Origin of the sequence: Streptomyces sp. CAU 1734 (assembly GCF_039888735.1) — a bacterium.
Lineage (GTDB): Bacteria > Actinomycetota > Actinomycetes > Streptomycetales > Streptomycetaceae > Streptomyces.
The window spans coordinates 115,344-230,686 of record NZ_JBDQQP010000008.1 but is presented as its reverse complement, the minus strand read 5'-3'; the positions used below and the strand labels follow the sequence as shown (position 1 = coordinate 230,686).

The window sequence follows — 115,343 nt, the reverse complement described above, 5'->3', positions numbered from 1 at the left end:
TCTGCGGCATCATCGGGCTGGCCCTGGCCTCCGATGTGAAGATGGCCGAGAACCCCGGGCACGATCTGCTCCGGGACGGTGTGCCGGTCGGCGACGACTACATCCAGGACCCGGTGATCTCCCAGGTGGCGGCTGCGGTCTTCGGGGACGGCACCTTCTTCTTCGTCCTGCTCGCGGCGGCCACCGCCCTGGTGCTGTTCCTGGCCGCGAACACCGCGTACAACGGCTTTCCGCTGCTCGGCTCGATACTGGCCCAGGACCGCTATCTCCCCCGCCAGCTGCACACCCGGGGCGACCGGCTCGCCTTCTCCAACGGAATCGTGCTGCTCTCCGGCGCCGCCGCGCTGCTGGTCGTCGCCTACGGCGCGGATTCCACCAAGCTGATCCAGCTCTACATCGTCGGCGTCTTCGTCTCCTTCACGCTCAGCCAGATCGGCATGGTCCGGCACTGGAACCGCCATCTGCTGACCGAGAAGAACCCCGCCAGGCGCCGCCGTATGCACCGCTCCCGGGCGATCAACAGCTTCGGGGCGTTCTTCACCGGGCTGGTGCTGGTGATCGTGCTGGCGACCAAATTCACCCACGGCGCGTGGGTGGCCCTGCTGGGCATGGTGTTCTTCTACGGTGTGATGAGCGCGGTGCGCCGCCACTACGACCGGGTCGCGGAGGAACTGGTGGCACCGGACACGCCGAGCGACGACAGTGTCCGGCCGTCGCGGGTGCACTCCATCGTGCTGGTCTCCAAGATCCACCGCCCGACGCTGCGGGCGCTGGCGTACGCCAAGCTGATGCGGGTCGACAAGCTGGAGGCGCTGTCGATCAATGTCGACCCCGCCGAGACCAAGGCGCTCCGCGAGGAGTGGCAGCGGCGCGGCATCAACGTCCCGCTGAAAATCCTGGACTCCCCCTACCGGGAAATCACCCGGCCGGTGATCGAGTACGTGAAGGGCCTGCGGCGGGAGAGCCCGCGCGATGTGGTCAGTGTGGTGATCCCCGAGTACGTGGTGGGGCACTGGTACGAACATCTGCTGCACAACCAGAGCGCACTGCGGCTGAAGGGCCGGCTGCTTTTCACACCGGGCGTGATGGTGACCTCGGTGCCGTACCAGCTGGTCTCCTCGGAGAAGGCCCGGAAGCGGGCCCGCAAGCGCCAGGACTGGAGCGCTCCCGGTGCGGTCCGGCGGGGCCTGGCGGGCGAGCGCCCCAAGGAGCCGACGGGCCGGGAGTAGGGGCCCCGCCCCCGGATCCGGTGCGGCGATCGTGACCCCGTCGGCCGCGTAGACTGGTGGGCTGCCCCTCCTTGCGGTCCTCCCGGGGCACTCCCGGGCCTCCCGGCGCACTGGACCCGCACCCGCTCCGCCCCGAACTTTTGGAGTCACCCCACCATGCAGAACGCTTCCGATTCATCGCTGGTCGGGGAGGAGTACGAGGTCGAGATCGGCCCCGTGGCGCATGGCGGGCACTGCATCGCCCGTACCGAGGACGGCCGGGTGCTGTTCGTCCGGCACACCCTGCCCGGCGAGAAGGTGATCGCCAGGGTCACCGACGGCGAGGCCGACTCCCGCTTCCTGCGGGCCGACGCGGTGGAGATCATCGAGCCCTCGAAGGACCGGGTCCCCGCCCCCTGCCCGTTCTCCGGCCCCGGCAAGTGCGGCGGCTGCGACTGGCAGCACGCCAAGCCGGGAGCCCAGCGGCGCTTCAAGGGCGAGGTGATCACCGAACAGCTCTCCCGCCTCGCGGGCCTCACCCCCGAGGAGGCGGGCTGGGACGGCACGGTCATGCCGGCCGAGGGCGACAAGCTCCCGCCCGGCGAGGTCCCGGCCTGGCGCACCCGGGTGCAGTACGCGGTCGACGCGGAGGGCCGCGCGGGGCTGCGCAAGCACCGCTCGCACGACATCGAGCCGGTCGACCACTGCATGATCGCCGCCCCCGGCGTCAGCGAGCTCGGCGTCGAGAAGCGCGTCTGGCCCCAGATGGCATCGGTCGAGGCGATCGCCGCCACCGGTTCCAGCGACCGCCAGGTCGTCCTCACCCCCGCCCCCGGCGGCAGGCTCCCTCTGGTCGAGCTGGACAAGCCGGTCTCGGTCCTGCGCGTCGACGAGCGCGACGGCGGGGTGCACCGGGTCCACGGCCGCGCCTTCGTCCGCGAGCGCGCCGACGGCCGCACCTACCGGGTCGGCAACGGCGGCTTCTGGCAGGTCCACCCGCAGGCCGCGGACACGCTGGTGAAGGCCGTGATGCAGGGCCTGATGCCGCGCAAGGGCGAGATGGCCCTCGATCTGTACTGCGGCGTCGGCCTGTTCGCGGGCGCGATCGCCGAACGCCTCGGCGAGACCGGAGCGGTCCTCGGCATCGAGTCCTCCAAGCGCGCGGTGGAGGACGCCCGCCACAACCTCCGCGACCTGGAGCGCGTCCGCGTCGAACAGGGCAAGGTCGAGCAGGTCCTGCCGCGCACCGGCATCACCGAGGCCGACCTGATCGTCCTGGACCCGCCCCGCGCGGGCGCCGGCAAGCAGACGGTCCAGCGCCTGGCGGCCCTGGGCGCCCGCCGCATCGCCTACGTGGCCTGCGACCCCGCGGCCCTGGCCCGTGACCTGAAGTACTTCGCCGAGGCGGGGTACCGGTCGCGCACGCTGCGCGCCTTCGACCTCTTTCCGATGACGCACCACGTGGAGTGCGTGGCGATTCTGGAGCCGGTGAAGAAGGACGCCTGACCTGCGATTTTGTCGATGCGCGTTATGTACGTTGTGGGCGTTACGGGCGATATCCTGACGCTGAAATGACGCTCGTGACGCTCTTTTGACGCTCGTTGATCATGGTCTGACGCCGTGCTGACCAGTGGTTTTCCGTTACTGAGCGTTGATGTCGGCGCTCGGAGAAATCTGTTGCGGGCGCCTCCCCTCTGCGATGGGCGGACAGCACATCGGCCCCTTCTTCCCGTCCTGGACGGGAAGAAGGGGCCAGTGCACGTTCTGTGCTCTGCACAGCGAGGGTGAGCGGGGCCTCAAAGCCGCTCCCGGGCTCCGAGCATGGTCCTGTGGGCGTCGGACTGGAGATGGGCTGGAGGGGGACTTCGCGGCGGCTCTTGGAGCTGTTGGGGTACTTCCTTGATGCCGCTCCTGGTATTGGCCTCGACGGCGAAGAGGCGGGAGCGGCGGCGGTCGATGCGGTGGTGGCGGAGTCCGGTGAGTTCGCCCCAGCGGAGCCCGGTGGGGTGTGCGCTCGGTACGATCGGGTGATCGCCGAGGACGCCGCACATCCTCCGCGTGCATGCACGACATCGTCGGCGAGTGCATGGCATTGCCGGTGTCGTGCTCAGCCTGACCTGAGCGCGCCTTGGAGTCAGCGGAGCGAGATCCTCGTGGTCTCAAGTGCCTCAGTCAGACTGGTGAAACTCACATATTTCGAGCAGGCGCCGCGCAGCTGCTTGTCTATCGGATCCCAGCAGAAAAATCCCCTGGAGGTCGAGGATATGAGTCCGTGAGCCACGACCCCACCAGACACCAAGTAGCTGTAGACAGGGCCGCCACTGTCGCCCTTGCCGGCAACATATTCCCAAGGAGATTCACCGGTGTCGATGGTCCAGTACCGCTTGTTCTGCACGTATTGCCAGCCGTACGACCCGGAAACCGGTACACCGCATCGCTCGCCGGTCAGCGCTCCGCTGAAGCAGACGTACTGGCCGTGGTAGGTATCCCGCCAGGTGCCGACAGTGAGCATCGGCTGTCCCCTCTCGCCGGCGGGCGAGCCCCCGACAATGTAGCCACCCGCCCTCTTGTTGCCTTCCACGCGAATGTAGGCCGTGTCATTGGATGCGTCAGCTGTCTCCAGCGTCCCCAGGGAACTGTCCCTGCCGTTTCTCCATATCTGGCCGGGTTGGGTGGTGCAGTGCTCGGCGGTGATGAGGTAATCGGTCCCCTTCTGCCTGTCGTAGGCGCCGAACCCGGCGGTGCACCTGCCACCATAAGTCGGCATAATCACCTGTCCGCCGTAGTGATAGCCGGTGCTCTCGCCGAGCCGTCGATCAAAAGCCGGGTTACTGGCGGGAGTTGCCTCGGTTGCGGATGTCAGGCTGACCGGTATTCCCCGCGTCAGGGATGCGGGCAGGGCGCCCGCGGTGTTCGGCTTGTCCGCGAACGTGCGCAGGGCCGCGCCGGAGGTGTTGACTCCGACGGTGAGTGAGTTCCCGTCCTTGCCGGGGGACACTCTGACGATCTTCGCTCCGTTGACGCGGCGGATCCCGGAGCCGGCGATCGCGTCCATGGCCCTCCGCAGCTCCTTGGCGCTGTAGCGGGCGGAGGTGACTTCCACGCTCAGCCCCCTCTTCCGGTGTGTCGCGATCGCCCGGGTGACGTCCTTGGGCGGCTGTCCCTTCCAGCGGAGGGCGTAGCCGTTCTTCTCCACCGAGATGTTCAGGCCGCTGTACCCACTGCGGCGGTCCCGCTTCGCCAGACCGCTGATCTCGTCCGCCGCTTCCAGGATCGGGGCCTGGCGTCTCATCAGAGATTTCCCGGCCGCGTTCCGGGATGCGGTCCTGGTGGCCTCCTCGGCTGTCGCGGACAGCGCTGCCCCGGTCGCGGGGGTGGCCCGGCCGTCCGCAGTGGCGGACGCGGGAACCAGCGGGAAGGCGAGTGCCGCTGCCACCCCGACCGCTGCCGCGGTCCTGAAAAGTTTCACCTGTTGTTCCTTTCGAGTCTGACGATGTTCATGCGCGGGGGGCGCACCGCTGACCGACGGAGTACGTCGAGGGCCCATGGCGTCAGGACACCCAATTACTCCATAAGCCACTGGAGTAGCGCTGCTTGTGCCACCAGCGGCCGTCTGTGCCCCTCACCGTGAGCTTGGGGGTCTCGGTGTTGTTGTTCGTCACATAGATGGGGCTGCGGACTGTGCCGCCCATGGACTTCCAACCACCGAACGCGCCGGGAAAGCCATGGTTCTCCCAGACTGCGTAGTCCAAGCCGACGATGAGGGCCTGGTCCTGACCGTTGGGGTAGTTGACCCACGAGACGCCGTATTCGCACTGGAAGGCACCCCCGAGCTGCGGGTGGGTGCAGTAGCTCTGGGCGGCGTGGGCGCGGGTGGCGCCGACGCCGGTCACGGTGGTTCCGGCGAGCGCCAGCGCCGTGACGGCGATCACGGCCCTGCGGGCAATGGTCACGTTCATATGATCTCCATGGATTGAAAGCGGCCCGGAAGGGCCGGGTGTTCACGGTCCGGGGATGGTCAGCCCCGGATCCCGGTGCGTGGCGGGCTGGGGTACGGCCTCTCCGGCCCCGTGCCTTCCTTCGTCCCGCGGCCCGCCGCCGGCCCCGCCGCACAGGGCCTCGCTGCGTGCGGTCCGCCGTGACGCAGTGCCTATTCCAGTGCCGGACGGCTACGGTGACCAGGCAATATCACCGGCAAAAATCAGGCATCGCCTCTCTTGCGGGAAGATTGACGCCGGATCATGCGCGTACAGGAGGAGTGTCCATGGCCAAGACACCTGACGGTTTCGGGCAGCTCCTGCGAGCACTGCGGTTACGCGTGGGTCTGAGCCAGGAACAACTCGCCGACACCGCGGGGGTGAGTGTGCGGGCCCTGACCTACCTGGAGCAGGGCCACACCAGAAGCCCGCAGCGCCGTACCGTGCAGGCCCTGGCCCGCGCGCTGGGGCTGAGCACCGAGGAGACACGCTCCCTTGAAACAGCCGCCTCCGGACAGCGCCGCGCCCGCCCGGACATCAGCCCGACCGTCCAACAGCTTTCCCTGCCGCGGGACATCCATGACTTCACCGCCCGCGACCACGCCCTCGCAACCGTCACCGCCCTCGCCGACCCGGCCGGTACCCGGGAGTCCGGCTGCCCGCCCGTGGCCGTCCTCGCGGGCCCGCCCGGTCTCGGGAAGACCGCGTTCGCCGTCCACGCGGCCCACCGACTCGCCCCGGAGTTCCCCGACGGGCTATTCCACCTGGACCTGCGTGCCATGGACCCCGAACCGGTCCGGCCGGGCGACGCCCTGGCCCGCCTGCTGGCCGCCCTCGGCGTCACCGGCCAGGCCCTGCCCCAGGACCTGGAAGACCGTGCGGCGCTCTTCCGCTCCCTCACCGCGACCCGCCGCCTGCTCCTCGTCCTCGACAACGGCGCCGACGAAACCCAGATACGCCCCCTCCTCCCCGCCACCGGCGCCTCGCTCACCATCGTCACCAGCCGCAACAGCCTCACCGGCCTGGAAGCCGCCCACCGGGTCGAGCTGTCCCTCCTCCGCCGTGAGGAGGCCGTCACCCTCCTCACCCGTATCGTCGGCCCCGAGCGCGTGGCCCGGGAAGCGCAGGCCGCCCGCGACCTCGCCGACCGGTGCGGACATCTGCCGCTGGCCCTGCGGATCGCCGGCCAGCGCCTCGCCACCCGCCCCCGGGAATCCCTCGCGAAACTCGCCACTCTCCTCGGCCACGAGGAACGCCGCCTCGACCTGCTCCAGGCGGGCGACCTCGAGGTCCGCACCGTCTACACGCTCTCCTACCGGCAGCTCGACCCCGTCTCCCGCCTCCTCTGGCGACGCTGCACACTCGCGGCAGGCCCCGACATCAGCCCCGAGACCGCCGCACTCCTCGCCGGCATCCCGCTCCGCGTCGCCCGGCTCCGTCTGGAAGCCCTCTGCGACCGCGGGCTCCTCCAGACCGACCCCGTGACCGAGCGCTACCGCTTTCACGACCTCCTGCGGCTGTTCGCCGCCGAGCAGGTGGCGGCCGAGGACGACGAGGCGGCCCGGGACGCGGCCCTGGACCGCGCCGCCCGCTGGATACTCGCCCGCGCCACCGCCGCCGCCCTCCACTTCGATGCCGAACACCACAGCGCCCGGGCGGGTGATCCCGACCCCGCCACCGCTCCGGCAGGCCGTGAGCGGGCCCGCGCCTGGTTGGAGGCCGAACGGGAGCAGTGGCTCGCCGCCCTCGCCCACGCCGCCACCGCCGGCCGGCACCGTCAGGTCATCGACGCCGCCGCGGCGATGCACTGGTTCTCCGATCTCACGCAGCACTGGTACCAGTGGGTGGAGGTGTTCCGGCACTCCGCCGACGCCGCCCACGCCCTCGGCGACCAACACGAGGAAGCCACCCAGCTCAACCATCTCGCCTGGGCCCACAGCATCTGCGCCCACAGCCCCACGGCCGCCCTCGAAACCGCCGACCAGGCACTCATCCGCGCCCGCGGCAACCCGCTCCAGACGGGCTGGGCCCTCGGATACGGAGCCGGTGCCCTGCGCCGCCTCGGCCGCGTGGACGAGGCCATCGCCCGGCTCCACGCCTCCGCCGCCTGCCACCACGACAACCCCACCACCGCGGGCAGACTCGCCGAGCTGACCACCCTCAACACCCTCGGCGAGACCCTCCGCCGGCACGGCCGCGCCGACGAAGCCCTCGAACACCACCTCAAAAGCCTCGACATCTGCCGACAGAACCACCCCGGGCTCTCTCCCGAACTGCTCGCCGTCTACCGCGCCATCACCCTGCGGCACCTCGGCAACGACTACACCGCCCTCGGCCGCTGGCACGAGGCGGAAACCCCGCTGCGCAAGGCCCTGGCCGCCTTCGAGCAAGCCGACTCACCCGCGCGCAGCGGCCCCGTCCAGCTCGAACTCGGACGTGTCCTGCGCCGCCTCGACCGCCCCGATGAAGCCCGCGCCGTCCTGACCGCCGCCCTCCACACTCTCATCGCTCACCACCACCCTCTCCAGGCCGAGGCCACCGCCGAACTCCGCACTCCGGACCGCGCCCGCGATGGAGAGCCCGCCGGGTGATCTTCGATCGGATGGCGGATGCGTTCTTGTGTGTGCGATTCCCAGGCGCCGGGGTGTCCTTATAGCGGAGCCACCAGGACACTCCGGCGCCAGGGCGTGGCCGCCCGGGCAGAGGTCACCCGACAGGCTCTGAGGCCGCGGGCTGCCCGCCCCCGTACGTCAAAGCCGTGTCCCAGTCCGCGGTCGGCGCCCCCGCCTTCGGTGGCGGCGGTGGGCTGATGGTGCGCGACCGCACCGGGCGGCGGCGCACCACCCATCGAGGAGAAGCAGATGCACTCTGATGTCATCACGGGCCTGGCGGGCACCACCGGGCCGGCTCTGTCGCGGTCCGAGCCGACGCTCACCACGCCAGGTCCCGGCCACGGCCCGCGAGCCACCCCGGGACAGGTCCCGCCTCCTCGGCCCGCCCCCTACAGGGCGTCCTCCCCGGGTTCGTCGTCCCGGTCGGCCGCGAGTGCGGCCGGCAGGGGCAGCCCGTACTTTTCGCACAGGAAGCGGGTCTGGCAGTACCGCTGAGCCTCGGAGGCCACCCTGCCGAGGACCGCGGCATTCATGCCGGCGCTGATGAGGACGCCGATGAACGGCACCACCTTGGCGACGCTCGTAACCGAGACCCTGGAGCCGGCCGGCCCCAGACGCAGAAGCAACTTCTCGATCGCGGCGATGAGTTGGTGGTCGTTGCGGAGCTTGGCCGACCAGTTCACGCGCCCCTTGAGTGCCTGCGCCGCCTGGGCGGTCTTGTGAAGTGGCTCGGCTTTGGTCGCCTGCGCCATGAAAGACCGGCGCACGAGGCCCTGGATGAAGAGCTGCTCGTCGGGGTCCCTGGCGTCGTAGCCGTAGGAGTACGCGATACGCGTGGCTATCGATGCGCTCAGGACTTGAATCACGAGGATGTCCGCCGTCATCGCGGCGGGGATACCGGCGACGGGAACCATGGCCAGCGCGCCCATGGCACCCCCTTCGAACGCGCCGACGGTCCGCCACTTCAAGGTGTTGGCGCTCAACAGCCGGTCGCAGAACTTGAGATCCTGTTCCCGCAGTTCGAGGAAACTGTCGATTTCGAGCCCTCGCTCGCGGGCGAGCTCCTCGACGCCTTTCGGGTCGTTGAGCTCCAGCGCCAAGTCGTTGACCAGTTCGAGCAGCGCTGCCGCGCCCGCGACCGCCGGCCGCAGGGCCGCGCCGGCCATCGCGCCGCCCGCGCGACGTATCGGCTCCTTGACCATTTCCGGCACGGCGTCCTTGACCCGGCGCCCGGCGTTCCCCGCGACCTCCCCGGTGCGACCCAGTGCGGTACTCGCCCAGTTCGGCAGGGCACGGCGGTTACTGCGGCGCTCCCAGTGCGCGTTGAGCGTTCGCCACACCTGCTCCTCGTACGCGCTCATCGAGAGCGGGCCTTCGACGAGTGAGGCCGCGTGGGTGCTCAATGAGGTTCTCCATTTCGACAGTGCTTGCAGGGTGCGCGGGTGGCCGATGTTCGACGTGGAGCGGGTGACGCTCCGGGGTGACCGCGGATGCGGCCACCCGGAGTCGGATCAGTCGTGGCGGGTCCGTGGCCGGGGGCTTCACCCGTGCCGGCGATCCAACCGCTGGTGGCCGTCGGCAGAATACCCCCGGCCGCGTGAGCTTCGGCGGCTGAGAGCCTGTCGGATGACCATCGATCGCCCGGGAGCCGTCGTCCACCGGGTGCCCGGCGGCGGCCCCGGGCGTCTTTCGTGGCGCGGGCGTCCGTCAGCCCTGTTTCTCCGCTGTCAGCCAGGCGCCCAGGAACGGACTGGGCTTCCCGTGCCAGAAGACATCCACACTGTCCCGGGCCCGGGTGGCCGCCACGAACAGCAGGGAACGGGCTCGCTGCATCTCATGCCGGTGGCGCACGGCGTCACCGGTGCGCAGCCTGTTGACCGCCTCGCGCGGAACCAAACCGTCCGTGACACCGGCGATGATCATTCGCTGGTATTCCAGCCCCTTGGAGCGGAACATCGTCCCGATGTGCACTCCGCTGTCGCCATGCGGACCGTCCGCGCGGATCTCCACCGGCCGGATCCCCCGCAGACCGAGGGTGTAGCCGACCTCCTGCGCCATCTGGTTCGTCGGCACACAGATCGCGATCTGCTCATGCGGAATGCTCAGCTCCGGGTCGGCGTCCCACTCCTTGATAAGCGCCGCGACGCCCTCTCGCTCCGCGGCCCAGTCCGGGAACGCGTGCCCGGTCGGCGGCCTCCCGCTGAGAACCGACCGGTAGCCGGCCTTCTGGAGCCGGTGAAGAAGGACGCCTGAGCTGCGGTTCTGCCGATGCGCGTGCTGTGATTCGCAGGCTCCTGACGCCGAGGTGACGCTCGGAGACCTCTTCGGCGGGCGCCCCTGCCGCGCGGAGCACGGCCTTGTGGGCGTCGCGCCGGGTGGTCCGGACGCTCTCGTGGCCGTGGCTGTGCCGGACACGGTCGGCTCATCGCGCCGCGCGGCCCGGCGGGCGCAGCAGCACGGGCAGGGTGAGGACGTCGTTGCCGATGAACGACGGCTGCGGATCCGGAGCGTCCCCCTCGTCCGCGAGCGCGATGTCCGGGAACCGTTCGAAGAGGGCGGGCAGCGCGACGGCGGCCTCCAGCCGGGCGAGCGGGGCGCCGAGGCAGTAGTGGATGCCGTGCCCGAAGGCCATGTGGTCCCTGTCCACACGGTCGATCTCGAAGCCGTGCGCGGCGTCGTGGAATGACGGGTCGCGGCCGTGCGCCCCGAACCCGATGAGGATGGCGTCCCCGGCCGCTATGGTGACGCCCTCGCCGAGATCGATGTCATGGATCGCGAACCGCAGCGGGAGATGGACGACCGGAGGATGGAGCCGCAGGGTCTCCTCGATGACAGCGGCCCAGCGGGCGGGCGCGGCCAGGGTCGCGCTCAGCTGCCGGCGGTGGCCGAGAAGTGCCCGGACGGCGTTGCCGATCAGCGCGATCGTGGTCTGGCTCCCGGCGCCGATCATCAGGACCAGGGTGGAGATCAGCTCCGTCTCGGTGAGCCGGTCCCCCTCATGGGCGGTGAGCAGCAGACTGGTCATGTCGTCGCCGGGCTTCCGCCGCTTCGCCTCCACGAGAAGGCTCATGACGGTGAGCAGTTCGTTCGTGATCCGCGCCGACTCCTCCCGGGGGACATCGGTGGCCAGGATCGCGTCGACGGCGGCGAGCATCGCGGGGCGCTGGTCCTCGGGAACGCCGAAGAGATCGCAGATCACCCGGGTCGGCACACCGTGCGCGAAGTGTGCCCGCAGATCCACTGGGGCGCCGTTCTCCAGAGCCTCCAGACCGTCCAGGAGGTCGGTGACGATGGCCTGGATCGAGGGCCGCAGCGATTCCATGCGCCGCGGTGTGAAGGCGGGGCCGATCAGCCTCCGTAACCGGGTGTGCTCGGCCCCCTCGGAGGTGGCCATGGAGCGGACGTCGAGCCAGGGGGAGAGCCAGGAGACGACGCCCGGCTGGTATCCGGGCCAGGCGTCACGGGCGTCCCTGGTGACATCGGGATGGGTGACCAGCCGCTTGATGACATCGCCGCGCGTGACGGACCAGGCGATGACGTTCTGGGGCAGCCGGACCCGCGTGGCGGGCCCGGCGGCGCGGAGTTCCTCGATCTGTTCGTACAGCCGGTCACCTCCGTCGCTGTCGAGGACCGGGATGGCAGCCTCGTGGCTGGTGGTCATGGGACACCTCCGGTCACGCGGGGCGGCCCGCGGCGGGAGGGGCCACGACGGCGCGGTCTCCCGGTCGCCGGGTCGCGCCGGTGCGTAAATGATGAACTCCGCGGCAACGACGGGGAATCGGTACCGGGGATTGTGCTGCGCTCGCCCGGATTCGCATAGACGGAAATCAGCCTCTTGTCTGGTTTCTGGGCTGATTTCAGGATTGCTCGAACGTTTGCGCGTCCACCGATGGGCGCGGTTCACGGAGGCGGTGTGCGGGGAGCCGTCTCCGGGGTACGCGGTGTGTCCGGCCGGTGGAGCCGCACGGCGACCGCTGACGCGTACCGCACTGGTGCCGAACACCTATCCGGGGAAGTCGGCGGCACCGAAACGCCTGATGTGGACCGCCGGAACCCGCTCTCCCGGCTTCTCCCCCACCGGCCGCTGAACCGTCCCTCCCCCACCCCGGCCGAAGGTCATTCTCCGAGGCGCGGCAGCAGGGGCGGACGTACTGCTTCCCGGCCTCCGACAGGGCTTGCTCCGGAACCGGTGTGAAGGACGCCTGATCGCCCTGATCCGCCCGCCCCGGGAACCGGGCGGACCCGCGAGGCGGCCCGGCACGGCGAACCGGCCCTTCTCCGCGCCGACATGGTCCCGAGCCTGGTGGACGAGTTGGTCACCGCGGCAGCGCCGGCGCTGCCGGCCCGCTGTGGAGCGCTGGGCGGCGGTCAGCCGTGTGCCAGGTCGTCGCCGAGGCGGGTGCGCGCGTAGAGCACGGTGTGTCCGCGCCGGGCGGTCGTCAGCAGTCCGCCCGCACGCAGTGCGGCCAGGTGCTCGGAGACGGTGCTGGGGGCCAGCCCGAGCAGCCGGGCGAGGGCCGTTGTGCTCATCGGCTCGTCCAGCGCGGTCAGCACCCCCGCCCTGGTGCGTCCCATCACCCGGGCCGGCCCGGTGTTGCCGGGCCGGTCCGCACCGGTGCGGGCGATTCCGCGGGCGGGGTAGATGATGGACGGCTGCCACGGTGCGACAGCGATGACGCTGGTCAGCGGCCAGGTGAACACGCTCGGCACCAACAGCAGCCCGCGCCGGTCCAGGGGGACCGTCGCCCGTGCCGGGTTGCGGACGACCACGGCGTCGGCGTCCGCGCGCTCGGTCATCCGTACATCGGGGTGGAGTCCCTCGATCGCCGCGTCCAGCCCTCCCGCCGCCAGCCGGCCCGAGCGGAAGCCGATGTCGGCATGGAGGATGTCGCGCAGGACCGGCCAGCGCGGGCCGATCAGCTCCCGCCAGGCGATCTCCAGCTGACCGGCCAGCAGATCACGGGCGCGTCCCGGATCGGCCCGCAGCCCGCCGGTGTCGACGTTCAGGGTGTCCAGCTCGGCCGCCACCCGCGCCGCGGGTGTCCGGCGCACTTCGGCCAGTTGGGCCTCGACGGTGGTACCGGGGCCGGTCGTCGGCGGGCTGAGGAACTCGCAGAAGTAGTGCGGATCGCCGAGTACGGAGAGCAGTTCGGCGATGGGCGGGCCGGCCATCGCGTCCATGTCGAGCCGGGCCGCCCCGGGCGGATGGCAGCGCAGCCCGAGCCCGATCCTGAGGGCGGCGAGAAGCTCCTCCAGCGGCGAGACCGCGAAGCGCACCCGGTGCGCACCCAGCGGTGTGAGCGTGAACTCGATCATTGCGGCTCCGGAGGATTCGGCTGGACCCGAATCATTGGCGGCGGGAGCGGCTCCGGTGCCAGGTTCACCGGGTGAGGACAACACATCCGGAAAGCGTGCGGCCATCCCTGTCGCGGCACAAGCCGTACTGGCGGTGGTCCGCGGCGACGCAGTTCGGCCGGCTCCCCGGCACCATGGCACCGCTCGCCTTCACGGCGCTGACCACGGCCACGACCGGTTCCTACCGGACGGGCGCCGTGATGATGGTCGCCTTCGTGATCGGCCAGCTGGCCGTGTCGATCCCCGTGGGACGGCTCCTCGACCGCGCGGGGCCGCCGGGCCGGGGCATGCGTGTCCTGCTGTGGAGCTCGGCCCTCGCCGCGCTCGCGGTGGGAGCCGCCGCGCCGGCGGGAGTGCCCGCCTGGGGTCTCCTGGTGGCGGCCGGGATGTGCGGTGCCACCGCGGGCGGGCTGTCCGCCGGGTTTCGCACCCTGCTCTCGCGCACGGTCGACGACCGTATGCTGCTGCGCGCCCTCAGCGTCGACGCGATCCTGCTGGAGGCGACGATCATCGCGGGACCGGCGCTGGCCGTGGCCCTGGGCAGCGGGCACTCGGCGGCTCCCATGGCCGGGATGGCCGCCGCGTTCGTGATCAGTTCTCTTCTGCTGCCGAGGCCGGCGCCGGACACGGCAGCCGCCGCGGAGGAACCGGCGGCAGGTGCGGCCCCGGTCGCCTGGCTCCGCACGGCCGGCCGGCTGGGGTGCCTGTTCACCATCGGGCATCTGCTGTCCACGCTGGAGGTGGGTGCGCTGCCGCTGGCGGAGCGGACCGGCGCGGGACAGGGCACGGCCGCGCTGCTCATCGGGGTGCTGTCGGTGGCCGGCATCGTGGGCGGCGCGCTGTTCGCCTGGCGCGGTGGTTCCGGCACGGGGTGGGCCGTGCTCTTCCTGTCGGGCCTGGCCGTGGGCGGTGGTCTGACCGCACTCGACACCGGCCTGCCCGCGCTGATCGGCGGTCTCGTACTGGTCGGGCTCTGCACCGGTCCCCTGCTCGCCGTGGGTTCCGTCAACCTCCAGCGGGTACTGCCCCGATCGCGCCGGGCCGAGGGTTTCTCCGTCGCCCATGTCGTGCAGACGGCGGGGTTCGCCGCCGGGTCGCTCAGTCTGGGGATGCTCGACCTGGAGACGGCGATCACCCTGGGCGCGGGCAGCGCGGTGGCTTCCGTCGCACTCGTGCTGAGCACCGGAAGGCAGCTCGGGGCGGGACCGGAGTCGCCCGCTTGTACCCGACGATTGCCCGTGCCCCGTCCCCTACCGCGCCCTCGTCCCTGCCCGGAGAGTCGATCCGTCCGCCGCGGGCGGGACCGGAGCCGTGCCCGGCCGCACGGCTCCGCCCCATGCCCCTGGACCTGCGGCCCCGCCCCGGCTGATGATCACCCCATGAGCTTCGAACCGCGTTCCTTCCTCCTGCTGCACGGCTGGCAGAACCGCCGCCCCGAAGGCCACTGGCACCGATGGCTGGCCGGTGAGCTGGCGGCCCTCGGCCATCAGGTGATCTACCCCCAGCTCCCGGATCCCGACCATCCGGACCTGGACACCTGGGTCGGCCGTCTGCTCGGCCATCTGGACGAGCAGCGGTCCGCGGCGGCTGCCGAGCGGGTGGTCGTCGGTCACAGCCTCTCCGTACTCCTGTGGCTGCACGCGGTCGCCCGCGGCGGGGCAGAGGCCGACCGGGTGCTGCTGGTGGCGCCGCCGTCGCTCGACGTGGTCGCCGGCATCGAGGAGGTCAAGGGCTTCGGACAGCCCGCCGTCACCGCCGCGGAACTGGCCGCCGCGGCCCCCGGCGGGACGAGGCTGGTCGCCGGGGACGACGACCCGTACTGCCCGGGCGGCGCCGGCCGGGAGTACGGGGCGCCGCTCGGCATCGACACGGACATCGTTCCCGGGGCGGGACATCTGGACCTGGTGGCGGGGTACGGCGCCTGGCCGTCGGTCCTCGACTGGTGTCTCGACCCCTCGGTACGGCTGGTGGCCAGGCCGGGCGCTCCCTCCTGACTGCCTCCGTCACCAGGCAGGGGAGACCACTGCGGCCCAATCCTCTGCCACCGCGTCAAGGCCGGCCCGGCCGCGCGCTCGCGTAGCGGGAGCCGACCAATGCCGGGGGCATGTACTCGGCCGGCGGCCCCGCGTCCCGTCAGGGATCGGCGGGAAGCGGCGCGGGGCGGAAGGTGCGCCGGTAGGCCTGGGGTGTGACGCCGATGGCGGCGTGGAGATGGTGGCGCAGGGAGACGCCGGTGCCGAATCCGGCGCGGTCGGCGACCAGGTCGACGGGCCAGTCGGTGGCCTCCAGCAGGTGCCGGGCCAGGTCGACGCGCCGGCCGATGAGCCACTGGCCCGGGCTGGTGCCGACCTCGTCGCGGAAGCGGCGGGTGAAGGTGCGCACACTCACGCCCGCGTGGGCGGCCATCCGGGCCAGGGTGACGGGTTCCGGGAGGCGTTCCATGACCCATGCCTGGGTGGGGGCGGTGCCGGAAGCGGTGGGGTCCGGGACGGGGCGGCGGATGTACTGGGCCTGGCCGCCATCGCGCCAGGGCGGGACGACACAGGAGCGGGCGACCTCGTTGGCGACGCCGCTGCCGTGGTCGCGGCGGACGATGTGCAGGCACAGGTCGATACCGGCGGCCACCCCGGCGGAGGTGAGGATGTCGCCGTCGTCGACGAAGAGGACATCGGGATCGACGCGCACGGTGGTGAACATGCGCCGCAGACGGTCGGCTTCCCGCCAGTGGGTGGTGGCGGGACGGCCGTCGAGCAGTCCCGCGGCGGCCAGGACATAGGTGCCGGTGCAGATCGCCACGATCCGGGTTCCGGGGCGGATGGCGGCCAGGGCCTCGCGCAGGGCGCCGGGCAGGCGGCCCTCCTCGCGGATGGGGCCCAGGGCGTGCGAGGGCGGGATGACGACAGTGTCGACGGTGGCCAGCAGGGAGGCGTCGTGGGCGACGGTGAGCCGGTAGTCCGCCTCGGCGCGCACGGGCCGGCCGTCCAGGCTGCACGTGGTCACCGAGTAGAGCCGGTCACCCGCGCCGTCACGGGCGGCGCCGAGGATCCGCGCGGGGATGCCGAGCTCGAAGGGGACCACGCCGTCCAGAGCCAGAACGCCAACCTGATGCATGGCCCGATCCTTTCACTCCATGCCCATCAGGCCACTACTGGGCGGCTGTTGGCCCGGACAGTCTGGAGAGGTGCGGGAGAGCCCGCACCGGACGGAACGGAACCATGATGAGCACCATCAGCACATCGGCCCGCACGCGTGACCTCGTTGACGCGTTCTTCACCCGCTTCGGCGAAGGCGACCTGCCCGCCCTGCTGGACCTGTTCGACGACGGCGTCGACTTCCGTGTCGCGGGAGCCCCGCATGTCCCCTGGACCGGTGACCGCACCGGCAGGGACGAAATCGCCGCGTTCTTCGCCTCCTTCGGCCGGCACCTCACTCCGGCGATCGAGTACGTCGTCGCCACCACTGTCGTCGACGGGGACCACGCCGTGGTCATCGGCCACAACCGCTTCGGAGTGCTCGCCACCGGCAGAATCTTCACCAACCACTTCGCCCTTCACATCACCGCGGCGGACGGCAGGATCACCGGGTACCGCATGTACGAGGACAGCCACGCCATCGCCGAAGCCTTCGCCGGCTGACCACGCGCCACAACGCCCCGGCCGGCTGATCAGGTGGTGTCGAGGGAGATGTCGGCCCAGATGGTCTTGCCGTCGGAGGTGTACCGGGTGCCCCAGCGCTGGGTGAGCTGGGCGACGAGCAGCAGCCCCCGGCCGCCCTCGTCGAAGGTCCGGGCCCGCCGCAGATGGGGAGAGGTGCCGCCGGCGTCCGACACTTCGCAGATCAGCCGGCGGTCGCGGATCAGCCGCAGCCGGATCGGCGGGCTCCCGTAGCGGATCGCGTTGGTGACCAGCTCGCTGACCACCAGCTCGGCCGTGAAGTCGAGCTCCTCCAGCCCCCAGATGGTGAGCCGCTCCGAGACCTCAGCCCGGGCCCGCGCGACCACGGCCGGATCGGCCGCCAGCTCCCAGGTGGCCACCCGGCCCCCGTCGAGGGAGCGTGTACGGGCGGCGAGCAGGACGGTGTCGTCCTCGGGCGCGCTCGGCAGCAGCTCGGAGACGACCCCGTCGCAGAGCTCCTCCAGTGAGGGCGCGGGCCGGGTGAGTGCCCGGCGCAGTGCGTCGAGTCCGACGTCCAGGTCGCGGCCCCGGGCCTCGATCAGCCCGTCGGTGTACAGGGCGAGGAGGCTGCCTTCCGGCAGGGTGATCTCGGCGCTCTCGAAGGGCAGACCGCCCAGGCCGAGCGGCGGGCCGACCGGCATGTCCAGCAGTTCGGCGGTGCCGTCCGGGCTGACCACGACGGGCGGGGGATGACCGGCGCTGGCCAGGGAGCAGCGTTTCGACACCGGGTCGTAGACGGCGTAGAGGCAGGTGGCGCCGACATCCCCGGCACCCTCGCCCTCCGTGCCGGTCTCGGAGGCGAGCCGGAGCACCACATCGTCGAAGTGCGTGAGCAGTTCGTCGGGCGGCAGATCGATGTCGGCCAGGGTGCGCACCGCGCTGCGCAGGCGGCCCATGGTGGCAGCGGCCTGGATGCCGTGCCCGACGACATCGCCGACCACCAGGGCCACCCGCACTCCGGAGAGGGGAATCACATCGAACCAGTCGCCGCCCACTCCGGCCCGGCCCCCGGCGGGCAGATACCGGGCCGCGACCTCCAGCGCCGCCTGGTCGGGCAGCGAGCGCGGCAGCAGACTGCGCTGGAGCGTCACGGCGGTGCCGCGTTCGTGTGCGTAGCGGCGGGCGTTGTCGACGCACACCCCGGCCCGGGCGGTGATCTCCTCGGCCAGCAGCACATCGTCGGGGGCGAAGGGCTCGGTCTGCCCCCGGCGGGCGAAGATCGCGACCCCCAGGGTGACCCCCCGGGCGCGTACCGGCACCACCATCACCGCATGCGCTCCGATGAACCGGATCCGGGCGGCCCACTCCGGGCTCCGGGCATTCCAGCGGGCGTACGCGGCCTCACTCGTCCCGAACACTGCCGTCCGCCCGGTGGCCAGGCACTCGGCGATCGGCGACGGCCCGGCACCGGTGGTGTACTCCGCGGCGGTGTCGTCCCCGGGTACGCCCTCGGCCGCCCGGGCGGCGGCCCTGCGCAGCGTGACCGGGCCGGTCACCGGGCCGGATCGCGGTTCGTCACCGTCCTGAACGAGGGCCAGGAGGTCGACGGCCGCGTAGTCGGCGAACGCCGGCACCGCCACCTCGGCCAGTTCCCGCGCGGTACGGGTGATGTCCAGGGTGCTGCCGATCCGGGTGCCCGCCTCATTGACCAGCAGCAGCCGCCGGCGGGCCCGGTGGTACTCGGTCCTGTCGTGGGCGGCCAGACAGACACCGCGCACCGCCCCGGCCGGATCCCACACCGGTGCCAGCGACACCGACCAGGCATGCTCACGGCTCTCCCCCGGCACCCGTACATAGGTCTCGATGTCCCGTGTCTCGCCCGATGCGAGCACCTCCCGCATGGCCCGCTCGATCCCCGCCGCGTCGGGATCGAGGACCACCTGGTACGGGCGCAGCCCCCGGATCTGGTCCTCGGTGAGGGCCGCCACGTTCTGCAGACCGGCATTGGCGCGCACCGCCAGCAGATCGCTGTCGTAGACCGCTTCCACGCAGGGCGACTGGGTGAACGCCCACTCGGCGACCGTGCGGTCGTCGTGTGACAGCCCGCCGGGCCGGCGTTCCCTCCCCACGGATGTCAGCAGCCAGATGGTGCCCGGCGGGTCGCCCCCTCCCCGCAGGGCACGCACCAGGGTCTTCAGGGCCCTGCCGTCGCGGTGGCGCACCTCCGCCGTCCCGCTCCAGTGAATGTCCGCACCGAGCCCGGTCCCGGCCGCCTCCGCGAGCCGCTCGCCGAACAGATCCGCCACCGGCCGTCCCAGGGCCTCCCCCGGCCGGTGACCGAGCAGCAGCCGGGCGCCCTCGTCCCACCCCGTGACGATGCCCCGCTCATCGGCGGTGACGGTCGCGATGTACGGCGGGCCGAGGCTCTCGGGCGGGTTCCCGGAATCTTCGCGATCTTCGCGGCGGCTCATTTCCGCCCCTCACAACCGCTGGGCGCCGGGGCGGGCACCGCGTGACCGGGGCGCCGGCCCGCGCACCCGGAACGCCTCCGCGCGCCGCCGCAGGCGGGGCACATGCGTGTCCGCCCGGTCAGGATCCGGTGCCGGGGGACCGGCCCGGTTCCGGGTGCTCGATGCCGGGAACACGCACGACGACCGCCGTGTTTCCCACACTCTTCGGCCCGGTGGCGCGGCCGGGGAGCGGGCCGGTCCCCGGATGGCCGGGGCCCTTCTCGTACGAGGCGCCGGCGTCCTCGGGGCTGTCCCGCAGGACGGGTTCCGGCCGGTCGCCCGCGCCGAGCCGCGCGAGGTACGCGTCCCGGAATCCGGACCGGTCGCGGGCGAGGGCACGGGGTACGGCCGGGGAGCCGGCCACCGGGGCGTCCTCCTCCCCGGGCTCGACGGCGACCCTCGTGATCTCCACGACATGACCCATGACGATGCCCTCGTTCCATGACGAACAGCCGTCTTCCACCTACCTGGGCAGGGTATGGCGCCGCTCCGGTGCCCGCGCGCCGACCGCGGACGGTCATCGGGTCCGTGTGCGGGGCGCGGGGACCGGGGTCGTGTTGGCGAACACGGCGGACCATGGACGTCCCGCGCCCCTTCCGCCACCCGTGTGAGCGGACGCCACCCGTGTGAGCGGACGCCGCCGTGTGAGCGGACGCCGCCGTGTGAGCGGGGCCGGACGGCAGGCCCTCCGGGCCGGGGCGGGGCAGGGGCGGGGAGGCGGAACGGGCCGGGCCGGGCCGGCCGCTCTCGGTCAGCCCTCGACCGCGGCCGGGTCCATCCACACGACCTCCCAGGTGTGGCCGTCGAGGTCGTCGAAGGCCCGGCCGTACATGAAGCCGTAGTCCCTGGTGTCCCCGGTGAGCGACCCGCCGGCGGCGACGGCCTTCTCCACCAGCTCGTCGACCTTCTCCCGGCTCTCCGCGCTCAGCGCGAGCAGCACCTCACTGGAGGTGGTCGAGTCCACGATCTGCTTCTGGGTGAACTCGGCGTACTTCGGGTGGGTGTGCAGCATGACCACGATGGTGTCGCTGAGCGGGAACGAGGCAGTCGTTTCGTCACTGAACTGGGCATTGGCCGTGTAGCCCAGTCCGGTGAAGAACTTCTTCGCGGCGTCGAGGTCACGGGTTGCCAGGTTGACGAAGATCATCTGCTGGTACATGGCCGGATGGCTCCCATCACTGTGGTGCTGTTCACGTTTCCAGAGGTTCTCAGGGTGTTCAAGTGGTGGACGGGTCGGCGGAGCGGAACTCATCGGTGGCGCGCGAGGGAAGTGCGGAGTACTTCCCGGCACCCGGCCCGCCCGGAACGGATTCACACCCGCGCGGGTTCCTCGCCGGAGTGCCCGGGCGGAACGGGCGGGACGTCAGAGGCGGGCGGGACGGCCGGGAGGTCAGGGACGGCCGGCAGCGGGCGGGTCTCCGGCAGGGCCGCGAAACAGGCCGTGCTGAGGATCCCGATCGCGGTGAGCCAGGCGGCCACCCCCCACGGCGGGCCGTCTCCGTCCGAGAGCGCCGTCACCACGATGGGGGTGAGCGCCCCGCCGAGCACACCGGCGAGGTTGTATCCGACCGCGGCTCCCGTGCACCGCACCCGGGGCTCGTAGAGCTCGGGCAGATAGGCGGCGATCACCGAGAACATCGCGACGAGCGCGATCAGCGCCACGACGGAGCCCAGGAACATCAGCGGCGGCTCCCCCGTCTCCAGCAGTGCGACGAAGGGAAACATCCACAGGGTCGCGAAGCCACTGCCCGCCAGGCACATCGGACGGCGGCCGACGCGGTCGCCGAGCAGCGCGGCGGGCGCGGTGAGCGCGCCCTGGACCACCACGGCGGCGGTCACCAGGGCCAGCATCATGGTGGCGGTGAGCCCGAGCCGCCCCGTCCCGTAGGCCAGGGCCCATGTCGTCACGGCGTAGAAGACCGCGTATCCGACCGAGAGGCCGCCGGCGGTCAGCAGCAGCAGGCGCCAGTGCCCGCGCACCACCTCGGCGGCCGGGGCGGACGAGGTGGTGCCCGTCTCCGCCAGGCCGCGGAACTGCGGGGTCTCGGCCAGTGAGGTGCGCAGCAGCAGACCGCACACCGTGAGAATCCCGGCGGCCCAGAAGGGCACCCGCCACCCCCAGCCGAGGAACTGGGCGTCGGAGAGCACCGCGGTGAGCGTCAGCATCATGCCGTTCGCCAGCAGAAATCCCAGCGGCGGCCCCATCTGCGGAAAGCTGCCCCACAGGGCGCGCCGTCCGGCCGGCGCGTGTTCGGCGGTGAGCAGTACGGCTCCGCCCCACTCACCGCCGAGGCCGAGTCCCTGGAGGAACCGGAGCAGCAGAAGCAGCACAGGGGCGGCGGTGCCGATGTCGGCGTACACCGGCAGACAGCCCACGGCGGTGGTGGCGACCCCGGTCATCAGCAGCGAGGCGACCAGCACGGGGCGGCGGCCGTACCGGTCGCCGATGTGCCCGAAGAGTACGGAGCCGACCGGGCGGGCGATGAATCCGACGGCGTAGGTGCCGAAGGCGGCCAGCGTCCCGGTCAGCGGGGAGAAGGTGGGAAAGAACAGCGGCCCCAGGACGAGTGCCGCCGCGGTCCCGTAGACGAAGAAGTCGTAAAACTCGATGGCGGTCCCGGCGAGCGACGCCGAAGCGATCCGCAGCATCGACGGCCCCCGGCTTCCGCGGGGTCCGGCCGGTGCGGCGCTGTGTGCAGACATACCGGGTCAACTGTCCCCGTATCCGCGTGGTTACGGGGCTGCGGTACGGGCCCGTCCCGGCCCGGACAGCGCGGAGGGCCCTGTCTCCAGGGCCCTCGGCGCCGTCAGGCGGTCGGAATCAGAGGGTCGACTTGAACAGCAGCCGGTTCGGGGTGCCGCTGACATTGCCGCGGATCACATTCGGGGTGCTGTTGTTGATGATCCAGTTGTTGACCGTGGGGCTGGACGCCTCGCCGAAGGCCGACTTGTAGAGCGCGGCCACGCCGGCCACGTGCGGTGCGGCCATCGACGTACCGCTCATGGTGGTGGTGCCGCCGCCGGAGCGGGTGGAGAGGACATTGACACCCGGGCCGTAGAGGTCGACACACTGCCCGTAGTTGCTGAAGCTCGCCTTGTTGTCCGCCGAGTCGGAGGCGGCGATCGAGAGGGCGCCGGCCGCGCTCGCCGGGGAGAAGTTGCAGGCGTCCTGGTTGTTGTTGCCCGCCGCGACCGTGGTGTGGACACCGGAGTTGGCGAGGTTGGTGGCCGCGTTGTTGAGGGCGGCGGAGTAGCCGCCGCCGAGGGAGGCGTTGGCCACCGCGGGCTTCACCGCGTTCTGCCGGACCCAGTCGAAGCCGGCGATGATGCCGGAGAAGGATCCCGAGCCCTGACAGTTGAGAACCTTCACACCGCGCAGCTGCACGCCCTTGGCCACACCGTACGTCGTGCCGCCGACCGTGCCCGCGACATGGGTGCCGTGGCCGTTGCAGTCCGCGCCGTTGCCGCCGAAGGCGTCGAAGACATTGCGGGCGCGGTTGCCGAAGTCGGGGTGCCCGGCGAAGATGCCCGAGTCGATGATGTAGGCGGTCACACCCGAGCCGTTGCGGTTGTAGGTGTACGCGTTGTCCCGCCCGCTGCGCTGGTCTATTCGGTCCAGGCCGTAGGTGGGGTTGTACTGCGTCGCGGCGGAGACGACCTTCTGGTCCTCCTCGATGGAGGCGACCCTGGAGTCGGCGCGCAGCGCCTGGAGCCGGGCCGGGGTCAGCGCGGCGGCGAAGCCGTTGAGGACCGAGTCGTACACATAGTCGGTCTCGACCGACTTCGACTCGGCGAGAGCGGCCGGGTCGACGCCCTTCTTGAGGGTGACGATGTACTGGCCCTTGATCTCCTCGGCGGCGGGGGCCTGGGCGACCTTGAGCAGCGGGGCGGATTCCGGGGCGGGGGCTGCGGATCCGGTGGAGGGGAGCATCGCGAGGGGGACCGCGAGGCCGATGGCGACGGTGGCGAGGTGAGATCTGCGCATGAGGGGCTGTCACCTTTCATTGTCCGGCCGCTTGGGTGGAGACGGCCGGGTGAGGGGGGAAGCGCGCTCGTGCCGTACCGGTGAAGACGGGGAAGGTGGGGAAGTGGCACGAGGCGCACGGTGCGCGCGGTGACGAGAACTACCGAAGCGGGGTCCGGCCGCTCCTCGCGAGGGGGCGGCCGATACGCCCCGGTACGGGTGGCCGCGAGCGGGGTCTCCGCTCGCCGCGGCCGCTCTGTCAGCCGGGCGTGGCGACAACATAGCCGGGGGCATGACGAGTTGACCACGGCCGAAACGGGCGTGACCGGATGCGGCCACTGTGATCTACGGGTCAGTAGGAACCATGGTCAAGCGGGGGGCGGCCGATCTAGGGTCGGGTCATGTCTGCCGAGGATCCGTACGGGGACTGCGCCGGACCCGAGCGGGTCGAGGCCGCGGCGAGGGCCGCCTACCGGGAGCTGGGCAGCGCCGGCCGGGCCCCGGACGCGCTGCCCGAAGCGGTACGGGAATGGCTCACCGAGCGGCGGCTGGTCGACGGCGACCGGCCGCACACCAACTCACCCGAGCGCGCCCTCCACGAGCTCGTGGCCGACCAGCAGCGCAGCCTCGGCGAGCTGCACCAGGGGCTGGGCGCGCTCCATGACGTACTGCGCCTGCTGCCCGGCCTGCGGCTCGCCGGGCGGGAGGTCGTGGAGGCGGAGTTCTTCGCCGACCGGTCCCGGCTGAGGGAGCGGATGGGCGATCTGGACGCCCTGTGCCGGGACGAGATCCTCGGCATGCGCAGCACCTTTCCCGCCCCGGAAGCGCTGGAGGAGAGCCTGGGCGAGGATCTGGCCATGCTCGCGCGGGGCGTCGGCATCCAGCTGCTCGTCTCCAACCGGGCCGCGCGGCTGCCCGGTGTCGCCCGCTATCTCTCCCGGATGCGCGAACACGGCGCGCGCATCCGGCTGGCCCCGGCGGTCCCTCTCCATCTCAATGTGGTGGACCGCGCGGTGACCGTCCTCGCCCTGGGCCCGGCCGAGGACGGTGGGGAGCCCGCCGAGGACGTGGTCTTCCACAGCGCCCGCCTCGCCTCCTGCTTCGCCCGGGTCTTCGAACACCACTGGGGAACCGGCCTCCCCCACGGCACCGACCCGGCGGAGGAGTGGACCCCGCGAGAACGCGAAATCCTCGCCCTCCTGGCCGCCGGCGCCAAGGACGAGGCGATAGCCCGCCGCCTGGGCTGCTCGGAACGGACCCTCCGCCGGCTCCTGGCCGCCCTGGTGTCCCGGCTGGGGGCGGAGAGCCGCTTCGCGGCGGGGGTGCGGGCGGCGCGGCTGGGTCTGCTGGACGGGCTCTGAGGGCGTACCGGTGACGCTGTCACGTGCCCGTCCGGTGGTGAGCCGGTGTGGCGCACGCCGACATCCTGCCCGGCGGCCCGGGGACGGCAAACCGCCGGGCAATATCACGTGGTGATACCACGCGGTTACGCCGCCTCCACTCGGCCCGAAATGCCCGCTTCGGCGTCACCTTTATGCACATCCGACATGGCATGTACGGGTCTTACAGGCGCACCATTCTGACCCTTCGTCAAAGTGTGTGCTGTCGCGCCCCCTCGATCTCCCGTTACCGTCCAGCCTCGATCTCCGCAGAACCGTCACATTCGGTGATCGAACAGCCACCGGGCAAGACCATGAGACACAGCACTACAGCCAATACGCCAGACCAACACAGAGGAAAAGTAGGTCACATGCGACTCTCAGCTCTCGTAAGTGGAATGGTCACCGCCCTGGTGGCCTCGGCCGCCCTGGCACTGCCCGGCACCGTGGCGTCGGCCTCGCCCGTCCCGGCCGACGGCGCGGTCGCCTCGGGGGCCCTGGGGCAGGGGAATGTGGAGTCGACGACCGTGCCCTTTGACCGAAAGGGATACTGGCCGCTGGAAAGCGCGCCGGGTGGCGCGTCCCCCAACATTCAGTCCTCGGGTACGAGCCCGGGGCAGCCGCTGAGGCTGAGGGGGGCCGCCCATCTCTACCATCCCGCCGATGTGTTCGACGATTCGGCCCTCACCGACTCCGGTCATCTCACCCTCAACGGCACCACCGACTGGGCCGACACCGACAACCCAGTACTCTCCGGGGCCACGAGCTACACCCTCGGAGTGAGAGTCCGGCCGAATCTGCTCGACCCCACACGCTCGCAGACCGTGCTGTCCGTCCCAGGTCAGTACAAGGACAGAGTGGCCATACGGTACGAGGGGACGACACAGAAGTGGCAGCTCTCGGTCACCACAGCGGACAGCCCCACCGCCGAGACGGTCACCATCACCGCGGACGAACAGTTTCCCTCCGCTGACGGGAGCGGTCAGCATCTCGCCGTCGTGTACAACGCGGTCACCCAGGAGCTGCGGTTCCATGTCGACGGGAGCCAATGGACCGCACCGGGGGTGACAGTCAGCGGCAATGCCCCGCTGCCCTCCACCGGCGGCCTTCAGGTGGGTCGTTCGGCGCAGGGCGGCGGCAGTGAGTACTTGGCCGGCGCCATTGACGAGGTCCGGGCCTACGCCCAGGCCGTCGATGCGATCACCCTCTCGCGGATGAGCGCGCTGACCGGCGACCCCAGCCTGTAGGGAGTTCGGCGCCGACGAGGGGGCAGCGCATGCGCTGCCCCACTGGAAGGCCGACAGACCATCGTGGATGCAATAAGTCCAGCCATTGGGTTCAGGGGGCAGGCCGATTCGATGAGTGAGAGCCATGAAGTCCTGGCCGGCCTGAGCGCACCATCCGCCCTGCTTCGCCTGACAGGTCAGGGACCCTTCCACCCGAGGTGCGGCCCGTCTCGAATTGCGGAAGTGTTCAATGAGTCGGATTCCTATCGATTCGAGCTGTACCATCCGGCGAAGATTGTCGAGGAATCCCACAACCTCCGAGACGAGTCCCGCACGGACGGCGATGTGCGCGACTTGTTCACCCTGCCGGGTTTGGGTGTCGACCCAGAACTCGCTTTGCTGATCGGGGATCTGGGTGCGGACATGCCGATCGCTCTGGACTATCGACGGCACGGCCTGGCACCTCGGGTGATCTACCTGGGGAGTCGCGGATGGGTTGAGGTTGCGGACGACTTCGATGCGTTCTCCGAGATGATCAGTGACCAGCTCCCGGGGCCTTTCGGGGAGAGGGGATCCGAGTGAAAAGGACACGTCAGCGCGACCGTGACATGCCGGGACCCGAAGCGCCCTGGAACGAGATCGTGCCGGGATTGTGGATGGGCGGTCACTACTGGACCGATCCCGCCGGCGAACTCCAGCCGGTCGTCGTCGGTCATGAGTTTGGCCTGGTCGTCAGCCTGTTCACCCGCTCCGGTCACGGCCCCCGGCCGGGGGTCGAACACCTTGTCGCCGAGATTCCCGATGACCCGCTCACCGCCGATCAGATCGGCACGGTGCAGGGACTCGCTGACACCACCGCGCACGCCGTGCGGAACGGACGCACCATCCTTGTCCGTTGTCACTCCGGCTACAACCGATCGGGCCTCGTCGTGGCGCAGGCACTCATACAACTGGGCCACGAAGCGACGACGGCGATCCGTCTCGTGCAGGAGAAGCGATCCCCCTGGGCCCTGAACAACGTGACCTTCAGGAACTACCTCACCACAGGTCTCGACGTGGCCCGCCTTCTGACCGGGCTCCACAGCTGAAGGACAGGCGCTGCCACGTCGGTGAACCGCACCGCAACCGCTGTCGGAGAACGGGGGGCGCAGCTCCATGGACACACCTCGGCCGCGTGGGCCTCTGCGGAACCCGGCGTTGGTCATCACACACTGGTGGGGCAGCGCATGCGCTGCCCCACCGGCATCAGTGAGTCGCCCGCTCAGAGGCGCGCGTCGGCCGCCAGGGCGGTGAAGGTGGACCAGGCGGCGGGGGAGACTGTGAGTGGGGGGCGCTGTTTGTTCTTCGAGTCGCGGATCAGGACGGCTTCGGCTCGCACGGAGACCTCGACGCAGTTGCCGCCGCCACCACCGCTGTAACTGCTCTTGAACCAGGCGACCTCAATGCAGTTCCCGCCGCCGTCATCGCTGTAGCTGCTCTTGAACCAGGACAGTTCCGTGGTGCTCATCATGCTCCTCGCATCTGCTCCAGCAGGCTCATGCTGGCCTGGCGGCTCAGAGCCTGTGAGCGCATCTTCCCATAGCGTTGAAGCATGGCGCTGACAGCTTTGGGGTCAGTGATCAGCATGCTGGCGTCGTGAGCTTCAACGTAGCCGACCCAGCGGTTTTCGTCCGTCTCCGCAAGGTACATTGACCCCTTGGAGCCGGAATGGTCCTCTTGATACAGGGGCATCACTTGAATCTCCACATTGCGCAAGCACCCCTTGATCAGCAGGTTCTCCAGAAGGGCATCGGTCACTTCGACGCCACCCAAACCACGTTCCAGCAGAGCCTGCTCAATGATGAAGCTAAAGCTGGTGTTCGGACGCTCCAACAGCAGTCGCTGCCTGTCGAGACGTGCTGCCACCCGGTCCTCCAACTGCTCCTCCGTCAAGGGAGGCAAGCGGCGATCGAAGAGGGCCCGCATGTACGGCTCAGGCTGCAGTAGGCCCGGAATGACGCTGCACTCGTATGCATAGAGCGAGATCGCCTCTTCCTCAATCGCCGCCCACTGCCGGAACCACGACGCCAGCCCCTTCTTCCGCATCAGACTCTTCGCCGCCGCCAGAAGCACCCTCGACGCCGGTCCCCCCAACACCGCCTCCGAGCGGTCCAGCAGACCCTTCGGAGGGAAACGCTTCCCCTGCTCAATCTTGGCGATATACGCCACCGAGTACTTCACCAGCGGCGCGAACTGCTCCTGCGTCAGCCGGGCCTCGTCCCTCAGCGCCTTCAACACCACGCCGAAGGTCTTGAGGCTGTCCGACAACTCCGTCTCGCCGGCACCCGCTCCCCCGGCCCCTTGATCCGCCGCCATAGCAGCCCGCCCGCCTTCCGTGCCCGTAACCCGTGCTCACACCACGCCTGTTGGCGTGGCGGCACACCCGACCGTGCTGCCCAGTACAACGCCAAGGGGCACCATGGTCACGGGCGGTTACTCACCCAGTCCAGGCGGTGAACCAGTACAACCGGATCTGTATCGGCACGGACCGCCCCGACCTGCGGTACCTCGGGCACACTCGTGAGGTGGCGCGCGGGACTCACCCGCAGGCGTGAACGGCCGGATTCGCGTTCCCCCGGTACAGCGCGGGCCCACCACCGGGACAGCCGGTTCTGTACGGGGAGAGTCCCTGGTCGCCACGGTCACCCGGCCGGAACCCTGCCGTCATGAACGCCCCGCAGACCCCCACCCACACCCCCACTCCCGCCCAAGCCGCCGTCCGCAGCTTCACCCAGCGGTTCTCCGCCACCCGGCGAGGGAGCCGGCTCGCGCGGCTGATCGCCGGGCAGTGGCTCATCGCCTGGGATCACCCGCGCGGTACGCCGCTCTTCGACACCGTCGCGCTCGTCGTCGCCGAGCTGACCTCCAACGCCGTACTGCACGGCCGCGTACCCGGGATGGACTTCGTGCTCCGGCTCGTCCGCGACGACGAGCGCGGTGTCATCCGTGTCGAGGTGTCCGACGCGCATCCCGGCCTGCCCGCCCGGGTCGCGCCCCGGCCGGACGAGGATCACGGGCGCGGGATGCTGCTCGTGGACGCGCTCGCGGCCTCATGGGGTGTACGCGATGGCGCGGGGTCGGGGAAGACCGTGTGGGCGGAGTGCGCCCAGCCCGGCATTCCGCGCTCGGTGAAGCCGCTCCCATGACCCGGCCCACGGCCCCGGGACCCCGTCCTCAGCCGGCCCGGCCGGTCCCGCGGCCTTGCGCCTATCATTCACCGGACACACCGCCGAGGAGAACGGGAAGGGCCTGATACGGCTCACCAAAGCCTTCGGAGGACACTCACCTACCATGCTGCCATGAGTGTTACGGCACCAAAGGGTAACGCAAGGAGCTTTCTTGGCCACTGAAAAGATGCCCCGCCGGCTGGGAATCATGGCGGCAGTGGCGCTCACGTTACTGGCCGCGGATTTCTTCACCAAGCAGATAGCCCTGGAGCATTTCTCGGTCACCGATCCCGTACAGGCGCTCGGCGGATTCCTGCGTTTCACGCTGATCTTCAATTCCGGCGGCGCGTTCTCCTTCGGGGAGGACAAGACCTGGTTCTTCACCGCGGTGAAGCTCGCGGTCCTCGCCGCCATGCTGGTGGTGTCGCCCCGGATCCGCACCCCCGTCTGGGCGGTCGCCTTCGGGCTGATCATGGCCGGCGCGGCCGGGAATCTGATCGACCGGATCTTCCGCGACCCCTCCCCGTGGCAGGGGCACGTCGTCGACTGGATCCAGTTGCCGCACTGGCCGGTCTTCAATCTCGCCGACTGCTCCGTGGTGTGCGGAAGCGCTTTGGTGATGTGGGCCTCCTTCAAGGGGATCCGGCTCGACGGCACTCTCGAATCCGCCGCACTGAGCGAATCCGCCGCAGTGAGCGATTCCGTCGTACAGAACGGATCCTCCGTGCAGAACGAGTCGACCGATACGGGCTCGGAGAAGAGCGACACGAAGAAGGCGGAAAAGACCGACGACGGAGCGTGATCTCGCGCTTCGACGGCCGCGTGCGGGCCGGCGCCCACGTCGTGCACTGAATCGACCCCGGACAGGAAGCCGGCGGACGCCCTTGGCGGACGCCGGCTTCTCCGTATCCGCGTGCGGACGGAAACCGATACCGGGTCGAATTCCGACACCGACTCCGTAGACGTCGGCCCAGTTTTGAACACGTTCAACTACTGGTCTACGCTCACCTCGGACGAGGGAGGGGCACACGATGAAGATCGTCATTCCCGGCGGAACCGGACAGGTCGGCACGATCCTCAAGCGCGCGCTCGGCGCCGCCGGCCACGAGGTCGTGATTCTCACCAGACACCCCCGGCGCGAGGGCGATATCCCCTGGGACGGCAGAACCCCGGGGCCGTGGACGACGGCGGTGGACGGCAGCGATGTCGTGATCAACCTGGCCGGGCGCACGGTGAGCTGCCGGTACACGGCCACCCATCTGCGGGAGATGATGGACTCCCGGGTCGAGTCCACCCTTGCCGTGGGTGCCGCGATCGCGAGCGCCGCCAACCCGCCCCGGCTCTGGCTCCAGATGAGCACCGCCACGGTGTACGCGCACCGCTTCGACGCCTCCAATGACGAGGCCACCGGCCTGATCGGCGGTACCGAGCCCGGCGTGCCGGACTACTGGGCGTACAGCGTCGAGATCGCCAGGGCCTGGGAGCGGGCTCAGCAGCAGGCCGAGACACCGGCCACCCGCAAGATCGCCCTGCGCTCGGCCATGGTGATGAGCCCGGACGCCGGCGGGGTGTTCGCCGTGCTGCTGGGGCTGGCCAGTCTGGGGCTCGGCGGGCCGGTCGCCGGCGGAGCGCAGTACGTGTCGTGGATCCACGAACACGACTTCGCGCGCGCCGTGGAGTTCCTGATGGAGCGGGAGGACATCGAGGGACCGGTGAACCTGGCGGCTCCCCACCCCCTGCCGCAGCGCGCGTTCATGCGTGCCCTGCGCTCCGCGTGGGGCGTACCGGTGGGTCTCCCCGCGACCCGGTGGATGGCCGAGGTGGGCGCGTTCGCCCTGCGTTCCGACACCGAACTGCTGCTGAAGAGCCGCCGCGTCGTCCCGGGCCGGCTGACCGGGGCCGGGTTCGGCTTCCGGTACCCCACCTGGCCGCAGGCCGCCGGCGAGCTGGTTCGCCGGGTGCGCGGACGGTCCGGCACCGGCTGATCCGGCCGGACCGGCTGAACGGCGCCCACCAGCAGCACCCGCAGCACCCGCAGCACCACCGTTAATCATGCCCATGGCATATGCGCAATGAACAAGATCACGTTGCGCGAATAACCCTCATAGCATCAATTATCCGACCAGAGGGGACAGTTGGCGGCCGGTACTCCCCAGTACGGTCTCCCAGGCATCACCCACAGGTAATGCACAGGAACCGAGAGAGACCGGGAACCATGACGGTGGAGAGACCCGCGCCACACGAGCGCGGACGGCAGTGGTCGAAGGCGAGTCTTCGACATATATCGTGCGGGCTGGCGCTGACGCTGGCCGTGACCCTGCTGGACGGGGCGGCCGGTGCCGCCGAGGCGAGTGCGGCCCCGCGGGCGGCGAAGAAGCAGGCGGTGACCCAGGCCGCGGACATCGCGTCGGCGCGGGTCGCCGCGCGGTTGTCGGGCAAGCGGGTCGAGGCGCTCTCGGAGCGTACGGAGACCTCGACGACCTGGGTGAACAAGGACGGCTCCCTCACCACGGAGCTGGCCGCCGGGCCGGTCCGGTTCAAGGACGACGCCACCCGGAGCTGGCGTGATGTCGAGCTGGACCTGGTGCGGTCCGGTGACGGCGGGGTCGAGCCGAAGGCGCATCCCGAAGGGCTCCGGCTGGCCGGGAAGTCGGGTGTTCCGGCCGCCTCCATCCAGGCCGCGCGCACCGCACGGGCCACCGACCTGGTCACCCTCGGCGAGGGCGACCGGGCGATCACCCTCCAGTGGCGGGGCGGACTGCCCGCCCCGAAGCTGACCGGCACCCGGGCCGAGTACCCCAACGCCGTGCCCGGCGCGGACGTGGTCGTGGAGGCCACCCGTACCGGGTTCGAGCAGTTCGTGGAGATCAACCGGCGGCCTGCGGACGCGGACTACTCCTACACGCTGCCGCTGCGCGCCAAGGGGCTGACCTTCAAGCAGCTGAAGGACGGCAGTCTCCTCTTCACCGACCGCGCGAAGAACAAGCACGCGGTGATGCCCGCACCGGTGATGTGGGACGCGAGCACCGACAAGGTCTCCGGCGAGCACACCCGCCGGGCCCGGGTCGCCATGAAGGCCGTTCCGACCAGGAACGGCGCCGACCTCGTCATCACCCCGGACGCGAAGTTCCTGGCCGACCCCCGGACGAAGTACCCGGTCACGGTCGACCCGTCCACCTCCGCGCTCGGCAATGTCTTCGACAGCTATGTCCAGCAGGGCGAGACGGTCGACTGGTCCGCCGACACCGAGCTGGACCTGGGCAACCCGGGGACCACCAACCCCAACGGCACCCCGCGCACGGCCCGGTCGTTCATCTCCTGGGACACCGCGCCCGTCCAGGACGCCCTGATCACCGACGCGAAGCTGTCGCTGTGGAACTTCCACTCCGGCAACACCACCTGCGCCGCCCAGCCCTGGGAGGTCTGGTCCACCGGATACGCCAACACCGCGACCCGCTGGACCTCCCAGCCCGGCTGGACGGCGAAGAAGGCGACCTCCACCGAGACGAAGGGCAACCCCGGCTGTGCCGGAGCCCCCGACGGCTGGATCAACGCCGACGTCACCGGTCTCGTCCAGGAGTGGGCCTCCGCCAAGGCCGCCCGCGGGCACATGGGTCTGCGCGCCACCAGTGAGACGGCCACCGCGCAGTGGAAGCGGGTCAACTCCTCCAACGCCGCCGCCAACCCGCCCAAGCTGACGGTGACGTACAACTACCGTCCGCGCACCGGCACCAAGCAGGAGGCGGGACCCCCGTACTTCTCCTACGGCGGCGACTACCTGGTCAACACCCTCACCCCCACCCTCCGCGACACCTTCGTCGACGCCAACGGCGACAAGGTCAACGGCACTTTCCAGATCTTCGACGACGCCGCCAACACCCAGGTCGGCTCGCCGTTCGTCTCCCCGTACGCGCCGTCCGGGCAGCCGGTCTCGGCCACCGTGCCGGCGGGATGGCTGACGAACGGCAAGAAGTATCGTTTCCGCACCAATCCCTACGACGGTGCGCACTACAACACCGGCTGGTCGGCGTGGAAGACCTTCACGGTCGACACCTCCGCACCCTCCGCGCCGACCGCGATCACGTCGGCGGACTACCCGACCGGGCAGTGGGTCAGGGGCGCGGGGCAGGCCGGCACCTTCACCGTCACCCCGCCCGCCGGTGACCACAACTGGCTCGAATGGTCCCTGGACGGGGTGACCTGGACCAAGCACGCCACCGGAGGCACGGCCGGCGCGAAGGACCTCTCCGTCGCCCCGCCGAAGGACGGCACCCACACCCTCCAGGTGCGGGCCGTCGACAAGGCCGACAACAAGTCCGAGGCCGTCAGCCACACCTTCCACGCGGGCCCCGGCGGTTTCATCGAGCCCGGCGAGGGCGAGCGCACCGCACGCCGGCTGCCGCTGGTCGCCGAGGCGGAGGCCGGAAAGTACGACGCGGTCTCCTTCTCCTGGCGCCGTTCCGCCGCCGACCCCTGGGTCAGGATCCCCGCAGGGGATGTGACATCGGGCGGCAGCCCCGTCGGCGCCTGGCCGGTCCCGCTGGTCAACGGGCGCAACGCCGCACTGGTCTGGAACGCCTCGGACACCGTCAACCCCGACGGCACGGTCCAGCTGAAGGCCGACTTCACCGGCCCTGCGGGCGCCGCCGGCGCCACCGAGCCGCTCACGGTCGTCGTGGACCGCAACGCGTCCGGCGCCGCGTCGGAGTCGATCGGACCGGGCTCGGTCAATCTGCTCACCGGCGACCACATCCTGTCCTCCTCCGACGCCGCCGCCTTCGACCTGGGCATCTCCCGCACCGCGTCCTCGCGCGTGCCGGACAAGGGGGCCCGGCAGCAGGGCCAGGCCGCGATCTTCGGCAAGGAGTGGGTCGCCGGCACGGCGGCCGAGGACGAGCAGGAGACCACGTACAGCCATGTGCGCCGGGTCTCCGACACCGCTGTCGATGTGGTGCTCTCCGAGGGCGACTCGCTCCACTTCACCGCCAACGCGGGGCGGAACGGCTGGATCCCGGAGCCGGGGACCGAGGATCTGACCCTGCGGGGCAGCACCTCGGGTTCGTTCACCCTCGCGGACACCGACGGCACGGTCACCGAATTCACCAAGCCCGACCCGGCCGCCGCCACCTGGCAGGTCTCCAGCACCCTGCTGGACGGGCTCAACAACACCGAGACCACCGTGGTCTCGGAGACCGTGACCGTGGACGGCAGGAAACTGGCCCGTCCCAGGCGGGTCATCGCCCCCACCTCGGCGGCGACCGCCGCGGCCTGCGCCGCCGACCCGTCCGTCAAGGGCTGCCGGCTGGTGGAGTACGTCTACGCGACCGCCACCACCGCGACCGCCTCCGGGCTCGGTGACGTCACCGGCCAGGTCAAGGAGGTGAAGCTCTGGGCCACCGAGCCCGGAGCCGCCGCGTCCACCGCGGTCGCGGTCCAGTCGTACGCGTACGACGGCGCGGGCCGGCTGCGCGAGGTGTGGAACCCCCGGATCACCCCGGCGCTGAAGACGGCGTACGAGTACGACGGCGCGGGCCGGGTCACGAGGCTCACCCCGCCCGGCGAGCTGCCGTGGAGCTTCACCTACGGCACCGGCGCCCGCGAGGGCATGCTGCTCAGGACCGAGCGGTCCGGCCTCCAGCAGGGAACCACCGGCACCCAGCAGGGCACGGCGGCCACCAGTGTGGTCTACGACGTACCCCTGACCGGCGGCTCCGCGCCGTACCCGATGGGCGCGAACGACGTACGGGCCTGGGGGCAGCTCGACGCCCCGGTGGACGCCACGGCCCTCTTCCCGGCCGACTCCGTACCGTCCGCGCACTCCGGCAGCGGGCTCACCGCGGCCGACTACCGGCGTGCCGGGGTGCACTACCTCGGGGTCTCCGGCCGTGAGGTCAACTCCGCCTCCCCCGGCGGACACATCACCACCACCGAGTACGACCGGTTCGGCAACACCGTCCGCGAGCTGACGGCCGGCAACCGGGCCATCGCCCTCGGCCTCACCGCCGGGGACCGCGCGGTCCGGGCGTCGCTCGGTGTCGCCGGGCTCAGTGGCGCGGAGCGCGCCGAACTGCTCTCCAGCCGCTCGGTCTTCAACGCGACCGGCACCCGTGAGGTGGAGGAGTTCGGGCCGCTGCACCGGATCGACCTGACGGCCGATCTCACGTCCGGCGGCACGGTGCTCCTGCCCTCCGGCACCTCGGCGATGGCACGCTCCTGGACGGTCAAGGAGTACGACGCCGGCCGTCCCACCGACGGCACGGCCAAGTCCCGGGACCAGGTCACCAGGGTCGTCACCGGGGCGCAGGTGCGCGAGCACCCGTCCGTGCACGGTGAGACCCGGGTCTCGCAGACGGTCTACGACTGGCCGAAGGGCCTGGCGACCAAGTCGATCCAGGACCCGGGCGGGCTCGCCCTGGTCACGGAGACCCAGTACGACGCCCAGGGCCGGCTGGTCCGGCAGCTGCTGCCGGGTGCGAGCGGTACGGACGCGGCGACCCGGGTCACCAGCTACTGGACCGCCGGCGGCACCGGGGCGTGCTCCGGGCGTCCCGAGTGGGCCGATCTCGTCTGCTCCACCGGCCCGGCCGGTGCGATCACCGGCGGCGGCTCCCAGCCGTCGCAGCTGCCCACCAGCACCACCGAGTACGACCGCTGGGGCAACTCGGCCAAGGTCACCGAGACGGCCAATGGGGTCACCCGGACGACCACCAGCTCGTACGACGCCGCGGGCCGGCTCACCACGACCGCGATCACCGGCGGCACCGGGCAGGCGCTTCCGCAGTCGGCGATCGAGTACGACCCGGAGACCGGGCGGGCGCTCCGCACCGTCTCGCCGACCGGTGGCACGATCACCAGCGCCTTCGACCGGCTCGGCCGCCAGATCTCCTACACCGACGCGGACGGCGGGCGCACGAGCACCGAGTACGACCTGCTCAACCGGCCGGTGAAGGTCTCCGACACCTCCCCGGCCACGGTCCAGTACAGCTATGACCACACGGCCGAGCCGCGCGGTCTGGCCACCCGGAACACCCACTCGGTCGCCGGTGCCTTCGAGGCGTCCTACGACGCCGACGGCGGGGTGGCCGAGGAGAAACTGCCCGGCGGCTACACACTCAGGGCGGCGGAGGACACCACCGGTTCGGCCACGGGACGCACCTACACCCGTGACAGCGACGGCACCACCGTCTACTCGGACGCGGTGACGGAGTCGATCCACGGTCAGGTGACCACCCACGCGGGCTGGTCGGACCAGAGTTACGGCTATGACGCCGCCGGCCGGCTGAAGACGGTGGCCGACACCGCCGACACCGTCTGCACCCTGCGCACCTACGCCTTCGACGCCCGCACCAACCGCACCGGTCTCACCAGTGCGACCGGTACACCGGGCGGCAACTGCCCCACCGCGGGAGGCACCTCCACCACGCACACCTACGACAGCGGTGACCGGCTCGTGGACGCCGGATACACCTATGACGCCTTCGGCCGCACCACGGCGCTGCCGGGCCACGGCACCATCGGCTATTACGCCAATGACCTGGTCCACCAGCAGACCGCGAACGGGCAGCGCCAGACCTGGCAGCTGGACGCCAATCTGCGCCACCGTTCCTGGGTCAAGGAGACCGGTTCCGGTTCCACCTGGGCCCGGACCGCGTCCAAGCGGAATCACTACGACAGCGATGGCGACGCCCCTCGCTGGATTGTGGAGGACACCGCTTCGGGCGCGCTGACCCGCAATGTCGAGTCGATCTCGGGCGATCTGGCCGCCACCACCGGCACCACGGCCGGCACGGTGCTCCAGCTGACCACCATCCACGGCGGTGTGGCGCTCCAGCTCCCGCTGGATGTCTCGCAGGCACCGGTCGCGCTCGACCACGACGAGTACGGCAACCCGCGGGCCGGCCGGATCGCCGCGCGTTACGGCTGGCTGGGCGGCAAGCAGCGGTCCGCCGAGACGGCCACCGGGCTCACCCTGATGGGTGTGCGGCTCTACAACCCGGGCACCGGCCGCTTCCTCTCACCCGACCCGGCCTACGGCGGCAACGCCAACGCCTACGAGTATGTGAACGGCGACCCGCTGAACCGGTACGACCTCGACGGCAAGTGGGGCTGGGCCAAGAAGAAGTGGAAGAGTTTCAAGAACAGTTCGGTCGGCCGGCACATCAAGCGGAACCGTAAGATCTATGGATGGGCCGCGGGTATCGGCATCGGCATCATCGGCGGTGCGTGTGTGGCGGCCACGGCCGGAATCTGCGCCGGCGCGGGCGGTCTCCTGATCGGAGCGGCCTTCGGCGCGGGTGGCGGCGCGGCGAGTTACCGCATCGGGTACGCCCGCCGTTCCTGGTCGGGTTACCGGTCGCGCATGATCTACGGTGCGGCCACGGTCGTCGGGCCCGGTGTGTTCACTCGCTGGCGGACGATCGGCAACCCGCAGACCGCCCGTAACTGGAGCCAGGGATTCCGGCGGGAGTCCAGCTATGTGCGGGACCGCCGCCGCAAGGTGCACCAGCACTGGGGATTCGGAACCCGTTGGATCCGATGACCCCGGAGTGACCTGAACCCGCCTCCAGGGGCGGGGACAGGATGGGGATCAAGCGGTTTTCAGCTCCCGCCGGGTCCGGGCACCGCGCCCGGGCCCGGCGGGGGCACATGCGAAAGGCTTGGAAAATGAACGATGTTCCCGCGCGGCGGACCACGGACGCGCCGCTCACCCGGGCCGCCGTCGCCATCGACCGGCGGCTCTCCTCGTCCTGGGGAATCATGGCGATGGTCGCGGTGCTCATAGGCGTGTCCCTGGCGTATCCGCCGCTGAGCGCGATCGGCTCGGCGGTCATTCTCGCGGGCTGGTTCGCCATCGGCCGGACCGCCAAGAGGCATGAACGGCGCACCTCCTCCTGACCCGGCGCGCGACCCGGGCGGCCGGCGCGGACGCGCCGGCCGTGACCGGGGGCGTCCGTCACGACCGGGAGCGTACGCCCGCCGGCGTCCATCGGGACCGGGCCGTACGCCCGCAGCCGTCAGCCGTCAGTCGTCAGTCGTCAGCCGGGACCGGCGGGCGCGGTCCCCTCGCGGACGGTGATGGCCTGCGCCGGGCAGATCTCGGCCGCCTCCAGGACCCGGGGATCCGGCCCGGCCGGCACCTCCCGCACCCGCGCGTGCCAGCCGTCCAAGGCGAACACCTCGGGGGCCAGCCCGGCACACATGCCCGATCCCAGGCAGAGCCCGCCGTCGACACTGATGTCCCACGCCCCGGCGGTCACCCGCCCCGGACCGTCGCGGCCCTCGTGACCGTCACGCCTGTCATGGCTGTCCCGGCCGTCACCGCCGCCGGTCACCACGCGACCGGCATGACGCGCGGACCCCGCACGATCATCGCGCTCTTCCAGGTCACATCACCGGCCGCGCGCAGCCCCGGGAATCGGGCGATGAGCGCGCTCAGCGCCTCCTGGAGTTCCAGCCGGGCGAGCGGCGCGCCCAGGCAGTGGTGGATTCCATGGCCGAAGCCGAGGTGCCGGCCGGCCTCCCGGGTGACATCGAGCACGCCCGGGGCGGTGAACCGCAGCGCGTCGTGATTGGCCGCGCCCGCGGCGACCAGAACCGGCTCACCGGAGCGGACCAGAGTGCCGCCGACCTCGATGTCCTCGGTCGCGTACCGCGCCTGGCCGGCGCCGCTGCCGAGCGGGACGAAGCGCATCAGCTCCTCCACCGCGTTGGGGATGAGCTCGGGCCGCTCCCGGAGCAGGGCAAGCTGATCCGGGTGCTGGAGCAGGGTGAAAACGAAGTTGGGGATCTGGGACGCGGTGGTCTCGTGTCCGGCGACCAGGACGGCCATGCAGAGATCGACCAGCTCCGCCTCCGACAGACGGTCCCCGCCGTCCCTGGCCTCGATCAGTTCGGTCATCAGGTCGTCCTGCGGACGGCGCCGGTGGTCATCGAGCAGTTCGAGCAGATAGGAGCGGATCTCCGCCAGATTGGCATCGAACTCGGCGGCGGTGAGGGTGCTCGTCGAGAGGATCGCCTCGCTCCAGACCCGGAAGCGCGGCTGGTCCGCCACGGGCACCCCCAGCAGCCGGCAGATCACCGCGACCGGCAGCGGGAGCGCGAAGAAGGCCACCAGGTCGGCGGGCGGCCCGGCGGCCTCCATGTCGTCGAGAAGGCGGGCCACGAGCTCACGGATCCCGGGGCGGAGCTGCTCCGCCCGGCGGACGGTGAACGCCCCCGCCACCAGGGAGCGCAGCCGGGTGTGGTCGGGCGGATCCATGCTGAGGATGCCGCTGTTCGAGCGGCCCTCGCTCTGCCGCGGCTCGTCGTGCCGCGCGCCCAGGGCCCGGCTGAAGCGGGCGTCGCCCAGGACGAAGCGGGCGTCGGCGTAACGGGTGACGAGCCAGGCCGGTTCGCCGTACGGCATCCGTACGCGTAACAGGCCCGGCTGGTCGCGGACGCGCTCGTAGGCTTCGGCGAGCTCCAGTCCTTCGGAGGTGTTGAAAGGGTAGGCGAGGGGTGTCGTGCCGGCTGCTGTCACTACGGCCTCCCATGCTGTAAGCAGGTGCTTACAACCGTAGGACCGGCCCTCCGGACGGTCAACGACGCTTTAAGGCCGTTGTGTTGACGGCTGCCGGGAGAGGATCTGACGACGTGGAAGAGCCCATCCGACCACCGGCCCGGGAGCGCCGCCGGGATGCCGCGGCCACCCGGCTGCGGCTCCTCGAAGCGGGCCGGGATCTGTTCGCCGAGCGCGGCTACGAAGCGGCGACGGTCCGCGACATAGCCGAGCGGGCGGGCGCCAATCAGGCCCTTCTCTTCCGGTACTTCGGCTCGAAACGGGGGCTGCTGACCGAGGTGGTCGCCCAGGGCGGCCTCGAACGGCTGCGCGCGACACCGCCCGGTGAGCTCTTCGAGTCATCGCTGCGCTCCCTGCTGACCGGGAGCGCCACCGGCGGCGACGATCGTTCCCTGGAGGTCTATCTGCGGTCCATCGGCCGGGGGGACGAGGCGGCCGGCACGCTGCGGGAGCTGGGCGAGGAGTACCGGAGCGCGCTGGCCACGCTCTCGGGGGCGGAGGACGGCGCGCTGCGGGCGGATCTGGCCATGGCCTGGCTGCTCGGCATCGGCCTCATGCGGACCGTGGTGGCCCGCGAGCCGCTGGCCGGCGCCGATCCGGAGGCGGTCTGCCGTCTCGTCCTCGGCACGCTCGGGCATCTGTGGTCCGCGCCGGCGGACCAGCGGGCGGAGTGAGCCGGCCGCGGGCGGAGTGAGCGGGGCCGCGGGCTCACCACAAACCACTTTCGGCCACGCTGAGTTGGCGTTCGCTCACACTCGGCGAGCTCTCCAGGCATGAACCCGCGAGTGCCGAGGTAGGGATCCCGGCGGATGCGCCCCTGACCGGGGGCGGCCAGTCCGACGAGGGGATGCCGGCAGATGTCGTTGACCGTCCACGGCCGGCACGGCGAGCGGGGGCACCGGTGAGGGAGCCGAACCGGGGGGATTCCGGGGACGAGCGCTTTCTCCGGCTGTCGGCGGTGCTCACCGGCTTCGGCGCGGCGGAGCTCCGGGCGACCGGTATGGCCGGGGCCCACCGGGAGCTGGTGGAGCGGTGGGCCGGGCCCGCGCTCGTGGGGAGGCTGGCCGCCGCCACCGGGGCCGATGTGTATGTCCCGGGCGGTGGTGACGAGGAGGCGGACGAGCTCGCCCGGGCGGTCTGTCACCTCTGGTACGTGGGGGTGTGGCCGGGGGCGGGCGGTCCGGCGCACCCGCCCGGGGAGCCCGCCGCCCGGGCATATGAGAACGGGCTGGTGTGGCGGACCTTCGGCGCCCGGCCGCCGGGGACGGCCGGACCGGGACCCGGCTCCTGGTCCCTGCCGCCCGCCGCCGATGCGCCCGCCGGCCCCCTTCCCGGCCCTCCCCCCGGCCCCCTTCCCGGCCCTCCCCCCGGCCCCCTTCCCGGCCCTCCCCCCGGCCCGCGCTCCGATCCGCGCTCCGATCCGGCGGGGAGCGGGGCGCGTTGAGCGGCGGGGAGCGGGAGGAGCACTTCGAGGTGGTCGTGGTCGGCGCGGGTGTCGCCGGCTCGCTGCTGGCGAAGGAGCTGGGCGCGCGTGGCCGGCGGGTCCTGGTGCTGGAGGCCGGGGTGGGCGACGGCGACGGGGACGGCCGCCCCGCCGTGGACCCGGAGCGGTTCCGGGCGGCGGCGGTCAAGGTGCCCACCGCCGCCATCGCGGAGAATCCGCTGGTCCCGTCGCCGGACGTACTGGATCCGGCCGGTCTCCCCGGCGGCGGCCACCGGGCACACGGCCACGTCCTCCAGAACGGCCGGCTGCCGTACAGCAGCGGCTATGTCCGGGTCAACGGCGGTACGGGTACGGCCTGGACCGGGCTCGCCCCCCGGATGCACCCGGAGGACTTCCGGACCGCCGGCTTCGGGTACGGCCGCGACTGGCCCATCGGCTACGCGGAGCTGGAGCCGTACTATCGCGCGGCCGAGCGCGAGCTCGGTGTCGCCGGTGACGCGGCGGAGCAGCGGGAGCAGGTCGGTCTGCCGCTGCCCGAGGGCTACTCCTTCCCGCACGGCCCGGTTCCGGCGAGTCATCTGGACCGGCTGGTGGCCGAGCGGCTGGACGGGCGCACCGCTGTGGATCCCGCGTATCCGCGCCGTCCGGCACGGCTGCGGGTCGTCGGTACGCCCCAGGCCCGCAACACCGCCGACGGCGGGGCGGACGGCCCGGCGTGCGCCGGCAGCGCGAGCTGTATTCCGGTCTGCCCCACCGGGGCGAAGTGGACACCGCTGCGCACCCAGCGGCGCTGGGGGCCGGCGGTGACCCTGCGCACCCGTTCACCGGTGGTGCGGGTCCTCGCCGGTGCCGGGGGCCGGATCACCGGGGTCGAGTACCGGCGGTACGGCGGGCCCGGGACGGCGGTCACCCGGCACACCGTGCGCGCGGACACCGTCGTCCTGGCGGCGCACGCGATCGAGAACGCGCGGCTGCTGCTCGCCTCAGGTCTCGCCAACTCCAGTGACCAGGTCGGCCGGAATCTGATGGATCATCCGGTACTGCTCACCTGGGGGCTGCTGCCCCGGCCGGCCGGTCCCTACCGGGGGCCGGGCTCCACCTCCGGTCTGGAGGGGTTCCGCTTCGGTCCGGCCCGGGCGGTCAGGGCGCCCTTCCGGATCGAGATCGGCAACTGGGGCTGGCTCTGGGCGGCCGGACCGCCGGGCACCGAGGTCGCCGCGCTGCTGCGGAACGGCGGCCCCGGGCGGGAGCACGGGCTCTTCGGCACGGAGCTGCGCCGGGCCGTCGGTGACCGGGTCGGGCGGCAGTTCGCCCTGCAATTCGAGCTGGAGCAGAGCGCCGACCCCGCCAACCGGGTCACTCTCGACCCGGCCCGCCGCGATCGGCTGGGACAGCCGCGTCCGGTCCTCACCTATGACCTCTCCGACCATGTGAAGGCGGGCGTGGCCGCGGCCGGAGCGGTGTCCGCCCAGATCTTCGCGCTGCTGGGGGCGGAGGACCACAGCCGGTACGAGCCGGGGCCGTCCCAGCCCGGCTGGTACGAGTACGGGGGCGCCGGCTGGGCGTACCGGGGCGCGGGTCACGGCGCCGGCACCCACATCATGGGCGACCGCCCGGCGAATTCGGTGGTCGACTCCTGGCAGCGCTGCTGGGACCACCCCAATCTGTACGCCGTGGGCTGCGGCAGCATGCCCTCCCTCGGCACCTCCAATCCGACCCTCACCATGGCCGCGATCACTCTGCGCAGCGCGGAGCGGATCCACCGCGATCTGACCGGGTCGCGCCGGGTGACCGTGCGGCCGCCGGGCCCCGGGCGCGTCCCGGAACCGGCCGTCCCCGAGGAGACCGAAGCCCCGTGACCGACTCAGCCACCGATTCAGCGGCCGGCCCCGCGACCGCCCGCGCCGGGGACGTTCCCCTCGCCCTGCCGCCCGTGTCCGCCCCGTATCTGCTGCCCTTCCACTACGGAGCCCTGCACAACATCGGTGTCGACCATCTGGTCGATCCGGCGCCGGTGCGCGCGGTGCTGGCCCGGCGGTATCCGGATCTGACCGCCGCCGACTTCGGCGGCCGGGCCTGTGTGACCCTCAACTACCAGCTGTACTTCGCGCAGTACCCGAGCGGTGGCGCGATCATCCAGGAGATCGAGTACAGCGTCATCGCCCTGCCCACCGCGAGCACCGGCCGGGTCGCCCGGCTCTCCTACGAGGAGTTCGCGCAGGGATACGACCAGACCAAGCTGCTCGGCATCGCCCGGCTCCATGTGCTCTGCGACAGCGCACTCGCCATCGCCGCCGGTACGCGGCTCTTCGGCGAGCCGAAGTACCCGGCCTGGTTCGAGGTGACGATGCCCTCCCCCAACGGCCCGGTGGGCGAGCTGTGGGACATCACCTGCAAGGCGGCGGTGCACTCGCCGCGGGAGGGGGCGATCGAACGCCGGGAGGAGACCCTTTTCTCCTTCTCGGCCGATCTGACCGGGCTCCCCCGTGTCCCGGTCAACCACACTCCCGTCACCGGTTACGGCATCGACGCGGCCGGACGCCCGCTGGCCGGACCGATGCATGTGTACCAGCCGTACCAGTACTTCCGTCTGTCCCCGGCCGAGACGGGCCGGGTGCGGCTGCGGGTCCACGACGCCTCCGCACCGGCCGGCGCCGATCTGCTGGCCCTGATCGGCGACGCTCCGGCGGCCGGCGCGTGGAGTCATCAGTCCGCCCCGGTCGCCGCGCACAACCGTCCGTACTATGTGCCGCGCTCGGTGACGGGCGGCCCGGCGGCCGGGTAGGGCGGTCGCCCGCGCGCGGTCCCCGGGGGCGCGGCGACCGGGTTTCGCGGCCGTCGGGCGCGGGGCGCGGGCCCGCGCGCCGGCGCTCACGGCCATCCGGCCCCGGGGGCGCCGGCTCCTCCGCGCCGGCCCCTCCCCGCCGCCCTTGCGCACCGCCCCCGCGAACCGGCCCCGCGCACCGGCCGCGAAAATTCCCCGGCGCGCTCTCACTCCGCTCTCAATTCGCTCCGGTATCACAGGGAGAGAGGAGAGAGAGACCGGCGAGAGATTCCGTTCCTAAATTCACTGTCCAGGCAGCCGTTTTCTAGCCGGATGGACAGGAGACATAGATGCCCGAGGAATCACGTTCGCTGCGAGCGGTCGTCGTCGGGGGCGGACCGGTCGGGTGCGTCGTCGCGATCGAATTACTGAAGCGTTCGTTCGAGGTGGACATCTATGAACGCGGTCCCGATTTCCGCAGCTACCCTCCCACTCGCGGCCACTCGTTCAATCTGACCCTCACCAAAAGGGGTCTGGACTCCCTCGACGAGGATGTGCTGAAGCTGCTCTACGAGCACGGCGTACCGCTGCCGCAGCGCATCGTGCACGCGGCGGACGGCACGGTGAACTACCAGTTGTACGGGACGGAGCCCGAGCACCATCTGCTCTCCATTCCCCGCGGCGAACTCCATCAGCTGTTGCTGGAGAAGGCCGAGAGCGCCGGCGCGCGCCTCCATTTCCACCATGAGTTCGTGGGCGCCGACCTGGCCATTCCGCGGGCCACCTTCGCGGTCAGGGGCGTCTCGGTGACCGAGGCGTACGCCGATCTGCTCATCGGATGCGACGGCGCGAACAGCATGGTGCGGCATGCGCTCTCCCGCTCCGGGGCGCGGATGCAGGTCTCCCAGGACCACTTCGGCGACGGCTTCGTCGAGGTCACGATGCCCGCGGACGCGGACGGCGGCCATCCGCTGCTGCGCGCCTACCGCGACCCCGGACAGCCGCTCAGCGAGCAGCACGGCCTGCACATCTGGTCGCGCGGGCATTTCATGCTGATCTCGCAGCCCAATACGGACGGGACATACACCACCGGGCTGTGGATGCCGCTCACCCATCCCGATCCGGAGCAGCCGAGCTGGGAGACGATGCGGACTCCCGAGGACGTCGTCAAGCTGTTCTCCGAGAATTTCCCGGACGTCGTCGAATTCCTTCCCTCACTGGCGGCCGATGTTCTGGCTGTTTCCCCGGCCCCGCTCAAGACAATTCGCGTCTTTCCTTATCATCACCAGCGCACGGTTCTGCTCGGGGACGCCGCGCACACCCTGGTGCCGTTCTTCGGGCAGGGCATCAACTGCAGTTTCGAGGATGTCCGCGCGCTGATGTCGCTGTACGACGCGAATGTCGCGGAGCTCGGTCCGCTCGCCGCCATCGATGTGACGCTGCCGGAGTTCACCCGTACCAGGAAGCCGAACGGCGACGCCATCGCCGATCTCTCCCTGGCCATGGGCGGGACGCTGAAGGACCGGGCGGCCAGCCCCGAGTTCCAGGCCAGGACGGCGCTGGAGAAGCGGATCCACCAGCGGTACCCCGACCTCTATCTGCCCCTGTACCACGCGGTGGCCTTCACCCATACGCCGTACCACGAGGTGACCGCCCGCTACACCCGGCAGTGCGCCGTCCTGGACGCGCTGTGCGCCCGGCTGGACCCGGAGCGGGACAGCGAGACCATCATCGAGGCCTATGTCGCGGCCATCGCGGACCAGGACGGGCATCTGCCCGCCCCGGTGACGACGCTCAGCCCGGGGAACGGTCTCGGCCTCAGCCCGGCGCAGGAGCGGGAGCTGCTGGAGCGGGTGGCCGAGCGGGTCGCCTCGTACCAGTCGGCGCTGGCCGGGAATGTCTATCCGGCCTCCTTCGGCGACCTCGATCGCATCGGCGCCGGCCCGCTGCCGTCGCAGGGCCGGTCCGCTCCGTACGAGGGAACCGAGCTGACCCAGCTGCTGGACGAGGTCTTCGAGCAGGCCCTGCCCAGCGGGATGATGCACGCCCACCCGGGCTTCCTCTCGCATGTCCCCTCGGGCGGTCTCTTCCAGGGCGCGGTGGGCGAGTTCGTCTCCCGCAGTCTCAACCGGTTCGCCGGGGCGTGGGCGGCGGCGCCGGGGTTCGTCCAGATCGAGTCGGCCGTGGTCCGCTGGTACTGCTCGGCCATGGGTTACGGGGAGGGCTCGTTCGGCTATCTCACCACCGGCGGCTCGATCGCCAACTTCATGGCGCTCCGGTGTGCGCTGGAGCCGATCGCGGAGGACGAGCGCCACCGGTCGGCGGTGTATGTCTCCGCGCAGGGGCACTTCTCGGTGCAGAAGGCGGCCAAGCTCGCCGGGGTGCGGAGCGACCGGGTGCGGTCGGTGCCGCTGGACGGCGATCTCCGGATGGACGTGGGCGCGCTGCGGGCGATGCTCGCCGAGGACCGGGCGCGCGGAATCGTTCCCGCCTATGTGGTGGCGACCGCGGGCACCACCAACACCGGTGCGGTGGACGACATCACGGCGATCGCCGAGGTCTGCCGGGAGGCGGGTGTCTGGCTCCATGTGGACGCCTGTTTCGGCGGCTTCTTCCGGCTCACCGAACGCGGCCGGGCCCTGCTGGCGGGGACGGAGCTGGCCGACTCGATCGCGGTGGACGCGCACAAGTCGCTCTTCCTGCCGCACGGCAACTCCGCGCTGCTGGTGCGCCGCAAGGAGACCCTGAAGGCCGCGTTCGCGATACCGGGAGCGGCCTACATTCCCGAGCTGTCGGACGACGACGACCGTCCGGACTTCATGAATTACGGTCCCGAGGTGACCCGGGAGATCCGCGGGCTCACGGCCTGGCTGCCGCTGCGGATGCACGGTCTGGGGGCTTTCGAGGACGCGCTCGACCACACTCTCGACCTCGCGGACGATCTGGCCTCCCGGCTGGCGTCCCTGGACGGGGTGACGGTGGTGCCGCGGGGCCGTCCGCATCTGCCGACCGTGGTCTTCCGGGTCCACTGCCCGGCGGGCGGGGCCATCGAGGGCTACGGCGATGTGGTGGACCGGCTCAATGAGCGGCTGTGCGAACTGATCAACTCCCGCGGCAATGTCTATCTGGCCACCTCCACACTGCCGGGTCTGGGCACGGTGCTGCGTGCCTGTGTGATGCACCACCGCACGGACGCGGCGGTGCTGGACCGGCTGCTCGCGGATCTCAAGTGGGCCAGGGAGACGCTTGAGGAGACGGACCGCGCCGGCTCCGGCGCCCTCGCCGGCTCCGACCATTCGGACAGGAGTTTCGCGTCATGATGACCCTCACCGAAGTACAGTCCGTGCCGCCGGGGCCGAATGCTCCGGTCGCCGACCAGCTCGCCTGGTTCGAGCGCGATCCCTTCGCCTGTGTGGAGGACGCCTCGCGCCGGTACGGCACCCCCTTCACCCTCCGGCTGGGCTCGCTCGGCAACGCGGAGGTGCCGGGCGTCGAGCACCGGGGCGAGTGGGTGTTCCTCACCCGGCCCGAGCAGTTGAAGGTGATGTACACCTCGGGCGAGGCGGTGACCAGCGGCGCACAGGCCAACCAGGTCTTCTTCGGCACGACCGAGGAGTCGGTGGGCTACATCGACGGGCGCTCGCACCGCCGCCGGCGCTCCCAGCTGCACCCGGCCTTCAGCGGGAACCGCGACTATGTGGCCATCATCCAGGAGGCGGTCGACAGCCATCTCGCCTCCTGGCCCAGGGACCGGCCCTTCGAGCTCTTCCCGGCGCTCCAGCTCCTCACCGGCGAGATCATCACGGAGGTGGTGTGCGGCAACTTCGACGCGGCGGACCGGCTCCGGCTGACCGCGCTGCTGCCGCGGACCGAGAGCGCCCGCCTCACGGGTGCCGAGATGTTCGCCGCCGACCAGGAGATCAGGGCGTTCGTCGCCGAGCGGATGCCGGGCCATCTGGCGAAGTCCGACGCCCTGGGCCGGGACGACGTACTGGCGTCCCTGCTGCGGCATGCGGCGGACGGCGACGCGTCGCTCACCGACGAGGTGATCCGCGACGAGATCTTCAGCCTGCTCTACACCGGCTTCTCCACCACCGCCAACACCCTCTCCTGGGCCTTCGTGGAGATGATGCACAGTGAGCCGGCCCAGCGGGCGCTGCGGGCCGAGGTCGGGGACCGGTTCCGGCACCGGCCTCTGCGGCGGGACGAGTTCGGCTCGCTGGAGCTGGTGGACGCGACACTGCTGGAGGCGCTGCGGCTGCATCCGGTGTCGGCGCTGAACGGGGTGCGCATGGTGACCGCGCCGCTGCGGCTGGACGACTATCTGCTGCCGCCCGGGACGATTCTGGTGCACTGCGCCCATGTGCTCCAGCGCAGCCCGGACCTCTATCCGGACCCGCTGTCGTTCAAGCCGGAGCGCCATCTCACCGGCCGGACCGACCACTATGTGTGGGGTCCCTTCGGCGGCGGCACCCGTACCTGTGTGGGGCGCGGCTACGCACTCGCCGAGATGCGGATGATCATGGCCATGGCGGTCTCCGGCATCCGGCTGACCCCGGTCGGCCCGGTGCCGCGCGCCCGGCAGCAGGGCATCTTCATGGCCCCGGCGGACGAGGCCCGCTGTGTGGTGCACGACGCGCGGTGAGAAGGACAAAGAGGCGGGGGAAACCCGCGGCGGGGCCGTGACCGGGGGAGGGTGGTCACGGCCCCGCCGCGTGCGAGGGGGCGGCCGGGCCCGCCGCGTACCGGGGCGCCGGTCCGGGTCAGCCGGGGCGGCCGGCCTCGGGGACCTCCTCGCCCGGGGGCGGCGGGCCCGGCGGCGTACCGTCACCGAACGGCCGGCCGCCCAGGACTTCCCGGCCGTGCGGGGTCGGCCAGCCCGAGAGATCCGGGCCGCCCGCGATGATGTGATGCGGATTGGCGGTGTCCAGCACGGTGTAGTAATGCCGCTTGATGTCGTCGAAGTCGACGGTGTCGCCGAAGCCCGGCGTCTGGAAGAGGTCGCGTGCGTACCCCCAGAGAGCCGGCATCTGGACAAGCAGATTCCGGTTGCATTTGAAGTGGCCGTGGTAGATCACGTCGAACCGGACCAGTGAGGTGAAGAGCCGGACATCGGCCTCCGTGATGGTCTCCCCCACCAGATAGCGCTGCCGGGTCAGATGCTTCTCCAGCCGGTCCAGGCAGTCGAAGAGGGCCCGGTAGGCGGCCAGGTACTCCTGCTGGGTCGAAGCGGTGCCGGCCTCGTAGACGGCGATATTGACGTTCCGGAAGGTGTCGGCGTTCATGGCGTCGATCTCGCCGCGCAGCGCGGTCGGGTAGAGGTCGGGCGCGCCCGCGCGGGCGTGTGCGCCCCACTCGACGGCCAGGTCGAGGGAGAGGGTGTCGATGTCATTGGCGGCGACCTTGCCGCTGGGGATGTCGATCATCGCCGGCACGCTGACCCCGGCGTCGTATCCGGGGGCGGCGGCGAAGTACGCCTCACTGAGGAAGCGGATGCCGAGCACCGGATCGGGCTCCGGGAACCGCCAGCCGCGCTCGTCCTGGACGGGGTCGGTGAAGGCCACCGACACCGCGTGCTCCAGGCCCATCAGCCTTCTGACGATCAGCGCCCGCCCGGCGAAGGGGCAGGCCCGGCTCGCCGCCAGCCGGTAGCGGCCGGCCTCGGCGGGATGGGCGCCGCCCACCGCGCGGATGCGGCCGTTGAACCGGGTCGCGGACATCACGGAGGTGTCCTCGCTCATGGTCTGCTCAGTCCTCCCGGGTACGGGGATGGGGTACGGGTTTCCTGTCGGGTACGGGTCGCTGTGCCCGGCACGCGGATCGGGGCCGGGACCGGATGCGGGCGTACGGGCATGCGGGCGTACGGATACGGGAACGCGCGAGCCCGGCCGCGGGGCGGGAGGCGCCGGGGCCGGGCAGAGACGCGGGGCGCGGGTCAGGACCGGGTGAGGTCGTCGGCGCGTGCCGGCGACGCCTCCGGCGCGGGTGACACCTCGGGCGCGGACGCCGCCGCCGGCCCCGTGCTCTTCCGCCGGCCGCCGCCGAACCGGAAGACCACCCCGGCACCCGCGCCGACCACCGCCAGCGCGGCGCACACCGCGGCCAGCCCGCCCAGCGCCAGCAGCGGCCCGGCGAGTGCGAAGGTGCCGACGGCCGCCGCCGCGCCCATGGCCAGCTCGCCCAGGCCCTCGGTGCGGTGCCGCAGCGGCTCGGGGGTCACCTCCACCAGCCAGGCGCTGCCGCTCACCAGATGCATGTTCCAGGCCGCGCCGACCAGGAAGACCACCACGGCGTCGGAGGTCCGGCCGAGGCCGAGTACGCCCAGCAGCAGGACCGCGACCATCGCCCCGGCCCCGATGACGGCGGTCGTCCGGGAGCCCAGCCGGCGGCAGAGCGCGGCGGAGACCGGCGAGAAGGCGAACATGCCGCCGATGTGAGCGGCCATCAGAACACCGACCGCGGTAAGGCTCCAGCCGTGGTGCTGGAGATGGCCGGGGGCCGAGCCCATGATCGCCACCATGGAGAGATTGCCGGTCGCGAGCACGGCGAGCGGCAGGATCCGGCCGCCCGGAGCGGGCACCGCCGCGGCCTCCCCCGGCGGTGCGGCGGCGGTCTCCGGCACGGCTTCGGAGCCCTCGCGCGCTGCGCCGGCGCGGCGCGAGATGCCGTGCAGCGGAACGCAGATCAGCGCGGCGAGGGGGAAGACCACCATGGCGATCAGATGGAGTCCGGTCAGCCGGTCGAGCCCGAGCGACGCGGCGAGCGCCCCCGAGGGGCCGAGCAGCACCGGTCCGGCCACCGCGCCGATGGTGAGCGCGCCGACCGCGAGCCCCATGGCGTGTGCCTGCCGTCCCGCGCCGACCAGATCGGCGGCGAGATAGCGGCCCAGCATCGAGCCGGTGGTTCCGGTTCCGAGCAGCACACTTCCGGCGAGGAGCGCGGCGAACGCCAGTGAGCCGAGCGCGCCCCAGGAGATCGAGAGGATGACGATCAGCGCGCCGAGCGCGGCGGTGAGATAGCAGGCCGCGAGGCCGGGCACCCGGCCCTTGCGGCGCATCAGCGCGGCGGCGGCCGGCCCGGCGAGCGCGGAACCCACCACCAGCGCGCCCATCGCCATCGGGCCGCGGGAGGCGGAGCCGGTCACCTCCTCGGCGAGCAGCGGGCCCGCGGCGGCACCGGCGGCCAGGCCGATCGCGCCCACGCCCTGGCTCAGGCAGAGTACGAGAAGAGTCCGGGGCAGTGGGACTGATGACATGCGGAGACCCCCGATGGCCGTGTCTGCGGGACGTTTCCGACGGTAGGCGGCTCCGCTCTCACCTCACTCTTCGCCTCACGCGCGCACGGAGAGCGCCCGCCGGATCCGGCGGGCGCTCTCCGTTCACCCCTCCTGTGCGCCCCTAAGCGGGCTTGACCCCGCTGATCACCCCGTGCGGGGTCCAGGTGTCGCCGGGCAGCCGGCGCACATCGCCGAATCCGGCCTCCACCAGCCACTGCTCGTAGTGCGCCCAGCGGTAGATCATGCTGCGGGGCGCCGTCAGGGTCGCGAAGTAGGCGTTGTCCAGGGCCGAGTACAGCGGCCCGTCGCCCCGGTCGTCCGACATCACATTGAAGATCATCACCTTGCCGCCCGGTTCGAGGGCGGTGTGCGCCTTGCGCAGCAGGCCGAGGTTCTGCTCCGGGGACCAGATGACGAGCTGGTTGGCGAGGAGCACGGCGTCGTGCCCGCCGGGGTAGGGGTCGTCGAAGATGTCGCACGCCTGGACCGAGATCCGGTCCGACAGGCCCTCCTCGGCGATCTTCCGCTCGGCGATGGCCACCGCCCCGGGCAGATCGAGGACGGTGAACTCCACCCCCGGGTTGGCCTTGGCCAGGGAGATCGCGTTGACGCCGTCCCCGCCGCCGACGTCGAGCACCCGGCGGGTCCCGGTCAGATCGGCCTTGGCCACCAGGATCGGGTTGGAGAGCCGGGACCAGGAGCGCATGCAGCGGTAGAAGAGCTCCTCCATCTTCGGATCGGCCGCCAGCCGGTGGTACAGGTCGTCGCCCTCGCCGGTGAAGCGGGCCAGGCCCACGTTGGTGTTGGTCCGCAGGCTCTCCGTCAGATCGGCCTGCGGCGCGTACACCACATGCGCCTCGAAGGCGACGAGGTCCTTGAAGATCTCCCAGAAACCGTCGCCGAACATCTCCTCCAGGACGGGAGAGTTGCGGTACTCGGCGCCGTCCACCGTGGTGAGCCGCAGCGCGGTCACGCCCATCAGCAGGATCTCGGCCGGCCGGGCGTGGAGGCCGAGCGCCGGTCCGATCTCGTCCAGGGTCAGCGCCCGCTTCTCGTGCAGCAGCTCGAACAGGCCGAGCTCACAGCCCGCGTTGAGCATCTGGAACGCTCCGGCCCCGAAGAGCACCCCGGCCAGGTCGGTACGGGAGCGCAGGCCGCCGGGGCCCGGCGGATCACTGACACCGGCGGCTCCGAGGAGGCCGGACACGCTGGGCTCGCTCTGCTGTGTGGTCATCGATTCTCTCCGTACGCGGGTCGGCAGATCAGAGACAGAGTCAAGGGTGATGCGCTGGGCTCGGGGCTGAGGTCAGGACACGTCGAAGAGGGTGCCGGGGACGGGATTGCACCGCATGGTGTGGCCGATACCGCTCAGCAGCTCCATCTCGTCCTCGCCGAGAGTGAAGTCGAAGACATCGGCATTGGCCCGGATCCGGTCGGCCCGGGAGGACTTGGGGATCACCACGACACCGAGCTGAAGATGCCAGCGGAGCACGATCTGGCCGGGGCCGCGCCCGTGGGCGGCGGCGATGGAGGTGACGGTGGGGTGCTGGAGGAGTCCCTGGTTGCGCCCGAGCGGGCTCCACGCCTGGGTGACGACCCCGCGCCGCTCGTGCTCCGCGCGCAACTCCTCCTGAAGGAAGAGGGGATGGAACTCCACCTGGTTGACCGAGGGCACCACCGAGCACTCGTCGGCGAGCCGGGCCAGCTCGGCCGGCGCGAAGTTCGAGACCCCGATGGAGCGGATGCGGCCGTCCGCGCGGAGCTTCTCGAAGGCGCGCCAGCTCTCGACATAGGCACCGAGCGCGGGCCGGGGGAAGTGGATGAGATAGAGGTCCAGATAGTCGAGACCGAGCTTCTCCATGCTCGCGTCGAAGGCCCGCAGGGTCGCGTCGTGGCCGTGGGCGTCGTTCCACAGCTTGGTGGTGACGGTGAACTCCTCGCGCGGCACCCCGCTGCGGGCGATGGCCCGGCCGACGCCCGCCTCGTTCCCGTAGGCGGCGGCGGTGTCGATCAGCCGGTAGCCGGCCTCGATCGCCGTGCCCAGCGGCTCGTCCACCTCCTCGTCGGGGATCATGAAGACGCCGAATCCCAGCTGGGGGATGGAGGTGCCGTCGTTGAGCGTCAGATGCGGGAACTGTGACACTGCGGGCCCTTTCGGTCGGGGTGTTCGGTCGGTCAGGAGTAGCGGCCGGGCTCCGGGATCTCGCCGAGGAGCCGGTGCAGACCGACCTCACGGCGCTGATAGGCGACCGGGTGGTGCAGGGTGTGGGTCCGCACGTTCCGCCAGAAGCGGTCGAAGCCGAAGGAGTTGGCGGTCGAACGGGCTCCGGTGACCTCGAAGATCCGGGAGGTCACCTCCAGGGCCACCTCGTCGGCGCGCACCTTCACCGCGGCGGTCCGCACCTTGTGCTCCCCGCGCACCCGCTCGGTCACCGTGTGGGGGTTGCGGTGCAGCTCGCGGGCCTCCTCGGCGACCTGGTCGACGAATGCCTCGGCCGCCCAGAGCTTCGCGGTGAGATCGCCGATGGTGTCCTGCACCCGGGGCTCGTCCACGGTCCGCTCATAGCCGCCCCAGCCCCGGCCCTTCTGGGTGTACTCCACCGCGGCGCGCAGCGCGCCATTGGCGACGCCGAGCCAGAGGTTGGCGAAGAGGAGCTGGCCGGTGGGGATGTTCATGGTGGCGTACGCGGGGGGCGCGGCGGGCTCGAAGACCCCGTCGCGGAAGCCGAGGGCGTCGGTCCAGGGCATGGTGACGTCCCGGATGGTCACCCCGCCGCTCTCGGTGAGCCGCTGGCCCATGTTGTCCCAGTTGCCGTGGTGCTCGACGCCGGGCTGATCGGTGGGAACCAGGCCGATGACATGGCGGCCGTCCGGCATCACCCCTTCCAGTACGGTGCGGTCGGAGACCCGGACACCGGTGCAGAAGTGCTTGGTGCCGTCGAAGACCACATGGTCGCCCATGTCCCGGGCCACCACATCGGCGTCGCGCGGGTTGAGCGCACAGCCGAAGAACCACTGTCCCCGGGCGGCCTCGCGGGCGATGCGTTCGATCTGCTCCTCGGTGCCGAGCGCGGTGGGCAGCCAGCACCAGGTGTAGTGGTCGCCGAGGAGCTGTCCGACGGAGCTGTCGGCGGCGGCGACGGCCCGGACGATCCGGTACGCCGCCGGCCACTCCAGGCCCGCGCCGCCGTGCTCCACCGGACCGAAGACGGGGACGAGTCCGGCGTCCTTGAGGAGCTGGATCTGGGCGAAGGGGGGCCGTCCCTCCTGGTCCCGGACCGCCGCGCCCTCGGTCATGACCTCGGCCACCTCGTGGGCGCGCCTGATCCATCCCTCGGTGGTGGTCGGCCGGGGAATCCCGGCCCAGGAGGGGCGGGACTCTTCCGGAACGGACTCGTGCACGATCGTGGTCACGGGGTTCTCCTCGCTCGGTGGGTGTGAAGGGGAGGGGAGGGAGGGTGGCGGGCGGCCGGTGTCAGGCGGTGCCGCCGGGGTTGTCGATCACCGAGAGCCAGTGGCCGTCCGGGCCCCGGCGGATCACATCGGTGCTGGTGCCCGCGAGGCGGAGCGGGTTCCCGTCCGGCCCGTCGCCCTCCACCACCCAGTCCGCGATGACGAGGGCGATGTCGTCGCTCACATACACATGCCGGTCCTCGATCCGCATCGGCAGCCCGAGGGCGAGGAACTCCTTGACGGCCTGCCGGGCGTCGTCGCCGGTGAGCTCGGTGCCGGGCTCCTTGACGAAGACGGCGCCCGCCGCCCGGGAGGCGAGTACGGCCTCGGCGTCACCGGAGTTGAAGGCACGGGCGAAGGCCGCGGTGTGACGGTGCGGGTCGGTGACCCCCGGCGTCTGCGGTGTGTGCGGGCTCATGGAGTGTGTCGTCCTCTCCTGTTGCGGACTGGCGGTCGGCGGTCGTTGTGTGCGGGGGGCGGGGATCTACCGGCGGCTGCCCGGTACGGCGGGCTCCCCGGTCGCGGCGGCCCAGTCGGCGTACCGGCGCAGCCCGTAGAGCAGCGGCCGGGGGTTCTCGTCCCAGCTCACCCGGCGGACCTCGCCCAGGACGACCATGTGGTCGCCCACCTCCACGGCACGGCTCAGGGTGCAGTCGGCGACCGCGTGCGCGTCGAGATCCAGATGGGGTCCGGCCGCCTCCCGGTCCAGGGTCCAGTGGACCCGGCTGAACCGGTCGGCCGCGCCGGAGGCGAAGAGCTCGGCCGTGGAACGCGCCTCCCGGCCGAGGAGGTTGACCGCGAAGGCGCCGGATTCCCTAACCGCGGCGAGGGTGTTGCTGCCGGAGCGGAGACAGACCAGCAGGGTCGGCGGGTTGAGGGTGACGCTGCTCAGTGACGAGCAGGTCATGCCCACCGGCCGGCCGCCGCGGCCCGTCGTGGTCACGACCCCGACCCCGGAGGGAAATGCGGACATCAGCGCACGGAACCCGTCCCGATGGGAGCCCGGGTCCGCCTCTGTGGTCTCTGGCATACGGCACCGCCTTTGACTGACCGGAGGGTGGGCGAGTCGTTCCTCGTGGCCGGAAACCCGGCTTGTCCTCGTGGTCAATGACGCTATAAGCGCCACCTCTCCGGGCTCTCTTCTCCGTCTCTCCGAGCGAGGAGCGGCGAAGAGAGGGACCCGCCGGGGAGCTCCCGGACACGGCGGAAGGGGCCGCCGGAGCACTGGGCTCCGGCAGCCCCTTCGGGGTCCTGACCGGCGGGAACGGGTTCGGGAACGGGGTCCGGGTACGGGCATACGGCCCGGGGACCGCGCCCCTCCCGCGGATCAGCCGGGGATCAGCTCGCGGCGCCCCGTACCGTCGCCAGCGCGCCGGCGATCCGGGTCAGCCGCCCCCCGTGGAATTCCGCGGCGGTCGCGACCTCCTTGGACATCGCCTCGTCGCTGTCCCGAATGCTGATGCCGTACGGGTTGCCGCCGGCCGCGTGCATGATGTCGTAGTCGGCGTATCCGGTGGGCACGATCACCGAACCCCAGTGGTGCATCACGTTGTACAGGGCCACGAGCGTGGTCTCCTGTCCGCCGTGCAGTTCATAGCTGCTGGTGAAGCCGGTGGCGGCCTTGTCCACCAGTTCACCGGCCTGCCACAGCCCGCTGGTCGAGTCCAGGAACTGCTTGAGCTGCGCCGCCACATTGCCGAAGCGGGTGGGGGTGCCGAAGGCGTAGCCGTCGGCCCACTGGAGGTCCTCCAGCGTCGCCTCGGGGATGCCGGCCGTGGCGTCCAGGTGCTCCCGCCAGGCCGGGTTGCTGTCGACGGCGTTCGCCGGGGCCAGCTCCGTCACACGGCGCAGCCGGACCTCCGCCCCCGCCGTTTCCGCCCCGCGCGCGATGGCCTCGGCGATGCGGTGCACATTGCCCGTGGAGGAGTAGTAGATGACGGCAATACGGGTAGTCACAGAATCTTCCATCCTGAGTCGGTGTTTTGATCTTCCTCTGCCGCGGCGGGACGGCGGCCGATGGGACAAGGCGCATCGGCCGCCGGTCAGGCCGCGTTTCCGGTGATGTCGTTGCTGAAGTCCCAGCGGTCGGGACCACCGCGCTTCGCCATCATCAGACCCACCTGGCTGCCGCGCCGGGCCGCGGCGAACCGCAGCCCCTCGGCCTCCAGTTGGAGCCAGGCCCGGGGATCGGAGTCGACCATGTCGACCATGGTCCGGCAGGCGCCCGACGGGCACTCCTCCGGTCCCGTGCCGCGCCGGTCGCCGCTGAGCCGCTGCTGGGCCCGGCGGCCGAGGCCGATCCAGCAGTCGGCCGCGCGGTCGAGAAGGGCGTGGCGCTCCCCCTCGGGCAGTTCCTGGTGGCCGCGCTCCTGGGCGTAGAGTCCGGCCAGCCGGTGGATGCGGTAGCGCACCACCCCCATCCGGTCGGCTCCGGCGACATCCACCAGGCCCCGGTCCACCAGATGCTCCAGCACCTCCTCGACCCTGGGGATCGGGGTGTCGGTCGCCGCGGAGGCCACCCAGGCGCCGAAGTCGGGCACCTGGAGCAGTCCCACGGTGAACCAGATCCGCCGGGACTGGGGGTCGAGGGCCCCCACGCTGGGCTCCAGATACGCCCGCACATTGAGCGCGCCATGACATAACTCGTCCAGCAGTCGGCCCGGTTCGGAGAGACGGGCCGTGAGGGTGCGCAGATCGAGATGGCGCCGGGCCGCCAGCCGGGCGGCGCTCGCGCGCACGGCCAGCGGCAGACCGCCACAGGCGGCGGTGATCCGGCGGATCGCCTCCGGCGACTCCTCCACCCGGGCGGAGCCGATCACATTGGAGATCAGCTCGACCGACTGCTCCCCGCTCATGGCGCCCACTTTGACGGCGTGGTTGCCGGGCAGCTCGGAGAGCATGGAGCGGCTGGTCATCAGCACCGCGGACTCCGGGCCGCCGGGCAGCAGCGGCCGTACGGAGGCGGCGGTGCGCACATCGTCCAGCACCACGAGGACCCGCCGGCCGCTCAGCAGGGAGCGGTACTGCGCCGCCCGCTCGGAGAGGTCCGCCGGAATCCGGTGGTCGGGCACGCCGAGCGCCCGCAGAAAGCCGGCGAGCACCTCGGCGGTGCTCGTCGGGGTGTGGTCGGAGTGGCCGAGGTCGGCGAAGAGCTGGCCGCCCGGGAACTGATCGCGCACCTGGTGGGCGATGTGGACGGCGAGCGCGGTCTTGCCGAGGCCGAAGTGCCCGTGCAGCCCGCAGATGCGCACCGAGTCCTGCCGGGAGGTCAGCACCCGGCGGATGACGGCCTCGTAGCCGGGCCGCGCCACATAGTCCGGCAGATCGGCGACGAGCTGCTCGGGCACCGATTCCAGCACGGCGGACCGCTGCTGCTGGGGCGCGCTCTCCTCGGGCGGCTCATCGGCCAGGATGACCTGGTGCATCGCCTGGAGCTCACGGCCCGGCTCCAGCCCCAGCTGCTCGATGAGCAGGGCCCGGCCGGCGCGGTAGATCTCCAGCGCCTCGGCCCGCCGGCCGCTGCTGTGCAGCGCGTACATCAGCTGGGCCCGTAACTGCTCGCGCAGCGGGTTCTCCTCGACGAGGACGGAGAGCTCGTCGATCAGCTCCCGGCGGTGGCCGCATTCGAGTTCCAGCCGGATGCACTCCTCCAGCACCACCAGCCGCCGCTCCTCCCATTTCGCGACCACGGCCTGCACGACGGGGCTGGAGATCTCGGAGAGGATGGGGCCGCGGAAGAGCGAGAGGGCACACCGCATCCGGGACGCCGCGAGCGACAGATCACCCTTGAGCGCCAGACCGCGGGCCTCGCCGACCTGGCGTTCGAAGCGGTGGACATCGATGCTCTCGGGGCTGATGTTGAGCGCGTAGCCGTTCGGGGTGGTCTCGATCAGCTCCCCGGCGGCACCGGCCTGGGCGAGGGACTTGCGCAGCCGCCAGATGCACGTCTGCACCTGCTCGGCGGCGGTGCGCGGCGGGTTGCCGTTCCAGATCGCCTCCATGATCCGGCCCACCGGGAGGCTTCTGCCGACATTCGCCAGCAGCAGGGAGAGAATGACGAGCTGCCGGTTCTTGCCCAGGACCACGGTCCGGTCGTCGATCGACACCTCAAGGCGTCCGAGCACGCGAAACAGCATGGCTCCCCCGCTCTCCTGCTCCAAAGCCGTGTGGTGCAGACGACGAGCGACGCCGCCCGCCGGTTTGAGTTCTGACGCCACTGTCACACCATTCCCCTTTCTCGGCCCACGGCTCATCGGCTCATGCGCTGTGGCTCTGTTTCCCTGGGTGGTCGTTCACTCGACGGTGTGGACGGTCTTCCCACGGCCGGGTCTGGGTTCCGCGCCCCGGTGGGCTCCGGTGTCCCGGACGAGCGGGCGGGTGGAGCGGGTACGGGTGGGGCCACGGCCGCGGCTGCCGATGCGGGCGCGGGTACGGATCCGGGCGGGGTACCGGGCGCCGCGTCCGGCATCAGCCGGGGTGCGCGCTTCCGGGCCACCGGACGCTGTCAGGGCCGCAGCCTGCATGAGTTATCACCGCAATCGTGTGGTTCCCGAGATCGGACGGCACTGGAGACAACGGTGAACGCCTGCCCGATACCGTGATGATCAGTCAACCGAACGGAGGAACACTCGACTTGCGCTCGACTCCGCGATGCGCGGGCCTGCGGTAACGCCGTCCTGACCATCCCGGAACCCGGTGGGCGGGATGCGGCATCTCGGCGATACCCGAGGGCTCCGGCCACCAAACCCGGCCCCCTCCCGGGCCCCGGCCGGCCACCTCCACCGCGCGGACCTGCGACGGAGCGCCGAAGGCGGACCGGAGCCGTCCGCGTCACTCCCCTGACTTCCCGGTCGCCCGGGGCGGGTTGCGGGCCACTTCTTGACAGACCGCCTCTTGACACCCACCCGGCTGGTGGCTCCCGCCCGCCTCCGAGCCCGGCTTGGTGCGGAGTTGGACAAGCTTCGGTGAATGTCCGTCATCCGGGACTCCGGGACGCGAGAACGCCCCGCGCCGGAGTCCGGGCGGGGAGGCAGGGGGCGGGCGCGGGCCGCGTACGAATCGATGAGCTCACGGGTCACCTCGGGCCCGCCGGTCCCGCGCGGCAGTGAATGCTCCTCGATGAGGAAACCGAACGCCGTGTCCGGCCGCTCCCGCAGCGGCTTCCGCCGTTCGGCCCGCGCCGGCCACCGCGCCTCTGCGGCGGGAAGCTCCGCCCCTGCTCGATCGAATCGATCACCGGCGCCGAGTACCGCACCAGCCGGGCCGGTTCCTCCCGCGTGCACCCGGCGAGGGGGAGTCATGGATCAAGCGGAGAGGCCCCCTACAGGCTGTCCCCGACATCGAAGTTCGCGGTGATCAGAGTCCCCCGATGCGTCATGGCGATCAGCAGGTATTTGCCGAGCGCGTCCAGCCCGTTGTAGACGAACTCCGCCAACTGCCAGTCCTCGGGGCCATAGAACTCGGAGCGCACCTCCAGATCCACCGGAACCTTGTCGAGCGGGAATCCCTCCCCGGCGTCCTGCACAAAGAGCGATGCACTGATCTGCGAATCGGAGAACCAGAAGATATACCCGCCTCGGGCGGTTCGCTCATTCCTTTTCGGATCGAATGAGATACCGAGCACGGATTCCACGCCATCGCGGATCTCATGGGCGAATTGGTCGCAATCCCATGCACCGAGGGCCGGCCCGATCTTGAGGTCGAGACGGTCCTCGGAGCCCAGATGCAACTTGAACACACTCACGGGAAGTTCCCCCACTGCCGAACCGGGCCGGGGCGCCCCGGAATGTTCGCCCCCTGTCCATCCTCACTCCGGACAGTACGTGTCCGGCTTCGGGCGAGCCTCACCGGATCCGGCATCCGCCGTATGGGCGTCCCCGGTGAGCCCGTGCGGTGGTTCCGCGCCCCCCGCACGGGCGAGACCCGGCGGGGGGCCGCCCTGCGGGGCGGTGGCGGGGCCAGCATCGGCGGCATGATCCGAAACAGATGTGCCGCACTTGTGCTCGCCTGCGCCTGTGTCACCACCGCCGTCGCGCCCTCCGCGCAGGCCGCGGCCCCGCTCCCCTGGCAGCTCGTCGGTACCGGCATCACCGGTGGTGTCAGCGGACTGGCGGTGGTCCCGGGGACGTCCGCCGGGCCCGGCACAGCCGATGTCGTGGTGGCGCGCGACAACAAGAAGGACCACGAGGAACGGCTGGTGTCGGTGCGTCTGCGGGACGGCCTGGAGCCCGTGGTCAGTCCCCTGCGGTGGGTCGGGGAGCCGCCGCCGAAGGATCTGGAGGCGCTCGACGGGGTGCCGGGTCTCCCGGATCACTACATCGCGCTCGGCAGCCGGGGGATCGCGTACCACGTGGTCGTGGCGGACGGGGCCGCGACCGTGGTGGGAGACCCGGTCACGCTGCCGGACCGGCGGGACGGCGACGACTACGAGAGCTTCGCTCTCGCCCAACCGGTGGCGGGGCGGACCGTCGCGGTCTGGGCGAGCAGGGGGAAGAGCGAGGAGGCGGCCGTCGTCCGGGCCGCCGCGGTGACCGTCGGGGACCGGGGCCTGGCCATCGATCCGCCGTCCGACAGAGCGGAGTTCGCCGTGCCGTTCCCGGACGAGGACGAGGTCCGCCACATCAGCGATCTGAAGATCCTGCGCGACGGCACCCTGCTGGCCTCCTCGGCCTCCGACCCCAACCAGGACGACGGCCCCTTCGCCTCGGCCGTGTACAACGCCGGATCCCTCGCCCTGGACGGCACCGGCCGCCCCGTGCTGCGGCTGAGGGCGGCGTACTGCCTGCTTCCCCTGCGCCTTTTCACCAAGGACGACAACCGCAAGGTGGAGGCCGTCGCCGTACTCCCCGACGGACGGGCGCTCTGGGGCACGGACGACGAGAACCACGGCGGCTCCCTCGCCTTCGACCGTGTCCGCACCGGGCCGACCGGTCCCTGCCCTCAGCCGCGGAACGGCTGATGTCCCCGGCTGCCACGGTCCGGGACCGTGGACAACAGCGTGTACGTGGGCAACGCGGGCGAGGACGCGGCACTGGACCGGGGCTGGCTGCCGGGGCATTTCAAGGACACCGCCGATCCGCGGCACAGCGAGGCCCGTGGAGATCAAGTGGGGTGTCCATCCGCGAGGCGATGAGCGGGCGGGCTGGGTGACCGGCGAGGAGCGCACCGCCCTGCTGGTCCTGATCAGCGGCCGGTTCCGGGTGGAGTTGCCCGGGCGCCGTGTTCTCCTCGCCCGGCGGGGGGACTACGTGGTGTGGGGCCGGGGCGTCGACCACTCCTGGTTCGCGGAGGAGGAGTCCGTCGTGCTGACCGTGCGCCGGCCCTCCGTCCCCGGTTACGAGGGTGGGTGACGGACCCCGGTCGCGAGGATCCCGAGGACCCGCACACCGGCGGGAGCAGGTGGGCCCGTGGCGGACGACGGCCGGGATGGCTCCGGCGGATCCTCAGGGGTCGGAACCCGCACACCGGGTACGGGGACGGCGAGGTGCCCGACACCGGTCCGGGCTCACGGCGGCCCTCGGCGCGGGCCCTCACCGTCCGCGCCGGTCGCGGCGGCCACGGGGCCTACAACGCCCGCGCACGGCGGGTGCGAACACTCCGGAGGTGCCGGGCGCACCGTCCGGAACTCTTATCCGACTGATGGAGGAAGTTCCATGAAGGCAGCTGTCTTCCACGAGTTCGGCGGCCCCGAGGTCCTGGTCACGGAGGAGATCCCGACTCCGGAGCCGGCCCCGGGTGAGATCCGGGTGCGGGTCCGGGCCGCCGGCGCGCAGGCGTACGACGCGGCGGTGCGCGGCGGCTGGACCCCGCCCGGAGTGACGATCACCTTCCCGCAGACCGTCGGCAACGACTTCGCGGGCACGGTCGACGCGCTGGGTGAGGGGGTGGGCGCCTTCGCGGTCGGCGACGAGGTCCTGGGCTGGGCGATCCTCTCCTCCTGCGCCGAGTATGTGGTGGTCCCCGTCGACCAGGCGGTGCCCAAGCCCGCCCATGTGCCGTGGGAGGTCGCGGGCGCGCTCTCGGCCTCCGGGCAGACCGCCCACACCGCCGTGGAGGCCCTGGAGGTCGGCGCGGGCGACACACTGCTCGTGCACGCCGCGGCGGGCGGTGTCGGCACGGTGGCGGTACAGCTGGCCAGGGAGCGGGGGGCCACCGTCATCGGCACGGCGAGCGAGCGCAACCACGAGTATCTGAAGGAGCTCGGGGTGATTCCGGTGCGCTACGGCGAGGGGCTGGCCGACCGGGTGCGCGCGGTGGCTCCGCGGGGGGTCACCGTCGCTCTCGACGCGGTCGGCGGCGACGCGCTCGACGTCTGTGTGGAGCTGGTCGCGGACCGCTCCCGGATCGGCACCCTGGTCGACTTCGGCCGGGTGGAGGAGCTCGGCGTACGGGCGATCTTCAGCCGGCGCGCCAACTCGCGCCTCGTCGAGCTCACCGGGCTCTGCGCCGAGGGCAGGCTCCGTATCGAGGTGTCCCACACCTTCCCGCTGGAGCGCGCCGCCGACGCACACCGGCAGGTGGCCACGGGGCACGCCCGGGGCAAGACCGTCGTCGTCCTCGGCTGAGCCGGTCCGGCCGGCGGCGGGCTCGGTGTCCCGGGCGCTCATGGCGCTCATGCGGCTCATGAAGTCCACGGAGCTCATCGGGACGCGGTTCGCGCCGGCTCGCCGGCGGGGTGACCGCGGCGCGGCTGTGTCGTTCACCGGACATGATCGGAATCCGTGCGCACCGGCCCGGCGAAGGCGGACCGACCGCCGCCGCCGGGCCGGTGCGCACGGCGGCGGGGCGGCCCGGGGCGCTCACCCCCGCGCCGTCACCGCCGCCCGGGGCTCACGGGGTGGTGCGCCGGGCACCCGGCACCCCGTCGGGCCCGGGCCGGGTGGGGCGCGCCGCGGCGGGGCGGCGGCGCGCGTGGCGCGGGGGATGGTTGAGCGTGGTCTGGCGGATGAACTGATGGAAGCAGGCCAGGGCCGCGAGCGGCGGAATGGCCGCGACCGCGACACCGGAGACCGTCCGCGAGGAGTGGGCGACGCAGAGAATCATCGCGATACCGGTGAAGCACAGCACGATCAGCCAGGCGTGCGTGGCCTGGCGCCGGTACATCGAGGCGCGGATGATCGAGAGACAGGCCGCCAGCCACGGGCCGAAGACGAGGAAGGGCCACCCCCGGGCCAGTCCGTCCGGGACTCCGACCAGTGCCAGATACCGCAGCGGATCGTAGGAGATCAGCGCGCTGAGCATGCCGACGGCGGTCATCACGAAGGCGGTCATCATCGCGAGCACGGCGCTCAGCAGCCGGGTGCCGCCCGGCATCTTGCGGGGGGTACGGGTCCGGTGGACCCTGCGCCGGCCCTGCGGGCGCGACGGGACGTGGACATGGGCGACCGGAGCCGCGGCCGTCACCGGCGAGGGCACCGCGCGCAGCAGCAGGGTCAGTTCCTCGTCCCAGTCCGGCGACACCACCCCGAAGTCGTCGCCCGGGCCGGCCGGCGGAAAGCCGTCACGTCGGCGGTTCAGATCGTCAGGGGTGTGCCGGAACGTCTCTCCGTACCAGTCCACCGGCCCCTGGTGCGGAAGGGGATCGGCGCCGAACATCCCCGGCGGGTCATACATTCCGCACCTTTTCCCGCCTGTTCGCCGCCGTGGAATGGGGAGCCTGGTAACGGCTCGAAGGGGATCCGTCGAGCCGTGCGTGAAAGTCCTGCCTAATGCTCTCCAGGGCATCGAGCAATTCCGCGAGAATATCGGCGCACACCGCCGGATTCGGGCGCTTGACGGCACCGTGGACGGCGGCTCCGGGCGCCGGTGCCTCCAGGGCCGATGGTGTGGGGGCCGGCGAAAGAGCGAGCCGGGGGAGAACAGTCAGGCGCGAAATGTCGCAATTCGAATTTGTCACCCCCGGCCAACGAGCCCGGCGGCCCCGCCGCAATGCGTCGACCGGGTGACCGAACACGGAACGGGGGTGAAGCGGACATCACCGGCTTGACGCGGGGTGGCTATGGTGTGTTCGTCGGATCCGCGTTCGGGTGAACTCCGTTCGCCCCGCGCAGGTGTTGACGGGTCCGCGGCGATTCCGCGCGGGCGGCCGGGCCGGGGGCTTCAGACGGGGGGCCGGGTCACGGTCTCGGCCTGCGGTGCCAGCAGCAGGGCCACCAGTTCACGGCGGCTCCGGACACCGGTCTTGGTGAATACCGATTTGAGATGGTCCTGCACCGTGGCCGGGGTGAGAAAGAGTCCGGCGGCTATCTCGCGAGTGCTTTTTCCCCGCACCGCGTGGAGGGCGACTTCCTGCTCCCTCGGGGAGAGCCGCAGTGCCATCAGGGTGAGCGGGATGATCTGTGTGGGTGACGCCGGCTGGGCGACCACGACGACATTCCCGTCGGCGCGGCCGTCGAGGAGCGAGGCATGCACGGCGAGCCATTCGCCGCCGGGTCTGCGCAGCCGCGCCCAGGAAGGGGCCTGCTGCCGGGACGAGACGGCATTGTGCCGGGCCCATTCCGCGACACAGGTCATCACGGTGGGCAGGCCCGCGGGTAATTCGGCCTGCTCGGAGAGTTCGGCGAGCAGGGCCTGCGCTCCGGGGTCCGCGGCGGCGAGCCGGCCGGAGGAGGCGATCACCACCACCGCCGGGGTGATGGGGCCGGGCTCGACGGCGGGTTCGGGCAGGGCGTACCGGCTCAGCGCGCCGGCGATCACCCGGGCGGCGCGCTGGGCGAGCCGCAGTTCCCGCTCCCCGAAGGGGGGCTGGTCATCGGCGCGCATCAGGGCGGCGGCGCCCCAGCGTCCGCCGTGGGCATCCAGATTGATCCGCAGCTCGTCGCCCCAGCCGTGGTGGACGAGGAGTTCGCGGTAGCGGACGCTGCGCTCGGGCTGTCCGCCGGTGGAACGGCTGATGGTGTCGGCGAGGCGCCCGGCCCGCCGGATGCCCTCGAACCGGGTGGGATCGACCGACCAGAGCTCCAGCTCGGCGGCGACCTCGAAGCCGTCGGGCGCCAGCCCCTCGGCGACGGTGGAGGTCAGCAGACCGGTGACCGGGTCGGCACCGTGCCAGCAGCCGGCGTCGAATCCGAGCGCGGGCCTCAGCACCGTGGTGAGCTGCTGGAAGAACTGTTCCAGCGGGAGGCCGGCCGATGCCAGATCGCCGATGGTTCCCACGAGGTTGCGGTCGATGTCACGGGTAGTCGCCACGCCCCTAACATAGGGCGCCGCCCCCGGGACTCCCACAGTTATGGGATGTCTTCGGCCGCCGCCGCGGGACAGGATTTGTCTCGGCTCCTCCGCACGGGGAGGAGCCGGAACACCATCGGCGGATCGGCGGCCGGTCCCGGGAGTCTCCCGGGGTCCGGCGCGATCCGCCGGACGGATCGCGGCTCTGTGCGTGTGCCGGTCGGGGGGGACGAATTCAGGTCGTCCCCGCTCCGGCACCTGCCCTCGGCCCGGCCCGCGCCGGGTACCCCACGCCCTGGCGCCGGCCGGGCATCCGACTTCCCGTCGCGGGCCTGGCCGGGGCCCGCGGCGGGATGCCGCGTGGAGTACGGAGAACGTGCGGTGCGGGCCGGCGCCGGGGGGAGCCGGCCGGTGTGCCGCAGGGGGGCCGGGACGGGGGAGTCGGGGCCCCGGGAGCCCGCCGGGTCCGGTGTCGCGCCCGTGTACGCGGCGGTACGGACCCGGCGGGCGCACCCCGCGACGGCCGCCCCCGTTCAGGACGGCCCGCCGGTCAGGGTGAAGCCGCGGTATCCGTCCCGGGCCACATCGGCGCACTCCTCGCGGTACCGGTCCAGGCCCCCGGTGTAGACCATGAACACCCGCGGTTTGCCGGGCACATTGGCGCCGGTGTACCAGGACGCGGTGGCCGGGTAGAGGGTCGGCGCGGCGGTCTCCGCGACATGGGCGCCCCACGCCTCCTCGGCGCCGGGGGTGGCGTCGATCTCCGTGATCCCGTTGCGCCGCAGATGGTCGACGCACTCCGTGATCCACTCCACGTGCTGCTCTATGGAGACGACCATATTGGTGAGCACGGAGGGGCTCAGGGGCCCGGTGATGGTGAAGAGATTGGGAAATCCGGCCGAGATCAGTCCCAGCAGATTCCGCGGGCCGTCCGCCCACTTCTCCCGAAGGGTCACTCCGCCCCGGCCGGTGATGTCGACCGCGGTCAGGGAGCCGGTCATGGCGTCGAAGCCGGTGGCGAAGACGATCGTGTCGAAGACGCGCTCCTGGTCGGAGCAGCGGATTCCCTTCGGGGTGATCTCCTCGATCGGGGTCCGGCTCAGATCCACCAGGGACACCCCGGGTCTGTTGAAGGTGTCGTAGTAGCCGGTGTCCAGACAGGGGCGCTTGGTGCCGAAGGGGTAGCCGCGCGGCGACAGGCGCTCGGCGGTCTCCGGGTCGGCCACGGTCGCCCGGATCTTGGACCGGATGAACTCGGCGACGGTCTCATTGGCCCGCTCGTCGACGAGAAGGTCGGTGTAGGAGCGGAGCAGCGCGCTCAGCAGCCCGGTGTTCCAGGCCGCCTCATAGGCGGCGGTGCGCTCCGCCTCGCTCACCTCCAGGGCCGACTCGGTCGGCATGTCGCAGACGGAGCCGCCCCTGGAGCGGCGCTGCGCGGCGCGGAATTCGGGGTAGCCCGCCTTGTGGCGGGTGACCTCGGCGCCGGTCAGGGGACGGTTGAGGGCCGGCATCGAGTAGGCCGGGGTGCGCTGGAAGACGGTGAGCTCGGCGGCCTGTTCGGCGATGACCGGGATGAGCTGGACACCGGAGGAGCCGGTGCCGATCACGGCGACTCTGCGGCCCGTGAAGGAGACGGGCTCCCGGGGCCAGCGGGAGGTGTGGTGGACCTCGCCGGTGAAGGCGCCGGCTCCGGGGATGTCGGGCTCCGTGGCGGTGGAGGTGCAGCCGGACGCCATGATCAGGAAGCGGGCGGTGACCCTCTCCCCGGTGTCGGTGGAGATCCGCCAGCTCCGGTCGGCCTCGTCGTACGCCGCCCGGGTCACCCGGGTGCTCAGGGTGATGCCGGCGCGCAGTCCGAAGCGGTCGGCCACATGGTGGAGATAGCGCAGGATCTCCGGCTGGGTCGCGTACTTCTCGCTCCAGGTCCACTCCTGGTCGAGCTCGGGCGAGAAGGAGAAGGAGTACGAGAGGCTCTCGATGTCGCAGCGGGCTCCGGGGTAGCGGTTCCGGTACCAGGTGCCGCCGATGTCGTCACCGGCCTCGAAGACCCGTGTCGTGAAGCCGAGTTCGCGCAGCCGGTACAGCTGGTACAGGCCGGAGAAACCGGCTCCGACGATGACGGCGTCGACTCGCTCGGTGGTGTCCATGGGGCTCTCCTGGTGGGGGGTGCCGGTGGGGGTGGTGTGCATGCAGAGGGCTGGTGGGATGGTGCGCCAGTCCGGTCCGCGCCGCCGGAAATCGGGGTGAGTTGGCTCGGAATGCGGCGGAGTTGGCGAGATCACGCGCGCCGGGGCGCCGGCGCGCGCGTGTGCGCGCCGGTACGGGTACGGGTACGGGTACGGGTACGGGTACGGGCACGCGTACCGGTGCAGGCACGCGTACGGCCCCGGCCTCCCGCGCCGTCGGGCGGGGAACCGGGGCCGGGGGCGGCGGCGGGGCCGCGGGGGGCTACCAGGTCACGGTGAGCCGGCGCGGGCTGCGGGAGGTGGTGGCCAGCCGCCACTCGACACCGCCGGCGGGTTCCGCGAGCCGCAGCCCCGGGAAGCGGGCGGCGAGCCGGTGCAGCCCCAGCCGCAGCTCCAGTCTGGCCAGCCAGGCGCCCAGGCAGTAGTGGGGCCCCGCGCCGAAGGCGAGGGTGGGGCCCTCCAGGGGCGCGAAGAGGTCCTGGAAGGGCTCCCCCGGGTGGACCTCCGGGTCCCTGTTGGCCAGCAGGCAGTCCGCGAGGACCATCGAGCCCGCCGGGATGAGCACGCCCGAGACCTCCACGTCCTCGGCGGCGTGGCGGGCGGTGCCCCGGTCGTCGCCGAGCGGGATCAGATGGATCAGCCGGTCGGCGAGCACCTCGGCCGCCCGGGCGTCGGCGCCGAGGCGGTGCCAGCAGTCGGGCCGCTCACCGAGCAGATAGAGCAGGGAGTTGCCGAGCATCGTCATGGTGCTGTCGTGACCGCCCACCACCAGCCCGCACACGAGCTGGACGAGCTGTGACTCGGGGATGCCGCCCTCCTCGTCCGCGGCCCGGACCAGACCGCTGATGAGGTCGTCCCCGGGTGCCCGGCGCCGCTCGGCGAGCAGTTGGGCGCCGAACGCGGCGAACTCCTCCAGGACGGCCGCCACCTCGTCCTCGTCGTGCGATCCGTCCGAGAAGGCATGCTCGGCCCAGTGGCGCATCCTGGACCGGGCCGACGCGTCGAGGTTCATCAGCCGGCTGATCACCATGACCGGCAGCGGCAGGGTGTAGGCGGCCACCACGTCCACCGGCGGTTCGCGGCGGGCCACCTGGTCCAGGCACTGATCCACGATGGCGGCGATCCAGGGCTGCCAGCGGGCGACGGCGCGGGGCGTGAAGGCGCGGCGCAGGGTGCGGCGCAGCCGCAGATGGTCCGGGCCGTCCTGGTTGAACATCAGATCGGGGTTGTTCACCAGGTCGGGTACGCCGGAGAGGGACGGGGCGTCGGCCGCGTACAGCCGGGAGCGGCCGAAGCGGGGGTCGGAGAGGACCATGCGCACATCGTGGTGGCGGCTCACCAGCCAGGCCCGGGTGCCGTCGGGCAGTTCGGTGAGGGTGGGCGGGCCGGGCTCGCCGGTGATGGCGCGGTGCAGCGGGATCCTCGGCTCATTCCGCACGGGGCATGCGCCGGTGCTGTCGTTGACGGACACGGGGCCTCCTGGCCGTATCGATGGCGATGGGCGGACGGGGGCGGCCCCGTCGCGGCGGGGCGGTCCGCCCCCGTACCGCGCGCCGGGTCCCGGGTCCCGGGTCAGAGCTCGACCAGGACCTTGCCCCGGCGGTGCTCCCGGTCCCGGCCCCGGAAGAGGGAGTCGTAGGCCGCCGGAATGGAATCGAATCCGTGGTGCAGGGTGTGTTCGCAGACGATCTCGCCGCGGCGGATCCGGCCGCCGAGCTCGGCGTGGAGCTCACGCCAGTTGCGCTCGGTGAACCATTCGAGGGAGAAGATGCCGCGGATGGTGGTGCGCGGGAACATGATGTGCGGCAGCAGCCGCGGCCCCTCGCCGTCCCCGCCGACCTGGGTGGCCCACTGCCAGCAGACGGCCACCTGGCTGCCGATGTTGAGCATGGCGAACACGGCGTCGGTGACGGTGCCGCCCAGATTGTCGAAGTACTTGTCGACACCGTCCGGGGCGGCGGCGCGGAGTGCGGCGCCCACCCGGCCGGCGCCGTCCCCGTGCCGGTACTCGATCACCGCGTCGAATCCCAGCTCCTTGAGCCGCTCCGCCTTGCCGGGCGTGGAGGTGGTGCCGACCACCCGGGCGCCGGCGAGCTTGGCGAGCTGGCCGGCGAGGGAGCCGACCGCACCGGACGCGCCGCTGATCACCACGGTGTCCCCGGGGTCGACGGTCATGAATTTGGTGAGGGTGCCCCAGGCGGTCATGCCCGGCCCGCCCAGGGCGCTCAGCGCGGTGGAGAGCGGCAGGACGTCGTCGTACCACCGGGGATCGAGCCGGCGGTAGGCGGGGAAGACCATGGGGAAGGTGCCGGTCCGCCAGAGGGTGGGGGCGCCGGTGCCGATGTGGTGGGTGCGCCAGCCGCCGAATCCCTGCACCAGATCACCGGCCCGGTGCGCCGCGAGCGGGCCCGCCTCCATCACCTCCATGATCGAGTCGGCTCCCATGTGGTCGCCGATGGGGGTGTCCAGGGTGATGCCCTGGAGATAGGGGTCGACGGAGACATAGAGCGTCCGCAGCAGCATCTCGTCGGGCGCGAGGTCCACCTCGATGTCCTCCTCGACCGGCTCGTACACCCGGTCCGCGTCGGGGACTCCCGCCATGTGCTCGCGGACCACCCATTTCCTTGTTCTCATTCCGGCTCGTCCTTCCTGCTCCCGGCCCCCGTCATCCCGTCGCCCCGGCACGGGGCCGTCCCCGGGGCGCCACCGCCCGGGCCTGCTCGCCGCGCGGGCCCACCGGGATCACCAGATGGGTCGGCGGGGGTGCGCTCTCGTCCACCTCGGCGGTGAAGGCGCGGCCGTCGTCCCGGCAGATGAACTGGACGACATGGCGGCCCGCCGCGGCCGCCCTGATCAGTCCGCCCGTCGTCGCCCAGACCCCGGACTGGTAGAAGCCGGCCAGCCCGGGCACGCCCGGGCCGTGCTTCTTGACCAGCTCCTCCAGCGTCTCGCCGCTCTCCACGAAGGGCTGCCAGCCCAGGACGGTGCCGTCGTAGTTGCCCGTGTAGCGGACCTGGGTCAGCGGGCTCGACACATCGCGCACGGCGATGGCGTCCTTGATGCCGGGATACCGCTCCTCCAGGAAGCGGACCAGCGCCTCGCGCGCCCGCCGCTTCGCCCGGTAGTAGCCGCGCCCGTGCCGGACGGGGAGGGTGTGCAGTTCCTCCCCGCCGCGGCTGCGGGTGGACTGTTCGGGCCCCTCGTCCAGGGCCCGCCAGGGCGCGATGTCGCAGAAGTAGGTGGCGTAGACGACGGTGGTGCCCCGGGGTGAGAGCTCCGGATAGTGCCGGTCCCGGAACTGGACATTGATGCTCGGATGGCGGATGCCGGTGAGTTCGGCGGCCGTCGCGTCGTCCAGGAGGTGGGTGGTGCACGGATCGCCCTCCGGGAATTCCCGCCGGAGGCCGAGGAAGAGGGTGAAGTATCCGGGGAAGACCATGCCGGGTTCCCGGATGGTGGTGGTGTAGAGCCGCCGGTAGGCGTCGTTGAGATAGCGCCCGCCGAGGAGTTTCATCATGGTGGTGTGGCCGTCGCAGGCGGAGACCACGATGTCCGAGCGGAGCTCTCGGCCGTCGCTGAGCCTGACCCCGACCGCGCGGTCGTTCTCGACCAGGATCTCCTCGACCTTGGCGTTGTACGTCACTTCACCGCCGAGCCGCCGGTAGCGGCGCTCGATCGACTCGGCGAGGCCGAGCGAACCGCCCTCGGGCACGCCCGCGGAGAGGTTCGCATGCGAGGCGAGCTGGAAGTGGAACGGCAGTACCGGGAAGGCCGGGTGCTTCTCGTAGAGAATGAAATTGAACGCCTCGCGCAGCAGCGGGTCCCGGAATTTGGCGGAGTAATCCGTCATGAGCACGGTGATCGTGGTGCGGATGGCGTTGAAGTACGGGATGAAGGAGGCCAGCATCCGCCAGCGCTCCACCGTCCCCATCAGCCCGACCGGTTTGAGGAAGGGGTAGACGGCCAGGCATTTGCGGAAGGCGCGGAGCTGCCGGCAGAAGCGGCGGATCAGCCGGGCGTCGGCCGGGGAGATCTCCAGCAGATGGGCCTCCAGCCGGTCCGGGTCGGAGTAGAAGTGGACGGACCGGCCGTCGCGTCCCCGGACGATGTTGAACACGTCGAAGTGGCGGATCTCCTTGCCCTGGAGGGCACCGAGCTCCAGCCAGATCTGGTGCATCTCATTGCCGGGCCCGCTGCCGAGCAGCCAGCTGATGCAGCAGTCCAGGGTGAAATCGCCGCGCTCCCAGGCGGTGCAGCAGCCGCCGGGGATCTCGTGCATCTCCAGGATGTGGGTGCGGTAGCCGTTCATCCTGGCGTAGCAGCCGGTGGAGAGACCTCCCAGGCCCGCCCCGATGATGATCATCGTCTCTCTGCCGTGCTTCGGTTCCGCCACGGAAGGGGCCTCCTCGCGCTGGTGTGTGGTCACGGGCCGGTGCCCTCCCGCCGGGGGCGCCGGTCGAGCAGGGGCAGTTTCCCGAGCTTCTCCCGGTGCCAGGGCTCGCCCTCCGGGCTCTCCCACGCCCGGAAGGGGATGCCCCACTCGTCGCAGAGGTACTGGGTGGCGAAGCGGCCGGTGGACGCGGCGCGGATCAGACCGCCCATGCCGACCCACTGGCCGGCCATGGAGAAGCCGCGCAGCCCCGGCAGCCGCATCCGGTCCCGGCCGACCAGCTTCGCGGCCACGTCATCGGCGTCCGAGAACGCCTTCCAGGCCAGGATGCTGCCCTCGAAATTCCCGGTGTACCGCCGGGTGGTGGCCGGGGAGGCCACATCGATCAGCTCGATGCGGGCGGCGATCCCGGGCCGGTGCCGCTCCAGGAATTCGCGGACGAAGTCGGCGACCCGGCGCTTCTGGGCCCAGTACTCCCTGCGGTCGCGGGTGCGCAGCTCCCGCCAGTGGGTGAAGTCGCTGAAGTAGGTGCAGTGGATCACCGACTTGCCGGGCGGGGCGAAGCCGTCGGAGTACCGCGAGCGGAGCTGGACCACCAGGCTCCGCTGGAGCGCTCCGGGCAGCCGGGCGGCGTCCTCGGCGGAGAGCAGATGGGTGGTGCTGTGCGCGGTGTCCGGGCCGAGGTCGTCGCCCCGGATTCCGGCGAAGGCGGAGACCACGGCCGGGAAGAGGGTTCCCGGGGTGCGCAGCAGTTCGGAGTAGAGCCGCTCGATGCGCGGACCGGTGTACCGGCCGCCGAGGAGGGTGTGGATGGTGGTGTGGCCGTCGCAGGCGGCGATGACATGGTCGGCGTAGTAGCGTCTGCCGTTGCCCAGCTCGATCCCGGTCGCCCGGTCGTCCTCCACCAGGATCCGCGCCACCCGGGCCCGGTAGTCGACCGAGCCGCCCAGCCCGGTGTAGCGCTCCTCGATCGACCGGGCCAGGCCCAGGGAACCGCCCTGCGGGAAGCCCGCGTTGCGGTGGTGGGCGGCGGCCATGTTGAAGAGATAGGGCAGCAGCGGGAAGCCCTCGGGGTCCTGGAAGAAGATGTTGCGGAACGCGGTCCGCAGCAGCGGGTCCTGGAACCGGTCGGCGAAGGTGTGCATGGGGGTGGCGGCGGTGCGCCAGAAGAGCCGGAAGGCCGGGAGCACCGTCCGCAGGGTCGCGGCCCGCTCCTTCACCGTCCGCAGCGCGGGCGCGGTCAGGAAGGGGTAGAGCTCGATCGCGATGAACCGCCGCAGGTCGTCGCAGAAGGAGCGGATCAGCCGGGCGTCGGCCGGGGAGATCTCCAGCAGATGGCGTTCCAGCAGGTCCGGGTCGTTGTAGAAGGTGACCGTGCGGCCGTTCTCGTCCATCACCCGGTTGAACATGTCGAAGTTGGTGATGGTCTTGCCGTCCAGCGCGCCCAGTTCGCGCCAGACCCGGTGGGCGTCGTTGCCGGCCGCGGTGCCGATCAGCCACTCGATGCAGTAGTCGAAGAGATAGCCGTCGCGGCCCCAGGCGGTGCAGCAGCCGCCGGGCAGGACATGTTTCTCGAAGATCCGGGTCCGGATGCCGCTCATCTCGGCGTAGCAGCCGGTGGAGAGCCCGGCGACGCCGGCGCCGATGATGATCACCCGGGGGCGGCGGGGGGCGCGGCTCCGCCACTCGGGCGGGCGGACGCGCCAGTCCGGCCCGGCCCCGGGCCCCGCCTCGTACTCCGTCTCAGCACGCATGCGCGGTCGCTCCGTCTCCGCGCAGCACGGAGCGCACCAGCTCGGCGTTGCGGGCGAGATGGCCCGGGTCGAGCATGTCGGCATGGGTGCCGGAGCCGCGCAGCACGGCGGTCCGGGTGGTGGAGCTGCCGTACCAGCTGCCGCGTTCGCCGGCCGCGTGGAGCCCGGCCTTCTCCTCGTCCGTGACCACGGTGACGGTGGCCGTCACCCTGCCCAGGTTGGGGGTGCGTCCGCAGAAGGCCAGATACTCCGCCGCGTGTTCTCTCGTCCCCCGGGCGATGATCTCCGATCCGGTGTGCTTGCGCAGATGGTCGGAGAGTTCGGCCTCGAAGGCGGCGAGATGCTCGGGCCCCGGGACATAGGGCTCCATGATGCGGTGCGAGTCCAGAATGATCACATGGTCGACGCGGCGGCCCCGGCGCTCCAGCTCCTTCGCCGTCTCGAAGGCGAGATTGCCGCCGAGGGAGTAGCCGAGGAGTACACAGCCGCCCTCCGGCCGCGCGGCCTCGACGAGATCGGCGTAACGGGCGGTCTTGTCGTCGCCGGGCAGGTAGTTGAAGGCGATGCAGCGGTGTCCGGGGAGCTCGGCGGCGAGGCCCCGGTAGACGAGTCCGTGGCCGCCGGCCGGGGGGAAGCAGAAGACGGTCTCGTCGCCGCCGGGCCCGAAGACCAGATAGGGCCGGTCGTCGCCGGCCGCGCCGGCGCTGATCCGCTCCACGGCGGCGGCCATCCCGTGCAGGGTGGTGGCCTGGTACAGCCGGCTGACGGGGATGGTGACGCCGAATTCCGTCTGGAGGTGGTGGATCAGCTCGATGAGTCTGATGGAGCTGCCGCCGATCTCGAAGAAGTCGTGCTCCAGACCGATCCCCTCCCGCCCGAGCAGGGCCGACCAGTGCCGGGCCATGCTCACCTCGTAGCGGGTCACGGGCGGCTCGTGCCGGGTCCCGTCGTCGTCGGGGGCGGGGCGGGGCGCGGGCAGGGCGGCCGTGTCGACCTTGCCGTGGGCGGTCAGCGGGAGTTCGGGCACCTCGGCGAAGTACGCCGGGATCATGTGGGCGGGCAGTTCGGCGGCGAGGTGCCGGCGCAGGGCGCGCGGGTCGAGCGGGGTGCCGTCCGCCGGTACGCAGTGGGCGCAGAGCACCTCCTCGCCCCGGCCGTCCGTGCGCACCGTGACCACCGCGCGGGACACCCCCGGCGAGCTCGCGAGCCGGGACTCGATCTCCTCGGTCTCGATGCGGTGGCCGTGGAGTTTGATCTGGGTGTCCGCGCGGCCGAGCAGATGGACCAGGCCGCCCGCGTCCCAGCGGGCGAGGTCGCCGCTGCGGTAGAGGCGCGCGGGGAGGGCTCCGGGGGCCCGGCTCACCGTCCTGGTGATGAACCGCTCGGCCGTCTGGCCGGGGTCACCCGCGTATCCGGTGGCGACACCCTCCCCGCCGATCCACAGCTCGCCCGGCACCCCGGGCGGTACCGGTTCGCCGTACTCGTCCAGGATGTGCAGGGTGCTGTTGGCGAGCGGGCGGCCGATCGGCACCATCCGGCCCGGTTCGAGGCCGTCGGCCGGGCCCTCGAAGCAGGCACTGTCGATGGTCGCCTCGGTCACCCCATAGGAGTTGATCACCCGGGTGCGGGGGCCGCAGAGGGCGCGCAGCCGCTGGTACTCCCCCACCTTCCAGGCGTCCGAGCCGACCACCAGCAGCTTCATGAAGTCCAGCCGGAGCCCGGCGCGCTCGCAGTGGTCCATCAGACCGCGCACCACAGCGGGGACGAACTCACCGCACTCCACCTTCTCCTCGCGCATCGTCCGGTACAGCCGGGCGGTGTCGAAGAGCAGATCCCGGTCGGCGAGGACCAGGCTGCCGCCGGAGCAGAGCGCCCGCGTCACATCGCCGGTGAAGACGTCGAAGGACGGCGCCGCCATCTGGAGATGGACACCCGCCAGCACGGCCGGGCCGTACTCGGTGCGCCATGCCCGCTGGGCCGAGGCGAGATTGCGGTGGCTGACCTGTACCGCCTTGGGGCGGCCGGTGGAGCCGGAGGTGTGGATCACATAGGCCGCCGAGTCCGGCTCCACCGGCCGCCCGTCGCCCCCGCTCCGCGCCGCGGCGGGGAGGTACGGATGCGCGTTCTCGGGGGTGTACGGGCCCAGGGTGTACGAGGTCGGCTCCTCCGGCGGCGGGGTCGGGCCCGGTTCCGCCGGCTCCGGCACACCCAGCTCCGCCAGGGTCAGCGCGTCGGCCGGGAGGCCGGGCAGCGCGGCCCGGCGGGCCCGGTCGGCGACGATCACCAGCATGGCGTCGGCGGTGCCCACCATGGAGACGACCCGGTCGGCCGGATCGTCCGGCCGGACGGGCAGATAGGCCGCGCCGGCCCTGACCACCGCCAGCAGGGCGATGATCAGCTCGGGGGACTTCTCCAGGCAGAGCGCGACCACCGAGCCGGGGCCCACCCCGAGCCCGCGCAGCCGCCGGGCGAGCGCGGCGGAGCGGCGGTCGAGATCGCCGTAGGTCAGTCTGCGCACGGGGCCGGCGGGGGACGCCGGGACGGTCACGGCGACGGCGTCGGGGCGCTCGGCGGCGATCCGGGCGAACTGCTCGTGCACGGGTGCCCCGGAGGGAAGGGGCGCGGGCCGCACCGGCGGGGCCGAGCCGTTCCTGGAGGGCGGTACGAGGGGGGAGCGCGGCTGGGTGCGGACGGCGGAGAGCACGGCGGCGGGGGCCGGCTCGGTGCCCGCCGGGGACGGGGACGGAGCGGCATCCGGGGCGAGGGCGCGGACCGGTGCCGGGTCGGGGCCCCGGCGGGCGAGGCGGGCGGCTCCGCTCCACTCCCCGGCGAGCCGTTCGCGCTCGTCCGCGCCGAGCATGTCCAGCCGGGTGGTGGGCAGATCGGCGGCGGCCCGGGTCATGGAGTCGAGCAGCCCGGTGTAGTGGGAGGCCAGTCTGCGCATCGTGGCGGGGAGGAAGAGGTCGGTGTTGTACTTGAGGACACAGTGGAAGCGGTGGTCCGACTCGTCCTCGTAGACGGAGAGGGTGATGTCGAACTGCCCTTCCTCCTCGGGGAGTTCGATGTACTCCAGCCGGTAGCCGTATTTCTCGGTGGCGACCTTGTGGGTGAGCAGGATGAACATCGCCTGGAAGACCGCCGAGCGGCTGGGGTCGTGTTGCAGTCCGAGCTGCTCGACCAGCAGGACGAAGGGGTACTCCTGGTTGTCCAGGCCGTTGAGCACGGTTTCGCGGACCTGGTCGAGCAGTGCGGCGACCGACGGTCCGCCGGAGAGATCGGCGTGGAGCGGCAGCGGGTTGACGAAGTAGCCGTAGACCGAGGAGAACTCCTGGCGGGTGCGGCCGGTGACCGGGCTGCCGACGATGATGTCGTCCTGTCCGGAGTAGCGGTGCAGCAGGACGTAGTAGGCGCTGAGCAGCACCACGAACGGGGTGACCTGGTGGGTCCGGGCCAGATCGTGGACCCGGGCGCTCAGCCCGGCGTCCAGCACGAAGAACTCGGAGGCGCCGTTGTGGGTCTGGACGGCCGGGCGGGGCCTGTCGACCGGCAGGTCGAGCAGGGGGACCCGGTCCGGCAGATGGGAGCGCCAGTAGTCGAGCATCCGCGCGGCCCCGGGGCCCGCCAGAAAGCGGTTCTGCTCATTGAGGAAGTCGAGATAGCGGGCGCCCACCGGCGGCAGTTCGGGTGCCTCGCCCCGGCGCAGCCCCTCGTAGACCGCCAGCAGCTCCTCGATGAAGGTGAAGGTCGAGATCGCGTCGGAGACGATGTGGTGGACCGCCTTCATGATCACCCAGCGGTCGGGGGCGCGCTTGAAGAGCCGGAAGCGGAAGAGCGGGTCGTGGGCGAGGTCATAGGGTCTGCGGTACTCGGCCACGATCGTGCGGTGGATCTCCGCCCAGTCCCGGCCCTCCATGTCGAAGAGCCGCACATCCGGCTCGACCTCTTCCGAGACACGCTGCACCGCGCGGCCGTCCACCAGCAGGAAGTTGGTGCGCAGCGCGGGATGGCGGGCGACCGTCCGGCGGACGGCCTCGAACATCAGCTCCGGGTCGATCTCGGCCCGGACCTCGACCGCGCCGCCGATGTTGTAGGCGTAGCCCTCGGGATTGAGCTGCTTGAGGAACCAGAGGGCCTTCTGGTTCTGGGTCAGCGGATACTCGCGCTCGTCGGTGAGGACCTCCGCCTCCGTGCCGGGCCCGGCGCCGCCGGCGTCGGCCGCCACCAGCTCATCGAGACCTTCGTGGAGGCGGGCCGTGAGCTCGCCGACGGGGGTGCCGCTGAGCAGGGCGACCACCGGGAGGGCGATACCGAATTCGGCCTGGACGCGGGCGCGGACCTCCATCGCCAGCAGTGAGTCCAGCCCCAGCGCGCCGAGTCCGGCGGCCGGGTCGACCGCTTCCGTACTGGTCCGGAGCACACCGGCGGCCAGTGCGGTGAACCGCTCGGCGACCAGGGAGCGGCGCTCGTCGCCGTCACCGGCGGCCCGGAAGGCTTCGAGGAGCCCGCCGTCCCCGCCGGCGGGGCCCGCTTCGGGGGACGCGGCGAGTTCGGAGACGAGCGGCGGCGGGGCGGCGTACCAGGAGAGGAAGACGGGCCAGTCCACGATGGTGGCGACCAGGAGCTGGGGCCGGTCCTGGCCGATGACGCGTTCCAGGACCGCCATACCGGCCTCGGGCGAGAGCGAGCTCATGCCCCGGCTGTGGAGATAGTGCTCGACCAGTCCGAGCTCCTCGATCATTCCGGTGGCCCAGGGGCCCCAGTCCAGGCTGAGCGCCGGCAGGCCGCGGGCGCGGCGGTGGTGGGCCAGCGCGTCGAGGAAGGCGTTGCCGGCGGCGTAGTTGGTCTGGCCGGCGGTGGTCAGCAGGGAGGCGATGGAGGAGAAGAGCACGAAGTGTTCGAGCGGTTCGTCGCTCAGCAGGCGGTGGAGCAGGAGTGCGCCGATGACCTTGGGGTCGTGGACCGCGTCGAAGGTGCTCCGGTCCATGTCGGGTACGAGGGTGTCGCGGACCTGCCCGGCCAGATGGAACACCCCCCGGATGGGCGGGGGTTCGGCGCGGCGGTACTCGGCGAGCCAGCCGGTCAGGGCGGCCTCGTCGGTGATGTCGAGCGCGGCGGTGACGGGCTGGGCGCCGAGTGCCTCCAGCTCCCGGAGGAAGGCGACGGCCCGGCCGGCGGCGGTGTCCGGGGCCGTGGTGCGCCACTGGTCGCGGGCGGGGACCCGGGTGCGGCTCACCAGGACGAGACGGCGGGCGCCGCGTCTGACGAGGGTGCGGCAGAGCAGCCGGCCGAGGGCGCCGAAGGCGCCGGTGACGAGATAGCCGCCGTCGGCGCGCAGCCGCAGGGGGAGCGGGCGGGTCAGCCCTTCGGCGCGCCGGATCCGGCTGGTGAGGCGGCGTCCGCCGCGCAGGGCGATCTCCTCCTCGTCGTCGGTCAGGATCTCGCGGAGGAGGGCGCGGGCGGTGGTGGTCGCCCGGGGGGCCTGGTCGAGCCCGGGGGCGGGGGCGGGTTCGGGGACGGGGACGGGGACGGCGACGGGTCCGCGTACGAGTTCGGGGACGGCGGCGGGTCCGCGTCCGGCTCCGGCTCCGGCTCCGGCTTCGGCTTCGGCTTCGGCTTCGGCTTCGGCTTCGGCGGGATCGAGGTCGATCAGCTTGCCCCGGTGGGCGGTCAGCTCATGGTGGCGCAGCACCCGGCCCACACCCCAGGCGGGCGCGCCCAGCGGCTCGACGTCCTCCCCCGGGATCACCGGCTGGGCGCCCCGGGTGACGATGTGCAGCCCGCCGCCGACACCGGCGGAGAGCAGCGCTCTCGCCAGGGCGATCAGGGAGTAGCCGCCGGTGCCGCTGTGGGCGGCGATCTCGTCGGCCCGGGTGTCCCGGAGGCCGGGCAGATCCAGATTCCACAGATGCACGACATGGCCGAAGGAGGTCCCGTCCGTCATGCCCAGATCGGCGAGGAGCCGTTCCAGCTCATCCGCCGAGCCGGGCACGACGGTGAATTCCGCGCCTCCCGGGCCGGTGGACACCTTGCGGTACGCGTCCCCCGGGCGCACCAGATGGCAGCGCCCGCCGCGCGCGGTCACCAGCTCCGCGAGTGCCGTGCCCACCCCCTCGGAGTCGGCCAGCACCAGCCAGTCGGCCCCGCCCTCCGCCGGGCCGGGCGGCTCCTCCGTGTCGAAGGGCCGCTCGGTCCAGACGGTCTCGGTGAGCCAGGAGTCGATGGTGCCGAGGCCCACCGCCGTCGCGGCCCGCTCCACATCGGCGGCGCGGAATCCGGCGATGCGGCCCACACCCGTACCGCTCTCGGTGTACACGGCGATGTCGCCGACCAGTTCGTCCCCGGATCCGCCGGTCACGGTGGCATGCACCCAGAGCGGGCGGCTGCCCGCGGAGTCCAGCGCGACCTCGTCGATCGAGAGCGGCAGCCGGATGCCGGTGCCCGTGCCGCCGGCGCCCGGCTCCAGGAGTTGCGGGGTGAGCAGTGACTGGAAGCAGGCGTCCAGGAGGACGGGGTGGAAGTGGTGCCGGTCGGCGTCGTCGCCGATCTCCGCGGGCGGTCGCAGCCGGGCGAGTGCCTCGCCGGGGCCGATCCACACCTCCTCGATGGCCCGGAAGGCGGGCCCGTACTGATATCCCAGGGCGGCGAGTTCGGTGTAGCAGTCGGCGCCGTCGAGCCGGCGCAGGCTGCGGGCCCGGATCGGCGCGGGGTCGAGCGCGGGCCCGGGGGAACGGCGCTGTCCGGTGCGTACGACACCCCGGGCATGCACCACCCGCTCCGGGGCCGGCACCGGGTCGCCGCCGGAGGGGGCGGGCGGTGCGGACGCGACGGTGAAGGCGGCGTTCTCCTCGGAGAGGGAGAACTGCACCGTCCGGCTCTCCCCCTCGGGCAGGAAGAGCGCCCGGCGCAGCTCGATGTCGGCCAGGACCGCGCCGCCGCCGGGGGTGCCGGTGAGGGCGCGTACGGCCTGGGCCGCCATCTCCAGATAGCCCGCCGCCGGGAAGACCACGGTGTCCTGGATCCGGTGGTCGGCGAGATAGGGCAGCCGTTCCGGGTCGAGCTCCGAGCGCCAGACCGGTTCGGCGTGGGCCGTGCGGCGGCCGAGCAGCGGGTGGTCGAGACGGCCGAGCCGGACCCGGGCGACCGCGTCGGGCTCCGTCCAGTGGCGGTCCCGCTTCCAGGGGTAGCGCGGCAGCGGCACCGGTGCGCCCGCCGGGTGCAGTACGTCCCAGGCGATGTCGACGCCCAGATTGTGCAGCGCGGCCAGGGAGGCGGCGAAACGCTCCGGCTCGTTCTCCCGGCGGCGGATCGAGGGCAGTACGGTGCCCTGGAGCCCTCGCTCGCCGAGGCATTCGCGGATCGAGTGGGCGAGCACCGGATGCGGGCCGATCTCCAGGAAGATCCGGTGGCCGTCGGCGGCGATCCGGTCGGCCGCCGCCCGGAAGCGCACCCGGTCGCGGACATTGCGCCACCAGTACTCGGCGTCGAGCTCCGGGCCGGCGGCGAGGCCGTCCCGCGCGGTCGTGTACAGCGGCACCCGCGCGGCGGCCGGCCGCAGCCCGGCCAGCGAGGTCAGCAGCTCCTCGCGGATCTCCTCCATGCCCGCGCTGTGGTACGGGACGCGCACCTCCAGGAACTTGGCGAACACCTGCTCCGCCCGCAGCTCCGCGGCGAGTTCGGCGAGCGCCTGCTCGGTGCCGGCCAGGGTGACGCCGGTGGGGCTGTTGACCGCGGCGACCGAGATCCGGTCGCCGTACGGGCGCACCCTCCGCTCCGCCTCGTCCTCGGGCAGGCTGACGGCGAGCATGGTCCCGGTGCCGTCGAGTCGCTGCTGGAGTCTGCTGCGGTGCAGGGCGATGCGCACCGCCTCCGGCAGGGTGTGGACCCCGGCCTCGTGAAAGGCGGCGATCTCGCCGGTGCTGTGCCCGACGATCGCGTCCGGCCGCACCCCGTACCGGCGCCACATGGCGGCCAGGGCGATCTGCACGGCGAAGTTGGCGGGCTGCGCCAGCCAGGTCTCCCCCATCCGGGACGCGGCCTCGCCGGCCATCAGCTCCTCGGTGAGCGACCAGCCGGCCTGTGCGCGGATCTCCCGGTCACAGGCGAGGATCGTCTCGCGGAAGACCGGTTCGCGGTCGAAGAGCTCCCGGCCCATCCCCCACCACTGCGGGCCCATTCCGGTGAAGACCCAGCAGATCCGCCGCTCGGCGGGGTCGAGCCGGGCGCCGCGCACCACACCCGGGTGGGGCTCGTCGCGCAGAAAGGCGGTGAGTGCCGCGTCGAGCGATTCGCGCGAGGAGTGGACGAGGGTGAGCCGGGCCGGGTGGTGCTGGCGGCGGTGGGCGAGGGTGTGGCCGAGGTCGGTGAGGGCGACGGGCGGGCCGTCGGCGCCGGTGAGTTCCCGCTGGATGCCGGCGGCGACCTCGGGGAGCGCGTCGGCGGTGCGGGCGGTGAGCGGGAGGAGGGTCCAGGCCGGCCGGCCCGCCGGTTCGGCGGCCGGCGCGCGGCGCGGGGGCTCCTCCAGGACGACATGGGCGTTGGTGCCGCCGAAGCCGAAGGAATTGACCCCGGCCCGGGCGGGGCCCTCGTGCTCGGGCCAGTCGACGGCGCGGGTGGGGATCTCGTACGGCAGACCGGCCGGGTCGATGGCCGGGTTGAGGTGTTCCAGATTGATGTGGGGCGGGATCCTGCGGTGTTCGAGGCAGAGTGCGGTCTTGATCAGACCGGCGATGCCCGCGGCGGACTCGGTGTGCCCGATGTTGGTCTTGACCGAGCCGACATGGCATCGGGCGCCCGGTGCCCGCCCGATGGCCAGGGCCCGGCCCAGCGCGTTGGCCTCGATCGGGTCGCCGAGCGGGGTGGAGGTGCCGTGCGCCTCCATGTACTGGAGGGCGCCGGGGGTGATGCCCGCCTCGGCGCAAACCCGCCGGATGAGGGAGACCTGTGCGTCCGCGCTGGGCACGGTGATGCCAGGGGTGCGGCCGTCCTGATTGACCCCGGTGCCGAGGATCACGGCGTGGATCGGGTCCCCGTCGCGCACGGCGTCCTCCAGCCGTTTCAGCGCGACGATGCCGACGCCCTCGGCCCGCACATAGCCGTTGGCGGCGGCGTCGAAGGTGCGGGAGCGCCCGTCGGGCGAGAGGAAGCCTCCCTTGGTCTCGGCGATGGTGTACTGCGGCGCCATGTGCAGCAGCGCGCCGCCGGCCAGCGCGAGGCCGGTCTCGCCCCGGTGCAGGCTCTGGCAGGCGAGGTGGACGGCGACCAGGGAGGAACTGCACGCGGTGTCGATGGAGAGGCTGGGGCCGCGGAAGTCGAAGCAGTACGAGATGCGGTTCGACACCATCGTCATCATGGTGCCGGTGGCGGTGTGCGCGGCCAGGGTGGTGAAGTCCAGGTCGGAGAATTGCAGGATCTTGTAGTCCAGGGTGAAGGCGCCGACATAGACGGCGACATCGGTCCCGGCGAGATCCGCGGGCCGCTGGCCGCCGTCCTCCAGCGCCTCCCAGGCGACCTCCAGGAGTTTGCGCTGCTGGGGATCCATGTGGTCGGCCTCGCGCGGGCTGATGCCGAAGAACGCCGGGTCGAATTCGTCGAAGCCGTCGATGTAGCCGCCGCGTCCGCCGGTGAGGCGTCCGGGCTTGTCCTTGTCGCGGCTGCCGAGGGTGGCGGCGTCGTACCGGTCGGCGGGGGTGGGGGTGATGCAGTCCCTGCCCTCCATCAGATTCCGCCAGTACGTCCGGTGGTCATTGGCGCCGCCGGGTAGCCGGCAGCCCATACCGATGATCGCCACCCTGCCGCGCATGGGCGCACTGGTCGCGTCAGCCATGGTCGAACTCCTCACGTCGTGGCGCTGCGGCGGGGGTGGTGCGGGGGCGGTGCGATGTCCGGCCCGGGGCACACGGGCGGTGCGGATTCGCGGTGGATCCGCCGGTGGGGGCCCGTGCCCCGGTGTTCCCGCGGGCTCGGCGGCTCCGGGTGGGAGCGGCCGGTCGCCTCGCGGGGCCGGTCAGGTCTTCGGGGAGGCGGGCCGGGCGGGTTCGCTCCCGCTCTCCCGCGAGCGCCGCCAGGGATGGAGAAAGGTGGCGAGGAAGTCGCCGGTGGCGGGGAAGGAGGCGGGATCGCCGAGGCCGACGGCGGCCGGCCGGCGGCCGGGCCGCCAGGTGTAACTGCCGAAGAGGTGGTCCCAGACGGAGAGGTCGGAACCGTAGTGGCCGGCTTCGGACAGGACGGTGCTGTGGTGCAGCCGGTGCTGCTCGGGGCTGGCGAGCAGATGGTTCAGCGGCCCGATGCGCACCTCGATGTTGGCATGGACGAAGTACCCCTGCGCGGTCACGAAGAGACCCACGGCCAGCACCGACTCCCGGGAGAACCCGGCCAGCGCGAGAACCGTCTGGACCAGCCCCTGGGCGAGGACGATGTCGAGGATGTGGTTGACACCGTTGTTGGCGACATTCACCTTGCCCGGGACGTGATGCACTCCGTGCAGCCGCCACAGCAGCGCGTTGGTGTGTCCGAGCCGGTGTACGAGATAGCTGGCCAGCGAGCCGGCGAGCAGGGCGCCGGGGATCTCGGCCCACAGCCCGAGCGCCGGTTCCTCGGGGGACGCGGCGCCGACGGCGGAGGTCACCAGCCACTGGGCGAGGGCGCTGCCCGCCATGGTCAGCAGGAAGTAACAGCCGTACCAGCGCCATTCACCCCGGCTGGGGTGCCAGTCGCGGTCGTGCGGGATCAGCCGCTCCAGCGCGGTGAGGTAGAGGAGCACTCCGATCAGGAAGAGCGGGCTCACCAGGGCCGGCTCCCAGTGGAGACAGAGGGCCGCCGTCCCGGTCGCGACCGTGGCCGCCAGGAGAAAGGGGTAGGCCGTCGCGCGGAGAAATGAGCGCGGGGAGGAGAACGCGGAAGAATTGTCCTCGCTCACGGCGGGCGCGGCCGGGGACATCTCCTCGCCGCATGACGCTTTTTGCTCTTCCATCCATGACTCCTCTGCGAGAGACACGGCACCGGGAAACAGACCAGGGCACAAAAATGACAACGGTCTCGGCCGAGGGGGAAGCCTCCCGGCTCTCGTGCGACTGCTCACTGGGATTACTCACTGGATTCCGCAGGTCGAAAGGGGTCGACATGGGTCGACACGGCTCGACGCGGATGGATGCCTCGGCGGTGCGGAATCCTTTCGCGCACTGCCGGAAGTTCAGAAGCCTCGGATTCTCGGCAGGCTCACACTGAACGCCACCGAACCCCTGTCCAAGGATTCATTGAACAGCACAATCGCCTCGGATGGAATACATCGGAGAGAATCATTCGCCAATGTGAGTTACTTAGTACGACGAGTACTTGATGACACAATGGCGATGAGCATATGAACAGAGAAACAGCGGCGACAGAAATGCGGGAATTCCGGCGGGCGGGTCAGGCCGGTGCGGCGAAGCGGGAGACGAAGCGGCGCTGCCAGGGTGTCTCGACGGCGCGCGGGGAGTAGTGCGCGCGGACATGGGCGACCGCCTCGCCGGCGGGCACCCCGTCGAGCACGGCGATACAGGCGAGCGCGGTGCCGGTCCGGCCGAAACCGCCGCCGCAGGCCACCTCGACGCGCTGCGACCCGGCGCGCCGCCATGCCTCGTGCAGCGCGCCGGCCGCGGCGGCGCGGTCCGCGGGGAGCCGGAAGTCGGGCCAGCGCACCCAGCGGCTCTCCCAGGCCGCGGCGGGCGGCTCCTTGCCCAGCAGATACAGCGCGAACTCGGGCGCGGGGCCGGGCGGGAGCGGGCGCCGCAGACCGCGGCCGCGCACCAGCCTCCCGGACGGAAGCAGCAGAACACCGGGGGCGGTGGGTTCCCATGTGCCGATCACCGCACCACCCTGGCACGGCGCTCCCCGCGCCCGCGGCGGCATGGCGGTATCACCGCGGGGATGATCGCCGGACCCGGCCCGGCGTCCATGGCAATTCGGTCATTCGGGTTGAAGGAATGATGAAAGTCGGACCATCCTTGCGGTCATGAGTCTCACCTCCGCCTCCCTGGAAACGCCCGGCTTGCGGGATTACGCCCATGACTGGGCCCTCGTCGATGTGGAGACCTCGGGTCTGGTCCCGCGCGAGGACCGGGTGCTGTCCATAGCCGTGGTGACGATCGGGCCGGACGGTGAGAGGAGCGGGGAATTCTCGACCCTCCTCGATCCCGGCTGTGACCCCGGGCCGGTCCATGTGCACGGGCTGACCGCCGAACGGCTCCGGGGCGCGCCGGTGTTCGAGCAGGTGGCCGGACGGATCGCGGAGCTGCTGCGGGACCGGGTGCTGGTGGCCCACAACGCGCAGTTCGACTACGACTTCCTCGCGCACGAATTCGCCCGTGCCGGGGTGCGGCTGCCGGTCACCCGGCGGCTGTGCACGGTGGCGCTCAACCGCCGGGTCGACCCGCCCACGGACAATCTGCGCCTCGGGACCCTGGCCGCGCACTACGGGATCGCCCAGCTCCGGGCGCACGACGCGGTGGACGACACGCGCGTGCTGGCGGGGGTGCTGCGCGCCTCGCTCCGGGAGGCGGCGCGGCTCGATCTGGAGCTGCCGTTCGTGGCCTGCCCGCCCCGGCAGGACGCCCGCTTCACCCCGAAGCCGGCCAAGGCGCCGTGCGCCTTCCGCAATCCCGGCCGTTTCGCGCCCGGCGGCGCGCTGACACAGGGGATGAAGGTCGCCCTGACGGGCGAGACCGGCACCGGACGGGCCGGGCTGGCGGGCCGGGCGGTGGCCGCCGGCCTCAATGTGATGTCGTCCGTCAGCCGGCACACCAGCCTGCTGGTCACCAACTCCCCCGCCGCCGCCTCGGCGAAGGCCCGGCGGGCGGTGGCCGAGGGGGTGCCCGTCGTCGACGAGGAGACCTTCCTCGGACTGCTGGCCGGGGTGCTGCCGGGAACACCGCACGAACAGCGGGCGGGAGCACCGGTGGCGGCGGACACCGTGCCGGCGGTGGAGGAGGCGGCTCCGGCGGGCCGGCCGCTGCGCGGCAGGCGGGTGCTGGCCCTGGGCGGTACGCACCCGGTCGCGGCGGCGGCCCGCACCAGAATCGTGGAACTGGGCGGCGCGGCGGCGATCAATCTCTCCGCGGGTGTCACCGATGTGGTGCTGCTGCCCGGCGGCGAGGAGGACCGCCGGATGCCGCGGATCACCGCCCTGGAGATCCCCACCCATCGGCGGGAGTGGCTCACCGCGCCCGGCACCGGTCCCGCGCCGGCCGGGCCCGGCCGGCGGCCGGGGCCGCGGGTGCTCCCGCGCGGCGGTGTGGTCGATCTCCCGGACCGGGCGGAGCCCGCCTCCTGGAGCGTCACCGCCGCCTGGGCTCAGCAGACGACCTGTGAGATCGATCTGGTCGCCTTTCTCGTGGACGAGGAGGACCAGGTCTCCCGGGACGAGAATTTCATCTTCTACGGAGCGCCGGAGAGCCCGGACGGCACGGTGCGGCTCCTCACCGACGGCCCGGCCGAGCAGGCGATCACGGCCCGTCTGGGGGCGCTGCCGGCGGCGGTGCGCAAGGTGGTGATCGCGGCGGCCATCGACGGCAGCCCGGTCTTCGGCGACATCGGCGCCGTCCAGGTCACCATCGGCACCGGCGGCAGCGAAACCCCGCTCGCCCAGGCCGCGCTGGACGCCGCCACCACCGAGCGGACCCTGCTGCTGGCGGAGCTCTACCGCCGGGGCGCCGTCTGGCGCTTCCGCGCGGTCGGCCAGGGGTACGACCACGGGCTCGACACCCTCGCCCGTGGCTACGGGGTGGATGTCGAGAACTGACCCGCGCGGGGGCGGCTGCGCCGGGGGCGCGCCCCGCACACACGGCGGGCGGCCCGCCGCGCCGGCTCCCCCGCGCGGCACGGGCCGTCACTCCCCCAGGAGGCGGGCCGTCGCGGTGTCGAGGCGGCGGGCGGCGGCCGGGGCGAAGGCGGGCGTGGTGAGCGGCAGTCGCCGGTCGCGGCTGACGGCCGCGACCGGGTCGGCGGGCGGCTCGTCCAGACGGCGCAGGAGGGGTTCGATCGCCTTGCCCACCGGCTGGGCGAAGAGCAGGGCGGCCGTCCTGGCGAGGGCGCGGGACGGCTGCGGGAGCTGGTCGGGCTGGCCGGTGCGGACGAAGCCCGGGTTGTGCACGACATAGCGGGTGCGGGCGCCGGGGTGCCGCTCCGGGAAGCTCACCGCGAGCAGATCATTGCAGCGCGAGGACTGAAGAGCCGCGCGCATCCCCCCGTAACCGTCGCGCAGTTGCAGATCGTCCCAGTGGATGCGGCCCCCCGGGCCCCCGGGGGCGGCGAGGTTCAGGATGACCGGTGCCGCCGCCCGCTCCAGCGGCTCCGCGAGGCCGTGGCCGAGCAGATAGCGGCTGAGGTAGGCGAGGGCGAAGGTGAACTCGAAGCCGTCGGCGGTCTCCTCGCGCCGGGGACGGAACCGCTGCGCGCCCAGGATCAGGCCGTCCACCGTGTCCGTCGCGGCCCTCACCTCCGCGAGGACGCTCCGCACCCCGGCGAGCGTGCTCAGATCCGCCCGCAGGAAGACCGCGCGGTCCCCGGCGCCGGTCCGCGCGGCCTCGTCGAGCAGCGCCCGGCCCCTCGCCTCGCCGCTCGCCACCGCGAACACCCGGTCGCCGCGTGCGAGAAGACGTCCGGCGAGGCCCTTGCCCATGCCGTCGGTGCCGCCGGTGATCACATATGTACGCATCATTCCGCCCCTCGTGACAGCCCGGCGGCCGGGATCGCGCCGGCCGCCGGTAAGTCATCACCCGATGACATGGCGGCGATGCTAGGCAGCGGCGCCGAATCGGGTCAACAACGGGTGACTTACGCTGACTTCATGGCCGACACCACCGCTCCACAACCCCGCCGCCGCAATCGCGCGGCCACCCGCGGCGCCCTGCTCGACGCCGCCCGGCTGCGCTTCTCCCGGCAGGGTTTCGACGCCACCGGCGTACGCGAGATCGCCTCCGACGCCGGTGTCGATCCGGCACTGGTCTTCCGCTACTTCGGCTCGAAGGAGAAGCTCTACACGGAGGCGATGTGCGCCTACACGGCCAAGGAACAGGTCGTCGACCGGCAGCGGCCGCTCTCCCATCTCACGGACTCACTGCTCCGGGAGATCGTCCACGGCGACTGGCAGGAGTTCGACGGGGAGCACCCGCTGCTGGTGATGCTCCGCTCCTCGGCCCGCCCCGCCGTGCGCGAACAGCTCTGCTCCCGGCTCTGGGAGAGCCAGCTGGCCGATGTCACCGACCGGCTCGACGGCGAGGACGCCGCGCTGCGGGCCGAGATGATCGGGGCGCTGCTGCTGGGGATGGGCGTCATGCGCTCGGTGGTGGGCTCGCCCGCCCTCGGTGAGGCGTCGTTCGAGCAGACCCGTGCCCTGGTCGGGCGGCTGGTCCGGGTGCTCGCGGAGGGCGACGCCCCGACGGCCCGCCCGCACCGGGGCCGGCGGGCTCCGGGCAGCGGCTGACCCACACGCCGGACGGAGCGGTTTTATCCCGCGCGAGCGGAGATCGGGTCCTGATACTGTCGGCCCGTGGGGCGGCTCCGCATGTGCTTCCTTCTCTTTCCTCTCTGCAAAAGATCCAGCGCATGCACTTTCCGCCCCACAGCTGTGTCCCGCCGCAGGTCCTTTGGCCGATGACCGGCCGGCAATCCGGATGCGTCATGGTTCGCCCGCTTGCTACCTTCGCCAGCGCGGCGCGGCGCTTCTCCGCCCGGCCCTCCGGTCCCACTCCCCCGTGCGCACACGGGAGATGCCCCGAGGCGGGCTCCCGGCTCCCGTTCGCACCATGAGCACTCACCTGCCACCACCGCCGCACCGTCGGGCGGGTGGCACGCTGTTCCGGCGAACCGCCGCCGAAGGGGAGAACCGGCCTTGACGACCACCACGACCACGCCCGCCCGCACCGCCGCCGAGCACGGCCGTGCCCTCGCCGCCGTGCTGTTCTCCCGGCGCGGCACCGTCTACACACCGGCGGCGGACGGCGGAGAGCGGCCGGAGGACCCCCCGGCCGTCATATCGCCCGACACCGGCGCCGGACCGGTGCCGGTGGACACGCTCGCCGGACTCGCCCTCCTGGAGAGCGATCTGCTGGAGCGCGGACTGCTCCTGTCGCCCGGTCTCCGTGATGCCCTCGCCGCTCTCGGCACCACCGCGCTGGCCGCCGCCGGACGCGATCTGCTGGCGGACACCGACACGGCCCTCGGCGCGGACCGCGACCACATCCCGCTCTTCCGGGGCTTCCCCGGGAGCACCCCCGCCAACACCCGCGCCTTCTTCGCCGACCGGGTGCTGACCGTACTGCTCCAGCACCCGGAGCAGCCGTGTGTGCTGTGCTCGGCGGCGGGCAGTGTGCGGGCGGTCTCCCCCTGCGCGCATCTGGTCTGCCGTGCCTGCTTCGACGGCGCCGACTTCTCCGCCTGCCCCGTCTGCCACCGCCGGATCGGGGACGACGGTTTCCTCGACCCGGCGCACCAGCAGGCGGACGGGGACGGCCCGCGCTCGCTGTGGCGGCGCGGCACCGCCTTTCTGCGCCCGGCGCGCCCCCGGCCGACCATCGACCCGAAGCGGGCGCTGCCCAGCAGGCTGCGGGTACTCGGCCACGGCGGCGACCTCACCGCACGCACCGCCGACGCGTGGGCGGAGCTGGACTCCCTGCTCGCCCGGGGCGGCCAGCTCAGCCCGCGGGAGACCGGCGATCTGCTGGTGCTGCTGGAGAGCCGGGAGCGCACCGACCTGTCCTGGCTGCCGGCCGAGGTACCGGGCCGGACCACCCGGGCCCTGCTGTCGGCCTGGCTGCTCGGCGATCGCGCGGCGCACCCGGTGACACTTCCGGCCGTCGCCGCGATGACCGGCACCGCCACCGACGTACTGCGGCTGATCATGGCGCTCTCCGGCGGTGACCCCGGCCTGGTCGGCGGCGGGCGGATCGGCGCGCTGCCGCGCCCGGTGCGCCGGGCGCTGCTGTCGGTGCTCGACGGGCTGGACCCGGCCGCGGCGGCCGAGGACATGGGCCGCCACCGGCAGGCGTGGAAGCACGCGGCGGAGCGGCTGCACCCCTTCGAGCAGGCGGCCCGCCACCCGAGGGCGGCGCTCGCCGTCGCCGCGCTGCGCGGACTCCGGCTCGGCGGCGACCGCCTCTCCGAGCTGCTGCGCGAGACCGCCGCCGGTGTCCCGGGCGCCGATCTCTCCGGCGGGACCGTCGTCCTGCGGAGCGGGCCGGCCCTGATCGAGCGCGCCCTGGCCTCGGGTGACACCGGCACCGCGCTCGCGCTGCTCGCCGGGCGCCCGGGGGAACTGCTGCGCCGGCTGGACCATCTGCTGCGGCTGACCGCCGGGCAGGGCGAGGCGGCGCGGTCGAGCCCGGACGACACCGATCGGATCCTGGCCGCCATGGAGCATGCCCTGCCCCGGGTCTCCCCGGCCGTGCTGCTCTCCGCGCTCGGCGCGCTCCGCACCCGCGCCCGCTCGGGCGAACGGCCGGAGCGGGTGTTCTTCCCCAAGGGCGGCGCCGCGAAGGCGCACATCGTCCCCGACGACCGGGTGGTCCTGCCCGCCCCGGTGGTGGAGCGGGCCGTCACCGCCCTCACCGGCGAGATACTGCGGCGCGCGGGCGCCCTGCCCCCGGTGGAGGTCGCGGTGGTCGACACCGGGCTCGACGGGCTGATCGCGCCCTTCGCCGAACGGACCGCCGCCCGTGCTCTGGTCTCCCTGCCGCGCGGCAGCGAGCTGCCGGTGCCCGACGGGCGGACGGTGCGGTTCTTTCTGCACTGGATGGAGAGTGCGGACTCGGGCCGGGTCGACCTCGATCTGTCGCTGAGCCTCTACGACGAGGAGTGGGTGCCGGCCGGCCGGTGCGACTACACCCGGCTGCGGTTCAAGGAGGACGCGGCGGTGCACTCGGGCGATCTGACGAGCGCGCCCGCGCCCCGGGGCGCGAGTGAGTTCATCGATCTCGATCTGGACCGGCTGGCGGCGGAGAACATCCGCTACGCGGTCGCGGTGGTCTTCTCCTACAACAATGTCGCCTTCGAGGACATGGCGGAGGGGTTCGCCGGGCTGATGGTGCGCGACCGGCCCGGCGGCGACGGACCGGTCTTCGACCCGCGCCAGGTCGAGCAGCGCTTCGATCTCACCAGCCGGGCCCGGGCCTCGGTGCCGCTGGTCATCGATGTCGCGGAGCGGTCGATGCGCTGGCTCGACGTGGTCAAGGGGGTGACCGGCACCGATCACTCGGTGGCGCGGCACCGGGACGGGCTGGGCGTTCTCGCCGGGGGCCTGCACGAGCTGTTCGCGGGCGGCTCCCGGGTGGGTCTGGGCGAGCTGGCCCGGCTCCAGGCCGCCGCCCGGGCCCGTACCGTCGTCCTGCGGCGGCCCGACGGCACCCGGAGCGCGTACCGGCGCCGGGACGGCGAGACCGTCGCCGCCTTCGCCGCGCGCGTCGGCACCCCCGGCACCGATGACGCCGGCCCGGCGGCGGAGGAGGAGGCCGGGCTGGCCTTCCTGGTGCGCGGGGATGTGCCGCTGCCGGCCGGCGCCGAGGTGTACGCCCTGTACCCGGCCGGTCTGGACGCCGGTGCGGTCCGGCTGCTGACCGCCCCGGATCTGGTCACCTCGCTCGCGGCCGGGTGACCCGGCCCGTCCGTACCGGCGGTGCCCCGTGGTGTGTTCGAATTAACTCGGTGCGGTGAGGAGTGAGCCGCGTTCCCAGGGGTAGGCGGGAACCGCCGTGAGGCGGGAAGACACGGGGTGCGAGGCAATACATGGACTGGACCGGATCGCCTGACCAGCTGAAACGGGAACGGACACGGACGACGGACGCCGTCGCCCGGGATGGGGACGCGCGCGGCGAGGCCGCCGTCCCCCGGGCCGGCGCCTGCTACGACGGCGCGCCCGAGAGCATCGCCGCCGCGCGCTCGTTCACGGCCGAGTTCCTGACGCGGGTCCGGGCGGTGTTCGGGCTCCAGGTCTCGGCGGAGGCCACGGCCACCTCGCAGCTCGTGGTGAGCGAGCTGGTGACCAATGCCTGCAAGTACGCCCCCGGGCCGTGCCTGCTGGATCTGGAGGTCACCGGCGGGCTGATGGAGATCACCGTGTGGGACGCCAACCCCGTCCCTCCGGTGGTGTGCGGCACCGACCCCGGCCGGGTCGGCCGGCACGGTCTGGAGATCGTGCTGGCGCTCTGCGAGAGCCTGGACATCACTCTCCCGCCGGTCGGGAAGCGGATCACCGCCCGGGTCGCGCTGGCCCGGTAGCCGGCCCGGCCCCCTCACCCGGCGGACCGGCCGGCTCCCGGGCGGCGGCGGTGCGGGTGATGTTGCGGGCCATCCCGCCGAAGACCACCGAGTGGAACGGCGAGACGCTCCACCAGTAGGCGTGACCGAGCAGCCCCCGGGGGTGGAAGAGGGCCCGCTGCCGGTACCGGGCGCCGCCCCGGCCGTCGTCGTCGGCGCGCATCTCCAGCCAGGCGAGCCCCGGCAGCCGCATCTCGGCCCGCAGCCGCAGCAGCCGCCCCGGCTCGATCTCCTCGACCCGCCAGAAGTCGAGCGAGTCGCCGACCCTCAGCCGGGCCGCGTCGCGCCGGCCGCGCCGGAGTCCGACGCCGCCCGCGAACCGGTCCAGCCAGCCGCGTACCGCCCAGGCGAGCGGGAAGGAGTACCAGCCGTTGTCGCCGCCGATGCCCTCGATCACCCGCCACAGCGCCTCGGGCGAGGCGTCCACGGCCAGCTCCCGGCGGTCGGTGTAGAGGCTGCCGCCCGCCCAGTCGGGGTCGGTGGGCAGCGGGTCGCTGGGGGCTCCCGGGTAGGAGGCGGAGGACCAGCGGGTGGTCACATGGGCGTCCCTGACCCGCTGGAGGGCGAGGGCGAGCGCGGTGTCGAAGGGGAGCGGCCGGCCGGGCTCGTCGGGGACGTACCGGGCGATGTCGTGCTCCCGGCAGACCACTTCGTACCGCAGCGACTCGGTGAGCGGGCGGGCGATGGAGTGCGGTACGGGGGTGACCAGCCCGACCCAGTGGCTGGACAGGCGCGGTGTGAGCACCGGTACGGGCACGATCAGCCGCCTGGGCAGCCCGGCGACATCCGCGTATCCGCGCATCATGTCGAGGTAGGTGATGACGTCCGGTCCGCCGATGTCGAAGGTGCGGCTGACCTCCGGCGGCATCCGGGCTGAGCCGACCAGATAGCGCAGGACGTCCCTTACGCCGATCGGCTGAATCCGGGTCCGCACCCAGCTCGGAGTCACCATCACCGGAAGGCGTTCGGTGAGATAGCGCAGCATCTCGAAGGAGGCCGAGCCGGATCCGATGATGACGGCGGCCCGCAGCACGGTGGTGGGCACGCCGGAGTCCAGCAGAATCCGCCCGACCTCGGCGCGGGAGCGCAGATGGGGCGAGAGCCGGCGGAGCGGGACGCCCTCGGGGGTGAGCCCGCCGAGATAGACGATGCGCCGGAGGCCGGCCGCGCGGGCCTCCTCGGCGAAGATCCGGGCGGCCCGCCGGTCGGTCTCCTCGAAGCGGGAGCCGCTGCCGAGGGCGTGGACCAGGTAGTACGCGGTGTCCACGCCGCGCATCGCGGCCCTGACGGAGGCGCGGTCCAGGACATCGCCGCGCACGGTCTCCACGTCCCCGGCCCAGGGGTGGTCGCGCAGCTTCTGCGGGGAGCGGGCCAGACAGCGCACGGAGTGGCCGGCGGCGAGCAGTTCGGGCACCAGCCGCCCGCCGATGTACCCGGTGGCACCGGTGACCAGACAGGAGAGGGAGGGCCCGGGGCCGGGATCGGATCCGGGGCCGGGGTCGGTCTCCGGCCGGGGGCCGGGTCCGGTCTCCGGGACGGATTCGGTCTCGGGGTCGCCCGGTGGTCCGCCCGTGGTCATCTCGCCGTCTCCCTGCCGACCCCCGGCCCGTGCGGGGGTCTTCCTGCGCCCCATCCTCCGTGATCGGGCCGGAGCCGTCCTGCGGGCCGCGCCGGGCCGGGCGCGGCCCGCCGCCGCTCAGCCGGCCAGGAAGTCCAGCAGCACGCGGTTGACCTCGTCCGGCCGTTCCAGATACCCGAGGTGCCCGGCGTCCGGTATCTCCGCGTAGCGCGCCCCGGGAATCGCCTCGGCGACCTCCCGGCTCAAGTGCACCGGGAGGGTGGCGTCGTCGGCGAATCCGATGACCAGGGTCGGCACGGTGATCGCCCGGTAGGCGTGGCGCCGGTCGCCCTCCTCGGTGACATCGAGCTGGGCCCTGATCCCCGGAGTGATCGCCGAGCCGGAGAGCGCGAAGACCTCCAGCCAGTCCCGGGCGGTGTCCGGGTCGCGCAGGGTCGCCGGGGAGAGGCTCTGCACGGCGTGCGCGGCGGCGTAGTACGCCGGGGGCAGGACGATCTTCTCGTCGTGCAGGGCCCGCTTCCCGTCCCTCATCAGCAGCTGGGTCCGGTCGAGCCGGGCATGGGCGGCCATGGCCACCGCGTGGGTGACCAGATCGGGCCTGGCCAGGGCGAGTTCCTGCACCACCCGCGCGCCGAGGGAGGTCCCGACGACACGCGCCGGGCCGCCGAGATGGCCGATCAGCGCGGCGGTGTCCGCCACGAGATCGTCCATGGTCATCCCGTCCGCGCACTCGTCCGTCGGCGGTATGCCCCGGTTGTCGAAGGTGGCGACCCGGTAGCCGGCCGCGACCAGCGCGGGGACCTGGTACATCCGCCAGACCCGGCCGGGGCTCCCCGTACCCATCACCATGACGACCAGCTCGCCGCTCCCGCCGTGCACCTCGTACGACAGCGTGATGCCGTTCAGCCGTGCCGTGGCCATGATTCCGCCCTCTCGCTCTCCGGTTCCCACCCCCGTACCGGTGTACGGACGTTCCCGATCCACCCTCCCCCGCACGGGCGCGGGGGATGCCTCTCAGCCGCCGGCGAGGGCTTCGTCCCGGTCGGCCAGGTCCTCGGGGGTGTCGGCGTCGTCCGAGCTCATCTTGACCCGCCAGTACCCGGTGAAGGCGATGGAGCGCTTGTCGATGCCGCGTTCCTGCGCGAGATGGCGCCGGAGCGCCCGGACGGCCCCGGCCTCGCCCGCCACCCAGGCGAAGACCTCGCCGTCCGGGAAGACGGCGGCGCGCACGGCGTCGGCCAGGATCGGGGTGTGTCCGGCGGGCACGCCGTTCCGGTGCAGCCAGTGCAGGGTGACATCCCCGGCGGTGGTGAACTCCTGCTGCTCGGCGGCGTCCTCGATCTCGATGTAGGCGACCACCCGCTCACCCGGCTCCAGCGCCTCGATCAGCGCGCCGATCGCCGGGAGCGCGGTCTCGTCCCCGGCGAGCAGGGTCCAGTCGTGCGGGCCGGGTGTCCGGTAGTGGCTGAGCTGCGGGCTGAGCATGCCGACGACGTCCCCGGGCTCGGCGGCGGCGGCCCAGGAGGCGCCGGGGCCGACGGGGGCGCCGTCGTGGCCGTGCAGCACGAAGTCGATGTCTATCTCCTGCCGCACCGGGTCGTGCGAGCGGATGGTGTAGGCGCGCATCCAGGGGCGGTCGGTCTCGGGCATGGCCATGTACGCCTGGTACCAGCGGGTCAGATCGCCGTCGGCGGGCATGGGCGGGATGACCGGGGCGCGGCCGGGGCGCCGGGAGAAGAAGAGCTTGGAGTGCTGATCCCGGCTGACAGAGGTGAAGTCGGCGAGATCCTCACCGCCGAAGGTCACCCGGACCATGCGCGGGGTGATCCGCTCGACGCGGTTGACATGCAATGCCGAGTAACGCAGCGTTCCGGCCACGAGCAACTCCCAGAATATCCACTACAAGATAAGGGTAGGCTCACCTTATCTGTCCTGACGGGCGGTTTCGGAGAAGGGTTGCACAAGGGGATCGAGACTCTCTGGTGCCCCTGGCCGAAAGCGGGGCGGGCGGCACGGGACGGGCCGCGTAGGGGGCGGTTCGCCCGCCGGCGCGGGCCCCGGCGGGCCCTGGTGAGCCCCGGCGCGGGACCCGCCGCGAGGCGCGGACCCGAGCACGGTGGGCGCGCTCCCGGAGGCGGATCCCCGTCGCGCCGCCCCGGCCCGGGGCCGGCCGGGAGCCCCACGGCTCCGGCGGACGCGCGGTGCGAGGCGAGCTTCCGGCGGGGCGGCCTCGACCGCGCCCGGGACGGCCGGATCCGCCGCCGGGCCGGCGGGACACCGGCGACCGCCCGGCGACCGCCCGGCGACCGGGCACCGGCAAGCGCGCCGGCGGAGGGCCCGACACACTTGCCGCCGACCCCGACACCGGCGACGGCGACCAGTGGCGCGTCCGGCCCACCCGCGCGACGGCGGGCACCATCAGCGCCGCTCGGCCGGATCCGCCGTCCGACGGGAGGGGGCCGGCGGCGACGGCGGGCGGCGGGCACCGTCCGCGACGGCGGCCGTTCCCCCGCACCGTGCCGGAGGCGGGACAGCCGTTCAGGGGCCGCCGCCGGGACCGGTGTCAGCCGTTCGGACACCGGAACCACGGACGGCACCGCGACCACGGCAGGACACAATGGCGCGAAACCGGCGCCGGGCGGCCGGGCATCCCGCCGTGACGGCGCGGCCGGGGACCATGGCACCGCGCCCGGCCCCCGGCGCTCACCAACCGCGCCGCTGGTACGGCCCGGACCGCGCCGGCCGGGGCAGATAGCCGCTCCGCAGCAGGGAGACCAGCGTCCGCCGCAGCTCCCGGTCCTCGTCGGTCTCCACCGCCGTGTCCAGCTGCACGATGTCCACCCCGGCCGCCCGCAGCCGGCCGATGCGTTCGGCCACCCCCTCGGGCGAGCCGATGAAGGCACCGGCGAGCGAGCGGCGCACATACGCGGCAAGCTGCGCGTGCTCCCGTACGGGATCGGGGGCGGCGCCGCCGGCTCCCCCGTGCCCGCGCTCCCGGTCGCGGTCGAGCTGGACCGCCTCGTACCAGCGCCCGCTGCCCGGGCCGGTGGTCAGCCGGATCGCGTCCCGGCCGATCCGGCGGGCCCGTTCCGCCGCCGCCTCGTCCGTGGCCGCCAGCACGAGCGGTACATGGCGCCAGATCCGCAGGGTGCGGCCCTGCGCGGCGGCCGCCGCGCGGGCCTCGGCGATCCGGCGGCGGGTGGCCGAGAGCGGACCCGGGGCGACCGCGTACACCTCGGCGAAGCGCGCGGCGAGCCGGACCCCCTCGGGCGACGAGCCCCCGAAGGAGAGGAGTTCACCGCCCGGCCGGGGCCACACGCCGGAGCGCGCGTCCCGCACCGCGTAGAACTCGCCCTCGTGATCGAATCCCCGGCGCTCCGTGAGGGTGCGGGTGAAGAGCTCCAGATACTCCCCCGCCCGGCGGTAGCGGTCCGCCTTCGCCAGGGTGTCGCCGTCCCGGGCGGTGTCCGCGTCGCTCGAACCGACGATCACATGGGCCGACACCCGGCCCCCGGAGAGCCGGTCCAGGGTGGCCAGCGCCCGCGCGGCCGAGGTCGGGGCCGTGACGCCGGCCCGGTGCGCCACCGCGATCCGCAGCCGGCTGGTCGCCGCCAGCGCCCACGCGCCCACCAGCCAGGGGTCCGGCCAGGAACTGGACTGCGTCACCAGGGCGCTGTCCAGCCCGTCCTCCTCGTTCTCCCGCGCGGTGCGGGCCACATGCTCCGGGTCGGCGTCCCGCTCCGGCGGATCCGGCGCGAACCGCAGCGCCTGGCGTTCGCGCGGCGTACCGCCGAGCACGGGCGCGGCCCGCACCCCGCCCCGCAGATCGAGCTCCATCACAGCACTCCTCGCCCTCGTCGCATGGCCGGTCAGCCGCCCGCCGGGCCGAGCCGGGCCAGGGTGTCCAGCAGCCGTGCCCGGCTCACGAACACCTCGGGCGGCAGCGACACATAGAGCTGAATGGTCGTCACCCCCGGCCGGTGGTACGCCATGATCCGCTCGCGGCACTCCTCCGGCGAGCCGCTGATGAAGAGCCCGTCGACCACCTCGTCCGGCAGCGCCTTCTGCGCGGCCTCCGGGTCGCCCGCCGACCACGCCTCGTGCGAGGAGCGCAGCAGTTCGCCGTGGCCGAGCCATTCATGGAACTTCCGGTACGGCTCGCGGTTGAGGATCCAGGCCAGGAAGGGCCGGGTGGCCCGGTGGGCGTAATCGGTGTCCTCGGTCGGGCAGACGAACACCTTGACCACCAGCTCCTTCCCGGGCGGCTGCGGGCCGACGGCGTCCAGCACCTTCGGCACGTCCTCGGGGAAGAGCAGATTGGTGATCGCCCCGTCGCCCTCGCGGAAGCCGAGCCGCAGCATCCCGGGCCGCAGCGCGCCGAGGATCACCTTGACCGGGTCGGCCGGCGGATGCGGCAGCCGATAGCCGGTGATGGAGAAGGTGTCGAAGTCCCCGGCGATGTACTCGCCGCGCAGGGCCCTGGTGACGAAGCGCAGTACATCGCGGGTGCGCTTGTAGGGCTCGTCGAACGGAATGCCGTTGATGTCGGTGACATGGGCCGGCACCGAGGCGCCGATCCCCAGCAGCAGCCGCCCCGGCGCGAGCTGCGCCAGGGTGGCCGCCGTCTGGGCGAGCACGGCGGGCCCCCGGGTGTGCACCGGGACGATGCCGGTCGCGATCCGCAGCGACGGCGACCAGGCCGCCGTGGCGGCCAGCGGGGTGAAGGCGTCCGTACCGCCGCCCTCCGCGCTCCACACATCCGTGTAGCCGAGGTCGGGCAGCCGTTCCACCAGGAAGCGGTGCCGGTCGATGGTCAGCCCCGGCAGCGGCAGGGTGATGCCCCACTTCGGTGCGGCGGGGGACGCGGAGTGGTGGTGCGGCGGATGCTCGGCGGTCATGGAACCTGCCGTCCTTTCCTGCTGATGAGATGGGTTATCCGCCGACCCGGACCGTGGTCAGGTCCAGGAACCAGGACTGCGGCTGCACCAGTCCCCTGACGGTCGGTGCGAGCGCCCGCGGATTGCGGTCGTTGACGACGAAGAGCCAGGGCGCGTCACGGGTCACATGGCCCAGGGCCGCCCGGTAGTCGGCCTGCCGGGCGGTGCGGTCCGGGGTGGCCGCGGCGGAGGCCAGCAGCTTGTCCACGGCCGGGTTGGCGTAGCCGCCGGTCCAGAAGGGGCTCTTGCTGCCGATGAAGAGCGGCAGCAGCGCCTCGGACTGGAAGAGGGTGGTCGACTGCGCGATGGCGTCGGAGCCGAGGGCGACCTTGCCCTTCGCCTCCGCGCTGATCAGGGTCGACCAGTCGGTGGTGCGGATCTCGGCCTTGATGCCCACGGCGGCCAGATCGCGCTGGAGGGCCTGGGCGATCGGCACCGGCAGCAGATTCCCGGAGCCCCCGGTGGGCACCGTCACCGAGGTGCGGAAGCCCTTCGGATATCCGGCCTCGGCCAGCAGCTTCCGCGCCTTGGCGGGGTCGTGGCCGTAGAGGTCGAGGCTCTTGTCGTAGGCGAGTGTGGAGCGGGGCGCGGCCTGGAGGGCCGGGTCGGCGGTGCCGTGCAGGAGTTTCTCCGCGATGGCCTCGCGGTTGACGGCCCAGTTGGCGGCGGCCCGGACCCGGCGGTCCTTCCAGGGGCCCTTCTTCGTGTCGAGGATCCAGTACCAGAGGTGGTCGTAGCTGTTGGTGACCACCTTCGCGCCGTCGGCCTTCAGGCTCGCGATGTCGTCCGGGTTGGGGTACTCGATCCAGTTCACCGAGCCGGAACGCAGCGCGGCGGTGCGCGCGGCGGCGTCCGGCAGCGCCTTGACCACCAGCTTCCCGACCTTGGGGGCGCCGCGCCAGTACGACTTGTTGGCGACGAGGTCGATCTGCTCGCCGGCCCGCTGGGAGACGAAGGCGAAGGGCCCGGTGCCGACCGGCTTCTCGGAGAATTTCGCGGAGCCGGTGGCGCGGATCGCGGTGGGGCTGGCGATCAGCACATGGGCGAGGTCCTCGGGGAAGTGGCCGTTGGGGGCCGCGGTGACCAGCTCGACCCGGTCGGCGCCGAGCTTGCGGTACTTGGTGATGCCGCCCGCGTACTCGGCCGCCGCGGCGCCGATGGCCTCGGTGTAGTGCTCGTTCCTCTTGTCGAGATAGCGGTCGAGGTTGAAGATCACCGCGTCGGCGTCGAAGGGGGTGCCGTCCTGGAAGGTGACGCCCTTGCGGAGGGTGAAGGTCCAGGTGCGCTTGTCGGGGGCGACCTTCCAGGAGGTGGCGAGGGCCCCGGTGACGGTGGGCGCGGTGTCGGTCCGCGACAGGTCGTAGCGGGTGAGCCCCTCGTACAGCTGGAAACTGACCAGCCGCTTGCCCTCGAATCCGGCGCCGCCGATCACGGTGTCGGGGTTGGGCAGTTTGCCGGTGGCGCCGATGACCAGGGTGCCGCCGCGCGAGCCGGATCCCGTGCCGGAGCCGGCGACGGCCCCGGCGGAGCAGCCGGAGACGGTGAGCAGCAGGGCAGCGGCGGCGGCGAGCACGGTGGTGCGCGGATGGTGGTGCGTCATGGGTTGTTCCTCTGCGTGCGCGGGGTGAGGTGGTACGGGGGGTGGCGACCCGGGCGGTACGGGTCCGGCGGCGCGAGCGGCTGCGGGCCGGTCGGTCCCGTCAGGTCCGGGGCGGGCCCGGCGTCACGGAATCGCTCGCGCCGCCGGGACACTCGCCGGGCCCGGCCGGCGGCGCCGGCACACCGGCGGCCAGCAGGGAGCGGGTGTACGGGTGTTCCGGGGCCGCCCAGATCCGCTCGGCCGGGCCCTCCTCCACCACTCGCCCGTGCCGGAGCACGACCACCCGGTGCGCCAGGCGCCGGACCACGGCGAGATCGTGCGAGATGAAGAGGTAGGCGAGCCCTCGCGCGTCCTGGAGTTCGCCGAGCAGATCGAGGACCCGGGCCTGGACCCGGAGGTCCAGTGCCGAGGTCGGCTCGTCGCAGACGACCAGTTCGGGCCCGGTGGCCAGGGCGCGGGCGATGGCCACCCGCTGGAGCTGGCCGCCGGAGAGCTCGCGCGGGAAGCGGCGGGCGAGAGCGGGTTCGAGCCCCACCCGGCGGAAGAGCTCCGCGGTCCGCTCGGCGCGTTCGGCCCGGGGCACCCCGTGGACGCGCAGGGCGAAGGCGACCGCGTCGCCCGCGCGCAGGGCGGGGTTGAGCGAGCCGCGGGGATGCTGGGGGACGAACTGGAGCCGGGCGCGCACCGGCCGGGCCGCGCGCCCGCGCAGCCGGTACGGGTCGTGTCCGGCGAACCGCGCGGTGCCGCCGGTCGGGGCGAGCAGTCCGAGGCCGATCCGGGCGAGGGTGGATTTCCCCGAGCCGGATTCGCCGACCAGTCCGACGGTCTCGCCGGGCGCGACCGTGAGCGAGACTCCGTCGAGCGCGGTCCGTCCGCCCGGGTAACTCCGGGTGACCCGGTCGAGGGAGAGCAGCGGCGGCCCGGCGGGCGCGGACGCGGGCGGGGTCATGGGCGTACTCCCGGTTCGGCGGCCACCAGTTCGGCGGCGTGCGGATGGCGGGGCCGGGAGAGCACCTGTGCCGCGTCGCCGGTCTCCAAGATCCGGCCGCCATGCATCACGGCGGCCCGGCCGCCGATCCTGCGGGCGGCGGCCAGATCGTGGGTGACCATCAGCAGGGCGATGCCGTGGTCGGCGCGGAGCGCGGCGAAGAGATCGAGGATCTGTGCGCGGATGACGGCGTCCAGGGCGGTGGTGGGCTCGTCGGCGATCAGCAGCCGGGGCGCGCAGGCGATGGCGATGGCGATGGCGGCGCGCTGGCGCAGTCCGCCGGAGAGCTCGTGCGGGAAGCTGCGGGCGACCCGGTCGGGTTCGCCGATTCCGGCGCGCTCCAGGAGCGGGGGGACGGCGGCCCGGGCGGCGCGCCGTCCGTCGGCGACGCGGTGGCGGAGCAGCACCTCGGTGAGCTGGGGCCCGATCCGGCGCAGCGGGTCCAGGGAGCCGGTGGGGTCCTGGGGGACGTAGCCGATGTGCCGGCCGCGGATCCGGGTCAGGGCGCGCTCGCCGAGGGTGCGCAGTTCGGTGCCGTCCAGCCGTACGCTGCCGGTCACCTCGGCGCGCGGGCCGGAGAGTCCGGGCACGGCGCGGGCGACGGTGGTCTTGCCGCTGCCGGACTCGCCGATGAGGACGAGCGCCCCGCCGGGTTCGACGGTGAGGCTGACCTGGTCGGCGGCGGTGACCGAGCCGGGGTGGCGGACCGTCAGATCGGTGACGGCCAGTACGGGTGCCGCGGGGCGGTTCACCGGGCCTCCCGCTCCGCGCCGGACGCCTGGAGGGCGTTGCCGAGGGTGTTGAAGACCACGGAGACGGCCAGGATGGCGAGCGCGGGCAGTACCGCGACGGCCGGGTGGGTGAGCAGGACGGGGCGGAGTTCGTCGAGCATCGTGCCCCATTCGGCGCCCGGCGGGGGTGTGCCGAGGCCGAGGAAGGAGAGACCGGCGGCGTACACGATGGAGAGTCCGACCAGCGAGGAGCAGTACACGAGGACGACGGGGGCCACCACGGGGCCGATCTGCCACAGGACGACGGCGGTCCGGCTCGCGCCGCTGACCCGGGCGGCCTCCAGGAATTCGGCGGTGCGGATGCGCTGGACCTCGGTGAAGGCGACCCGGGCGACCGCCGGGGTGAGGACGATGGAGAGCGCGACCACGGTGGTGGTGAGCCCCGGGCTGAGCAGGGTGGCGATGGTGATGGCGAGCAGCACCCCGGGGAAGGCGAAGAGGATGTCGAGGGTGCGGAGCAGGGCCTGTTCGGTGATCCGGCCGGCGAGTGCGGCGACCGCGCCGAGCAGGGTGCCCGCGATCCCGGCGACGGCCACCGGGACGAGACCGCCGATGAGGGAGGGCCGGGTGCCCGCGACGAGCCGGCTGAGGATGTCCCGGCCCTGGGTGTCGGTGCCGAGGAGATGCCCGGGGGTCAGCGGCCCGGCGAGCCGGCCGTCCAGGGTTCCGGCGGCGGGGTGGTGCGGCATCAGCCAGGGCCCGGCGAGGGCGACGAGCAGCAGCAGGGCGGCGAGCACGGCCGGGATGAGCAGTCCGGGGACGGGGAGCCGGCGGCGTACGGCTCCGGTGTGCTCGGTGTGCTCGGCCTTCCGGGCGCTCAGGGCGTTCCGGGTGTTCCCGGCGCTCCGGGCGTTCCGGGCGTTCTCGGCGGGCGCGGATCCGGCGCCGGATTCGGTGTGCGGGGCCGTGGCGTCCGCCGTCGGCACCGTGCCGCCGGGGGCGCTCATCGGGCGCTCCTGACTCGGGGGTCGATCAGTGCGTGGGCGGCGTCCACCGCGATGTTGAGGGCGACGAAGGCGATGGCGACGATGAGCACCCCGCCCTGGATGAGCGGGAGATCGCGGGCGGTGAGGGCGTCGTACAGCAGCCGTCCGACCCCGGGCCAGGCGAAGAGGGTCTCCACGAAGACCACGCCCTCCAGCAGATAGGCGAGCTGGAGTCCGCCGATGGTGAGCAGGGCGGGTGAGGCGTTGTGGACCGAGTGCCGCAGGACGGCGGTACGGCTCAGGCCGCGGGCGCGCAGGCTGTCGGCGAGGTCGGAGGCGAGGACCGAGCCGAGTGCGGTGCGGAACACCCGGGCGGTGAGTCCCAGCGGTACGAGCGCGGCGGCGACGGCGGGCAGCACGAGGTGGCGTGCCTGGTCGAAGGGGCCGGCGGCGCCGAGGACGGTGTGGGTGCCGCCGGCCGGCAGCCAGCGCAGCCAGACGGCGAAGACGGCGATCAGCAGCAGCGCCACCGAGTACTGGGGCGCGGAGACGGCGAGGGTGTTCAGGGCGCCGGAGATCCGCCCCGGCAGACCGTGCGGGCGGAGCGCGCCGAGGGTGCCGAGGAGGGTGCCGCCGGTGACGACCAGGGCGAAGGCGGCGGAGGTCAGCAGCAGGGTCTGGCCGAGCGCGGGGAGCAGGAGTTCGGTCACCGGGCGCTGGGCGGAGATGGAGACGCCGAGATCGAGACGGAGGGCGTGGCCGAGCCAGTTGGCGTACTGGACGGGCAGGGGTTCGCCGAGGCCGAGCCGTTCGGTGAGCCGCTCCCGGGACTCGGCCGGTGCCCCCGGGCCGAGGAGGGCGGTGACCGGGTCGCCGGGGATGAGGGCGATGGTGAGGAAGACGACCGCGGTCACCCCCAGCACGGTGGGTACGGCGAGCAGCAGCCGCCGCAGCAGGAATCGGCTCAGCCCCGTGGAACCGGCCCGCCCGGGGGCGGTGGCGGGCGGTCTCGGCGGGCCTGGCATGGCGGGGGTTCCTTCCGGGGGGTGCGGGGCTGCGGCGGGGTGTACGGACGGGCTGTGCGGGCTTCGCGGACGGGCGGGGGCTCCATCGGGTGGTGACACGTGTCCCCCGGTGTCCGCCCCGGCGGAGCGACTCGCGGCCGGCGCACGATCGGCGTGCGGCTGCCGGCGGCGGGGAGTCACGGCGGACGGGGGCGGGGGCTCCGGGTCCCGGAGTGCCGGGCCGGTCGCTGCGTCGAAGGATGGAGTACGCGGACGTCCCCCGGCCAGGCAGGAGTTCATACGGATACTTCTGGTCATAGGATGCGGCGGACCCGGCAGCGGCATCCCGGGGCCGCCGGTGCCCGGTCCTCCGTTGACCGGCAGACCAAGCCCTCACTAAGCTGCACATATGGCTATCCGGCGAACCGACTTCACCCTGGTCGGTATCTGCGGCTCGTGGCACCGCAGGTGCTTCGACGAAATCTGTCGCGCCCGCGCCGGGCACTGACTCCTCGGCGGGCTCCGCCCCTCTCCGACGACAGCGCCTTCCCTTCCTCTTCCTGCCGGCCCCGTGTCCCTCTCCCGTGCCCGGATCGACGGCGATCCGACGGCGGCACCGGAATGGGCGGAGTGCGCCGGTGTCACCGCCGTTCCCGAGGGGAAACACCGCGATGCCTTATCGGTTCAGATTCCAATTCCGAGAACGTCCTTCCGGGACGGCCGGCGCGCACGCCGCCGACATGACGCGAGGCGGCGGATCATGGGGCTGCTGACCGGTGCCGAGCCCGGCGCCGGGCGCGCCCGGCGGCAGCCGAAGGGGCGGTATCAGTCCTGCACCCTGGTCCGGGCGGAGGACCGCCCGGAATCCCCGCACAGCGAGATAGACAATCCCCTCGATCTCATCGCCGGCCATCAGCTCCTGGCCGAACCGGAGACCCGGCGCCCGGACCGTCTGCCGGCCGCCGGGCCGGGCGCGGCGGGGTGCGGCTGCGGACATCCGCTCTGCACGGAGTCGCCGCGCCGGTTTCCGCCCGCCACCCGGGTCTTCCTGGCGGAACGCCACCCGGTGGCGCGGGCCGGCCTGCGCGGGGTGCTCGGCGCGGTGCCGGACATGACCGTCGTGGGCAGCTCCGGCGACGCGCTGCGGGCCCTGGACGCGGTACGGCGCACCCGGCCCGATGTGATTCTGCTCGGCGGCGGGGAGACCCTGGCCGACGACCTCTCGGCGGTGGTCCGCCTGCACGGTCCGGACGGCGCACCGAACTCCCGCATCCTGCTGCTCCGGCGGGCCGAGAGCACCACGGAGGCGAGCCGGATGCTGCTCGCGGGGGCGAGTGGCTGTTTCCCGCTCGAACTGGCCGAGGACCGGATCATCGCCGCGGTGACGATGGCGGCGGCCGGGGGCACGGTCTTCCTGCCGGCTCCGCCGGCGGCCCCGGTGCACGCCGCGAGCCTGGCCGGCCATGCCGCCGAACCGCCCCCGCAGCTCTGCGGCCTGACGAGCCGTGAGCGGGAGGTGCTGGCACAGCTCGCGCGCGGCCTGAGCAATGCGGAGATCGGCCGCGAGCTGGCCCTGGCGGAGGCGACGGTGAAGAAACACCTCACCCAGGCGATGCGCAAGACCGGCCAGCCGGACCGCCTGCGGGCGGCACTCTACGCCCACCGCCACGGGCTGGCGGGCTGAGGGGGCGGGGGGGCACCGTGCCGCCGGGGGTGTGCCCTCGGCGGCACGGCGACGCCGGGTGGTGTGCCGTCCCGGCCGGGACCAGTGCGGCTGCGGCCGACGCCCACCACACCGCCGGGGCGCGCACCCGGCGGTAGGGCATGGGCCCGACGGCCGCGCTGTGGCCGAAGCGCATCACACCGCCGGCCGCGGGGTGGGATCCGGGCACGCGGAGGACGTACACGAAGCGGTACGCGGGTGACCCGACGTACGCGCCGGGGCCGGCCACCGCCGTACGACGGCCGGAGCGCACCGACGCAGGGCGCACCGGGCGATACGACGCCGGCCCGGCGAGCGCGCCGAGGCGGAAGCACACCGCACCATCGGCCACGGGGCCGGAACCGGGCACGCGGAGGACGTACACGAAGCGGTACGGCAACGGCCTGCGGTGCGCGCCGGGGCCGGCCACCGCCGTACAGCGGCCGGAGCGCACCGGATCGCCGACTACAGCGGCGGCGTTGAGCGCACACCACTTCCCGGGCCGGGACCGCGCACACGGAGGACGTACACCAAGCGGTACGGCAACGACCCGACCAGCGCGCTGCGGCCGGCCACCGCCGTACAACAGCCCGAGCGCACCGACGCAGCGCCCGGATCACCGCTTCCCGGGCGGACCGGCGCGCACGGATCCACCCGCCGGGCGGCCGGACGCCGGCCCGGCGAGCGTGCCGCGGACCCCCCGGACAGCCTTCGGGCGCGGGCGGCTCGCGGCGGGCGGGAGCGGCCGTCCGCCCGGCGAGGGGCACTCGACGGGCGGACGGCGCCAAGGGCGGCCCGCGCCGGGGCCGGGCGGCGGCGGGTGCCCGGCCCCCTCACTCCCGGGGCCCAGGTCGTTTCTCACGGATCAGGCCAGATCAGTGAGCGCGGTCCGGTGCGTGCGATCGCGAGGCGGAGGATGGAGCCCACGCGGAGCGTCGGCGACTGACGACAACGCCGCGTGGGGGCACCACCCGGGCCGCCGGGCCCAGGGGGAGTACGCACCGGGGCACCCGAGCCCAGCAAGATCCCTGAGAGACGGCCGAGTTGTCGGAGACCGTGCGGCGGCCCGCCGTCCCGCCCGTCAGTTCGAGGACCCGGTGGAGGTCGTCGAGGGCGGGGCGGTGGTCGCCGGCGGCGTCGGGAGCCGCCGCCCACTCGGGCAGTGACGCGCCGTGGGCGCCCCGGGCCCGCAGGTCCGCGGTGTGCTCGGTGAGCGCGTCCGCCGCCTCGGCCCGGCGCCCCGCCTCGGAGCAGCCGTTGGCCCACTCCCGCAGGCCCCTCACCACCGGTTCGCCCGCCTCCCGGCGCCGCTCGCGGCCGAGCGCGAGCATTTCGGCGCGCGGGGCGAGCCCTTCCGCGCGCCGGCCGGCCGCGTACAGCTCCCGCTGGTACCCGTCGAGGGCTTCGTACCGTACGTCCGCGCGGGCCGGCAGGGCGGGACCGACGGCCCGGGCGGCGGCCGGCGTCTCCTCGTGCGGCAGAAGGCGGATCTCCGGGCGGCCGTGGTGGTGCCGGTCACGGCTCAGCCTCCGCAGCGCCCTGGAGAGGAGCGGCAGATACGCGGCGGGGCTGACCCGGGCGAGTACCCGATAGGCGTCGACTTCTTCGCGTGGTGTGCGGCGGCCCGATGCGAGCAGAATCATGCGGGCCCGCAGAACGTCATGCTGGTCAACTCCTGCCGAATTCTCCATGCCCGCAATTCCGGGAGTCGCGGTGCCGCCCAACAATGCTGTTCCGCTGTGCCGTTGACCCTAAGGAATTCACTCCCGACCTGTCATGAGGAATGTGTCACGACCCCCGCCCGCCCGGTGGTGACCACACCCGCCGGCAGCCGGACGCGAGGGCCGGCGGGAATCGGCCCCGAATTCCCGGCCCGGAGCCGCGAGTAGTTCCGGCGGGTTCCCGCGGAGCGAATGCGAATGCGCGGCGGGCGGAATGCGGCCGTGTGGCGCGGCGCCGGAATTCCCGTTCTCCGGACGGGTGTTCCGGGGCGCGGACACCCCGCCGGCCCGGCTGCCCCGGCCGCTTCGCGGGGGGCGACCTTCGTCGCCCTCCCGCTGGGCCGATCGTCTCCGTTACCGACTCCGTTCGTGGCTTCTGAGCAGGCCACCGCCCTCTTTAGCGTGACTCAAGGACCAGGTGCCGCCCGGTCCTCACCCCACGCCTGGCCAAGGAGATCCCGATGAGCGACGCACCCGAAGGAGGGATCACCCGTACCGGTTCGCGCCCGGCCACCGCGCGCCGAACCGGCACAGGTGCCGGTGCCGTTTCCGCCGGTGCCGTTTCCGCCTCTGCCGCCGCCGTACCCGCCCCGGCATCCGCCGCCGTACCCGCACCCGCCGCCGTACCCGCCCATATCCCCGCCGCCGCCCCGGTACCCGTACCCGCCGGGGTCCCCGGTGCCGTCCCCGCGCCCGCCGGCGTCCTGCCGGGGGCCGGCGAGTCCCGCCCGGAGACAGCCGCTCCGGACGCCGAGAAGTCGCGCAACACCTACCGCTCCATGCCGGACGCCGAACGCTCCGCCCTCTGGCGGCAGCGTCTGCACGAGGCGGAGGCCGGTCTGACCGGGCTGCTGGCCTCGCTCGGCAATGAGGTCCATCTGACCGACTGGTTCGCCCTCCAGAGCGAGCTCTTCGCCGATCTGCCCGATCCCCGTACCGCCCCGGCACGCGAATGGCAGCGCGTCTTCTTCCGGGACCAAGCCCTGATGGAACGTTTCCTCGTGGCCCGCTACGGCGAGGACGTCCTCGCCGACTGGGCGCGCGCCAACGCCGAGGTGCACCGCCAGGTCGAGCCGGACCGGGGCCGGGGCGCCGCCGATCCGGTGCACCGGATCGCCCGGCAGGCCGAACTGTACGGATCCGACTACGAGTTCGACGACACCAACGGCCCGGAGAGCGCGGCGGTGACCATCACCCACTGCGCCATCTGGGACTACCGCGAGCAGGCCCGCCGCAATGGTGTCCGGCTCACCCTGGCCTCGCCCTGCACGTACTGCACCGAGGCCCTCGGCTCCAATATCCGCGCCAAGGGCTATCTGCCGGTCCATCAGCTGCGTACCGGCCCGACCGGTCACGGCTGCCGCTGGGAAGCGACGGCGGACACCGGCTGTCCCGGGGCCTCCCCCGAAACCTCCCTCACCGACGAACTCCAGGAGCCATGAGATGTGCGGAGTCACCGGCTGGATCGACTGGGAAACCGATCTGCGCGCCGAGGGGGCCACTCTCCGCGCGATGACCGAGACACTCGCCTGCCGCGGCCCCGACGACACCGGCGTCACGCTCTCGCGGCATGCCGCGCTCGGCCACCGCAGGCTCGCGGTCATCGCGCCCGACGGCGGCGCCCAGCCGATGGGCGACGGCGGCCCGGAGCCGCGCGTGGTCCTCTCGTACAACGGCGAGCTCTACAACTACCGGGAGCTGCGCACCGAACTGATCGCGCTCGGACACCGGTTCCGCACGCCCTCCGACACGGAGGTCGTGCTCCGGGCCCATCTCCAGTGGGGCGCCGACGCCCCCCGCCGCTTCAACGGCATCTTCGCCTACGCGCTCTGGGACGAGGACCGCCGCGAACTTCTTCTCGTCCGCGACCATCTGGGCGTCAAACCGCTGTTCTGGCATGCGCTCCGCTCCGGAGTGATCTTCGGTTCGGAGCCCAAGGCGGTACTCGCCCATCCGCTCTTCCGGGCGGAGCTCGACGCCGAGGGCATCGCCGAGCTCTTCGCCCTGCCCGCCGCGCCGACCGCCGGACACGGTGTCTTCCGGGGCCTGGCCGAGGTACTGCCCGGCCAGATCGTCACCGTGGGGCCGGTACGGACCCGTACCACCCGTTACTGGCAGCCCGCCGCCCGCCCGCACACCGACGATCCGGCGACCACCCGCGCCACCGTGCGGGCCCTGCTCGCCGACACGGTCGAGCGCCAGCTGCTCAGCGATGTGCCGCTGTGCACCCTGCTCTCCGGCGGGGTCGACTCCAGCGCCGTCACCGCGCTGGCGGCGGCGGCCCGGGAGCGCGCCGGGCACTCCAAGGTCACCAGCTTCTCGGTCGACTTCCCCGGCAGCGCGGACCGCGCCCCCGACGCCTGGCGCACCAGCGCCGACGCGCCCTTCGTCCAGGCGGCGGCGGAGCACATCGGCACCCGGCACACCTCGGTCCTCATCCCCGACGACGATCTCCTCGAAGCCCGGGACGCGGTGCTCCGGGCCCGCGACCGGCCGGGCTGGGGCGAGATGGACGCCTCGCTCCATCTGCTCTTCCGGGAGGTGCGGAAGGAGTCCACGGTCGCCCTCTCGGGCGAGGCGGCGGACGAGATCTTCGGCGGCTACCCCTACTTCCACGACCGAGCCGCCCTCGCCGCCGGCACCTTCCCCTGGCTGCACGGCCGCGCCACCCCGGCCGATCTGCTGCGGCCCGATGTCGCGGCGCTGGTGCGGCCCGCGGAGTACGCCGCCGAGCAGTACCGGAGCGCGGTCGCGGCCACGCCCCGGCTGGACGGCGAGTCCGCCGCCGACCGGCGGATCCGCGAGGTCTTCCATCTCGCGCTCACCCGCTGGCTGCCCCCGCTGCTGGAGCGCGTGGACCGGGTGAGCATGTCGGTCGGCCTGGAGGTCCGGGTTCCGTTCTGCGATCACCGGCTGGTGGACTATCTGACCAATGTGCCCTGGGCGGTGAAGACCCCGGAGGGACGGTCCAAGGGACTGCTGCGGGACGCGGTGCGCGATCTCCTGCCCCCGCAGGTCGCCGACCGGCCCAAGAGCGGTTATCCGTCCACCCCGGCGGTGCGGTACACCGAGGTGCTCACCGCGCGGGCGCGGGAGCTGCTCGCCGACTCCCAGGCACCGGTGTTCGACCTGGTCGACCGGGAGACGGTCCGGCGGGCGCTGGCCGAGGGCCGCCCGCTGCCCAGTCCGCGCACCGCGCCCAATCCGGTCGGCGGACTCGACCATCTCGTCCAGATCGACGAGTGGCTGCGGGCCTACCGGGTGGGGCTGCGATGAGCGCCCCGGCCCGCAGCCCGCGCACGGAACGCGCGGACCGCACGGAGCACACGGCCCGTACGGAACGCACGGCCCGGAGCCCGCGCGCCGAGCCGCCGGCCCGCGGCCCCGAGGCGGAGGCGTATCTGGCCGCCGCCCGCCTCTGGACCACCGGGGTCGGGGTGCTCACCGCCCGCCACGGCGAGGACCTCTTCGCCAAGACGGTCTCCTCGCTCTGCACCCTCTCCCTGGAGCCGCTGCTGATCAGCGTCTCGGTCACCGCGCGCAGCCCCATCGTGGCGGCGGCGCGCGGCAGCGCCCGCTTCGCCGTCTCGGTCCTCGGCACCCACCAGGAGCCGCTGGCCCGCCGGTTCGCCGCGCCGGGCGCGGGCCACGCCCTCGGCTTCTTCACCCACGCCCCGATGCGCGAGGACACCGGAACGCCCGTCCTGGAGAACAGCCTGGCCTGGTTCGACTGCCGGCTGCACACCGTGCTGCCGGGCGGGGACCACGCCGTACTCGTCGGCCGGGTGACCGGAGCGCACAGCGAGCCGGGCGAGCCGCTGCTCTACCACGACGGCGGCTACCGCACCCTGCACACCCCCACGGTCAATCCCCTCTCAGGTCCACCGACAGGAGCCCGCGCATGACCCGAACGGACACCTCCCCCTCCTCCGGGACGGCGCGCCCGGGCCGCACACCGTCCGCCGGCCGGGGGCTGCTCACCGGCGACCGCTACCGCGCCGAGCTCAACGACGGCCGCGAACTGTATCTGGACGGCAAGCGGATCACCGATCCGGCGGCCCATCCCGCCTTCGCCCCGGCCGTGGACGAGCTCGCCCGGCTCATCGACCTCCAGCACGACCCCGCCCACCACGAGCTGCTCACCTACAAGGATCCGGAGTCGGGACTGCGGCTCGCCCGCGCCTACCAGCCGCCGCGCACCCTGGAGGAGCTGCGGACACAGCGGCGCAGCGCGGAGTTCTGGCATGCCGAGTCGCTCGGGCAGCACGGCCGCTCGCCCGCCTTCATGGCCTCCATCGCCCTCGGTGTGCACGACTTCCGCCACCGGCTGGAGAGCGCGCGCCCGGGGTTCGGCGCCAACGCCCACGCGTGGTACCGGCACTGCGCCGAGAACGACCTGGTGCTCTCGCACGCGCTGGGCGATCCGCAGATCGACCGGTCGGCCGACCCCGTCGAGGATCCCGATCTCGCCCTGCGGGTGCTGTCGGAGAGCGACGAGGGAATCGTGGTCCGGGGCGCCAAGCAGCTCACCACCCTCGCCCCGCTCGCCCATGAGGTGCTGGTCTATCTCTCGGCCTCCTTCACCCAGCGGCGGGGCGAGCAATTCGTGGTGTGGTTCGCGCTGCCGCTGAACACCCCGGGTCTGGTGACGCTCTGCCGCGAGCCGCTGGGCGGCTCCTCGCACGGCCACTCGCACCCGATCGGCGCCCGCTTCGACGAGCAGGACGCCATGCTCTTCTTCGACGACGTCCTCGTCCCGTGGGACCGGGTCTTCCTGCTGCGGGACGGCGAGCTGGCCCGGGAGGGCCTGGGCCGGATCAACGCGTGGAGCGCGTACATCGGCCATGTGCGGTACCGGGAGCGGCTGCGCGCCCTGCTGGCGACCGCGACCCTGGTGGCCGAGTCGATCGGCGTCGACGGCTTCCGCAACATCCAGGAGGATCTGGGCCGGCTGGCCGGCTACGCCGAGCTCACCGAGCTCTTCCTGGACGCGGCGGAGGCGCGGGCCAAGGTGACCGACAGCGGACTGCTGGCCCCCGGTGACACGGCGGCGAGCCGGGTCTGGTCGGCGGAGGTGGCCGAGAGCGCGCTCGACATCGTGCGCCGGATCGGCGCGTCGGGGCTGCTGATGCAGCCCACCGAGAACGATCTCGCCCACCCGGAGCTGCGCCCCCTGATCGACCGCTACATGCGCGGCCGGGACATCGCCGCGGACCGCAAGTCGCGCCTGTTCCGGCTCGCCTGGGAGCTGACCGGGGACGGCTTCGGGCAGCGCCAGCATCTGTACGAGTACGTCCACCGGGGCGATCTCAGCCGCAACCGGATCAATCTCTACAAGCGATACGACCAGCGGGAGACCCGGGACCGGCTGGAACGCCTGATCTCCGAACCCGTCATCACCCCCAGCGCCCCTCAGACCCAGGAGGTCAGCCCGTGACCGCGTCCGCCACCGAGATCCAGGCCCGCACCCTCGCCGGATACGCCACGGCCAGCGCTCTGCGCCAGGCCCGGGACCGCGACTGGGTGCTCGACAAGATCACCGGCGAGCCCGAGGTGCTGTTCGATCTCGGCAGCGGGATAGGCCAGTTGCTGGACGAGTCCCTCACCCGGCTGCCGTCGCTGCGGCTCGCGGTCGGCCTGGAGCGCTCCGAGCACCGGATCGCCGAGGCGGGCGAACGCCTGGCCGCCCACGGCGACCGGGTCCGGCTGGTCCGGGCCGATCTCACCGACCCGCCGGAGCTCGCCGAGCGGGCCGATGTGATCACCATGACCTCCGTACTGCACTGGCTCCACCCGGACGAGGACCGGATCTTCCGCTGGATCCGGGACCGGCTCACCCCCGGCGGCGCCTTTCTGCTGACGTCCTATCACCCGGCGCGGGACGAGCACGGGCTGGGCGGCGAGGACGAGATCGTACGGGAGGCACTCACCGAGCTGGGCGTGGCACCGGCAGCCGTGCCGGGGCTGTTCGCGAGTGGCGGGGTGACGCCGATCGCGGTCCGCACCCGTACCCCCGGCGATCTCGGCACCCTGCTGGAGCGGTTCTTCCGGATCGAGTCGAGCGTGCAGCGCGCGGCGGTGGTGACGGTCGAGGAGGAGCGGCAGTACGAGCACTTCCACGCGGCCACCTTCGGCGACTACTACGCCGGACTGCTCGAACCGGAGCGGCGGGCCGAGTTCTTCGCGGCGGTCGGCGCGAGCGGCTGGCGCCGGCAGCGCGAGCTGGGGCGGGTCAGCGACATGCCGGTACGGCTGTGGCGGCTCACCCCGCGCGGGTGAGCCGCCGGCGCACCCGACCACGACCGGCGGGCCGGATACGCTGAACCAGGATCCGGCCCGCCGTCCCCCACCCGCCGAGGAGCAGTGACCGCGATGTCGTCAACACCGGCCCCCAGTACGGAACTCGGAGCTTTTCTGCGGGCCCACCGCGAACTGCTGAAGCCCGCCGAGGTGGGTCTGGTGGCGACCGCGCGGCGGCGCACTCCGGGGCTGCGCCGGGAGGAGGTCGCCTCGCTCTCCGGGGTGGGCCTGGCCTGGTACACCTGGCTGGAGCAGGGCCGGGTGACCGCCTCCCGGCAGGTGCTGGGGGCGGTCAGCCGGGCGCTGCGGCTGGACGCGGCCGGGCAGCGGCATGCCATGCGGCTGGCCGGGTATCACGACCCCGTACCGGCTCAGGACGGCGGCGGGCCGCTCGCCGCCGCCGTCCAGCCGGTGCTCGACTCCTGGCCGGCCAGCCCCGCCGCCCTGCTGGACCGGCACTTCGATCTGC

The 115,343-nt window shown here is 72.5% G+C and carries 81 protein-coding genes and 2 pseudogenes (2 of these 83 cut by a window edge); 34 read left to right on the top strand and 49 right to left on the bottom strand.

The features are described from left to right. Nucleotides 1-1,229, top strand: the 3' portion of a protein-coding gene (locus tag AAFN69_RS17505) for an APC family permease (protein WP_347729452.1). The gene continues 820 nt to the left of window position 1, outside the view; 1,229 of the gene's 2,049 nt are visible here — the last part of the coding sequence; the start codon falls outside the window, past its left edge; its stop codon occupies nt 1,227-1,229. A 156-nt stretch (nt 1,230-1,385) separates the two neighbouring features. Then, nucleotides 1,386-2,714 (top strand): class I SAM-dependent RNA methyltransferase, encoded by a 1,329-nt coding sequence (locus tag AAFN69_RS17500; RefSeq protein ID WP_347729451.1) that lies wholly within the window; start codon nt 1,386-1,388, stop codon nt 2,712-2,714. 628 nt (nt 2,715-3,342) lie between these two features. On the opposite strand, the gene AAFN69_RS17495 is transcribed toward AAFN69_RS17500, so the two are convergent. Continuing rightward, nucleotides 3,343-4,677, bottom strand: a complete 1,335-nt coding sequence (locus tag AAFN69_RS17495; protein ID WP_347729450.1) for a hypothetical protein — start codon at nt 4,675-4,677, stop codon at nt 3,343-3,345. A gap of 82 nt (nt 4,678-4,759) precedes the next feature. Next, nucleotides 4,760-5,167 carry a hypothetical protein gene (locus AAFN69_RS17490; protein ID WP_347729449.1) on the bottom strand — a complete coding sequence of 136 codons (408 nt, stop codon included), beginning with the start codon at nt 5,165-5,167 and terminating at the stop codon, nt 4,760-4,762. Between the two features lie 305 nt (nt 5,168-5,472). On the opposite strand from AAFN69_RS17490, the gene AAFN69_RS17485 reads away from it, so the two are divergent. Further along, a complete protein-coding gene (locus AAFN69_RS17485; protein ID WP_347729448.1) occupies nt 5,473-7,776 on the top strand; it encodes a tetratricopeptide repeat protein in 2,304 nt (767 codons plus the stop codon). Nucleotides 7,777-8,186: 410 nt separating this feature from the next. Here the strand turns inward: AAFN69_RS17485 and AAFN69_RS17480 are convergent, their stop codons facing one another. The 4 genes and pseudogenes from AAFN69_RS17480 to AAFN69_RS17465 all read right to left on the bottom strand — a co-directional run bounded on the left by AAFN69_RS17480 (nt 8,187) and on the right by AAFN69_RS17465 (nt 13,113). Next, entirely contained in the window at nt 8,187-9,200 is a 1,014-nt protein-coding gene (locus tag AAFN69_RS17480; RefSeq protein ID WP_347729447.1) for an EcsC family protein, read from the bottom strand. 304 nt (nt 9,201-9,504) lie between these two features. Next, a pseudogene (locus AAFN69_RS17475) lies at nt 9,505-10,020 on the bottom strand (3'-5' exonuclease); the annotation flags it as partial. A gap of 199 nt (nt 10,021-10,219) precedes the next feature. Further along, on the bottom strand, nt 10,220-11,458 hold the full coding sequence (locus AAFN69_RS17470; RefSeq protein ID WP_347729446.1) for a cytochrome P450: 1,239 nt from the start codon (nt 11,456-11,458) through the stop codon (nt 10,220-10,222). A gap of 707 nt (nt 11,459-12,165) precedes the next feature. Continuing rightward, nucleotides 12,166-13,113, bottom strand: coding sequence for a DUF5937 family protein (locus AAFN69_RS17465; RefSeq protein ID WP_347729445.1), 948 nt, complete (start codon nt 13,111-13,113; stop codon nt 12,166-12,168). A gap of 95 nt (nt 13,114-13,208) precedes the next feature. Between AAFN69_RS17465 and AAFN69_RS17460 the strand changes: the two genes are divergently transcribed. Next, on the top strand, nt 13,209-15,146 hold the full coding sequence (locus AAFN69_RS17460; RefSeq protein WP_347729444.1) for an MFS transporter: 1,938 nt from the start codon (nt 13,209-13,211) through the stop codon (nt 15,144-15,146). 139 nt (nt 15,147-15,285) lie between these two features. Here AAFN69_RS17460 and AAFN69_RS17455 read toward each other — a convergent pair whose 3' ends face one another. Continuing rightward, complete coding sequence (locus AAFN69_RS17455) at nt 15,286-16,263, bottom strand: helix-turn-helix domain-containing protein (protein ID WP_347729443.1); 978 nt, start codon at nt 16,261-16,263, stop codon at nt 15,286-15,288. A 107-nt stretch (nt 16,264-16,370) separates the two neighbouring features. Here AAFN69_RS17455 and AAFN69_RS17450 point away from each other — a divergent pair, with 107 nt between their 5' ends. Beyond that, nucleotides 16,371-16,787, top strand: coding sequence for a nuclear transport factor 2 family protein (locus AAFN69_RS17450; RefSeq protein ID WP_347729442.1), 417 nt, complete (start codon nt 16,371-16,373; stop codon nt 16,785-16,787). 29 nt (nt 16,788-16,816) lie between these two features. Here the strand turns inward: AAFN69_RS17450 and AAFN69_RS17445 are convergent, their stop codons facing one another. From AAFN69_RS17445 to AAFN69_RS17425, 5 genes are all read right to left on the bottom strand, one after another. Further along, nucleotides 16,817-19,237: a SpoIIE family protein phosphatase gene (locus tag AAFN69_RS17445; RefSeq protein WP_347729441.1), complete on the bottom strand. Its 2,421-nt coding sequence runs from the start codon at nt 19,235-19,237 to the stop codon at nt 16,817-16,819. A gap of 118 nt (nt 19,238-19,355) precedes the next feature. Further along, the gene (locus tag AAFN69_RS17440; protein ID WP_347729440.1) at nt 19,356-19,739 is read right to left on the bottom strand and encodes a hypothetical protein; all 384 of its coding nucleotides are present in this window, start codon (nt 19,737-19,739) and stop codon (nt 19,356-19,358) included. Nucleotides 19,740-20,027: 288 nt separating this feature from the next. Further along, nucleotides 20,028-20,435 carry a VOC family protein gene (locus AAFN69_RS17435; protein ID WP_347729439.1) on the bottom strand — a complete coding sequence of 136 codons (408 nt, stop codon included), beginning with the start codon at nt 20,433-20,435 and terminating at the stop codon, nt 20,028-20,030. A gap of 152 nt (nt 20,436-20,587) precedes the next feature. Next, nucleotides 20,588-21,925, bottom strand: a complete 1,338-nt coding sequence (locus tag AAFN69_RS17430; protein WP_347729584.1) for an MFS transporter — start codon at nt 21,923-21,925, stop codon at nt 20,588-20,590. 172 nt (nt 21,926-22,097) lie between these two features. After that, nucleotides 22,098-23,261 carry a S8 family peptidase gene (locus AAFN69_RS17425; protein ID WP_347729438.1) on the bottom strand — a complete coding sequence of 388 codons (1,164 nt, stop codon included), beginning with the start codon at nt 23,259-23,261 and terminating at the stop codon, nt 22,098-22,100. A gap of 380 nt (nt 23,262-23,641) precedes the next feature. Here AAFN69_RS17425 and AAFN69_RS17420 point away from each other — a divergent pair, with 380 nt between their 5' ends. The 4 genes from AAFN69_RS17420 (at nt 23,642) to AAFN69_RS17405 (ending at nt 26,933) form a co-directional block, all read left to right on the top strand. Next, entirely contained in the window at nt 23,642-24,601 is a 960-nt protein-coding gene (locus AAFN69_RS17420; RefSeq protein WP_347729437.1) for a LuxR C-terminal-related transcriptional regulator, read from the top strand. A gap of 389 nt (nt 24,602-24,990) precedes the next feature. After that, the gene (locus AAFN69_RS17415; protein WP_347729436.1) at nt 24,991-25,866 is read left to right on the top strand and encodes a LamG-like jellyroll fold domain-containing protein; all 876 of its coding nucleotides are present in this window, start codon (nt 24,991-24,993) and stop codon (nt 25,864-25,866) included. A 222-nt stretch (nt 25,867-26,088) separates the two neighbouring features. Then, a complete protein-coding gene (locus AAFN69_RS17410) occupies nt 26,089-26,427 on the top strand; it encodes a hypothetical protein (protein WP_347729435.1) in 339 nt (112 codons plus the stop codon). Nucleotides 26,428-26,453: 26 nt separating this feature from the next. Continuing rightward, nucleotides 26,454-26,933, top strand: a complete 480-nt coding sequence (locus tag AAFN69_RS17405; protein WP_347729434.1) for a protein phosphatase — start codon at nt 26,454-26,456, stop codon at nt 26,931-26,933. Nucleotides 26,934-27,106: 173 nt separating this feature from the next. Here AAFN69_RS17405 and AAFN69_RS17400 read toward each other — a convergent pair whose 3' ends face one another. Beyond that, entirely contained in the window at nt 27,107-27,352 is a 246-nt protein-coding gene (locus AAFN69_RS17400) for a DUF397 domain-containing protein (protein WP_347729433.1), read from the bottom strand. After that, complete coding sequence (locus AAFN69_RS17395) at nt 27,352-28,200, bottom strand: helix-turn-helix transcriptional regulator (RefSeq protein ID WP_347729432.1); 849 nt, start codon at nt 28,198-28,200, stop codon at nt 27,352-27,354. The genes AAFN69_RS17400 and AAFN69_RS17395 overlap by 1 nt, the downstream gene beginning before the upstream one ends. Before the next feature lie 350 nt (nt 28,201-28,550). Between AAFN69_RS17395 and AAFN69_RS17390 the strand changes: the two genes are divergently transcribed. From AAFN69_RS17390 to AAFN69_RS17370, 5 genes are all read left to right on the top strand, one after another. Next, nucleotides 28,551-29,030: an ATP-binding protein gene (locus tag AAFN69_RS17390; protein WP_347729431.1), complete on the top strand. Its 480-nt coding sequence runs from the start codon at nt 28,551-28,553 to the stop codon at nt 29,028-29,030. A gap of 193 nt (nt 29,031-29,223) precedes the next feature. Continuing rightward, nucleotides 29,224-29,853, top strand: a complete 630-nt coding sequence (gene lspA, locus AAFN69_RS17385) for a signal peptidase II (protein ID WP_347729430.1) — start codon at nt 29,224-29,226, stop codon at nt 29,851-29,853. 229 nt (nt 29,854-30,082) lie between these two features. Beyond that, nucleotides 30,083-31,036 (top strand): TIGR01777 family oxidoreductase, encoded by a 954-nt coding sequence (locus AAFN69_RS17380; RefSeq protein WP_347729429.1) that lies wholly within the window; start codon nt 30,083-30,085, stop codon nt 31,034-31,036. A gap of 230 nt (nt 31,037-31,266) precedes the next feature. Continuing rightward, complete coding sequence (locus AAFN69_RS17375; protein ID WP_347729428.1) at nt 31,267-37,590, top strand: DNRLRE domain-containing protein; 6,324 nt, start codon at nt 31,267-31,269, stop codon at nt 37,588-37,590. A gap of 125 nt (nt 37,591-37,715) precedes the next feature. Continuing rightward, on the top strand, nt 37,716-37,946 hold the full coding sequence (locus tag AAFN69_RS17370) for a hypothetical protein (protein ID WP_347729427.1): 231 nt from the start codon (nt 37,716-37,718) through the stop codon (nt 37,944-37,946). A 140-nt stretch (nt 37,947-38,086) separates the two neighbouring features. Here AAFN69_RS17370 and AAFN69_RS17365 read toward each other — a convergent pair whose 3' ends face one another. Both AAFN69_RS17365 and AAFN69_RS17360 read right to left on the bottom strand, forming a co-directional pair. Then, nucleotides 38,087-38,386 carry a ferredoxin gene (locus AAFN69_RS17365; protein ID WP_347729426.1) on the bottom strand — a complete coding sequence of 100 codons (300 nt, stop codon included), beginning with the start codon at nt 38,384-38,386 and terminating at the stop codon, nt 38,087-38,089. Continuing rightward, the gene (locus AAFN69_RS17360; protein WP_347729425.1) at nt 38,380-39,570 is read right to left on the bottom strand and encodes a cytochrome P450; all 1,191 of its coding nucleotides are present in this window, start codon (nt 39,568-39,570) and stop codon (nt 38,380-38,382) included. Before AAFN69_RS17360 ends, AAFN69_RS17365 begins: the two co-directional genes overlap by 7 nt. Nucleotides 39,571-39,683: 113 nt before the next feature. Between AAFN69_RS17360 and AAFN69_RS17355 the strand changes: the two genes are divergently transcribed. The 6 genes from AAFN69_RS17355 to AAFN69_RS17330 all read left to right on the top strand — a co-directional run bounded on the left by AAFN69_RS17355 (nt 39,684) and on the right by AAFN69_RS17330 (nt 48,462). After that, nucleotides 39,684-40,283 (top strand): TetR family transcriptional regulator, encoded by a 600-nt coding sequence (locus AAFN69_RS17355; protein ID WP_347729424.1) that lies wholly within the window; start codon nt 39,684-39,686, stop codon nt 40,281-40,283. A 227-nt stretch (nt 40,284-40,510) separates the two neighbouring features. Beyond that, nucleotides 40,511-41,053, top strand: a complete 543-nt coding sequence (locus AAFN69_RS17350) for a hypothetical protein (RefSeq protein ID WP_347729423.1) — start codon at nt 40,511-40,513, stop codon at nt 41,051-41,053. Next, the gene (locus AAFN69_RS17345) at nt 41,050-42,912 is read left to right on the top strand and encodes a GMC family oxidoreductase (RefSeq protein ID WP_347729422.1); all 1,863 of its coding nucleotides are present in this window, start codon (nt 41,050-41,052) and stop codon (nt 42,910-42,912) included. The genes AAFN69_RS17350 and AAFN69_RS17345 overlap by 4 nt, the downstream gene beginning before the upstream one ends. Next, nucleotides 42,909-43,838 (top strand): hypothetical protein, encoded by a 930-nt coding sequence (locus AAFN69_RS17340; RefSeq protein WP_347729421.1) that lies wholly within the window; start codon nt 42,909-42,911, stop codon nt 43,836-43,838. The genes AAFN69_RS17345 and AAFN69_RS17340 overlap by 4 nt, the downstream gene beginning before the upstream one ends. A gap of 329 nt (nt 43,839-44,167) precedes the next feature. After that, complete coding sequence (locus tag AAFN69_RS17335; RefSeq protein WP_347729420.1) at nt 44,168-47,137, top strand: aminotransferase class V-fold PLP-dependent enzyme; 2,970 nt, start codon at nt 44,168-44,170, stop codon at nt 47,135-47,137. After that, nucleotides 47,134-48,462 (top strand): cytochrome P450, encoded by a 1,329-nt coding sequence (locus AAFN69_RS17330; RefSeq protein WP_347729419.1) that lies wholly within the window; start codon nt 47,134-47,136, stop codon nt 48,460-48,462. The genes AAFN69_RS17335 and AAFN69_RS17330 overlap by 4 nt, the downstream gene beginning before the upstream one ends. A gap of 118 nt (nt 48,463-48,580) precedes the next feature. Here AAFN69_RS17330 and AAFN69_RS17325 read toward each other — a convergent pair whose 3' ends face one another. The 11 genes from AAFN69_RS17325 to AAFN69_RS17275 all read right to left on the bottom strand — a co-directional run bounded on the left by AAFN69_RS17325 (nt 48,581) and on the right by AAFN69_RS17275 (nt 60,289). Then, a complete protein-coding gene (locus tag AAFN69_RS17325; RefSeq protein WP_347729583.1) occupies nt 48,581-49,537 on the bottom strand; it encodes a glutathione S-transferase C-terminal domain-containing protein in 957 nt (318 codons plus the stop codon). Nucleotides 49,538-49,752: 215 nt separating this feature from the next. Further along, nucleotides 49,753-51,072: an MFS transporter gene (locus AAFN69_RS17320; RefSeq protein WP_347729418.1), complete on the bottom strand. Its 1,320-nt coding sequence runs from the start codon at nt 51,070-51,072 to the stop codon at nt 49,753-49,755. Nucleotides 51,073-51,214: 142 nt separating this feature from the next. Beyond that, on the bottom strand, nt 51,215-52,327 hold the full coding sequence (locus AAFN69_RS17315; RefSeq protein ID WP_347729417.1) for a methyltransferase: 1,113 nt from the start codon (nt 52,325-52,327) through the stop codon (nt 51,215-51,217). A 72-nt stretch (nt 52,328-52,399) separates the two neighbouring features. After that, a complete protein-coding gene (locus AAFN69_RS17310; protein ID WP_347729416.1) occupies nt 52,400-53,236 on the bottom strand; it encodes an aldo/keto reductase in 837 nt (278 codons plus the stop codon). A 32-nt stretch (nt 53,237-53,268) separates the two neighbouring features. After that, nucleotides 53,269-54,498: an acyl-CoA dehydrogenase family protein gene (locus AAFN69_RS17305; protein WP_347729582.1), complete on the bottom strand. Its 1,230-nt coding sequence runs from the start codon at nt 54,496-54,498 to the stop codon at nt 53,269-53,271. Between the two features lie 70 nt (nt 54,499-54,568). Continuing rightward, a complete protein-coding gene (locus tag AAFN69_RS17300) occupies nt 54,569-54,964 on the bottom strand; it encodes a DUF4440 domain-containing protein (RefSeq protein ID WP_347729415.1) in 396 nt (131 codons plus the stop codon). A gap of 66 nt (nt 54,965-55,030) precedes the next feature. Further along, on the bottom strand, nt 55,031-55,576 hold the full coding sequence (locus tag AAFN69_RS17295) for a flavin reductase family protein (RefSeq protein WP_347729414.1): 546 nt from the start codon (nt 55,574-55,576) through the stop codon (nt 55,031-55,033). Nucleotides 55,577-55,884: 308 nt separating this feature from the next. After that, a complete protein-coding gene (gene wrbA, locus AAFN69_RS17290) occupies nt 55,885-56,502 on the bottom strand; it encodes an NAD(P)H:quinone oxidoreductase (protein ID WP_347729413.1) in 618 nt (205 codons plus the stop codon). Nucleotides 56,503-56,588: 86 nt separating this feature from the next. Then, nucleotides 56,589-58,682: a BTAD domain-containing putative transcriptional regulator gene (locus AAFN69_RS17285; RefSeq protein WP_347729412.1), complete on the bottom strand. Its 2,094-nt coding sequence runs from the start codon at nt 58,680-58,682 to the stop codon at nt 56,589-56,591. Between the two features lie 468 nt (nt 58,683-59,150). Beyond that, the gene (locus AAFN69_RS17280; RefSeq protein ID WP_347729411.1) at nt 59,151-59,846 is read right to left on the bottom strand and encodes a Scr1 family TA system antitoxin-like transcriptional regulator; all 696 of its coding nucleotides are present in this window, start codon (nt 59,844-59,846) and stop codon (nt 59,151-59,153) included. Nucleotides 59,847-59,866: 20 nt separating this feature from the next. After that, nucleotides 59,867-60,289, bottom strand: coding sequence for a hypothetical protein (locus AAFN69_RS17275; RefSeq protein WP_347729410.1), 423 nt, complete (start codon nt 60,287-60,289; stop codon nt 59,867-59,869). 228 nt (nt 60,290-60,517) lie between these two features. On the opposite strand from AAFN69_RS17275, the gene AAFN69_RS17270 reads away from it, so the two are divergent. From AAFN69_RS17270 to AAFN69_RS17260, 3 genes and pseudogenes are all read left to right on the top strand, one after another. Continuing rightward, nucleotides 60,518-61,504, top strand: coding sequence for a hypothetical protein (locus AAFN69_RS17270; RefSeq protein ID WP_347729409.1), 987 nt, complete (start codon nt 60,518-60,520; stop codon nt 61,502-61,504). A gap of 27 nt (nt 61,505-61,531) precedes the next feature. After that, a pseudogene (locus AAFN69_RS17265) lies at nt 61,532-61,895 on the top strand (signal peptidase I). A gap of 303 nt (nt 61,896-62,198) precedes the next feature. Continuing rightward, nucleotides 62,199-63,110 (top strand): NADP-dependent oxidoreductase, encoded by a 912-nt coding sequence (locus AAFN69_RS17260; protein ID WP_347729408.1) that lies wholly within the window; start codon nt 62,199-62,201, stop codon nt 63,108-63,110. A 265-nt stretch (nt 63,111-63,375) separates the two neighbouring features. On the opposite strand, the gene AAFN69_RS17255 is transcribed toward AAFN69_RS17260, so the two are convergent. The 10 genes from AAFN69_RS17255 to AAFN69_RS17210 form a co-directional block, all read right to left on the bottom strand. After that, nucleotides 63,376-64,158, bottom strand: a complete 783-nt coding sequence (locus tag AAFN69_RS17255; RefSeq protein WP_347729407.1) for a DUF2637 domain-containing protein — start codon at nt 64,156-64,158, stop codon at nt 63,376-63,378. A 486-nt stretch (nt 64,159-64,644) separates the two neighbouring features. Then, nucleotides 64,645-65,733 (bottom strand): helix-turn-helix transcriptional regulator, encoded by a 1,089-nt coding sequence (locus AAFN69_RS17250; RefSeq protein ID WP_347729406.1) that lies wholly within the window; start codon nt 65,731-65,733, stop codon nt 64,645-64,647. Nucleotides 65,734-66,245: 512 nt separating this feature from the next. Beyond that, nucleotides 66,246-67,859, bottom strand: a complete 1,614-nt coding sequence (locus AAFN69_RS17245; protein ID WP_347729405.1) for an NAD(P)/FAD-dependent oxidoreductase — start codon at nt 67,857-67,859, stop codon at nt 66,246-66,248. A gap of 301 nt (nt 67,860-68,160) precedes the next feature. Continuing rightward, complete coding sequence (locus AAFN69_RS17240) at nt 68,161-69,369, bottom strand: cytochrome P450 (RefSeq protein ID WP_347729404.1); 1,209 nt, start codon at nt 69,367-69,369, stop codon at nt 68,161-68,163. A gap of 101 nt (nt 69,370-69,470) precedes the next feature. Next, nucleotides 69,471-70,532, bottom strand: coding sequence for an NADP-dependent oxidoreductase (locus AAFN69_RS17235; protein ID WP_347729403.1), 1,062 nt, complete (start codon nt 70,530-70,532; stop codon nt 69,471-69,473). 31 nt (nt 70,533-70,563) lie between these two features. After that, nucleotides 70,564-72,261 (bottom strand): NAD(P)/FAD-dependent oxidoreductase, encoded by a 1,698-nt coding sequence (locus AAFN69_RS17230; RefSeq protein ID WP_347729581.1) that lies wholly within the window; start codon nt 72,259-72,261, stop codon nt 70,564-70,566. 59 nt (nt 72,262-72,320) lie between these two features. After that, on the bottom strand, nt 72,321-74,042 hold the full coding sequence (locus AAFN69_RS17225) for an NAD(P)/FAD-dependent oxidoreductase (RefSeq protein WP_347729402.1): 1,722 nt from the start codon (nt 74,040-74,042) through the stop codon (nt 72,321-72,323). Then, complete coding sequence (locus AAFN69_RS17220; RefSeq protein ID WP_347729401.1) at nt 74,032-83,865, bottom strand: amino acid adenylation domain-containing protein; 9,834 nt, start codon at nt 83,863-83,865, stop codon at nt 74,032-74,034. The genes AAFN69_RS17225 and AAFN69_RS17220 overlap by 11 nt, the downstream gene beginning before the upstream one ends. A 180-nt stretch (nt 83,866-84,045) precedes the next feature. Beyond that, nucleotides 84,046-84,978, bottom strand: coding sequence for a sterol desaturase family protein (locus AAFN69_RS17215; RefSeq protein ID WP_347729580.1), 933 nt, complete (start codon nt 84,976-84,978; stop codon nt 84,046-84,048). A gap of 470 nt (nt 84,979-85,448) precedes the next feature. Next, complete coding sequence (locus AAFN69_RS17210) at nt 85,449-85,886, bottom strand: protein phosphatase (protein ID WP_347729400.1); 438 nt, start codon at nt 85,884-85,886, stop codon at nt 85,449-85,451. A gap of 145 nt (nt 85,887-86,031) precedes the next feature. On the opposite strand from AAFN69_RS17210, the gene AAFN69_RS17205 reads away from it, so the two are divergent. Further along, nucleotides 86,032-87,816, top strand: a complete 1,785-nt coding sequence (locus AAFN69_RS17205; protein ID WP_347729399.1) for a TerD family protein — start codon at nt 86,032-86,034, stop codon at nt 87,814-87,816. An 87-nt stretch (nt 87,817-87,903) separates the two neighbouring features. Here AAFN69_RS17205 and AAFN69_RS17200 read toward each other — a convergent pair whose 3' ends face one another. Further along, entirely contained in the window at nt 87,904-88,734 is an 831-nt protein-coding gene (locus AAFN69_RS17200; RefSeq protein ID WP_347729398.1) for an SDR family NAD(P)-dependent oxidoreductase, read from the bottom strand. Nucleotides 88,735-88,863: 129 nt separating this feature from the next. On the opposite strand from AAFN69_RS17200, the gene AAFN69_RS17195 reads away from it, so the two are divergent. The 3 genes from AAFN69_RS17195 to AAFN69_RS17185 all read left to right on the top strand — a co-directional run bounded on the left by AAFN69_RS17195 (nt 88,864) and on the right by AAFN69_RS17185 (nt 93,287). Continuing rightward, the gene (locus AAFN69_RS17195) at nt 88,864-89,499 is read left to right on the top strand and encodes a TetR family transcriptional regulator (protein ID WP_347729397.1); all 636 of its coding nucleotides are present in this window, start codon (nt 88,864-88,866) and stop codon (nt 89,497-89,499) included. Nucleotides 89,500-89,907: 408 nt separating this feature from the next. Beyond that, complete coding sequence (locus AAFN69_RS17190) at nt 89,908-92,664, top strand: MXAN_6230/SCO0854 family RING domain-containing protein (protein WP_347729396.1); 2,757 nt, start codon at nt 89,908-89,910, stop codon at nt 92,662-92,664. A 131-nt stretch (nt 92,665-92,795) separates the two neighbouring features. Beyond that, complete coding sequence (locus AAFN69_RS17185; protein ID WP_347729395.1) at nt 92,796-93,287, top strand: ATP-binding protein; 492 nt, start codon at nt 92,796-92,798, stop codon at nt 93,285-93,287. On the opposite strand, the gene AAFN69_RS17180 is transcribed toward AAFN69_RS17185, so the two are convergent. From AAFN69_RS17180 to AAFN69_RS17135, 10 genes are all read right to left on the bottom strand, one after another. Beyond that, nucleotides 93,259-94,905 (bottom strand): SDR family oxidoreductase, encoded by a 1,647-nt coding sequence (locus tag AAFN69_RS17180; RefSeq protein WP_347729394.1) that lies wholly within the window; start codon nt 94,903-94,905, stop codon nt 93,259-93,261. The two genes, AAFN69_RS17185 and AAFN69_RS17180, sit on opposite strands and share 29 nt — an antisense overlap. A 117-nt stretch (nt 94,906-95,022) precedes the next feature. Further along, nucleotides 95,023-95,826 carry an alpha/beta hydrolase gene (locus AAFN69_RS17175; protein WP_347729393.1) on the bottom strand — a complete coding sequence of 268 codons (804 nt, stop codon included), beginning with the start codon at nt 95,824-95,826 and terminating at the stop codon, nt 95,023-95,025. Nucleotides 95,827-95,919: 93 nt separating this feature from the next. Next, on the bottom strand, nt 95,920-96,783 hold the full coding sequence (locus tag AAFN69_RS17170; RefSeq protein ID WP_347729392.1) for a siderophore-interacting protein: 864 nt from the start codon (nt 96,781-96,783) through the stop codon (nt 95,920-95,922). A gap of 825 nt (nt 96,784-97,608) precedes the next feature. Beyond that, nucleotides 97,609-98,742: an LLM class flavin-dependent oxidoreductase gene (locus AAFN69_RS17165; protein ID WP_347729391.1), complete on the bottom strand. Its 1,134-nt coding sequence runs from the start codon at nt 98,740-98,742 to the stop codon at nt 97,609-97,611. Nucleotides 98,743-98,774: 32 nt separating this feature from the next. After that, on the bottom strand, nt 98,775-99,803 hold the full coding sequence (locus AAFN69_RS17160) for an LLM class F420-dependent oxidoreductase (RefSeq protein WP_347729390.1): 1,029 nt from the start codon (nt 99,801-99,803) through the stop codon (nt 98,775-98,777). A gap of 34 nt (nt 99,804-99,837) precedes the next feature. Further along, entirely contained in the window at nt 99,838-101,442 is a 1,605-nt protein-coding gene (locus tag AAFN69_RS17155; protein WP_347729389.1) for an ABC transporter substrate-binding protein, read from the bottom strand. 100 nt (nt 101,443-101,542) lie between these two features. Then, nucleotides 101,543-102,391, bottom strand: coding sequence for an ABC transporter ATP-binding protein (locus AAFN69_RS17150; protein ID WP_347729388.1), 849 nt, complete (start codon nt 102,389-102,391; stop codon nt 101,543-101,545). Continuing rightward, nucleotides 102,388-103,182: an ABC transporter ATP-binding protein gene (locus tag AAFN69_RS17145; protein ID WP_347729387.1), complete on the bottom strand. Its 795-nt coding sequence runs from the start codon at nt 103,180-103,182 to the stop codon at nt 102,388-102,390. Before AAFN69_RS17145 ends, AAFN69_RS17150 begins: the two co-directional genes overlap by 4 nt. Then, nucleotides 103,179-104,168: an ABC transporter permease gene (locus tag AAFN69_RS17140; RefSeq protein WP_347729386.1), complete on the bottom strand. Its 990-nt coding sequence runs from the start codon at nt 104,166-104,168 to the stop codon at nt 103,179-103,181. The genes AAFN69_RS17145 and AAFN69_RS17140 overlap by 4 nt, the downstream gene beginning before the upstream one ends. Next, nucleotides 104,165-105,172, bottom strand: a complete 1,008-nt coding sequence (locus AAFN69_RS17135) for an ABC transporter permease (RefSeq protein ID WP_347729385.1) — start codon at nt 105,170-105,172, stop codon at nt 104,165-104,167. Before AAFN69_RS17135 ends, AAFN69_RS17140 begins: the two co-directional genes overlap by 4 nt. Nucleotides 105,173-105,911: 739 nt before the next feature. Between AAFN69_RS17135 and AAFN69_RS17130 the strand changes: the two genes are divergently transcribed. Next, entirely contained in the window at nt 105,912-106,835 is a 924-nt protein-coding gene (locus AAFN69_RS17130; RefSeq protein ID WP_347729384.1) for a response regulator transcription factor, read from the top strand. Between the two features lie 893 nt (nt 106,836-107,728). On the opposite strand, the gene AAFN69_RS17125 is transcribed toward AAFN69_RS17130, so the two are convergent. Beyond that, nucleotides 107,729-108,544, bottom strand: coding sequence for a hypothetical protein (locus AAFN69_RS17125; protein WP_347729383.1), 816 nt, complete (start codon nt 108,542-108,544; stop codon nt 107,729-107,731). A gap of 491 nt (nt 108,545-109,035) precedes the next feature. Here AAFN69_RS17125 and AAFN69_RS17120 point away from each other — a divergent pair, with 491 nt between their 5' ends. The 6 genes from AAFN69_RS17120 to AAFN69_RS17095 all read left to right on the top strand — a co-directional run. After that, nucleotides 109,036-110,016, top strand: a complete 981-nt coding sequence (locus tag AAFN69_RS17120; RefSeq protein ID WP_347729382.1) for a hypothetical protein — start codon at nt 109,036-109,038, stop codon at nt 110,014-110,016. 1 nt (nt 110,017) lies between these two features. Continuing rightward, entirely contained in the window at nt 110,018-111,850 is a 1,833-nt protein-coding gene (gene asnB / locus AAFN69_RS17115) for an asparagine synthase (glutamine-hydrolyzing) (RefSeq protein ID WP_347729381.1), read from the top strand. Further along, a complete protein-coding gene (locus tag AAFN69_RS17110) occupies nt 111,847-112,479 on the top strand; it encodes a flavin reductase family protein (protein ID WP_347729380.1) in 633 nt (210 codons plus the stop codon). The genes asnB and AAFN69_RS17110 overlap by 4 nt, the downstream gene beginning before the upstream one ends. Then, nucleotides 112,476-114,011 carry a 4-hydroxyphenylacetate 3-hydroxylase N-terminal domain-containing protein gene (locus tag AAFN69_RS17105; protein WP_347729379.1) on the top strand — a complete coding sequence of 512 codons (1,536 nt, stop codon included), beginning with the start codon at nt 112,476-112,478 and terminating at the stop codon, nt 114,009-114,011. The genes AAFN69_RS17110 and AAFN69_RS17105 overlap by 4 nt, the downstream gene beginning before the upstream one ends. After that, complete coding sequence (locus tag AAFN69_RS17100; protein ID WP_347729378.1) at nt 114,008-114,853, top strand: methyltransferase; 846 nt, start codon at nt 114,008-114,010, stop codon at nt 114,851-114,853. Before AAFN69_RS17105 ends, AAFN69_RS17100 begins: the two co-directional genes overlap by 4 nt. Nucleotides 114,854-114,946: 93 nt before the next feature. After that, on the top strand, nt 114,947-115,343 hold the beginning of the coding sequence (locus AAFN69_RS17095) for a helix-turn-helix domain-containing protein (protein ID WP_347729377.1). It continues 473 nt past the right edge of the window; only the first 397 of its 870 coding nucleotides appear in the window; it begins with the start codon at nt 114,947-114,949; its stop codon lies beyond the right edge, outside the window.

Bases quoted from the DNA above. Each gene is read 5' to 3' on its own strand.
- AAFN69_RS17500 (WP_347729451.1), top strand. From the start codon at position 1,386: ATGCAGAACGCTTCCGATTCATCGCTGGTCGGGGAGGAGTACGAGGTC.
- AAFN69_RS17490 (WP_347729449.1), bottom strand. From the start codon at position 5,167: ATGAACGTGACCATTGCCCGCAGGGCCGTGATCGCCGTCACGGCGCTG.
- AAFN69_RS17485 (WP_347729448.1), top strand. From the start codon at position 5,473: ATGGCCAAGACACCTGACGGTTTCGGGCAGCTCCTGCGAGCACTGCGG.
- AAFN69_RS17470 (WP_347729446.1), bottom strand. From the start codon at position 11,458: ATGACCACCAGCCACGAGGCTGCCATCCCGGTCCTCGACAGCGACGGA.
- AAFN69_RS17465 (WP_347729445.1), bottom strand. From the start codon at position 13,113: ATGATCGAGTTCACGCTCACACCGCTGGGTGCGCACCGGGTGCGCTTC.
- AAFN69_RS17455 (WP_347729443.1), bottom strand. From the start codon at position 16,263: ATGCATCAGGTTGGCGTTCTGGCTCTGGACGGCGTGGTCCCCTTCGAG.
- AAFN69_RS17450 (WP_347729442.1), top strand. From the start codon at position 16,371: ATGAGCACCATCAGCACATCGGCCCGCACGCGTGACCTCGTTGACGCG.
- AAFN69_RS17445 (WP_347729441.1), bottom strand. From the start codon at position 19,237: ATGAGCCGCCGCGAAGATCGCGAAGATTCCGGGAACCCGCCCGAGAGC.
- AAFN69_RS17435 (WP_347729439.1), bottom strand. From the start codon at position 20,435: ATGTACCAGCAGATGATCTTCGTCAACCTGGCAACCCGTGACCTCGAC.
- AAFN69_RS17430 (WP_347729584.1), bottom strand. From the start codon at position 21,925: ATGCTGCGGATCGCTTCGGCGTCGCTCGCCGGGACCGCCATCGAGTTT.
- AAFN69_RS17425 (WP_347729438.1), bottom strand. From the start codon at position 23,261: ATGCGCAGATCTCACCTCGCCACCGTCGCCATCGGCCTCGCGGTCCCC.
- AAFN69_RS17420 (WP_347729437.1), top strand. From the start codon at position 23,642: ATGTCTGCCGAGGATCCGTACGGGGACTGCGCCGGACCCGAGCGGGTC.
- AAFN69_RS17415 (WP_347729436.1), top strand. From the start codon at position 24,991: ATGCGACTCTCAGCTCTCGTAAGTGGAATGGTCACCGCCCTGGTGGCC.
- AAFN69_RS17405 (WP_347729434.1), top strand. From the start codon at position 26,454: ATGCCGGGACCCGAAGCGCCCTGGAACGAGATCGTGCCGGGATTGTGG.
- AAFN69_RS17400 (WP_347729433.1), bottom strand. From the start codon at position 27,352: ATGAGCACCACGGAACTGTCCTGGTTCAAGAGCAGCTACAGCGATGAC.
- AAFN69_RS17395 (WP_347729432.1), bottom strand. From the start codon at position 28,200: ATGGCGGCGGATCAAGGGGCCGGGGGAGCGGGTGCCGGCGAGACGGAG.
- AAFN69_RS17390 (WP_347729431.1), top strand. From the start codon at position 28,551: ATGAACGCCCCGCAGACCCCCACCCACACCCCCACTCCCGCCCAAGCC.
- AAFN69_RS17380 (WP_347729429.1), top strand. From the start codon at position 30,083: ATGAAGATCGTCATTCCCGGCGGAACCGGACAGGTCGGCACGATCCTC.
- AAFN69_RS17375 (WP_347729428.1), top strand. From the start codon at position 31,267: ATGACGGTGGAGAGACCCGCGCCACACGAGCGCGGACGGCAGTGGTCG.
- AAFN69_RS17370 (WP_347729427.1), top strand. From the start codon at position 37,716: ATGAACGATGTTCCCGCGCGGCGGACCACGGACGCGCCGCTCACCCGG.
- AAFN69_RS17335 (WP_347729420.1), top strand. From the start codon at position 44,168: ATGCCCGAGGAATCACGTTCGCTGCGAGCGGTCGTCGTCGGGGGCGGA.
- AAFN69_RS17330 (WP_347729419.1), top strand. From the start codon at position 47,134: ATGATGACCCTCACCGAAGTACAGTCCGTGCCGCCGGGGCCGAATGCT.
- AAFN69_RS17325 (WP_347729583.1), bottom strand. From the start codon at position 49,537: ATGTCCGCGACCCGGTTCAACGGCCGCATCCGCGCGGTGGGCGGCGCC.
- AAFN69_RS17320 (WP_347729418.1), bottom strand. From the start codon at position 51,072: ATGTCATCAGTCCCACTGCCCCGGACTCTTCTCGTACTCTGCCTGAGC.
- AAFN69_RS17315 (WP_347729417.1), bottom strand. From the start codon at position 52,327: ATGACCACACAGCAGAGCGAGCCCAGCGTGTCCGGCCTCCTCGGAGCC.
- AAFN69_RS17300 (WP_347729415.1), bottom strand. From the start codon at position 54,964: ATGAGCCCGCACACACCGCAGACGCCGGGGGTCACCGACCCGCACCGT.
- AAFN69_RS17295 (WP_347729414.1), bottom strand. From the start codon at position 55,576: ATGCCAGAGACCACAGAGGCGGACCCGGGCTCCCATCGGGACGGGTTC.
- AAFN69_RS17285 (WP_347729412.1), bottom strand. From the start codon at position 58,682: ATGCTGTTTCGCGTGCTCGGACGCCTTGAGGTGTCGATCGACGACCGG.
- AAFN69_RS17280 (WP_347729411.1), bottom strand. From the start codon at position 59,846: ATGACTCCCCCTCGCCGGGTGCACGCGGGAGGAACCGGCCCGGCTGGT.
- AAFN69_RS17270 (WP_347729409.1), top strand. From the start codon at position 60,518: ATGATCCGAAACAGATGTGCCGCACTTGTGCTCGCCTGCGCCTGTGTC.
- AAFN69_RS17260 (WP_347729408.1), top strand. From the start codon at position 62,199: ATGAAGGCAGCTGTCTTCCACGAGTTCGGCGGCCCCGAGGTCCTGGTC.
- AAFN69_RS17255 (WP_347729407.1), bottom strand. From the start codon at position 64,158: ATGTATGACCCGCCGGGGATGTTCGGCGCCGATCCCCTTCCGCACCAG.
- AAFN69_RS17245 (WP_347729405.1), bottom strand. From the start codon at position 67,859: ATGGACACCACCGAGCGAGTCGACGCCGTCATCGTCGGAGCCGGTTTC.
- AAFN69_RS17235 (WP_347729403.1), bottom strand. From the start codon at position 70,532: ATGAGAACAAGGAAATGGGTGGTCCGCGAGCACATGGCGGGAGTCCCC.
- AAFN69_RS17230 (WP_347729581.1), bottom strand. From the start codon at position 72,261: ATGATCATCATCGGGGCGGGCCTGGGAGGTCTCTCCACCGGCTGCTAC.
- AAFN69_RS17225 (WP_347729402.1), bottom strand. From the start codon at position 74,042: ATGCGTGCTGAGACGGAGTACGAGGCGGGGCCCGGGGCCGGGCCGGAC.
- AAFN69_RS17220 (WP_347729401.1), bottom strand. From the start codon at position 83,865: ATGGCTGACGCGACCAGTGCGCCCATGCGCGGCAGGGTGGCGATCATC.
- AAFN69_RS17215 (WP_347729580.1), bottom strand. From the start codon at position 84,978: ATGTCCCCGGCCGCGCCCGCCGTGAGCGAGGACAATTCTTCCGCGTTC.
- AAFN69_RS17205 (WP_347729399.1), top strand. From the start codon at position 86,032: ATGAGTCTCACCTCCGCCTCCCTGGAAACGCCCGGCTTGCGGGATTAC.
- AAFN69_RS17200 (WP_347729398.1), bottom strand. From the start codon at position 88,734: ATGATGCGTACATATGTGATCACCGGCGGCACCGACGGCATGGGCAAG.
- AAFN69_RS17195 (WP_347729397.1), top strand. From the start codon at position 88,864: ATGGCCGACACCACCGCTCCACAACCCCGCCGCCGCAATCGCGCGGCC.
- AAFN69_RS17185 (WP_347729395.1), top strand. From the start codon at position 92,796: ATGGACTGGACCGGATCGCCTGACCAGCTGAAACGGGAACGGACACGG.
- AAFN69_RS17180 (WP_347729394.1), bottom strand. From the start codon at position 94,905: ATGACCACGGGCGGACCACCGGGCGACCCCGAGACCGAATCCGTCCCG.
- AAFN69_RS17175 (WP_347729393.1), bottom strand. From the start codon at position 95,826: ATGGCCACGGCACGGCTGAACGGCATCACGCTGTCGTACGAGGTGCAC.
- AAFN69_RS17165 (WP_347729391.1), bottom strand. From the start codon at position 98,742: ATGGAGCTCGATCTGCGGGGCGGGGTGCGGGCCGCGCCCGTGCTCGGC.
- AAFN69_RS17160 (WP_347729390.1), bottom strand. From the start codon at position 99,803: ATGACCGCCGAGCATCCGCCGCACCACCACTCCGCGTCCCCCGCCGCA.
- AAFN69_RS17155 (WP_347729389.1), bottom strand. From the start codon at position 101,442: ATGACGCACCACCATCCGCGCACCACCGTGCTCGCCGCCGCCGCTGCC.
- AAFN69_RS17150 (WP_347729388.1), bottom strand. From the start codon at position 102,391: ATGACCCCGCCCGCGTCCGCGCCCGCCGGGCCGCCGCTGCTCTCCCTC.
- AAFN69_RS17140 (WP_347729386.1), bottom strand. From the start codon at position 104,168: ATGAGCGCCCCCGGCGGCACGGTGCCGACGGCGGACGCCACGGCCCCG.
- AAFN69_RS17135 (WP_347729385.1), bottom strand. From the start codon at position 105,172: ATGCCAGGCCCGCCGAGACCGCCCGCCACCGCCCCCGGGCGGGCCGGT.
- AAFN69_RS17130 (WP_347729384.1), top strand. From the start codon at position 105,912: ATGGGGCTGCTGACCGGTGCCGAGCCCGGCGCCGGGCGCGCCCGGCGG.
- AAFN69_RS17125 (WP_347729383.1), bottom strand. From the start codon at position 108,544: ATGGAGAATTCGGCAGGAGTTGACCAGCATGACGTTCTGCGGGCCCGC.
- AAFN69_RS17120 (WP_347729382.1), top strand. From the start codon at position 109,036: ATGAGCGACGCACCCGAAGGAGGGATCACCCGTACCGGTTCGCGCCCG.
- asnB (WP_347729381.1), top strand. From the start codon at position 110,018: ATGTGCGGAGTCACCGGCTGGATCGACTGGGAAACCGATCTGCGCGCC.
- AAFN69_RS17110 (WP_347729380.1), top strand. From the start codon at position 111,847: ATGAGCGCCCCGGCCCGCAGCCCGCGCACGGAACGCGCGGACCGCACG.
- AAFN69_RS17105 (WP_347729379.1), top strand. From the start codon at position 112,476: ATGACCCGAACGGACACCTCCCCCTCCTCCGGGACGGCGCGCCCGGGC.